Origin of the sequence: Psychrobacter sanguinis, from assembly GCF_020736705.1 — a bacterium.
Classification (GTDB): domain Bacteria; phylum Pseudomonadota; class Gammaproteobacteria; order Pseudomonadales; family Moraxellaceae; genus Psychrobacter; species Psychrobacter sanguinis.
Genome location: NZ_CP085990.1, coordinates 865,071 through 980,413, shown reverse-complemented (window position 1 = coordinate 980,413; position 115,343 = coordinate 865,071). Strand labels below are relative to the sequence as shown.

The window sequence follows — 115,343 nt, the reverse complement described above, 5'->3', positions numbered from 1 at the left end:
TAAATGTAACGCTATCGGTGAGGCTTTGAAGAATGACAGTCAATAAGGGAGATTTAGTTGGTTTTACAAAAAAGCACCTCATAATGAGATGCTTAATAAGACTTTAAACCAATAAGCTTCAAACAAACTTTAAATAAATGGATTGGTTCGAATCTGCTTTAATAATAACGACTTACTAAGACTGATTGAAACTTAAGGCTTTAATAAAATCTTACCTTTTTTATCCGATTGAACCTCTTCAGACACTGCTTTTTTGATATCTTCTAACGGATAAATACCGCCAGTTGGTAGCTTTAATTTGCCCGTTGCGGCTCGGTCAATTAATTCAGCAGTTAAGCGTTGAAGAGTTTCAGGAGTCGCCTCTTTCATCTGCACAGCTCCCCAGAACCCTTTAACTTGAGTCTGTTTAAAGATTAAGTCATTAGGGTTTAAGGTCAATGGCTTACCTGTCATACCACCTAATGAGGCCATGACACCGTCTTTACCCACTAAGGACAACAGCTCGCCACCAGGTTGACCGCCAACAGCATCAACTGCGCCTCGGATTGAAGGATTGCCAGTGGCTTGTTTTAGGATATCTTTTACTTGTTGTTGCCAGTCATCGTCTTCGGTCTTCACCGTATTTTCGGTAATACCCAAATCAACAAGCTCTTGTTTTGAGTCTTCACTACGCACCACATTAATCGAATTAATGCCACGTTCAGACGCTAATTGCGCCAATGACATACCGACAGCACCGTTGGCCCCATTATGAATCAACCATTGCCCTGGTTGTAATTCTAAGAACTCTATCAGCATTAACGCACTCATTGGCATAGCGATTAACTGAGCCGCAAGTTCATCATCGATGGTATCGGGTAGGGGTATTACTTTATCGGCTGGAGCTTTGAAGTAGTCGGCCCAAGTACCTTGAGCGCCAGATACCACCACCCGCTGTCCTTTTTTCAGACCTTCTACTTCGTCTCCTAAGGCATCAATATTACCTACCGCCTCACTACCACCGACTGCTGGTAGGTCGGGTTTTTCACCATACTCGCCTTGTATCATGATTAAATCATGGTTATGAATCGAAGATAACAGAGTTTTTATACGCACCTCGTTAGGTTCAGGTTCTGGCATCGGCGTGTCTTGAAGGTTTAAAACATCTTCAGGTTTTCCGAAATTACTATATGTGGCACTACGCATGATAAGGTCCTTTATTTCACTGATTATTATTATTGGGTTAGTGTTAAACGGATTTTTATAATTTAAGTTATAGGGCTATATAGCCCGCATTCTATCCCGCTGTACGTCTAAGTTATTTGAGTTATTAGACTTGCGATTAGCTTTAAGTTATTTTAAGCAATAATTTATCAAACAAGCCTTCTATATAGACGTCATCAACTACCTTACCGCTCTATAAAGCTGTCATCAGTGCGACTTTGGTTAATGGTGTAGTGCTCTTTTTACAGCAAGTTAAGCGCCATTATCTGTCTGTTGAGATTGCACTTTTTTAGGTTCAATCACTTTAAACCGCTTATCCACCATATCGGTCAATAAAGGCTTGCCTTGCTCATTGATACGAAACATCCCGTATTTCGCTTGTTCAAAGGCTTCAGCCTGACCTTCTTGAAAGAAGAAAGCGTTGGTGGCAATTTTTAACTGACTATGACGAATACGATACTGTAAGAGCATTTCGTCTTGGGCTAACGGTTCATCACCACTCCCTGAGTGCTGCGCTAAGCGTACAAAATGGCCTACGCCCTGTGCATCTTTTTTAATAATTACTGAGCCGTCTTGCGAAATATTGTACAAAGTCTCAACGTACTCTAGGTTACCTTCTGCGACCTCTTGAGCTTCTATTGCCGCCATGATGGGCTCAGCGATGGCATAGTTTAACGCCATATAATCACCTTGCATTAGGCTGCGAGGGTCAACAGGTGCCAGTTCAAGTAGCACTTCCTCTGCCGTGGTCAAATGGGTTTCGTACTTTTTAATAGTTAGATTTGTTATGACCAAGGTGATTAACAGACCAACAACAGCCAATACTAGGCTGACCTTTTTCCTTAATGTTAAGGGTGTCTCAACCCTAGGTTTCGAGGGTTTATTTGGGGGTATGGGCGTAGGAGTATGAGGGGGAGTGGGTGTTATGCTCATGATAATTCCTCCTCTTTTGCATCATCATCGTTAGGTTTATCAGTAGGGGATGAGGCTGGGTAAAGTCTAAGCAGGCTAGAGTGGACAAAGTGCTCCCTATTTAGCAATTTACGAATGGCAAATAACACTAGAGCCACGGCCATTAAGGAGCCAGACTTCATTAATAAGCTACTGTCGAGCTGATAGTAGTACCAGAAAACGTAGCCCACTAAGGCACTAATACCGAGTCCCAACAGCGTTTTATCCTGGTTGGCAACCGCCATAATAATCACCAAACTTGTGGCCAATATTCCTGAGACATATACAGATACGATGCCCAAACAAATAATCGACAAACCAATTAAACGTCCCGTCTTTGAGGTAAGCTTGAGCTGATAATGACTCAAAATAAGATGGGCTGCATAGAGACACACTGCGACCAGAAGCGTTTGGGCCAAAGGATAATTGTAGGCAAACTCAGTCGTTACCCCTACGATATACTGTGTATGTTCAGCGGCGATAAACAGCACAGATATCATTAATAGCATTACTGTACTGGCATAATTCAATGGCTTTACTACGGTAGAGAGCCACGGCTGTTGGGTAAAGGGAAGTCGTTTGGGTGTTTTAGAAAACGGCAGCTTAGCTATCGGTAAGCCCGTAACCGTGGCAACTAATGCCAATACGGCTGCAGATAGCTCTGGCAGCTGGTAATAACTCAATAACCACACTAAGCAGCCTAACGCTATAAAAGCACTGAAAAAGCGGTGTAAACTGTCTTGGATAATGGCGAGTAGCAGTACTTGTACCAGCATAAATATACTGACTATAATCATCGAAGTATCAAAAGTTTCAAACAGTACCGCCCCTAAGAATGCTTGAGCGGATAGGCTTAATGCAAAGGCTAAACTATTGCTAAAAGTATGCGATTTGTCTCTGTTATTCGCTGCAGCGACGGTCGCAGAGCGTCTAAAAAAATGGGGATTAAACAGTACCCAGCTGATGAACAATAACAGCACACTCAGTATCAGTTTTATGGGGGTGTCTCGCAGTGCAGTGTTCAATAGCACCACCAAAAATCCTGTAATTAACGCCCCAGACAATAGTCCACTCAGACCCAAAAACAACTGTAAATACCAAGGGATGGCAGTGGTAATGGGCGCTTTGATAGCCTGTGTGTTATCGACCGTTTGACTGTTATTTAAATCCTTGAACTTGTCAAAACTCTCAAGCTCTTCCAAATCCTCAAAACTATTAGAACTATCGACATTGATTTCAGTTTGATTTTTAAGGCTATCAGGCCTCACTGACAGCTGCTTGATGCCAGTATTGAGTTTTCGTAGCCAATTTACCGCAGAAGCACTTAAAGCAATAAGCATAAAGGCCAAAGCAAATAACGCTAAGTCGCCTAGATAAGGAGCAATATACTGAGTGGCTATGACCATCAACACCATAATAACCGAGCCCGATAACAGAGTGAGCATCAGTAAATCGATTTGTTTCTTCCGAAAGCGTCCGTAAAAAAGGCACATAACTGCTAGCCATACCCCAAAAGCTAACACAGTAGACAGTAGAGATGAGAGATTCAGTACCGGATAAAGGCCCAAGCGCGTGGCGAAATAGACCACGATTGCCCCGACCACATAAACACTCCAGTGAAGTGGCATGATGATGGCTTCAGTATTAGTTTTAACCCCAGGGTCTTCGGCTTCTACGGACGAGGTTGGCCCGTGTCTAATTTCTTTATCGGCAAATTTATCAGCAAACTTTAAAGCCAAAATAAGGGCCAAGCTATTAATAGCGGTTATTATTGTCAAATACAGTAGGCTTGAGTAAGTGGCATTCGTGAACCAAAAACCACCCACATTGCTATACAGCATAAAACTAAGGTTAATCAGTCCCAACCACAGTAGCCACAATGCCGGTAGGCGAGCGATCAATACCCAAGGAACAATAAAAACTGCCCACATAAAAAATAACTGCCAACTGTCCGCACCTGTCTGATATACCTGACCTACCAGTGCCAACAAGCCGCCGGTTATGATGCTTGCCATCAACAACAGAAGCTGTTGAGCAAAGGGATAGATACCTCTGTGGGCCAACAGGGTATAGCCTAGAATGCTTAATGTTAATGCCCCTTCTACCAAGCCAAACTTACCCATTTTGCCCATGTACATCCAGTTATAAGCAATGAAAAATATCAAAGCCAACACTAAGGCAATGGCACTGGTTATCGCGGTAAACCGAGTGAAAAAACGATACCAAGTCCTACCATCGACTACATCACGGCTGGTTTGAAAAGTAGAGTAAGTATTTAGAATAGGGGAGGTAGAGGGGCGCGTCATAATAGCCTCGATGCGTTTGTTAATCTTCCTTGAATGATTAAGCAGGACAATTGTTTTTTTTACAGCTTATCAGTTATCACAGCATACAGGATAGAGGCGCACTGAAAGTATACGCATAACGTAATTTATTTATTGAATATTCTAGATATTCATCAAAGATTTTCGTTATTTACCAAACAAATGTTTATCAATACATCCATTCTTTAGTTTTTACTGAGTATTGTGACTTGATAAAACGGTAAGTGACTTTGCAGTCAAATCTGTAGCCAAGCATTGGTAAATAAGAAACTATAAAAATTGGTGTAACACGAATATATGAATATTTATTGACAGACTCATATATTTTTTTTATTAATATGCCTATAATGAATTAATGCAGTAAGTTCTAGTTACCTTAATAGTAAGAACCTATACGTTAAGTCACAGTTATTAAGTAATTGTTTTTTAAAACGATTGCTCGTTAGTGTTTTACTTTAATACCGATTTTAGTTTTAGTATCTAGTTTAGGGTTATTTACATTACTGTATAAGCCTGCTTATTCTCGCTTCCATTTACCATTGCCCAAAAGGATTTTATCGTGCGTAAATCAACTTTCATAATAAATTCAGTGTTTCTTCCTACCACATTAGCCTTATCCATGATGTTGGTAGGCTGTGGTGATAAATCTGCGAGCAATAGTAGCGCAGCTAACATCGATCCTAATGTACTGGCCGACAAACAAGAGTTGGTTATCAATAACGGCGCGGAACCAGAATCCTTAGACCCTCATAAAGTATCTGGCGTACCTGAGTCAAATATTTTACGTCAAATGTTTGTGGGATTAACCACCACCGATCCTGATGGTAAAACTATTCCTGGTATGGCTGAAAGCTGGGAAAGCGCAGATAATAAGGTTTGGACTTTCAAGATTCGTGATGCAAAATGGTCAAATGGCGATCCAGTAACCGCCGAAGACTTTGTTTATAGCTTCCGTCGTGTGGTTGATCCAAATACCGCTTCTCCGTATGCTAGTTACTTAGCCGATGACAAAGTTTTAAATGCCCAAGAAGTCATCGACGGTAAAGTAAAACCAGATGCCCTAGGCGTAAAAGCATTAGATGAAAAAACCCTGCAAGTGACGCTATCTGAACCCGTTCCTTATTTCCCAGATACTTTAATTCACACCTCAGTAAAACCGGTTCCTCAAAAGGTAGTCGAAAAGTTTGGTGAAAAATGGACGGATCCTGCCAATATTGTAGTCAACGGTCCTTATAAAATTAGCGAGTGGCAAGTCAACGACAAAATCGTTTTAGAGCGTAACGAAAGCTACTATGACAATGCCAATACTACCTTAGAAAAAATTACGTTATTAGCCATTCCTTCAAGCACCACTGACGTCGCTCGTTATCAGGCAGGTGAAATTGATATCACTTATAATGAAGTGCCTCCTGAGCAATTTGCCTCTTTGAAAGAGCAGCTAGGTGATCAATTACAAGTATCACCGATGCTTTGTACTTATTATTACGAATTTAACACGGTTAAACCGCCTTTCAATGATGCCAGAGTACGTCGTGCATTGGCGTTGGCTCTAGATCGCAACACCATCTCTGATAAGGTAGTTGGTCAAGGTCAAACTCCTGCTTATCAATTAACACCAGTCGCCACTAACGGTATGCAAAATAACACCCCAGAATGGCAAAGTTGGGATCAAGCAAAACGTGTTGAAGAAGCGAAAAAACTGCTTAAAGAAGCCGGTTATAGCGAAAGCAAGCCACTGAAATTTGAGCTGTTATATAACACCAATGATAACCATAAGAAAATTGCAGTGGCGGCAAGCTCGCTATGGAAACAGTCTTTGGGCTTCGTCGATGTCAGCTTGATTAACAAAGAATGGAAAACCTATCTAGACACTCGCCGCAATGGTAACTACCAAGTCGCGCGTGCGGGCTGGTGTGGTGATTACAACGAACCTTCTACTTTCCTAAACATCGTTAAAACTGGCAACAGCAATAACCAAGGTAAATACTCAAGCGCCAATTTTGATAGCTTAATGACACAAACCTTGAAAGCTGGTGTTACCCCAGAGCAGCGTGCCGGTATTTATCAGCAAGCAGAAGCACAGTTAGATGCGGATATGCCTAATATTAACGTTTATCACTACGTTAGCCCACGTCTTATCAAGCCATACGTCGTAGGATTCTCAACCAAAGATCCTTTAGACAACTGGCAAGCTAAAGACCTAAAAGTGGCTAAGCACTAAGCTTAAAACCATAACTTAAAACTATAAAGAAAAATTAGGTCTGTAAGCCCAAGAAGAAGGCCGCTAAGCATGATTGTAAAGCGCCTTCTTCTTGTTAGGGCTTGGTATTTTTTATAAATACAGCTAAAAGTTAAGGTAGTTGCTAGCCGTTCCTAACCGTTAGTTAACTAACTTGTCGTTAATTTTTTTATACAAGGACGTCTGTATGATTAAGTCCCCGCGTGCTCGTTCGATGGCTCGATGGCCCGTTGCGCTAACCTTAAGCGCTTTATTAGGCGCTACGCTAATGGGCTGTAATGACAAAGAAGCGGTTAATAACAGTAGTGATGCAGACAGTAAGGCTGAAAAGGCTCTTGCTGAAGATCAAAGCATTACCATTAATAATACTGCAGAGCCTGAATCAATTGACCCGCACAAAGTATCAGCGGTTCCTGAAGGTAATATCATTCGTCAATTGTTTATTGGCTTAGTAGACACAGACCGTGAAGGCAAAACAGTGCCGGGTATGGCAGAGAGCTGGGAGAGTAAAGACAACAAAGTCTGGACCTTTAAGCTGCGTGATGCCAAGTGGAGTAATGGTGACCCAGTAACGGCAGAGGACTTCGTCTACAGCTGGCAACGTTTGGTCGATCCTAATACTGCTTCCCCTTATGCCAGTTATTTGGTCGATGCCAAAGTCAGTGGGGCAGAAGCGGTTATGGCAGGAGAGGCAAATCCTGAGACCTTGGGTATCAAAGCTTTGGATAATAAAACGCTGCAGATTACCCTAACTGAGCCGGTGCCTTACTTTCCAGATATGTTGATTCATACCTCAACCAAGCCGGTGCCTCAAAAAGTCATTGAGCAGTTTGGGGATAAGTGGACCGATGCGGCTAATATCGTGGTTAACGGACCTTATACCTTGAGCGAGTGGCGGGTTAACGACAAGATTGTGTTGAAACGCAACCCAAGCTATTTCGATAATGCCCATACCACCATTGATACCGTCACTATTTTGCCCATCTCATCACCCACCACTGATGTGGCTCGCTATCAAGCGGGCGAGGTTGATGTGAGTGCTGAAGTGCCCCCTGAGCAATTTGAGTCAATCAAAGCTTCCATGGGCAAGGAGCTGCGCGTCGCTCCCCGCTTATGTACTTATTACTATAAATACAATATTGTTAGACCGCCTTTTAATGATGTTCGCGTTCGCCGTGCGTTGGCCTTAGCTTTAGATCGCGATGTTATAGCCACTAAGGTTATGGGGCAGGGGCAACAACCAGCGTATCAATTAACCCCACCGTCTACCAATGGCATGACCAACTTTACCCCAGAGTGGCAAGCTTGGAGTAAAGAGCAACGTATTAAAGAGGCCAACAGCTTATTGCAGCAGGCCGGTTATAGTGCCAGTCACCCCCTTAAATTCCAACTGTTATACAACACCAGTGACAATCACAAAAAAATCGCTGTGGCTTTTAGCTCGCTTATCAAAGAGGCTTTAGGGGCAGATAAGGTTAAGGTGGAGTTGGTCAATAAAGAGTGGAAGACCTATCTCGATACACGCCGTACAGGGGATTATGACATCGCGCGCTCAAGCTGGTGTGGTGACTATAACGAACCGTCTTCGTTCTTAAATACCTTAAAAACAGACAACACCAATAACCATGGTAAATATTCAAGCCCAGAGTTTGATCGTCTGTTAAATCAGACATTGGTGGAAGGCGTAGATGCTAAACAGCGGGCTAACTTGTATCAACAAGCCGAAGCTCAGCTTGATGCCGATATGCCAAACTTAAATATGTACCATTATGTTGGGGTGCGCTTGGTGAAACCTTACGTAATAGGCTTCCCAGACAATGACCCTTTAGATGTTTGGCACATGAAAGACGTGGCGATTGCCAAGCATTAATTTGCTGACAGCATTGTCTGTTTATTCACCATATCGTTATTAACCGTACCATTATACTAGTAGGATTACTTAAAACAGAGGGTTTATGCTAAAGCTTATATTTCGGCGACTATTAGAAGCCATTCCGACTATGTTTATCCTCATTACGGTGTCATTTTTTATGATGCGGTTAGCCCCAGGTAGCCCTTTTAGCGGTGAGCGTAGTTTCTCGCCTGCGGTTATGGCCAATATCGAAGCTAAATATCATTTAAATGACCCCATGTGGTTACAGTATGTCAATTATCTGAAGCAAATCTTGATGGGCGATTTCGGTCCTTCATTTAAATACAAAGACTACACCGTCAATGAGCTATTAGCACAAGCACTACCGGTCTCAATTGAGCTAGGTTTATATGCCTTTATCTTAGCGGTAGTGTTGGGACTTATCTTCGGTATTGTGGCGGCATTAAAGCAAAACTCATGGATTGATTATATCGTCATGGCTTTCGCCAACATTGGGGTGGTTATTCCAAGCTTTGTGAAAGCGCCATTGTTGGTTTTAATCTTTGCTATTACTTTAAAGTGGTTACCGGGCGGTGGCTGGAACGATGGGGCAGTACAAAACCTTATCTTACCAGTGACGGCACTGGCGTTAGCCTATACCGCCAGTATCGCTCGTATTATGCGTGGCTCAATGATTGAAGTGATGAACAGTCAATATATTCGTACCGCGCGCTCTAAGGGCTTGCCGATGCAGCGTATCGTCTTAAAGCATGCACTGCGTCCGGCGATGCTACCGGTTATCTCCTATTTAGGCCCTGCATTTGTGGGTATTATTACTGGTTCTATTGTGATTGAGACTATCTTTGGTTTGCCAGGTATCGGTCAATTGTTCGTCAATGGTGCATTAAACCGCGACTATGGTATGGTGCTTAGTCTGACCATCTTGGTTGGGGTTCTGACCATTGCTTTTAACGCCATCGTCGATATTTTGTATGCGGTTATTGACCCACAGATTAAGTATTAGGTATCGCTGAGGTAACCCTACTGAGACAATATTCAGGGTTGTCCAACCGTAACTTAGACTTTCAAACATCCCCATTTAAAGTAACCCATTTAAGAACAAGGATGACTATGAGTGTTATCGCTAATAAACCAATTGATATTGTAGTGCCAACTGCATCAGACATTAAGGGACGCAGTTTATGGCAAGATGCTTGGCGTCGTTTTTATAAGAACAAAGCGGCTATTGCCAGCTTGGTTATCTTATTTTTGGTCACCATGTTTGTAATATTTGTGCCTATGATTGCCCCATTTGGCTATGCAGAAACAGACTGGGGATATATGCAGGGTACGCCATCATTTGAAAATAAGCACTATTTTGGCACCGACTCCTTAGGCCGAGACTTACTAGTACGTACCGCCATTGGGGGTCGGATTTCACTGTTAGTAGGTATTGCTGGAGCTACAGTAGCCGTAGTGTTTGGTACAGTTTATGGTGCCGCTTCTGGTTACTTAGGCGGAAAAATCGATGCGATCATGATGCGCTTTTTGGAAATTCTAAACGCCTTTCCGTTTATGTTCTTCGTTATCTTACTAGTGACTATCTTTGGCCGTAACTTAATGCTGATCTTCGTGGCCATTGGTTTGGTATCGTGGCTAGATGTGGCACGTATTGTACGTGGCCAAACCTTAAGCTTGAAAAGCAAAGAGTTTATCGAAGCGGCGCACGTTGGCGGTGTTTCTGGCTTTAATATTATTATGCGTCACATTGTGCCTAACGTTTTAGGTGTGGTGGTGGTTTATGCCTCATTACTGGTACCCAGCATGATTTTATTTGAATCTTTCTTAAGTTTCTTGGGACTTGGGGTTCAAGAGCCAATGACCAGTTGGGGTGCACTATTGCAAGAAGGGTCTCAGACCATGCAAGTTGCTCCATGGCAGATTTTAATACCTTCAGTGTTCTTAGTGGTGACGTTATTTTGTTTTAACTTTATTGGTGATGGCTTGCGCGATGCGTTTGACCCTAAAGACCGTTAATACGGCGCTATACCGTCCTAACTTATATTTTGCTAATTAAAGTAGCGACATCTAATTATCTGATAGCCAGACAGCCAATACAGGTATATTTATTATGACAGTACAACACATGAATGTAGGACCAGACAGTCAAAGACAAGTTGGCCCAAACGGTCATGCTTCCTCAAGCGCACCAGCATTGCTACAGGTAAAAGACTTGTCGGTAAAATTTAGCACCGAAGATGGTGAAGTCACTGCGGTAAACGGTCTGAACTTTGATCTACACCAAGGCGAAACCTTGGGTATCGTTGGCGAATCAGGGTCGGGTAAGTCACAGACTGCCTTTGCCATGATGGGCTTATTGGCAAAAAATGGCCACACCAATGGCTCAGTCTTGTTCGAAGGTCGTGAGCTGTTGGGTCTGTCTGAAAAAGAGCTAAATAAGATACGTGCTGAGCAGGTATCGATGATTTTCCAAGATCCGATGACCTCGTTAAACCCGTATATGAAAATCGGTGATCAGTTGGCAGAAGTGCTTATTTTGCACAAAGGTATGAGCAAAAAAGAGGCTTGGGAAGAAGCCATCAAAATGCTCGATGCGGTAAAAATCCCAGAAGCACGTAAGCGTATTGGCATGTATCCACATGAGTTCTCAGGCGGTATGCGTCAACGGGTGATGATTGCCATGGCACTGTTATGTCGTCCGAAGTTGTTAATTGCTGATGAGCCAACCACCGCTCTAGATGTGACGGTACAGGCTCAGATAACCACCTTGATGAATGAGCTAAAGCGAGACTTTGGCACCACCATTATTATGATTACCCATGATTTAGGTGTGGTAGCTGGTATCTGTGATCGAGTGTTGGTCATGTATGCTGGACGTACCATGGCGTATGGGGAAACGGACGATATTTTCTATAACCCTACCCATCCTTATACCAAAGGTCTGCTGCGGGCGATTCCCCGCTTGGATAATGAAAGCGGTAAACTGGAGACCATTCCCGGTAGCCCACCAAACTTATTGAGCTTGCCACCTGGCTGTCCGTTCTATGAGCGTTGTTCTTATGCGATGGACGTTTGTTATAACGTGGCACCACCATTAGAGTTCTTACCCCATGACCGTCAACGTGCCTGTCATTGGAAGCCTGAGGATGTTGCCAATACAGAGCCGCAAGATGCGCAAGAACAGGTGCAGGAGTTAGGTGAGGAAAATATCATTCAAGACAAAACCATCACTGGGATAGAGGGGTAACTCATGCAACAGTCAAACGATAAAACTTCTAGCACTCGTATCGATGTGGTGAATGACACCCCTTTATTGCAAGTTAGAGATGTGGTGACCAGCTTTGATATCAAACAAAAAGGCAGTTATTTTTGGCAAAAGCCAGCGACTTTAAAAGCGGTCAATGGGGTTTCTTTTGATCTATATGCCGGCGAGACACTGGGGGTGGTCGGCGAGTCAGGGTGTGGTAAATCCACCCTAGCACGTACTATTATCGGCTTAGTTGAAGCACGTTCGGGCAGTATTAAGTTTAATGGTAAAGAGATACGAGGTGCTTCCAAAAAACAGATGCGCATGACTCGCAAAGACATGCAAATGATCTTCCAAGATCCATTGGCCTCTTTAGACCCACGTATGACCGTGGGAGATATTATCGCCGAGCCGTTACGTACCTATTACCCCAAGATGACAAAAGCCGAAGTTGAGCAAGAAGTGCGGGCAATGATGAGCAAGGTGGGTCTACTTGCCAACCAAGTGAACCGTTATCCGCATGAATTCTCAGGGGGTCAGTGTCAGCGTATTGGTATTGCCCGTGCTCTAATCTTAAAGCCAAAGCTGATCATCTGTGATGAGCCGGTTTCTGCACTCGACGTCTCTATTCAGGCGCAGGTCATCAACCTATTACAAGAAGTGCAGCAAGAGATGGGTCTAGCGCTTATCTTTATTGCCCATGATTTATCCGTGGTAAAACACATCTCTAATAGAGTCATGGTGATGTACTTGGGCAATGCGGTTGAACTAGGAACAGATAGGGCTATTTATAGTAGTCCAACCCATCCTTATACCCAAGCGTTAATGTCTGCGGTTCCCATTCCCGACCCAAAAGTTGAGCGCAACAAGACTATTCAGTTATTGGAAGGGGATTTACCTAGCCCTATTAATCCGCCTTCAGGGTGTGTGTTCCGTACCCGCTGTCCTATCGCTGATGATGGCTGTGCTCAAACCAAACCGGTACTAGAGGGTAGAGCAGATCACCTGGTGGCCTGTCTGAAAAATAAAGTGCCCACGATTAGCGGCGAGGTGGCTTAACGGTAACGTGATTTAGGGGCTGTAAATAAACGGGCACTGAATACCTGGCACTGAATACCTATAGTCAAGTGAAGAGTAACGAGTTAAGATAGATATTAGATTCACTAAATAACACTAATTTAGAGACTGAAATAAGTACCAATTTAATCACTAAGTACTGTTAGATTTAATATCAAAACAGCGTAATCGACACAAGGAAGCTTCTATGAAAAAACTTAGTAAATCTCAGCAGGGTGCTGGTTTAAGTTCGAGTGGGGTAAAGACAGTACTGGGAGCCACAGGTTTGGCTATGCTACTCCTAAGTTCAGGGTGTGCTACTACTGAGTTAATGGAATCTAAGAGCAGTCAAAGCAGCCGTAACTCGTCCAAACAAGTGCTAGTCGACGATCAGTTGGTGGCCTTCGGTCGACCTGCTCAAGCATTGCCCAATATGCCGGCGAGTAGTGTGGTTATTGTCGGTGAAAAGAATAGCTATGTGCTCACCCAAGGTGGTCCTGAAATGGTCAATATATTGACCAATTTAACGCCTAAAAACATCCAAGTGGACAGTGATATGACTTTCTATTCACCCCGCAACGATGGCTATTTTCAGGGTGAGATGAAAATGTCGTATGCCAAGTTAAAAGATGAGTTTAAGCGCAGCGATTACCAGTTCTTTTTACAAAATGGCGGCAAAGAATGTACCGATGCCAGTGACCAACGCATTGGGGCTCAACGCTTCTGCTTTACTGTACCTATTAAAGGGGCAGTTTACCCAGCTGTTAGTAATCTAAGTTTGATTCAATCCAAATACAGTGCCTTAAGTAAGCCATATCCGGTGACTATTTATACTCAGTCTCAGACTGCAGCACGCAGTGGCAATAACGCGGCTGAAAAGCTAGTGTTACTGCCGTTCGCCTTGGCCTTTGATGTGGTTACTTTTCCTATCCAGCTTATAGGTGCTATGTCAGAGTAAAATATCATAGAAACTAGAATAATAAAAAAGCCCTTTGTGACTCAGTCGCAAGGGGCTTTTTGATGTTGTGGTACTTAATAGCTTGTTAGATCAGGATTATGTTAGATCAGTACTATATGGGCGCTATGCTATCTTCTAAAATTAATAAATCTAACATCAAATCTTCATCTTCCTTTTTTACTATGTTCTCAGGCATAGCCTTAATTTTAATATTCAACTTGGTAAGACGATAAATATTAAAACAGCTAAGGCTTCAACCCAATCTAAGATTAACAAAGGATAAAGTATAGTGAAAGAACTTATAAACTGTTACAAAGCCAAAGAAAATAAAAGAACAAAGTATCGATACACTGCAGACGCCAGTCTTTACGTTTACGCTTGATCCAAGCCCAGGCTTTTTCGATGGGATTTAAATCTGGGCTATAAGGTGGTAGCCATAAAATACAGTGTCCTGCATCATTAATAAGCTCTTGAATATCAAGTCTTTTATGGAAGGTGGCGTTGTCCATAACAACAACGCTATTCTTAGGTAGGTTTGGCAGTAGCAATTGTGTCACCCAGCTATAGAAGACGTCGGCATTGACATTACAATCATAAAGGCCAATAGCGAATAGTTGATTATTGTGAATAGCACCGATAGCATTAGTTTGATTCTTTAGTTGCCAGTTATAACTGCCAAAGCACGGTTTGCCTTTATAGGAATAGCCGTGTGGTCGATTCTCATGAGACTTAAAACCACTTTCGTCTAAATAAATAATAGCTCTATCGCTTTCTTCAAACTCAGACAGTTGTTCAAGAAATAGACGCCTTAGATTGTCATCTGCTTTAGGGTGTTTTAGTGTCTTTTTTTTGAGTAATGCCGATACGCTTGAGAGCTTTTCCTATGCCTCTGTCGCTACAGTTAAATCGCCTTGCTCGTTCATAATGATAGTCATCAGGATAGGCTTTGACATCTGCTATAAGGGCATCGTTGTCTATCTTACTAGGGATTCGTTTGCATTGTTTGCGCTCAAGCCGTTTCTTCCAGTTTTGTATACTGGTTGGGCTAATTTGATACTCTTCGGCTAACTCCCGAAAGCTGTAGCCTTCGTCAAGTTTGCTAAGAATCATTTGTCGGTAGTCTTTTGAATATGCCATAAGTTTTAGTGTACCACTTTATTCGTTCTTTGACTATATGTCTGTTAACCGTCGTGATTTTTTGAAGTTATCCACTGTGGCGGGTGCGACCGCCCTCAGTTCATCCTCAGTATTTGCCATTGGTAAAGACCGTCCTTTAATCCCTTATGGAGTGCAGTCTGGAGATATCTCAAATGGCAGAGGCATCGTCTGGAGTCGCACCAATCGCCCAGCCCGTATGATCGTAGAATGGTCAACCACCCCTAAGTTTGAGCAAGTCAAAAGAGTTATGGGGCCTGCTGCTTTGCCAGAGAACGACTTTACCACCACCGTAGATTTGCAAAACTTACCTGCCGGACAACATATCTTTTATCGGGTCAGTTATCGAGACTTGGCCAGTGTAAACAATGAAAGTCATGCCGTATTGGGCCATTTTAAAACGGCCCCTAATTTAAAACAGGACATTCGTTTTCAGTGGTCAGGCGATACCGTGGGACAAGGTTGGGGGATTAATGAAAACATTGGGGGAATGACCATCTATCAGACCATGGCCAAAAGCCGTCCGGACTTCTTTATTCATAGTGGTGATAATATTTATGCCGATGGACCTGTCCAAGAAAAAGTGAAACTTGCTGATGGCAGTGTATGGAAAAATGTAGTAACAGAAGCAAAAAGTAAAGTGGCGGAAACTTTGGATGAATATCGCGGCAATTATGTCTATAACCTGATGGACAAAAATGTGCGTCATTTTAACGCCCAAGTGCCTATTATTTCACAGTGGGATGATCATGAAACCTTAAACAACTGGTATCCCAATGAAATTATAGAGGATGACAGATATCAAACCAAAAGCGTTGCTCTGTTAGCTGCTCGTTCTAAGAAGGCGTTTATGGAATATATGCCGATGCGATTATCGTCAGATGAAAAAGAGCGTATTTATCGCAAAATTCCTTATGGTCCAAGCCTAGATGTGTTCGTGATCGATATGCGTAGCTATCGCGGTGATAACTCAGCCAATCGCCAAGCACAACCTAGCGATGCTACCGATTATATGGGCCGTGAACAAATCGCTTGGCTAAAGCAAGGGTTAAAAGACTCGAAGGCCACGTGGAAAGTCATCGCCTCTGATATGCCTATTGGCCTGATGGTCAAAGATGGGGATAACTTTGAAAACTCTTCCAATGGCGATGGACCAGTGTTAGGACGCGAGCATGAAATCGCAGATCTTTTGAGGTTCATTAAACACAATAACGTCAATAATACTGTATGGCTAACGGCCGATGTGCATTATACAGCGGCGCATTATTACAACCCAGATAAGGCACAGTTCAAGGACTTTAATGGCTTTTGGGAGTTTGTCTCTGGACCGTTGAATGCAGGTACGTTTGGGCCTAATGAGCTCGATAACACCTTCGGTCCTGAACTAAGATATGTCAAAGCGCCTAAAGAGGGCGAGTCAAATTTACCACCGAGTGCGGGCATGCAGTTCTATGGCGAAGTGGAAATTGACGGCAGAACCGAAGCGATGAAAGTTATGCTAAAAGATATGTTTGGGCGCACGTTATTTACCCAAAACTTAGACCCCGTTGCCTAGCCATTTATGAGAGTTATCAAAGTTATCAGAGCCATGAGAGTTATTTAAGTGATTAGAATTCAAATGCTGCTTTAACTCGATAACGATAACGCAATAACGATACAGACTTAATAAAAATCAATGCGACTCAACACATGAGTCTGTATAACATAGGCACAGAGGTAGGCACTGGGCCAGGCGAAAACAAAGGCCAATTTCCAAGAGTTTAGCAGATGGTCAAAGAAGAGATCGGTATAGCCTTCTTTGACCAATATCAGTGATGCCGAAATAATTAAAGACATGAGTAGCGCCATCAGTCCGGTGAAGATAAGACGATAAAACTTAATACTCATGCGTATTTTTGCTGGTTTCCGAGATACTTTGGTAGACTTTGTCATGGGGCGTTCCCTACAGCGAATTAGATTTAAGCATTGGCTAAAACAACATTTTGTGGAGTAGATTACTCTGAATACGGCACATTATATAACCGTTATTTTAAATAATTGAATTTACTATCTTATATTGGTTTAATTTGATTCAAATCAAATCTATAGAGGGCATACGGTGGCCTATTCCTCTCTCTTCTGTCTTCTACTATCTGTCTTATGATCCGCCTAGATACCTTGATAATTTACAAGAGTAATATCAATCAAAAGTGGTATTATTAACCTTAGCTTTAACTAATAGAACGGTCACTTGTTCAGTGGGCCTTTGGTCTGCGGGGTTGATGACTGTGGTAGGTATTTTTAATACCCTAGTCATTCAATAACTTATTTAACCAATTAACCAAGGGGTAATAATGACATTATTAAAAAAAGGGCTTGCAGCAATGTTGGCTTTGTCCGTCATCGGCTGCGCAACCCCAAACTCGATAACAGTCGCCACCACCCAAAAGCTAGTACAGCACGAACGCAACAAGGCTGACTTAGCGATTAAATCTTTCAAACTGTCGACAGGTGAGACGTTGGTTTATGCAGAAAATGGAAACACCTCGGGTGAACCCTTGTTATTGATTCACGGTTTTGGAGCTAATAAAGACAACTTTATCTTTATCGCGAAAGAGTTTAAAAACTATCATGTGATTATCCCTGATTTGCTAGGTTTTGGTGAGTCTGACAAACCTATGGATGCAGATTACCGAGCTAAAGCGCAAGCTCAGCGCTTACATGAATTAATGCAAGCCAAAGGTCTGGCCTCCAACCTGCATGTCGGCGGTAACTCAATGGGGGGAACGATCAGTACCGCCTATGCAAGTCTGTATCCAGAAGAAGTTAAAAGCCTATGGTTGATAGATACAGGGGGATTTTTGTCAGTGGGTATGGCCGAAGCATTGCAAAGTGGCACATTAGATGACAACCCATTATTGGTAAAAAACTTTGAAGATTTTGAAAACATGATGCAGTTGGTCATGAATAAACCTCCTTATCTTCCAAAAACATTTAAAGCGATAATGGCACAAGAAAGAATAGACAACCAACAGTTAGAGGCCAAAATATTAAAACAAATCGTTGACGATAGTATGGAAGACGAGGCTAAAATTATCGCGGAACATAAAATACCGACCTTAGTCGTATGGGGCGAGAAAGACCAAGTCATCAAACCCGAGACGGCTGATTACATAGCGAAGCTGATCCCACAAGCCAAGGTTATTATGATGCCAGAGATAGGGCATGCGCCGATGGTAGAAGCTGTGAAACAGTCGGCAAATGACTATAAAGCCTTTCGAGAGTCGCTAAAGCAACAGCCAAAGCAGTAATAAAATAAGGTATATGGAAATATAGGATAAGGCTAACAGAAGCGGGTTTCTGTTAGCCTTTTTTATTACTGGGATACCAATCGCTGCATCAAGGTCGCCACTGGCTCAGCTTGAATTAGGGCCACGCCTTGTCCGGCCCAAAGTGACATATAGTCAGTATTGTTGGATTTAGACGCAGCGACACGCATAGGCTGGGTCATCGCATTGAGCTGAGGGTAGGCAGGTAGGCTGTCGTTGTCATACGCTGCATATTTGATCAAATAATCATTCACCAGTCCCCGGGCTTGTTTCCCTGAAAATAAACGGGTTAGACAAGTTTGACTGCTACGCTCTCCTCTGGAAGCTTTTAACAGCTCAGCTTTGTAAGCACTGCTCACCCCACTCTCGGCTGTCGCTAAGAAGGCTGTGCCTAGTTGCGCTATCTCAGCCCCTGCACTGAGTACAGCTCTTATCGATTGTGCGGTCATAATGCCACCAGCTGCGATTAAAGGCACGTCAGTGACTGCTTTGGTTTGGCTAATTAAAGTCAGTAAGCCTAACGGGTCTTGTTCGCTTTGAGGTAGCCAGCCACCTCGGTGTCCACCAGCCTCCACGCCTTGTACACACACCGCATCTGCGCCGATATTGGCCCAAGCTTTGGCTTCTTCTGGGTGGTTTGCGGTGCCCACAACCTTTGTTCCTATTGCCTGTAGCGCTGCTACCTGCTCTTTGCTGATAATACCAAAGGTAAAGCTAGCAACTGGTACTGGGTTATCTAACAAGACTTGCAACTGAGCTTCAAATAGCTGAGCTGGATTTTGAGACAAAGTCAGTTCAATCCCTTGTTCTTCATAATACGCTTGTAGCCACTCAGGTATCCGCGCATCAAAGGTGGTCGATTCAGCTTCTGACAGCACCATTAAATTTACCGCAAAGGGTTTATCGGTTAAGACTTTAATTTGCTGGATTTGTTCCTGAATTTTCGCCGGTGCAGTAGTGCCGGCTCCCAAGCTACCTAATCCACCAAAGTTACTGACGGCTGCGATTAGTTCAGGAGTCGTCGCACCGCCAGCCATCGGCGCTTGTACAATTGGATAGGTTAAATTTAGGGTTTTTAGTAGAGTCATGGTAGGTATCCTTTTTATTGTTTTTTAGCTGTTTATATTTAACTACGTTATCTGAGTTTTTGAGGAACCACATGAGTTACTTTATCAAACAATAGTTACCTGTTTAGGTAATAGGGATTATTTAGTTGCTGAATGAGGTTAGGATAACTCTCAATTAACTGTTTTTGATAATTCAACTGCTCTTACAAATATACGTTTTTCAATACTTTCATCTCAAATTAACGATTTAGGCGAACACTTTCCTAAACAAATTTAATAATTAGTATTGTTCTCTAAATATTTATTATATTTGGCACGTTCATTATTTGATAGATTTTTAAAAATCCTTAACACTTTCTAATCCAATGAAAAAGCCTCTAGTTCAACTAGAGGCTTTTATGTTTAGTACTAAATTCGTAAAGATGTTGCTTTGTGGCTATTAAAAATAGATACGTAAAATTATGTTAAGAGGACTATCTATGAGACAGTTTATGCGAAAAAAGGCTGAATTCTTATGGTTTTAGATTATTTTTCTAATTTTATTTTTAATTGACAAGCCTGCTACGTAGCAGACCATGAAGGTTTGCGAATTTTCAAGCGTTTTTATACACTTCAAATCCTTATAAAACAAGGCTTTGAACCCCTATATGACTGTTTGTCAATATAGTAAATTTTATCATTTTACCTTATATTTATCTTGTATTAATTATTTAGATATTGGACAAGATAAAAGACGCACAAAAGCTAAAAAAAGTTGTCGAGACTAATAGCTAGTGTGCGTCCTACCGTATTTCTGATACAGAGCAATAAAGGAGGAAATAAGAATGAATGAATTATACTTAAGTAAGTAGACCTACTTGTTAAAAATGCATTGATCCTATTAGACCTGCCTATATGAAGCGATTCTGCTTTTGCAATAGTTATAGCGGCAACTAGAACTATTCGCAAAACAAATGATGCCTCATATGGACTCTGATATCAATGCCTGTTTTTTTTAAATTCCAAAAATGGAGATTGAATGAAGTTCAAAATCACTATAAAGGTTGAGGTATTTAATACCAAGTTTGCAAGTAAGCAAATGTACAAAAATAAGATAGGTAGGCTGTTTAAAGGCATGCTTATTGTCTTATCGATACTTTGCTCACCTATGTTGCAACAGCTTACTTGGACGAATTCCATAGATTCCAGTCCTGTTCAGAGCAATACTGAATTAACAAACTTTTCTAATGAAGTTTTGGGGATATGAGAATCTTAAAAAAGAGTTTTTTTTGGCAGTTTAAGTGGTAACAAAAGTTCCAACTTTGTATAACGGACGTTATATTAATGGAGAAAACTTCCATATTCAAAACACTATATAACTAAGCTGCTAAAAGCTATTTAATCTAGAAAAAAGAGCTATCAAATGATAGCTCTTTTTTTATGAGTTGATAGGACCCCCAATCAAGTACGACGAGGAGCCACTTCCTGTTGCTCTGCTCGCTCCCAAGTAATATCACGATAAGCTTGCTTGAGCTAATGATATCGATATCAATGATATCAATCAGTCGATTTTGTCCAAGTTTTTCAAAAAGCTATTCAGATTTCATTACGTAGCTTTATGACGCATATCTGTAACTTCGCAAGCTTAACTGAGGTGTCATCTGCTAAGCTAAAAACTATTGCTGAGTTTAGTACGGTTGAATCAGTATCAATACCGTCTAAATTTATCTAAAAAAAATAACTAGAAATAAAAAACTAAAAAGGTTCAACAATGCGCGATGAAGTAGTGGCTTTAGGTAACGGATTTTGGAATGTACGTGGGTCACATGAATCAACAGGGTTTCTGGATTTAGGTACGCAGTGTTCCTTAGTACAGCTAAACTCTGGCAAATTCATTTTTCTAGACAGCTACACGCTAAAAGGTGACGTACGCGATGAGATTATGGCCCTTACCAATGAGGGTAAAGATGTCGAAGCTATTTTAAGTCTGCATCCTTTTCATACAGTGCATTGTGCGCAAATGGCAAAAGATTTCCCCAATGCCACCATGTACGGCAGTAGCCGTCATCATGAGCAAGTCCCGGAGGTAGATTGGGCTCCGGAGGTGGTAGAAAGCGACGCGGTAACGGGTCGTTATCCAGAGTTAGAGTTCTCACTGCCTGAAGGTATTTACTATATTGCTCCGAAAGACGATGTCCATAGCGGCTCATTATTGGCATATCATCCTGCCAGTAAAAGTTTACATGTGGATGATACATTTGTGACGCCACCGTTTGCTCACTTACGTAATGACATGCCTGTTATCAGCATTCATCCTAGGACGAAAGATGCCTTAAAGGATGAGCCGAATGCTGTTGAGCGATACTATAATTGGGCGATAGATATTGCTAAAAAATGGGGTGATACAGAGAACTTTTGCGCAGCACACTCGGCGTTAGTTAAGTTTAAAAACCGAGAATTTGAAACTGCATTAATAGAAGCGATTGATAATGGCCGTGCTCAGTTGGGACAATAAGTTAGCGGATTTTCACAATTATAGTTGACGGCAAATCCTTAACGAAAATGAATAGACTTTCAAAATAATAATATAAGTAGCCATAGAAAAAATAAGCAACTGAATTATAAGTAGTCATCAAAATAAATACCACAGAAACAACAATAAATAGGAATTAAGAATGAGCGATAAAGTATTAGATATGGGCAATGGATTTTGGAATGTACGCGGTACAATGCGTGCCGCTGGCGTTATTAATGTGGGTACACAGTGCTCACTGGTAAAACTAGAGTCTGGCAAATTCATATTTTTAGACAGCTATACGTTAGAAGACGACGTCCGCGACGAGATTATGACGATTACCAATAATGGAGAAGATGTAGAAGCGGTATTAAACCTGCATCCTTTTCATACTCTACATTGTGCACAAATGGCAAAGGACTTTCCAAATGCCACCATGTACGGCAGTATCCGTCATCATGAACAAGTGCCTGAGGTAGACTGGGCAAAAGAGTTTGTAGAAAGCGAAGCGGTGACAAGTCGTTATCCGGAGCTTGAGTTTTCAATTCCACAAGGTATCTATTATATTGCCCCAGATGATAAGGTTCATGCAGGCTCACTATTAGCATATCATCCTGACAGTAAGTCGTTACATGTTGATGATACCTTTGTTACCCCACCTGGCAAGGTGTTAAAAGCCATCTTGCCGGAAGTTGCGATTAGTCCGATGACTAAAAAAGCATTAAAAGATGATCCAGATGCGGGCAAGCAGTATTGTGACTGGGCGGTTGGTATTGCCGAAAAATGGGGCGATACCCAAAACTTTTGTGCCGCTCACTCAGGGGTTATCGAATTTAAAAACCGTGAATTTGAAATTGCGTTATTAGAAGCGGTTGAGAAAGAACGTGCTGATTTGGAAAATGCGTCATAAGAATCTGAATCAGTTGGATAATCTAGTTATCCACAATCTTAGGGAAAACTTTTAGATTATGATTCCAGCTATCAGCAATAATAGGATAATTAGTTGCTGACAGATGTTGCTTTGCTATCTTTTGACTCCTTCCATTCTTCATTCCAAGAAATAGTCGATGCAGAGTCACTACACAACGGAAAATAGCCTACCTGAGCACGCTACCCCAATCAAGTACGACGAGGAGCAACTTCCTGTTGCTCTGCTCGCTCCCAAGCAGTCGTGGGAGTGATATCACGACACGACGAACTACAGCTTCCTTGAGCACGGTAGCCTTCAGTAATTTGAGCCGCCTCTTTGGGAGGTAACACCTTACCTTTGCGCCATCCGCCATATACATACAGCCCTACACCCATGAGCGCAGTCGCCACCATACCTGCTGGAAAGGACAGCCAAAGCGCATCGGCGCCAAGCTTGGGATAAAACCCAAAAGCGAAGCCTAGACGTACCGGATACATTGAAATTACCATCACCATCAGTGGCCAAATCACATAGCCGTTTGCGCGCATGGTACCAAAAAGCACCTGTGCTATCCCAAAGAATAAATAGCCCCAGGTTGCCATTAACTGAATATGACGCCCAATAGGAACCGCGTCACTGTCGTCGCCTAAGAAAAGCCCCAGCACAGTTTCATCAAAAACAGTCACGACGACAATAAGCAATCCGGTCAACACCACGTTAAAAATAAGCCCCCAACGAGTGATCGCTGATACTCTACTCCATTGATTGGCCCCGATATTTTGAGCCACCATTGCGCTCGCTGCAGCACTTAATGCCATAGCCGGCATCTGAACATAGGTCCAAAGCTGTTGGGTGGCACTATAGGCCGCAGTCGTCTGTACCCCTTCGCGGTTAATCAGCGATAACATAGTTAGTGCCGCTGAGGAGATGACAATCATCTGCAGACCCATTGGCAATCCTTTAGAGACCATCGAAGATAGGATTTTTCGGTCTGGGATTAAAAAGCGCAAATCTTCTTTGTTAAGGGCTAGCACAGAGCCACGTAGATACAAGTTAATCATCATACCTACAAGCGCTACCGCGTTGGCAACGGCCGTGGCAAAGGCGGCGCCAAAGATGCCCCATTCAGGAAAAGGCCCAATACCCAATATGAGTATCGGCGTTAGGATTAAATCAATAGCGACCGACAGCGCTATAAACCAAAGTGGGGTAGTGGAGTCGCCCGTCCCCCGCAGCGCCATCATCATCAAGGTAAAGGTGAGGGTAACGGGCATCGCAATAAAAATCATCCGAAGATAAGTCAGGGCAAGACTAAAAGCACTGGTCGGTGTACCGAGTAGCTCAAGGAGCATAGGCGCAAATATCCACCCGCCAATTGCCAACAAGACACTGATAGGAATAATACTACCCAGTGAGGTACCCAGAGTTCGCTTGACCATGACAGTGTTATGTTGCCCCATGGCTTGGCCAATCAATATCGTAGACGCCATACCAAAACCGAAAACGAAGGAAATCAGTATGAACATGACAATGTTGCCGTTCGCTGTCGCTGCCAGCGCTTCTTCACCCAAAGATCGTCCTACCCAGATGGCATTGATCGATCCATTTAGCGATTGTAATATTGACGATCCAAGTGTTGGCAATGCAAATAAAAGCATCGTTTTGGCAATCGACCCTTGGGTTAGGTCATGCTGTTTACCAGCAGAAGTTTTGTCACTCAATGTCTTCCCTCTCATATCTTCTTTAGGCACCGGTTAAATTATTGATCCATTTATTTCGGCACCGATGAACTCAAAACGCCTATCATAGACGATAAAGCTTTTAGCGTCTTTATTAGAGCTGTAATCATATCTGACACTAAAATCATAAACGCGACATTGGGATAATGTAGTGACGGCAGTCTTCATCAGGATATAGCACAATAAATGCAGTAGGATAAATTCAGACCGCTTATCTGAATACAAATCTGAATACAAAAAAAGAGGGCCTATCCATTCCGATAAACCCTCTTTTTTAATTGTCTAAATAGCCTAGTTTTGCGACTACTTAAGCAGCCCTTTAAACCTTGGCACTCGAGATATTACCAAAAAGTCGAGTAAGGCAATGGCCACAATGGCTAGAATAGCGGTGGGAAAAATAACCGCCACGATTAACAATATCATTGCCAATCCCCAAGGTATCGTGCCATTACTAGGCGGTGGATTTAAGCCTACTTTGCGCGTTGATTGGGCGTTAAGCTTGCTAGGTCGGCGCTGCCACCACATGATATAACCACTAATGCAAATGGCAATAATAGACAAGCAAAATAAAACGTTGGCTAACAAACTCCACAGTCCTAAGGTACCCATGTGTACCGCATTGCCCACGGCCATAAACTTGCCGAATGCATTGTAATCTTCATAGCGAATATCGGCTAAGACGTTGCCTGAATAGCGGTCTATATGTAGGGTGCGATCCGCAGTGGGACTGGGCATATCGTAACTCATAGAGTCTTGGCTAAGGGTCCAAACCCCCGTCTCACCCTGCGGTAAGTTGAGCTGATAACGGCCTTTAAAGCCACTTTCACGAGCAAATTTATCCACTGTATCAAGGGTTATAGGCAGGGTAGGGTTTATACCTTTATCACCCAACGTCGAGCCTGAAGTCGGCATAGGTGTTAATTCAAGAATCCAAGGCACTTCCTTAACACCGCTACTGTTTAAAGCGTCGCCGTGGGTAGGAGGAACGATAGAGGTTGGCAGGGGGCCATTGCCCCATTTACCGGCGGGAAACTGACTCCATGCTTGCACAATTTTACCGCCCCAAATACCGGCCCAAGCCATTCCAGATACACAGAACAGCAGTAATAAAACAGACAACCAAGTCCCTAAAGTTGCATGGATGGTGACAAACATTGAGCGTTTATTGGTAAGTTTAGCATCCGGAATAAGCATCGATTTGACTGATTTACGACGATACCACCACAGATACCAGCCAGTTATACCAATTCCAAAAAATAAGGTACAATATAACCAACTCAACAACATAATAGAATCACATGCCGAAAAAAACCCCTAGAAATCATAAACTCACAGACCACGATTTTCTGCAATTATCTAAAACAGAAGGCAATGCCAGAGCACGAATCAGACTACTCATGCTGCATCAACTGAGTCAAGGTCATCCTATAGCGACCGTAGCAGAGAACTTTGGCTATAACCCTAGAAGCGTCTATACCATAAGAAGGAAATACTGGTTGCATGGTATCACTAGTGTCTATGACGCAGCTGGCAGAGGCAGAAAGAGTCTTTTAGCAGAAAAAGACATAGAACCATTCAAACAAGCGATAGTAGAAGCTCAGCAGCAAAGAGGTGGTGGTAGGCTCACGGCAAAAGACATCGCACAAATCGCCAAGGAGCAATTTAACGCCAACTATACCCCTAAAGCGATCTATCCTCTCATGAAACGTATTGGTATGAGCTGGGTATCTGCGCGTAGTCGGCATCCTAAGGCAGATCCTAAAGTCATGGAGGCATATAAAAAAACTTCCTTGAGCAGATAAAGCAAGTTCTACCTGATGGTGTTGATATCAAGCAAGTTGATATATGGTTTCAGGATGAAACACGTATTGGCCAACAAGGCTCTATCACAAGGGTTTGGCACTATAAAGGACAAAGACCTCGAGTAGTCAGGCAGCAGCAGTTTGAATCAACTTATCTATTTGGTGCCTTTAATCCGGCGACAGGTGAGAGTGTTGGACTTGTTCTACCTTATGTGAATAAGCAAGCTATGGCATTGCATATGGAGGAAATCAGTAAAGCTGTTCCCGAAGGTCGGCATGCCGTGGTGGTTATGGATGGGGCGCTATGGCACCAACCAAGTTTGGATCAAGACAATGTGACCATGCTTAAATTGCCTCCCTACTCACCTGAGCTTAACCCTGCTGAACAGGTATGGCAGTACCTTAAACAGCATTGGTTATCTAATCGCTGTTTTGAGAGTTATGATGCGATTGTCGATGCGGCATGTGACGCTTGGAATGCATTGTGTAATCAGACTAACTTAATTAGGTCTATCACTCAGCGGGAGTGGTGCGACTTGAGTGTTATTTTTTAGAATTGGTATTAATACCAGTAGAACCGTCAAAGAAGCCGCAGTCTCTAACAGATAATCGCCTGTTTTTCCCATCAGCAAATCAGAGTGGATATTGTTAAACGTATGATAAAGATTGCTGTCACTAGGGGCAATCTTTATGACTTTAGCAGTATAAGGATCGACAGCGACCATAGTTTGACCAGTTTCTGATTCAACGCGAAATAAGGCCACATTATTGTCACTTTTGGGCGCAATATATTGCTTGAGTGTGCTAGCAGGCAGGGCGTTTAATGCACTTTGTGCTTGCACTGATACCGGCAGGATTGTGTTTTGTTTAGGCACCGTTAACAGGTCGTTATTAGGACCCACGGTGTTTGCCATAAACATCATACCTAGGGCCGATAATGAAAGTATGAGCAAAAAAGGGGCGACCAACATACCAGCATAAAAGTGCCAACGCCAGATAGTGGCATATTTTTTATTATTGAGACGGGTGTTCTTTATTTCCTCCTGACGGCGAAGATTGTTCATGTTAATAGGGGGTTGATTTGACATGTCCTTTGAGCGGCTCATGTTTGGGTACTCCGAGGTTCTGCAGAATAAAGGCTGCTAACTAGATGTTTGCCGTAGCAGAGGCTCGCATATTCTACACCCCACACCCTCGTTTTTATAAATAGTATTTAAATTCCCTGATATTAAAGAGGTTTTTTGATAATTATTGTTCTATAGGGTCTGTTTGATAAGATTTATTAGGTAGCTATCGTGTAATAGTTGTCCACGTTATCCAGTCCATAAGGCTTAAGTAGAGAAGACTAATTTATTCCCATAAAGAAGGACTCATGTCTTATGAGTCCTTCTTTTTAAACTGGTTTTGAATGGGTTTTGAACGAGCTGTATTCACAAAAACTTATTGCTGAGGCGGCCAAGGACGATCAGCATCACTTTCAATCCACTCTGCCACATAGCCCGTGGGTGGCATTTTCCAATCAGATTTTCCTAAGGCATCTAATACCTGTTGGCTCTTAACAACACGTCCGCCTTTGGTTACGCCAGTACGTAGCAATGCGGTAGAGCAAGGCTTGCCCTTCACCCACATAGACTGTTCGACATAAATCCAACGTTCATCAATCGCGGCAATACGCGTTTTGATAGTGACCAGATCGAAGGCACGGATGCGTTTACGGTACTGAATAGTACTGCCCGCGACAACTAAGCCCCAACGATTTTCGAGTAGCTTTTTGCCGAGTCCAGAACGAATGGCAAAGTCGGTACGACCAAAGTCATATAACGTAAACACGCGGCCATTATTCATCTCAAGAAAGTTATCGATATCGGTTAAGCTGCAGCGAAATGTCATCTCTGCGGTATCTGCAAGATCGACCGTATCACCTTTTTTATGAGCGGCAATCGCTTTGACAATAGATTTGGTATAACGGTAAAAAGGGTACATAGTGAACTCTCAAAATTCGAATTAGGTCATCGATTATGCTGAAAATGGTCTTTGTTTCAAAGTAGCAGACGTGCCTAGACCGTCACGCCATGCTAACGTTAGTTAATTTGCTTATGTTGTCTTTGAAGAATACGGGTTGTTTAAAATACCTCTTGTTCAAAATACATACCGTCGAAGGATATAGAGCTTTGCAGGACAGAGTTGAGCGAAGGGTTATAAAGCTATAAAAGAATTTAAAACTAAAAATTGACATAAAACTAAAAGGGTTATCGAGTGACCCAGTTAGGTCCCCAATAACCCTTTTTTAGTGATAGGCTAGTTTTTAGTATTAAGCTGGTTTTTGGTAATGAATTAGCTTGCTATGCCAACAAATTTGAAATAGTCGGCTACCGTTTCTGGAATCCAGTTAATATCAAATTTTTTCTGTTCAGGTAAATACCGTAAATAACCAATGTGACCGCCATGATCGGTATCGACTAAGGTCACACATTCTGAGACATCATTCTGGGTAGCGGTAAAGCCAATAAACGGATCATCCATCGCACTGATTAATAACAATGGTTTTGCCACATCGATCAGATAGGGTAGAGCAGAAGCACTGCGATAATAATCGTTATTTGAACGATAACCATGGCGGGGGGCGGTAAAGATGTGATCGAAGTCACTGATACGATCGACTGCTTTGATGGCCTCAATTTCCTCGTCACTGATTTCGTTTTTTAAAGCTTTTTTAATAATTGGATTCAGCAGATAAGGGGTGTAAATCTTTTGACCCAAGAAGCGCTGCATATTCATTGCCGCAGACGACATATCGACGGGAGATGAAATAGAAACTGCTGCTTCGCAACACACGTCTTCGGCATATTCGCCCATATATTTTGCCAAAGCGTTGCCCCCTAAAGAGACCCCAACCGCATAAATATGCTCATAATGTTGGGTTAATGTCTGCAACATATGATGCACTTCTGCTGTATCACCCGCATTGTAAAACACGCGACCACTGGCAGGAATGCCACCACAGCTACGGAAATGAGCCACTACAAAGTGCCAGCCTTGAGCATGGATGTGATGGGCCAATACACGGGCATAATGGCTATCGCTACTGCCTTCCATACCATGGAACAGAACCACTAAGGGGGTTTGTTCCTTCTGTCCAGATTTGGTATCGATAGGATGGGCATCATAGAAGTCATAAGCCACATCACTTTCATCTAGGGAATCGCGAATAATTTCACGTCTGTAGGTGGGTGGTTTGGGCGCAAAAAACTTGGGCAGAATAGTTTGTAAATGTGGATTGGTTAACCAAAAAGGCGGATTAAACGGCGTGGGCACAAAGCCGTTTTGCTGTGTCGACTTCTCGTTTGAGTATTGATTTGATTGCTGATCTGGCTGCTCTGAAGCAGATTTAGCTTTGTTTTTAGCCTTAGTCGCAGAGGCTGTTTTCGATTTTAGTTTTTGTTTTAATTGGGCAATCATATGGACACTCATCTTATTATGGACATTAATAGCCACATAATGGACTCAAATCTCGAGAAAACCAAGTGATTTGAGTGAACGACTGGTTACTGAGATTTGTTATATTATGTTACTCACCATTACTCGTTGTCCAATACTTTGCCTGACATGCCGAGACGCTCTTTTAAAGTCTTTGTCTCTGCTTCAGGGAATGTCACCGTTAATGTTACGGCCTTGCTATAAGTCACTTCACCTATCTCTCCACCTATGTCTTCGACCACATAACGCACTTGTGATTCGTTGGCAAAGTCTGCTTCAATCTGAACTTGAGTCATAGGGATATAAGGGGTCAGTACCATCTCATCCACTGCCGCTTGAGCAGAGCCTGCATACGCTCTGGTAAGGCCACCCGCACCCAGTTTGATACCGCCGAAGTAACGCACAACGATAATAATGACATTGCCAATGCTTTTGTGTTGCAGCACGTTCAAGATAGGACGCCCTGCGGTACCGTTTGGCTCACCATCATCATCAAAGCCAGCACTGGTGGTATTGTTGGGATCACCAATGATGTAAGCCCAACAATGATGACGCGCATCTGGATATTTTTCACGAAGTTGTTCCACGTGAAACATCGCTTTTTCACGACTGTGAACCGGATAAGCATAGGTAATAAACTCTGACTTTTTAATGTCGAGTCGGGCGGTTACAGGGGCGGCTAAGGTTTGATAAGTCATAGAAGCTAATTTTTATTAAAGGGGAGTAGAATAAAAAGTACAGGTTTAAAAAAAGTCATCAATCGTACCGACAGCGGGTGTGGTAAACTGGTCACCATACATTCTACATAAAGTAGTAACACAGAAATATTTATAACCTGATAAATAGTAACGTAAGTCTAGCTAATGTCTAGCATAACTATATCAGTTATAAAGCTAAGGATAACATAAATGCGTTTAGACAAATTTATCAGCAAGGCCACCGAGCTGTCGCGTAAAGAAGCCAAAAAAGTGCTGCACGCCAGTGAGATTACGGTCAATGATGAAGTGGTAAAAGATGGCAGCTTGCACGTTGATGTGCTGAATGATGAGGTCATGTGGGCCGGTGAACCCCTATCAGTAGCGACGGGTAGCCGTTATTTGCTGCTGTATAAGCCTGAAGGCTTTGAGTGTACTCTGAAGCCAAAAGAGTATCCTATGGTCACCGATCTTATTGCGGTGCCAGAGTTGGGTAACTTAAGAATTGCCGGCCGCTTAGATGTGGATACCACAGGGGCACTACTGTTAAGTGATGATGGCGGTTGGCTACACCGTGTGACCAGTCCCCGTCATTTACATGAAAAAGTGTATGAGCTAACCCTAGCAGAGCCTATGGATGAAGCAGAGCAGGCCCATGCTGTCAAAAAGGTCGCTCAGGGTATCTTACTAGACGGCGACTATGAGCCCACTAAGCCAGCTACGTTAGAGTTCATCGATGAGACGCATGCCCGTCTTATTTTGACCGAAGGTAAGTATCATCAAGTAAAACGTATGATGGGTTACTTTGGTAACAAAGTTATCGAGTTACATCGTGCCAGCATCGGTGGGGTGACGCTTGAGGGACTAGAGAAGGGTGAAAGTCGCTTTTTGACCGAAGATGAGATAAATAGCTTCTAAGTTAAATCATTATCATAATAGTTAATCGTAATTGTTAACGAAAAATCTTGAATAAAAATGGGCACTCAAGGTGTCCATTTTTTTGTCTATTATTTGATATCTTCTATTGATAACATGGCTACGATCAGAGGAATAAAAAATAAGAGAAACCATCGCAAATACAACGATAGCAAGAAGGGTGAGGGATGATGACTTCAATAATTAAAGTAATGTTGAATGCCAGTTTGGGTGTTTTTTTATCGGTGGGCTTAACAGGATGCCAGAGTATAGGCATTGCTGACAGTAATCAGAAAGTGGGCTCTCAATTGCCTATAATCAAAACAGAAACAGCCAGCTATGGCGATGATTTGTTTTACAGCTATCCTTTTAAAACTTCAGACTTGTATCAAGTTAGAACAATGAAAGCTCAAGGGGGCAAGTTGGTTTATCGTAATGGCTGTTTGTCATTATTTAATGGCTCTAAATATGTCACTCCGGTCTTCCCTAATGCAGTAACAACCTTTGATAAACAAAATCAGACCTTAGAAATGCTACAGGTTAAATTCAAAATGCAGGAGATGATTATGGCAGGCGGCTATGAGCAGTCGGCTGAAGAGTATCTAAAGCAGAATCAGATAGTAACACAAGCCTCTAAGCACTGTTTACTTGATGAAGTCATGGTGCTTGATGGGATCCCAGATAATAGGGGCAGAGTATACGATGGGTTAGACGATTAGAGCATTTAGCAGAAAGCTGAGATAGATAGAGAGCCCCTAACAAAAAGTAACGAATTGAGTCATCTGAGTAAGATAAATTCGATATTATTATTATATAAATTTATATAGTTAATTTATCCTTTTTGTTTTTACTGTTTTTATTCTTACTTTCTTACTTAGATTAAGCGTTCAATTTAGGAGCTGTCATGCCGCAATTCTCAAAACGACCGAGTGTCATAGGCAATAAATTATTGAGCTTGTCGTTAATAATGTCCGTTGTGATATCGCCTTTTGGCATAATGTCCTCGGCCCAAGCAGACTTGTCGGTCTTTAATGAAGCCTATGACAAGCTTGCTGCTGACAATGGTAACCCCTTAAAAGTGCCTACTGAGCAGCAGAAACAGTTTATCAAAAAGACGCTTCGCAGCGCAGGAATGACGATCCCGATTGTCTCTATACAGCCCTCAAAGCTGCCTTCGATGTATCAAGTGACGTTGGCTCAATCTTCGACAACAGAGCCACAACTGCCATTGCACATCACCGAAGATGCTCAGTACATTTTACAAGGAGAGTTGCAGCCAAACCCTAGTCCCAAAAAATCAACACCCCCAAAAGAAGCGCCGAGTAAAACTTTAAGTGGTATGCCAGTAAGTGAGGCGCTGCGAGCTTCTATATTGGCCAATAGCAGTTTACTAAAAAATATTACCCCTGAAGTAGCGCTGTATCATACCGCGGTTCCTGGGGTTATTTGGGGCACAACGTTGAATGGGCAGCCTTTCATTACCAATACTGACGCCAGTGTGTTTACCAGTGGCGAGATTTCGGTTATTGAGAACGGTCAGTTTGCAGGTTTAGACGATGACTTTGAACAAAAGAAAAACCGAAATGTACTATCACAGTTGGATGAAGACAATTTGGTGGTTTATCCTGCCACAAGTAAGGAGCAAGCAGTCATTTATGTTGCCACTGATATTAACTGTCCTTATTGCCGAGTAATGCACAACGACATGAAGCAGCTTAATGCTAAAGGTATTACGGTCAAAGTGATTGCCTATCCTTACTATGAGAAGTCACCAGAGCAGATGCGTCAAATCTGGTGTGAAACCGATAAAAATGCCCGTCGTCGAGCGTTGGGCAAAGCAATGGCAGGGGAGCTAGTAGCCTCGACTTGCACAAACACTAGTGTGAATAACCTGATGGCCAATCATATAAAAGCAGCGGGACTGGCAGTGTTCGCCACACCGGCCATTTATCGTGAAGATGGGGTAGCCTTTAACGCTCCTTATAAAGACCCTCGCTTCTTACCATTTTTAGGAATTAAATAGCTTAAGCCTTATCAATATAAGTCACATTTAAATAAGTGCTATATAATGACTGGTCTAAAAACAACTGAACTGGCTTAAAAACAACAGGCATAAAAGGTATAAAAAAGCTCAATAAGTGTGAGCTTTTTGGTTTCTAATACTGTTAGCTTTATGGTTCCTAATACAATGTTGCTAAGGCAATACCACATTGACCACTTTCCAGCCTATTAGCCCTTCACGGGTCATCTCCAAGGTCAGTGGGTAACCCTTGACTTGACCAGAGATAGTAAAGCAATTAATACCGCAGTAAGACAGTTTTGGCTTGCTACTGTCCTCGCCACTTTCAGCATGCTGTTGTAGTTCACCAGATTGTTGTTTTATCACTTGCTGCATCTGATTTTGGATCACCGCTTGGATATCGCCGCGCTGCACAATAATGTCCTGCACCAACTCTCTTAGATTGACCTTATTGCTGGCAATAGCCCAAGCCGCTGCCAACTCTTTGGTGGCTTGATTGGCCTGACCTTGAGTGTCAATAAGCCGCGTGACATTATCAGCGGTAACGGCATTGCTAACCGCACTAGAAATAAACTCATTGGCCGCTTGATTAAGGGCATCGCCGCCCAATTGCGCCACCAATGGATATTGCTGTAAGGTGTTACTAAATTTAGAAGTGAGTTGATTTTCAATATTTGGCTGCAGCTGATCAAAATTAATATGACTGGCCAAAGCAGTTCCATCATTAGCGTCATAAGCCTGTTTCAGTTGGTAGGCCGTATAGTAGGGTGACCCTGCGAACACGGCGATGGCCACAACGATTAAGGTAATGAGAATAAATTTTAATGATTTCATAAGGCGGGCACACCAACTTAGCAAAATAAGACGGATAATGCAGTGATTTTAGCATAACCGCTTGATAATTGAGGTGTCTGTCACCATTAAACAGGCAAAGTATTATTTAATTTTTGATTTATTTAACCCTTTTGCGGTTATTACAAATTTAATGTCGATAAAAATAAGTTTCACGTGAAACATAATCGGCATATTGATAGGAGCCTCTATGAGTAAGCGAGATTTTTACGAAGTTTTAGGCGTTGATAAAAACGCAGATGAGCGTGAGATTAAAAAGGCCTACCGTAAGTTGGCCATGAAATACCATCCAGACCGTAACTCAGACGACCCCGATGCTGAAGAAAAGTTCAAAGAAGCGTCAATGGCGTATGAGGTCTTAAGTGATAAAGACAAGCGTTCTGCTTATGACCGTATGGGCCATGCTGCCTTTGAAAACGGCATGGGCGGTGGTGGATTTGGCGGTGCGGGTGCCGGTAACTTCCAAGACATCTTCGGCGATATCTTCGGTAACTTTGGTGATATCTTTGGTCAATCTCGTGGCGGTGGTCGTCAGCGCCGTGGCTCAGACTTACGTTATGTGATCGAGCTCACTTTAGAAGAAGCAGTACGCGGCTGCAAAAAAGAAATCAGCTTTACCGCTCCTGCCCCTTGTGAAACGTGTGATGGTAAAGGTGCCAAAAACGCTTCTGATATCCAAACTTGTAGTACCTGTAATGGTCACGGTCAAGTACGTATGCAGCAAGGTTTCTTTGCAGTACAACAAACTTGTCCGAACTGTGGCGGTTCAGGTCAAGAGATTAAAAACCCTTGTAACGACTGTCATGGTAGCGGCGTAAAAGAGAAGTCACGTACCCTAGAAGTGTCTATCCCAGCTGGTGTTGATGATGGCGATAGAGTACGTCTGGCCGGAGAGGGCGAAGCCGGTGGTTCTGGCGTTCAAAACGGCGACTTATACGTTGAAGTAAGAGTGAAAGAGCATCCCGTATTCAAGCGTCAAGGCGCAGATTTATACATGGATGTGCCGGTCAGCATTACCGATGCCGCTTTGGGTAAAGAGGTGGAAATCCCAACTTTAGACGGTAAGGTGAAAATTAAAGTCGCTGAGGGTACGCAAAGTGGTAAGTTGTTACGGGTGCGCGGTAAAGGGGTAACCCCTGTTCGCACCACCATGAAAGGTGATTTAATCTGCCGCATCATGGTTGAGACTCCTGTGAACTTAACCCGTGAACAAAAAGACTTGTTACGTCAATTCCAAGATACTTTAGATGGTGACAGCAAGCATCATCAATCACCTAAGAAAAAATCTTTCTTCGAAAAACTAGGTGATTTGTTTGATTAATTAGCTAGTTAACTAACTAACTAACCAATTGCTAAATTGCTACTAGCCACTCCTTAATAACAGGAAGGCTGTTTAAACCTCTAGACTCAGATCGAGTCTAGGGGTTTTTTATTGAATCAGTTTTTTATTTGGCTGCTGACATGATGGATGGACTAACGCAGGGGCTGACTGGTTTTAAGGTAGGTAATAATGTATTTACTAATAAATCCTTGTATAAAGCAGAGTCGATTTAGAGGCCGTCATTCAGTGACCTTTGCAATCATGCTATCATTATCATAATGACTAACCGTTGTGCATGACTATAATATACGTGACTATAAAATATCTGATTAAGGATAATGAATAAAATGACTGACTCAAATTCTAAAACCGTAAACGTTGGGATTATAGGCGCTGGCGGACGTATGGGACGCATGTTGATTGAAGCAGTAGCGAATAACCCACAGACCACATTAGCGGCCGCTATCGAACGTAGTGGCTCAAGTCTGGTCGGTGTCGATGCTGGCGAGTTGGTCGGCTTAGAGAAGAGTGGGGTGGCCTTGAGCGATAACCTACAGGCTGAGCTAAGTAAAATCGATGTGTTAATTGACTTTAGCTTGCCAGACTCTACTGAAAATAATGTGCAGCTGTGTGCTGCAAACAAAGTAGCGATGGTGATTGGTACTACCGGTCTGAGTGACGCTCAAGAAGAAGCTTTAAATGCCGCCTGTGAACAAATCCCTGTGGTGTATGCAGGCAACTACTCGACCGGCGTCAACGTGTCATTAAAGCTAATCGAGATGGCAGCCAAGGCTTTTGGTGAGACGGCGGATATTGAGGTTATTGAATCACACCATAAGCATAAGGTAGATGCCCCTTCAGGCACAGCGTTTATGATGGCCAATGCCGCCGCAGAAGCCCGTGGTCAGAACTTAAAAGAAGTGGCGGTCTATGGCCGTGAAGGGCATACCGGTGAGCGTAAACCAGGCTCTATCGGCATTCATGCCATTCGCGGTGGTGAAATTATCGGTGATCATAGCGTGATGCTGATTGCCGATGGTGAAATGGTCGAGATTAAGCACCATGCGCGTGAGCGTATGACTTTCGCAGCTGGGGCGGTACGAGCAGCGACTTGGGTCATTGACCAAGCGCCAGGTCGTTATGATATGCAAGATGTATTGGGCTTGAAATAGTCAAAAGCGGCCCTAAAAAAGCACCCTTTAACCAATGGTTAAAGGGTGCTTTTTTATAAGGTCAGCTCAATAAAATTATCAATAAGATGAATTAAGCTTTTACTTTATCCAACTGCTTTTCACGAGTTTTAAGGTATTTGCGGACTTTATCACGGGCACGTGTTTGTTTTAGGCTCGACAGATAATCCACAAAAAGGACACCATTTAGATGGTCCATCTCATGTTGGATACATACTGCCAATAAACCCTCTGCTATTTCTTCAAAAGGCTTACCGTCGCCATCCAAAGCTTCAATCTTAACTTTTACTGGACGTTCTACTGAGTCATAAACATCAGGCACAGACAGGCAGCCTTCTTCATAAGGTTTTTTGTCCTCTACCAGTGGTGTAATTTTTGGATTAATAAACACCCGTGGCGAGTCATTATTCTCAGACAGATCCATTACGATAAGCTGAATATGACGGTCAACTTGAGTAGCGGCCAGCCCAATGCCTTTGGCATCGTACATGGTCTCAATCATATCTTTGATCAGCTGTTTAATATCCGCATCCACGGTCTTAACCGGTTCAGCAATGGTACGTAGACGAGGGTCTGGATAACTTAAAATTGGTAATAAGGCCATAAGAGATCACACAGTAAGTAAAATAAGAGGTCAATGAGGTTATAAAGTTATTATATCTATTGAATGAGGGGGTTAGCACTAAATATCAAGGGACAATAGGCAAAAAAGCCGCGGAAAAGGAGCAAAAAAAGACGGACTTATTACTAAGTCCGCCAAAGTAGAGCGAGATTTGAAATCAGTTATAGATTCAATATCTATAATTTAAATACGGGGGCTCAAGTTTTAATCAATAAGCTAAGTTAAGCTTTTAGAGACTAACCCAGTTTTTAGCGTTTGCTCATTATCAATTCATAGATGAACAGAAGGATAATGGCACCAATAACTGAGAAAGCGAGGCTCATAAAGCTACCATCACTGTTCACTCCAATTGCACTGGCAATAAAACCGCCAAGGAAAGAACCAGCAATACCCAATACGATGGTCATAATCCAACCCATAGCGTCATTGCCTGGCTTAATAGCACGTGCTAGCAGACCAGCAACCAAACCGATAATAATCGTCCAAATCATGATTTATCTTCCTTTAAATGTCGTTTTTGTAGTGCAATATATTCAATGTCTCACAGAAAGCTTAACCGAAATATATTGCAACAATTTTGTATGTCTGAATTTTAGCCAATATCCCTATCTAGTGGTAACACTGAATTGTTAAGCATGTACGAGCTATGTGATAAATACTAGGCAATTGCAAAGAACTAGCCTTTTTTGGTTAGTTGATTGTACATGTTATATAACCTTTTGTTGAAACTGACCTGATTGTAGTATTAGCAGCCCCTACAAGGTTACCTGCGAGGTACTAGTTATATGCATCAATAACTGAGTATTTCTACCCTTTTAACAAAGTATCTAATAAGCATAAGTAGCTACTTGGTTATACCGACCCTGACTATAACTATAGGCTTAAAAACGAGCCAATAAAAAGCCCCCTCACAGTAGACTGTGAGGGGGCTTTTTCGGTATCGATTAATCGCTATCGCCTTCGTTAAACCTAGACCCGTTGTTAAGTTTAGACCTATCGTTAAATCTAACTGAGAAATAGGTTTAAGCTAAGCGCTAATATTAGGCTTTTAAGGCTGCTAATAAGCGCTGATGAATGCCTTCAAATCCGCCATTTGACATGATGATAATGGCATCGTCTTTATTTGCCTGACCCATCTGAGCCAACAAATGGTCAATGATCTTTTGGGTATCATTCATCACGTATTGCTTATTACTGATGTCTTTGGCATTGCCAATAACCTCAGTCAATCCCCATTCTAAGCCAGCAGGTTCATACCAGATGACCTCATCAGCAAGCTGAGCGGAAGCAGCCAAATTATCTTTGTGCACCCCAAGCTTCATGGTATTACTACGCGGTTCAATAACGGCCCAAATTTTGGCAGTTTTAAGTTTCTTTTTCGCCCCATCTAAAGTGGTAGTAATGGCAGTAGGGTGATGGGCAAAGTCATCGAAAATCTGGACCTTGCTACTCGAGTCAGCGGTGTTGTGCTCTAAATCGGCGATAAGCTCCATACGACGCTTAATACCTGAAAATTGAGATAAGGCATCACAAGCCTGTTCAACAGAGATACCAATATCAAAGGCTGCGGCAACAGCCACCATGGCATTTTCAACATTATGGCGACCACTCATGCCCCAGTGTACTTTACCCGTAACGGTCTGACCCTGCTTGGCATCATGATAATGCACCAAAAACTCACTGCCGTCTTCTTCAATCAACTGTGCTTTCCAAGTACAGCCTTCTGTACCTTGTGGATTGGCAGCATCCAAAATTTCAGTGCGCCAGATAGGGGTCCAGCAACCTTTATCAATAGTGGCTTCAAGACTTGGGGTATGAGCAGGCATGATAATCTGACCCGTGCTTGGAATCATACGAATCATGTGATGGAACTGAGTCTGAATGGCATCTAAGTCTTTAAAGATGTCCGCATGGTCAAATTCAAGATTATTCAAGATGGCAGTACGGGGACGGTAGTGTACAAATTTTGAGCGCTTATCAAAGAAAGCCGAGTCATACTCGTCCGCTTCAATAACGAAATAACCGCGCTTACCATCAGCAGTTTTGTCAGCGCCTAGATAGCTACTGTGAGCAAAAGCTTGGGTTAACTTTTCATCTTCGCTGTGCACCAAAGGCACGCCGCCAATTAAGAAGCCCGTATCTATACCGCAGTAATGTAGCACCCAAGCCAACATGGTGGTAGTAGTGGTTTTACCATGCGTTCCTGCCACAGCCAATACATGACGGTTTTGTAGCACGTGCTCTGATAAAAACTGCGGACCTGAGGTATAAGGAATACCCTCATCCAACATATATTCCACTGCTTCAATGCCACGTTTCATCGCATTACCAACGATTACTAAATCCGGTGCAGGCTGTAGATGACTGGCATCGTAGCCCTCTTCGATAGTCACCCCAGCACGTTCTAGTTGAGTGGACATTGGGGGATAAATATTCGCATCTGAGCCAGTTACGGTATGACCAAGGTCGCGAGCCAATAATGCAAGTGACCCCATAAATGTGCCACAGATGCCTAAAATATGAACGTGCATGGAACCTCTGATTTTTATCTAACTAAATGAAAAAGGGGAAGAGTAACTAAATAACTAACTGGTAAGCAGTAGTTGGTCAACAAAATGTATTAGGCATATCACTTTAACGACAGCTCTTTTAGTTTAAGCCGTACGATTTTTTAAGATACGCCATAAGACCAGTAGGTTAACCAAAATTAAAGCCGTAAACAAGATAAGCGCTTGTTCGGGGATAGATAAACCTAAAAATCGCCAGCTGATTTCGGCACATTCACCTGAACCTGCAAGGACTTGGTTGATGACCTGTTTCATTGGCAATGCTTCTAACCAATAATCAAGACCTGGACCACATGAAGGTACTTGGTCAGGAGGTAGATGCTGTAGCCACACATGACGCGCCGCCACACCTGCCGACCAAAGGATACCAGCCATAGAGCCTATCCATAACAAAAGCTGTAAGGCTTTTTGTTTCGGATTACCAACAGCGGCGATCAGGGAGAAGACCCCCATAACCATCAAACCAATGCGCTGGAAAATACACAGCGGGCAAGGCTCAAGCCCTTTGTAGTTTTGTAAAAAGAAAACGGCGAAAGCCATGCCGATTACGGCAAATAAAACCAAAATAAAATTGAGTGCACGATAAGTTAATAAACGTGGCATGCAGGTTGCTCCTTGGCAACGGGTCTATAATAATCAGTATCGTTTGTTGATAAAGTAGCTTAAGCCACTTAATAATCTGCTAAGTCTTAATTCAAACTTATCTGCTCTAAGTGGCTTAATAAAATAGCCCAATCGACTACCGATACTGCTGTACGTACTCGTAAAAATCTTGAGTGTCATTACTCTCAAGGTCTTTTTGTTGTAGCCAAGATTTCTCAGCCAGCACTTCATATTGAGCTTGGGTTTTAGGACTTAAGGTGTTGCGCATAATAGTTTCACGGTGCTGTAAGGCCAGCTCATGACCCAACTGCCAAGTACTGCCCAATCTTTCAGTATCGGCCAATACTTGCGCTGATAACGTTGCGTCAGGATACACCGCTTTGCCTAGCATTAAGGTCACGGCCACTCGGTAGTGGTTGCCACCATATTCGGCATCCAGCAAGGTCGCTAGAGGCAACATGGTTTCTAAGTGTTTTTGCATCCAGTCGGCCAAAGTGACCTCACCATCACGACTCTTAACCTTTAAACCTGGTTCACGGCCATTATTGACCACACGCTCAAGGTTTTCCGCCAATAGCTCATCTTCTTCAGGTAACAGATCAGGCGAGTCTGACAATAAACAATACAGCGCCAACACCTCTAAGAAACAGGCCGTAGATTGACGAATGCCAATGTCACTATAAGGGTCTAAGTCAACGGCTCTAAACTCAACGTAGGCAATACCACGTGCTTCTAAAGCATGACTTGGGGCTTCTTCTGACTCTGCAATTTGCTTCGGACGGATCGGGCTATAAAATTCATTTTCAATCTGCAAAATGTGGTCATTAATCTGAATGGGGTTGCCATTTTCATCGTCCAGTCCTAACTCAGTAAATCCTGAGAAAGGCGTATTAATGGCGCTTCGCAGCCCTGCCACATATTCAGTTAGGTTGTTATAATGGATATCAAGCTGATCCTGCACGCTATTGGTGTAGCCAAGCTTGCTCATGCGTAGGCTGGTCGCCTTTGGCTTATAATAGGTGGTCTTATTCATCTGCTGTAAGTCATGCTCACGTCCGGTTAGGAAGCAAGGGCAGACAGAAGGGCTAGCACCCGTTAGATAAAGCACCAAACTGCTCATGCGCTTAAAGTTGCGAATAAGCCCTAAGTATTTGATGTTTTTAAATTCGGTTAAGGATTCTGCTTTTTCATGCTCGGGCGAACTATCACGCCAAGCGCTGAATAAGTCATCACCGAAAGATAGATTGTAGTGTAATCCCGCAATGGTTTGCATCCGGCGACCATAGCGAATACCTAGCCCACTACGATAGAGGGTTTTGAGGCGGCCCACATTAGAGCTGCCATATTCCGCTAAAGGAATGTCTTCATCATCTGAGGACAGCATACATGGCATAGACAGCGGCCACATCAGCTCACCTTCTTCTAGCGACTGATAAACCAGAACATGGAGCTCACGCAACATATTTAAGGTTTCGGCGACTGTCGACTTTGGCGAGGTAATTAGCTCTAGTAAACTTTCAGAGTAATCAGTGGTGATGTAAGGGTGCGTTAGCTTAGAGCCTAAAGATTCTGGATGCGGTGTTTGGGCAAGAAAGCCATCAGACTGCATTCTTAACCCCTCTTTTTCAATACCACGCAACATACCAGACAAATGCTTGCTTGATAACCATGAGGGCACAAGAGAGTGGCGGTTCGGGCTTGGTGAGGTATCGGTTACTTCAGTCATACTATTATCTCAAAATCAAATAGGCACATCACGGTTTGTTAATATAAATTAAAACAATTAATATGGGTAAGGTGATGTGCAGTCAGTAGTTTTTATAGGCACAATAGGGCCACTTATATGTCGATTTAGTGTAGCTTAAACCTAGTAAAAAATCATGTGTGTTTACAAATGACAGCCAAATCCAAGATCACTATAGGGTGAAATCATAGGTTGTCTATGTAAGCAAATATCGACTCTCAAAAATTTAGTAAAAAAATAACCGCTACAATACTAAGTTAAAGCTTGTAGCGGCCATCAAAAATTTTGTCACTTACACTATTTTTGTTACTTACATTGGGTTTTACCAATTAAGTCATCACTAAGCCACAGTCAATCGCTATTATAATAAAAGTGAATCAGACAAACTGTAGACTTGCTGTATGTATGCTCTGGTTTAAAATCAAAAGTTTAAACTAAGGACTCGAAACCAAAGGGCTAAACTAAGGACTCAATGTTATAAACGGTTAGATTGAGAAAGATGAGCCACAGCCACACGTGGTGGTCGCGTTTGGATTACTCACTACAAAGCGAGCCCCTTCTAAGCCTTCAGTATAATCAACGGTTGAGCCTTGTAGATATTGATAGCTTAAGGAGTCTACCAATAAAGTTACGTCGTCGTTTTCAAAATTGGCGTCGTCTTCGCCCACTTCATCAGCGAAATTAAACCCGTATGAAAATCCTGAACAGCCCCCACCAGTGACGTACACTCGTAGCATTAGGTTGTTATCGCCTTCTTCTTCACGTAATCTGCGGACTTTATTTGCCGCACTGTCGGTTAGGGTAATGGTAGTCATAGTATCCTCGTAAAGTGCAAAACTTCACTTAACGTAAAATCAAAAAAAGGGGGTCGCACTGGGTTCTTTGTTGGGACAAAAAGCTTATCGAAACACGATTAACGGTTATTGTCATTTAACCTTGTCTTTTAATAACATTGTCCTTTAACTTTTAATAGCAGTGTCTGCTAATAAAATTGTTCAATAAGGTAGCCTTTGCCCCTTAACCCTATATCGTCATATCATCGCTATAAATTATGATTATAAATCGTAAATATAAATCATAATTTAACGGTACAATTACCAACGGTTATTTTAGTACCCTAAATGAACACGCTTGAGTGCTAATGACCCACAATTGATTTTGCGGTTATTTAAATAATTAGTCATTCAGTATAGCATAATGAGGCATAATGCTTGATTTTCAATGCCTGTTAATAAATAAACCGTGCCATTTTTGTTGCAAACTTTATCAAGGCTTTCAAGCAAACATACTGCCTTATGGCCTTAGATTCACCATAATGAATTAAATGAAGCATAATCTATCGTCTTAAAAATGTACGGCTTTAAACTTGACGTGCAAGTTTAAAGATTTATGAACTCATAATGTATGACTTTAACTCAGTATCCACCCCGTAAGTTGCCTATTCCGCTTAGCATTAACCAAAAGTGATTAATATCCATGATTGAATTTAACAAAGTCAGTGTCCGCCGTGACGGCAGAATACTATTTTCAGACGCCACCTTCCAGATACACCCTGGCCAAAAAGTGGGACTAACCGGTAACAACGGCACCGGCAAATCCACCTTATTCGGGGTAATTTTGACCTATATGGGAGAGCGTACCACCGATGAGTTAACCGTGGATGCAGGTAATATTAGTATTCCCAGTGGTTGGGAAGTAGCGCACATGGCGCAGGAAGTGGAAGGTAGCAGTCAACCTGCCATCGATTATGTGCTTAGTGGCGACAAAGAATGGTATGAATTGAATCAAAAAATGATGGCTCCTGATACCTTGAGTGACTCAGAGATTGCCCATCTGTATCAACGCTTCGATGACATTGATGGCTATCGCACGCCGACCAAAGCGGCACAGATTATGGCCGGTTTGGGTTTCCAGCCTAATCAGCATGAGTTGCCGGTTAATGACTTTTCAGGCGGTTGGCGCATGCGTCTAAACTTGGCCAAAACTTTGATGAGTCGTGCTGATCTGTTATTACTTGATGAGCCGACCAACCACTTAGACTTAGATGCCATCTTATGGTTAGAGGAATGGATTGCTAAGTTTGATGGTACGGTACTGCTGATCTCGCATGACCAAACCTTTTTGGATGCCACCATTGGCTATATTTTGCATGTCGAAAATCAGCGCCTGACTTTATATACTGGTAACTATTCTCAGTTTGTACGCACCCGTAGTGAGCGTTTGTCGCAGCAGCAGCAAGCGTATGAGAAACAAGAAACCACTCGAGCGCATTTAGAAGATTTCGTGCGTCGTTTCCGAGCCAAAGCCTCTAAAGCGAAGCAAGCGCAAAGTCGATTAAAGCAACTGGAGCGTATGGCAGACTTATCTCCAGTGATGGCTGATAACCCGTTTACTTTTCAGTTTTATGAGCCCAGTCACATGAGCTCGCCACTGATTTCATTAAAGTCAGCAGACATTGGCTATAGTGATACGCCTATTCTAAAAAATGCCAGCTTACAGATTACCCCAGACACCCGCATTGGTCTGTTGGGGATGAACGGGGCCGGTAAATCGACTCTAATCAAAGCGTTGGTGGGCGAGCTTGAGCCATTAACCGGCAGTTATAAAGTGTCCGATACGCTGCACATTGGTTACTTTAACCAGCATCAGATGGACAGCTTGGATGCTGAAGCCACTCCCATGATTATGATGCGCCGTATTGCTGGTAAAACTTCTGATGCAGAGTTGCGCTCATTTTTAGGCAGCTTTGATTTTCGCGGTGACCGTATCGATACCCCCAGTAAGTTATTTTCTGGAGGCGAGCGTGCCCGTTTAACATTGGCACTAATTGTGTGGCAAAAGCCCAATGTATTGGTGCTCGATGAGCCGACCAACCACTTAGATTTACAAATGCGTCAGGCGTTAACCATGGCATTGCAAGGCTTCGCTGGGGCAGTGGTACTGGTGTCGCATGACCGTGAATTAATCGCCAATGTCTGTGATGAGCTGTATTTGGTGCATGATGGCAAGCTACATGAGTTTGAGGGTGATGTCTCAGATTATGGTAAGTGGCTGTCTGAGCAGCGCAAATCAGATGCCAAAGAAGCAGCAAAAGAGTCACGCGATGCTAAAGCAGTCTCAAATCAAGCTGCTAAGAAAGCCGAAGAGGAAAGAAAAGCGGCAGAAGCCAAAGCTAAGGCAAAGGCTGAAGAGCCTCAGCTGACCAAAGAGGAGCGCCGCAAGTTAGCGGCTGAACAGCGTAAGCTGACCGCGCCTATTCGTAAGCGTATTGAGCAAGCCGAAAAGCAGCTGGATAAATTAGCAGGCAGTCTAGAAGAGTTAGAGCAAAAACTGGCCGACACCTCACTTTATGATGATGCCCGTAAAGATGAGCTATTAAAGTTATTAGATGAGCAAGCAACGCTACAGCAGCAGCAGGCGGCGCTTGAAGAAGACATGCTCATGGCGATGACTGAGCTTGAGCAGTATGAGGTTTAGTTGAACTGATTTCATATGTCTAACATATGCCTCAAACGTGACACAGTGAGTATTAAAAAAAGAGCTTATTACTAAGCTCTTTTTTTTTGTTTTCTACTTTTTGGTTTCTCATAGTGACCTATACTTTAAAGACCATGAAATAGAGCGTTAAGCCTAAACGTGTAGCAGGTGTGATAGCTTTGTGGTGGTGGTTCAAAAAGTAGGCTGACATTAGACATATCCATGATTGATGTAAAAGAAAGCTAAATCAAAGGCTTTAAAGTGATTTTCCAGCTTTTTAGAAAAGTTACAACTTCGCCTAAATGCTCGCCTTACTCGATGTCTGATAGTGCAATTATTACCTTCAATACCGACCGTGAAAAACTTGCCAATGACTTGGGTAAAGCCCTTAAAACCGGTAACAAAGCTATCCCAGGTATCACTAGCGATTCTAGCACAACTTACGCCTAAGGCTTGCAGTTTAGCTTTAAGCTTTTTGACAGTGTTAAGGTCTCGTTTTCCCCACACATAGGCAACAATTTCACCTGTGTCACGGTGATAGGCATAAATTAGCCATTGTTTGTTGGTCTTCTTGCCTACGAATGTCCAAAGCTCATCGACTTCAAGACAGTCGTATTGCCTTTGCTTGGGGGTTATTTGGTAGTGACACTTTTTTAGGGTGGCCAGTACTTTGCCTTTGCTGATTCTCTCAACGCAAGCGATGTCTTTTATGCCACTGCCTCGAACCATAAGATGGCGTATTTTGCTATCTTTTTGGGAGTGACAGCCTTGGTACGTTAAGGCATGGTCGCCAATAAACTGCCGTTTGCAGTCTTTGCATTTATAGTTTTGTTTACCATAGCTTTTGAAGCCATTTTTCTTTATACTGTCACTTAGACAGGCTGGGCATTTGATGTATAGTGTGATTTGCATTTCACTATTTTATCAATTTCTCAGCCTGTTTTTTTTCAGCCTACTTTTTGAACCACCACCAGCTTTGTTAATTAACCCATTAATAAAGACGGTATTAAATTTATACAGATTTAACCTTAAAAAACCTATAGTGTGTCAGGGTATGTGCTTTTAAGAGGGTTAGTCTAGGACAAGGTATAGAACCTACAACCTTACAGCCTAGATAACTTATAAGAGTTAGGTCAATTAAAAGTTAGGTCAATAGCCCGTGAAATATTACTGAACAGTCCTTATATACAAAGATATAAAGTCGCTATTTAGATTAGAACGCTTAAAAGGATAATAATAATGGCAGAAAAGAGTTTTTATGAGATTTTGGGTGTCAGTAAAGATGCCACAGAAAATGATATCAAAAAGGCCTATCGCAAGTTAGTACGCAAGTACCATCCTGATGTGAGCAAGGCCAAAAATGCGGATGAAAAAATCGCTGAAATTAACAATGCCTACGAAACCTTACGTGACCCTGACAAGCGCGCCCAGTACGATGCGATGCAAGCCAACCCGTTTGCTGGCGGTGGCTTTGGTGGCGCTGGCGGGTTTGGTGGTGCCAGCGCTGGGCAAGGCGGGTTTAAATGGGAAGACGTTAAAGATCAGTTCGGTGAAGGCTCGCCTTTTGGTAGCGGCAGCTTCCGTTTTGACGATATATTCTCAGCTTTTGGGGGTGGAAAAGGCGGACGTCAATCGGCGCAGTCTGGTTTTGAAGGCTTTGACCATTTTGGCGGTGCTTTTAAGGAAGCAGGACCTGCGCCTGGACAAGACCAACATGCAGAAATTAATGTCAGCCTAGACTCCGTTTATAACGGCGATGACTATAGCATCAAATTAAACGTGCCGACCCGTCAGGCAGATGGTACGGTCAGTCATGAGCAAAAGACGCTTAAGATTAAGATTCCTAAAGGCATTACTGAAGGTAAGCAAATCCGCTTGAGTGGCCAAGGTGCTGCCAGTATGGGCGGTGGCAAAAACGGTGATTTGTTCTTAAAAGTCATGATTAAGCATGAGGACAATATTCGTTTAGAAGGCGCGGATGTCTATCAAACTGTGAATATTACCCCTTGGGAGGCCGCACTGGGTGAGAAAATTAATGTCAGTACTCCAGCGGGTACTTTCGGTATCACCGTGCCCAAAAACAGCAAGTCTGGCAGCCACTTAAGGGTTAAGGGTAAGGGTATTCCTGCGAAGCAAGCGGGCGATTTGTATTTAACACTGAATATTGTTAACCCAGAAATTACCAATGAAGCTCAAGAGCAAGCCTATGCGGCTTTAAAACAAAGCTTTGCTGACATAACAATACAGCGTTAATCAGACAATTCAGCTAATACCTGAACCAAGCCAATAAAAAATATAAGCATAAGAGGGACGGTTATCATGCAACACTCTAATGAATTTAACGATATTATTATGACCTTAGATGAGCTCATTACTGCCTGTGGTGCTGAACGCAGTTGGGTAATGGCTTTAATAGAAGAAAACGTCATCGAATATGATGTGCCAGAGACTCAGCAATTTACCGGCTATCAATTGGCAACGGTACGCCGCGCTTCACGATTGAGTCGTGATTTTGACGCCAGTGTGCCAGCGATTGGATTGATTTTGGAGTTGCTAGAAGAGGTAGAGCAACTGCGTCAGTTTAAGCGTCAACATCAAGCCTCAATACAGTCCGTCCAAACGATTGAAGTTGAGATTCAGCAGCATAAATAGTTTGGTAAATGAACTGATCATAAAAAAGGCCTCAATAGTTCATTGAGGCCTTTTTTATTTTTTGTAGCGCTTTGTTTTTGCAGCGTTTAATCAAATTAATATGTTTTAATCAATGACTCAATCGCTGAGCGGTTAAAACAGTTAACTAAGATAATTAAGCGGTTTTGTTTCTCATTACTGGGTCAGCGGCTGCGGTGAATAGCACGTCAGTTGATGAGTTAAGCGCCGTTTCTGCTGAGTCTTGTACCACGCCGATGATAAAGCCGATAGCAACCACTTGCATCGCCACATCGTTTGGAATATTAAATAAGCTACAAGCCAGTGGGATTAATAATAAAGAGCCACCGGCAACACCAGAGGCACCACAAGCACTAATCGTAGCGACCACGCTTAGCAATAGCGCAGAACCAAAGTCAACTTCGATACCCAAAGTATGAGCAGCCGCTAAGGTTAATACGTTAATGGTAATCGCAGCACCCGCCATATTGATGGTAGCACCCAATGGTAGGGTCACTGAATAAGTGTCTTCATGTAAACCAAGCTTGGCCGCTAAGTTCATATTCACCGGAATATTGGCTGCTGATGAACGGGTAAAGAATGCGGTGATACCAGACTCACGTAAGCACCGAAACACTAACGGATAAGGGTTTCTGCGGATTTTGAAAGCCACAATAATAGGATTGACCACCAAAGCAATGAATAGCATACAACCCACTAGGACAATTAGCAGGCGAGCATAACCTGCCAATGCCGCAAAACCAGTGTCGGCAATAGTGTTAGCAACTAGACCCAAAATACCGATAGGGGCAAAGGCGATAACAAATTTGACCACGTTAGAGATGGCATCAGACAAGTCAGAAACCATGGTACGCGTCGTGGCAGAAGCCTGACGTAAAGCAAATCCAAAGATAATTGCCCAAGATAAAATGCCCATATAGTTGGCATTGGCAAGCGCACTGACTGGATTATCCACTAAGTTCATTAGCAGCGTGGTTAATACTTCTTTTAAACCAGAAGGTGGGGTTTGCTCGGCGGCTTCTATCATGTTTAAGCCAATAAGCTCAGTAGGGAACATAAAGCTGGCAGTTACCGCAGTCAGAGCGGCTAAAAAGGTGCCAAAGATATATAGAATGATGACAGGCTTAACATGAACTTCACTACCCGTTTGGTGTTTGCTAATGGCCGCCATGACCAATATAAAAACCAAAATAGGGGCAACAGCTTTTAGGGCGCCAACAAACAGTGAGCCTAATAGGCCAAGTGCTATTCCGACAGAAGGCATTAGCCAACCAATTAGCACACCGAGTATCAGCCCAATAATAATTAGAGGTACCAAACCAATGCGTTGGTACATGTCAATAAGGGCTCTCATAAGCTCTCCATATAAGTGCGGACTTAAATAAGTTATAGATTAGAGAAAGAGTAACAGCGTTAACCTGGCTAAGGCTACGACAGTAGCACATGCATTCGGTTGTCTGGACGCTTATTTTCCTACCTATGACTATAAAATCCGTACTGAAAGTTTAAAAATAAAAAGATACGAAACCCCAGCCTATGGACTGTGTCGTAATAATTTTAAGGAAAAGGGACTTGATTGAGAGATAGAGTTTCAAAAGCCATTGACAATAAATTTATAAAGGTACTGCACCGCTAAGCTCTATCGCATCATCAGTATATGCACTGATTATACAAAACTTAAACTCATCTGCAACAAATAACTATAAATTGCTTGTAACACCCATTCTTAACCATATCAGTTAATAGGATAGTAAATAAGCTCAAAGCCTAAGTCGCGATAGATGCGATATTTATCGCGTCCCTGTTGTTTGCTGACTTCGTCAGGGGTAATAATCTCTAAAACTCGATCAGGAAGGATATTGCCAGTAGATAAAGGTAAGGCGGTAGGAGCCAAATTGAGCACCACGCCATCAAAATTGGGAGGGAGGGTAGATAATAAGGTAACTGGGGCTGACAGTGCCTCGTTCTTTGGTTCATTATCCAGAATTAAGGTGTGTGGTACAAAGCTGGTGGCATCAAAAGACCATAAGTGGGCATCTAAATCGCTTAGACGCTGAGTTTGGTCATCGACAATGACCAAGCTATGATCGCTTTTCTTTAATACCGTTTGGGTCAATCGACACACAAAGTTAAGCACCGCCTCAGCATCTACAGTTGAGACGGTGCTTACTGCGGTAGCGTCATGCTTTAGATAACGCTCACCGAGGACATAAAAACTAATTTGCATAAGCAGTATTGATACTCAGTTTATACTCAATAAAAGTGCTGAATTACTGCTCAGACAAGTTTTTTAGATATTGCATGAATAAAGGTACTGGACGGCCTGTTGCCGCTTTTTCTTTACCTGAATTCCAAGCGGTACCCGCGATATCTAAGTGAGCCCAAGCTTGACCCTCTTTAATGAAACGAGACAAGAAGCAAGCGGCTGTTACGGCACCTGCTGAGCGGCCACCAATGTTTTGGATGTCCGCAATAGGTGAGTCCAATAGGCTCTGATAGTCGTCATCAAGCGGCATGTGCCAGATAAGGTCACCGGTCTGGTCACTGGCGTTTTCAAGCTCAAACAACACATCTTCGTCGTTACTAAATACCGCTGAACGAACGTGACCTAGCGCTACCACACAAGCACCTGTTAATGTCGCCACATCAATGATGGCACGTGGGTTATAGCGCTGTACGTAGCACAGAGTGTCTGCTAGTACTAAACGACCTTCGGCATCGGTGTTTAAGATTTCGACATTCATACCATTCATCGCTTTTACGATATCGCCTGGACGAGTCGCTTCACCTGAAGGCATGTTTTCAGCACACGCTAGAGCGCCTACAACGTTGATAGGCATGCGGGCTTCACAAAGGGCTTTGATGGTCCCTAATACAGAGGCTGAGCCACCCATATCAAATTTCATCTCGTCCATTGCAGCGCCAGGCTTGATTGAAATACCGCCCGAGTCAAAGGTAACGCCTTTACCAACCAATACGATTGGGGCATCAACAGCGGTGTCTTCAGTCACTTTACTATTGGCTTTGCTGGCTTTGGCTGCTTTCTTAGGTAGCTTATCGGCCACGACTTTTAGGTTGTTGGCTAATGTATCGGCAAAGCTTGAGCTAGTTGGGCTAACAGTGGTAGTGGCTTGGTTTTTACCTTGGTATTCAAGGATAACCAATTGGCCTTCACGCACTGACCCACGCGATACTGATAAGAAGCAGTTCATGCCCAGCGCTTCCATTTCTCGCTCACCCAATACAGTTACTTTTAATAGGTCTGGATAAGTCTCTGCCAAAGCTTTGGCTTGATCGGCCATATATTCTGGGAAACAAATGTTACCTGGCTCATTGGCCACATCACGCGCCAATGATTGACCGCTGTGTACCGCTGTCACGTAATCGATCGCTGATTGCGGCACGCTGCTTGAAATTAAAGTCACTTCAGTCAGCTTAGGCTCAGTGGTTTCAGACTTATATTTGTCAAAACGGTAGCTGGCGTTCAATAGCTCTAATGCTAACTGCTGTAGACTTTCTTCTGCTAGGTCTTCACCGATAGCGACCGCCAAGTTAGTCACACGGTTATGGGTGTTTTTATAAAGCGCAGTGGCAATTTTGCGCAATGACGCAGGGTTGGTTTTTTCAGGCTTACCAATGCCCACTAATAAAAGCTGTAATGGCGCTTTTTTGGCATCGGCAGAAAGGGCAAAGTCAGTGACCGTTTCGCCAAGTTTGCCTTTAAAATCAGACACAGCGATTAAGTTTTCGATACGCTGCTGGTATGCCTCTAGACCTTTGAAGTTACCAATAAGGTTTGTTTCATCATCGACCAATACAGCTAGACAATACGTTTGTGCTTCATTGGCAGTAGGGGCTGCTTTTTTTAGAAGTTTTTTTGATGCCAATTTTGGCAAAGTTTTACTAACTGATAGTGTTAAGCTCATAATTATTCCTATGTTTTATGTCATGAATTTATTATTAATATAGTGAAGACTATGCCACGTCTTTGAGGGTAGCCTTTACTTTTTTCAATCGGTTGGGTCAAAACTGTTTTAATGGCTAATTGTATTAATCCTATCACTATTTTGACGGTTAACTATTTTAACTAGTAGCAGTCTATTTATGACCGATGATAGCCAATTTATGCCTCACACGGGAAGTCTCTAGTCCAAACCACAGTTTAACATATTGGCCCAGTTGATGGGCATAATGGCTAATATTGCTAATTCAAAAATATCAGAATCGTGCTAGGATAGAGACCATTATCTTACACCGGATATCACTATCCTCGTGCCAGTGCTTACGATTATAATACGTCCCAGTTATCAGGCTTTTATTGCCGAAAGATAAGCGATGACACTTTGATGTATGCCCTTTGTTAAAGACGGGCGAAATATACCCTTATTTCTAGCATAATCCTTTATTATTTGCGCATATTAAGCCTGTCAGAGAGTGGTACCGAGGCTTAAGCCATTCCTTTATTCTTCTAATATAATTTGAGTTTGCCTGTGATTTTACGCCGATACATGACCCGACAAGTTGCCTCAACGACCGCCTTGGTGTTGGGGTTTTTGCTGGTATTGCTACTGGGCGGAAGAATGATCCGCTATTTTGGTATTGCTGCTGAAGGTCGCCTTGATGTGGGTTTGTTGTTTGCTATTATTGGTTACAACCTACCGTACTTTTTAGAGTTGGTATTGCCGCTGTCTTTCTTCATTGGATTGATGCTGGTCTTTGGTCGTCTTTACGTGGACCAAGAAATGGCCGTGTTAAATGGCAGTGGTATCTCACGCGGTCGTCTAGCAAGATTGATGATTCCTTTTATTTTACTGCTGTTCGTATTTGAAGCCGGTTTATCCTTATATGGTAAGCCGTGGGGGGTTCGAAATTCAGAGAATATTTGGCAACAGCAATCACTAAGCAGTGCATTCGATCTAATTCGTCCTCAGACCTTTATCAGCAGTGACGACTATCACTTATATGTGGGCAGTATGAATGACGACCGCACTGAGCTACAAGATGTGATATTGGTTCAAACAGCGGACCAAGGCATCACTGGCGCCAAACCGGACTTAACCAATCTAGGTGCGGATCAACAGTCCCAAGATTCTGTTAATACAGACACTGCCCAAGTTGATGAACAAGCCAAAAAGCCTGAATTATCGCCCAAAGCGGATAAAACCATAACTGAGCTGACTAAGCCTGTGGCCACATCGAGCACTGAGGCTCAAGAAACAGGCAATAAATCTGAGCGTGACGTGATCGTCTTGGCAAAAAGAGCAGTACAAGTCGCGGGCAGCGATACGGGGGATACGACCCAATTGGACTTATTCCAAGGTCGCCGCTATGAAGTGGGAGCCGATAGTTTGGTATATAACCAAGTTAGCTTTGAGCGCTATCGTATCAGTATCAATCAGCCACCTAAGGACATTATCACCGATGATAATGTGGCGACACAGACATTACCGGTATTGTGGCAGGCGGCCACTGGCCAGGCTGCTCCTGTGATTGACTTAAGTGTAGACCCTACTAAAGCGTCGCCTGTCAAAACACAGAAACCTGATGCACAACAAGTGATTGCTGCACAAGCTGAGCTGGGTTATCGCTTAACCTTACCGTGGCTAATTATTCTAGCGCCAATGTTGGCAGTACCTTTGGCCCAAGTTCGTCCTAGACAAGGACGCTGGTTAAGACTGTTGCCGGCCATTATTATTTATGCCAGTTGTGCCTTAGTCATTATATCTTTGAAAAACTCAGTGACCAAAGGTTCTGTCTCTGTGTTGAGCTATCCATTGACCATTATCGGCTTTATGGTATTAGCGCTTTATCTTAACTGGGCCAGCCGACTTCACCACAGAGTACGCTTTAGAATCGGTCAGCGTAAACTACAAAATAATAACGACACATTCACTAATGGAGGCCGCTCATGAACCCTATGAATTTAGGCAACTCCAAAAATTTACCGAACGTCAGCTCTGGCAAAATCATTTCACGCTATGTCAAAACGAATGCCTTATTTGCCATGCTTTTTGCGGTACTAGGTCTGTGGGCATTGCAAATAGTCTTTGCTTACTTGGCCGAACTAGAAGACATCTCAGACAGCTATACCTATTTTGACGCGTTGACCTATATTTTGTATAAGTCGCCCTACTTTTTAGAGCAATTTACTCCCACAGGTGCGTTGTTAGGTGCGGTGATAGGGTTGGGATTATTGGCCAATAACTCTGAATTAATTGTGATGCGGGCCGCTGGATTAAGTATTTACCGCATCGTGAGCTGGGTGTTACAGCCGGCATTTATCTTTGTGATATTGGCCTTAGGTATTAATCAATATGTATTGCCTGAGACCAACTTGATGGCGAACCAAATCCGAAAGCCAGATACTGCATTATTGGCCTCGGTCAACGGCTATTGGACATTACAAAATGCTCCGGCTGTGGGTGAAACGGCACAGAAAGAAGGTGCGACTGGTCACAATATTATTTATATCGATTATGCCGATGCCAATGGCAATATCGGTAAAGTAAAACGCTGGCATTTGGATAAGGACAACAACTTAACTGCAGTGTCTCAAGCTGCAGGCGGCGTCTACGCTCCCAAAGCCAACCCACAAAACAATGCCGGTGTGCAAAATCTAAGCAAATCTGAACAAGATTTATTAAATTACCAATGGGATTTGGTCGATGTCACCACGCTTAAGCTGGCTGAACGGGCCTCCATTATGCGCTCAGAACAAACAGTAGAGAATCAACTAGCCACAGAGGCTGCTGGTAGCACTGATGCCGATACTAACGTCGACATTAGCAATGGCAATACACCGACGTCTGTGAATCAGTCACGCAATATCGTGTTGGATAACGAGCCTTTGGTAGCGAAACAGACGCAGGCAGAGGATGTAATTAGCTTGCCTATTTCTCCGAATTCAGTGTACTTATTAACACGCCGTGCTGAGGATCTGTCTTTGACTCAGCTATATGACCATAAGCAATTTAATGCCTCACAAGGTACACGTTCTTTAGAGCATGAAGTGGCATTTTGGCAGAAGTTGCTATCCCCGTTTGCTATTTTATCTTTAGTGATAGTGGCTTGTTCGTTTGTGTTTGGTTCATTGCGTACGCATAGCTTAGGTCTGCGTATCGTGGTGGCACTAATCTTTGGTCTGCTGTTTAGCTACATTCAAGACTTAACCAGTTTTGTGTCATTGGCCACGGGTGCGTCGCCTTTATTAATGGTATTACTGCCTATCATTGCCAGTGCGCTACTGGGCTTTTACTTGATCAAGCGTCAAAGTTAATCGTGCTCAGATTAAAGGTGAAGGCTATTTAGGCAACCTATAAACAAAGCCGACTTAAACAAAATAGCCTTAGACAATCGTAATAAAAAAAGCCCCTTATTCAATGATTAAGGGGCTTTTTTTATCTGAGTTTTTTATTTATATATTTGTTTTTTGTCTTTCGATTACTCTTTAATCGCGCGAGTAATGGTATAGGTTTTGCCTTGTTTTACTTTATCAGCGTTACCAAAGACTTCGGTAAAAGCACGTTTCATGAATTGGCGTAGACCATTGATGGTCACCACATAAAAGCGGCCGCCGGTACGCATTTTGCTATAGGCGTCTAGTAGATAGAGATAATGTTGCTCTTTACCCACTTTAGCAGGCAGGTTCGACATAACCAAACTGAAGTCTTTGTTAGGATCGACATGATTAAAGCCATTTGATAGATGCACGTCGACATTGGTCAGCCCATTCTTCTCACAGTTACGGCGCGCATACTCTACTGCCATAAAATCTTTGTCAATTAAAGTGTGTTGACCTTGTGGGCACTCTCTTGCTGCCGTCATACCCAGCACCCCATAACCACAGCCTAAATCTATCGAATCATCATCGACTTGAAAGTCGACATGGTCGAGCAGCATTAAGCTACCGGCATCCAGTTTTTCAGGCGAGAAAATTCCCCAAGTGGTGCTAAAGTGCATCGGTGTGCCCAACACGTCTTGAGTAAATGCGATGTCATTACGCCAGTGTTTGGCTTTTTCGAGTAAGTCAGCAGGAGGGGTGTGGGTCATGGTGTTACCTTAGAGGTTAAAAAGTAAAGTGTTAGCTAGTAGGTTGTATAGTGCATTGAATAGAAGGCCAAATAAGCTAGATTAGCCGCCTTAATTATCACCTACTGCAGCTAAGCATAGTTTGTTATTACCCAATCCACCAAGCTTTGAAAATCATCAAATGCTGCAGTTGGATTGAGCTCGCGAATATCTTGGCCGTAATTATAACCGTAAGACAGGCCCAATGTGTCAATATTGGCGTTTTGACCAGCCAAAATATCATTCTTGGAGTCGCCAATCATGATGGCTTCATCGGCACTGAACCCTAACGCCTTACAAACATGATGTAACGGCTCGGGGTCTGGTTTTTTCACCGGTAGGCTGTCACCGCCCAACACTTCAGAGAAAATATCCTGCCAACCGAAAGATTTCAAAATCTTAGGCACAAAGCGTATGGGTTTGTTGGTGACCAGTGCCAAGGTAAAACCCGCTTGTTTTAATTGCTTTAGCCCTGCATCGACATTAGGGTAGGCCACTGTATTTTGGCCGCTTATTTTGGCGTAGGTGTCGAAGAATACCTGTTCGGCTTGATCAGCCTCATCTTGGCTTAATTGACCCTCTACGACCTCTATATCGCCAACCAAAGCACGCTCTACCAGTAAGCGTGAACCATTTCCTACCCAATTGCGAATGGTGTCGACTGGGTACGTCGATTTACCCAATACCGTTAACATATCATTGACCGCTTGCGCCAAGTCAGGGACGCTGTCGATTAAGGTTCCGTCAAAATCGAATATAAGGAGTTTTTTTTCCAAAGTGTTCATAAAGATCTCAAGTTTTTATTATTAGTAATAGGGGAGGTTTATAAGCCCTGTTTATAAATACTGTTTATAAGTACTTTTTATAAGTTCTATTTTTCAATATGAGCGAAAAGTAAGTTGTAAATATAAACAATAAGTAGCGTGCAGAGAACGTTTAATAAAGCAGTATAAGGCTTAAGTAACGTTTTTATATTTGTCACGATGTTCTTTTTTCATCTTCAAATAAGTTTTATTTTCTCGGCACAGATCCCATTTCTGCTTAAAAATACGCGCTGACTCCGCCTTGATAGGGTCTTCTTCATCTCGAGGCAGCTCTTCCCGACCATGCGCTCCGCTCTGTCCTTTTTTGTCATCAGGCACGGGGCCTTTGTATTTTTTACCGCCTTTGTGATTGGCGTAGCGTCGTGAGCGAGTATAGCCCATTTGCAAAAATTTACGCGCCATATCGGCCCCAACAAAGTCATCGTTGGCTAAATAATCCAAAAACATTTGATAGATGAGGTTACTGCTCTCTTGAGCCACCTCAGGGGTCGCAAATCGCCAGTGCGGTAAAATTTCAGACTTATAAGGCTCGACCAATAGCACGCCTTGCTCACCGCGTCCTACTCGATATAGCTCTGGATGGTCACGGAGGTTTAGGTTTTTATAGTCTAAGTCGTAATCGAACTCACGCATAATAGCTCACACATTATAGATAGTAAGGGTTAGGAGTTGATTTTAGTATAACGGCTGTTGGCAACCAGTGACATATGGACTCTGTAACCTAATATCTTCTATTAGCTAATGAGCCGTTTTTGATGAGCAGTGCTTAAAGAAATAGGTTTAATGAGCAATGTTTAATAGACGAGGCTTAGCTTAATAAGCTATAAATCAGGCTTTAGAATAAAACACATAAAAAAAACCTCAAACTAACTAGTTAGTTTGAGGTTTTTAGAATTCGTTATAAAGATGGTGGCTCGAGGCAGAATCGAACTGCCGACACAAGGATTTTCAATCCTTTGCTCTACCGACTGAGCTATCGAGCCGTCTTTATGAGGTCGCTATTAAACTAAATATTTGGATGTCTGTCAACCCTTTTTTAGAAAATAAATCAAAAAAACTGAAATAAAATGAAAAAAGGCACAGATTTCCAGAATTAACCGTTATTTTACCCGAATTAATTCATATTCGTTCATGATACGGTGAACTTGTTCGTCAACTGGCATAAACTGACGAACCCCTTTTTTAACCTCTTTATCGTATACCAACTTAATAAACTTGGCATCGATACCGCGGTTAACGTTTTCAGGATGCATCGCTAGGTACTGTAGACGCTTGGTATCGGTTTGCCCATCATCAAAACAGCCTATCGCTGCAATAGGCTTGTCATTAAACATGCCCACATACATCAAGTTGCCGCGTTTAAAAGCGGTCTCAAACAGTGCTATCACCGCATCACTGTCGACCAAATCGCCAAGATTGGCATTGTCTGCCGTATAAAGCTTGCCGATACGCTCACGCAGTTCATCGTCATGAGTGGTCTCACGCATAATAGGGGTATCAAAAGAGTTAATAGCAACGGCTTCTAGTGGCATATCTACGATCCCAAAATGTGAATAAAAAGTTTAGTAAATGGGTAAAGTCAATTAATAGTAATATTTTAGCAAACTATCAGGGTTTAGAGGCTGTAAATATGGCTTAAAAGTATTGCGTTTGCTATCATCAAGATAAGCTTGTTGTTTCTGATGCTATTTAGCAGTTACCTGTTGTTATTTTTTTAATGAGCCAATTATTAGTGAGCCCTATTGCCATGACTACTGAAATAAATTCAAACCCAGCCAATCGTCCGAATCGCACTGCCACTGTAGAGCGTAATACGGCGGAGACTCAAGTGCGTGTAACGGTCAATCTAGATGGGACCGGACAAGGTAAAATCGATACCGGTGTGCCTTTTCTTGATCATATGTTAGATCAGATTAAGCGTCACGGACTTTTTGACTTAGACATCACTTGTAACGGCGATACCTATATCGACGACCACCACAGTGTGGAAGATACCGGTATTACTTTAGGTCAAGCTTTCGCCAAAGCGTTGGGTGATAAAAAAGGGATTCGTCGTTATGGTCACTTTTATGCCCCACTTGATGAGTCTTTGACCCGTGCTGTGGTAGATATTTCAGGTCGTCCTGGTCTACACATGGACATTCCTTTTACCCGCTCACACGTAGGTTCTTTTGACGTAGACCTATTTAGCGAATTCTTCTTTGGTTTCGTGAACCACGCTTGGATGACGGTACACTTAGACAACTTAAAAGGTAAAAACAGTCATCACCAAATCGAGTGTACTTTTAAGGCCTTTGCTCGTGCGTTACGTATGGCTTGTGAGTATGATGAGCGTGCGTTAAATACGCTACCTTCGACCAAAGAGGCACTTTAAGTTATGACCAAAATCGCACTTTTAGACTACGGTATGGGCAACCTGCATTCTGCTGGCAAAGCATTATCCACAGTAGGTGCCGAAGTATCCATTACCAATGACGCCAAAATTATTCGTGCGGCAGACAAAATTGTATTCCCAGGCGTTGGGGCCATGCGTGATTGCATGGCTCAAATGCGCGAGCAGGGTATTGATGAGGTAGTACAGGAAGCGGCATTTAACAAGCCAGTTATGGCGATTTGCGTCGGTATGCAGGCGTTATTCACTGAATCACTAGAGTTTGAACATACCCAATGCTTAGACATCATCCCTGGCCAAGTCAAAAAGTTTGACGAGCATTGGACCGATGAGCAGGGTGCGCCGATTAAGATTCCACACATGGGCTGGAACACTATTTCTGGCATGGATACGACACATCCGCTGTGGCAGGGCATCGACGAGCATGCACATTTTTATTTTGTACACAGTTACTACTGTGCCCCTGAGGACACTTCGGTAACCGCCACCATTTGTGAGTATGGTCAGCCATTTTGTGCCAGTATCATCAAAGACAATTTATTCGCCACTCAGTTTCACCCTGAAAAGAGCCATAAAGATGGGCTACAACTGTTGAAGAACTTTGTTGAGTGGACTATTTAAGGGCTATGAAAGGGCTAAGTTTTTAATAGGTCAAATAAGTCAAAACCGCGATTCGCTGTAGCAGTCGCGGTTTTTTAATATCATTTAATATCAATAGGACTTACGCAAAACCAGAGATATATTGCCAACCTAAAGCATAGCGTAGTACCATAATAGTCATGAAGAAGCCTAAAGTAACCCGACTAGATTATTGCCAGTATCTCATGGGTGAGCCAGATAAACTACACCATCACCAACTATGCTGATCATCATCCTGAGAACATCAGTCATGACCGTATCAACCGTTATATTAAAGGTGACAAGCTCAAACCTCGTCTAGTATGGGAACAAGTTAAACAAGACATTGTCGCCGATGCTGAGGGTTACTTGCTCTTTGATGACACCGTATTAGACAAAGATCACAGTCATAAGATAGAACTGGTCAACCGCCAATATAGTGGCAATGCTAAACGATTAATTAAAGGCATTGGTCTTGTAAACTGCATCTACGTTAACCCGCATACCCAGCAGTATTGGGTTATTGACTACCGTATTTACGACAAAGCCATCGATGGTAAAACCAAGCTTGATCATTTAGAAGATATGTTACGACACACGATCGAGTACAAGCAATTGGTATTTAAAACGGTGCTCATGGACAGCTGGTATGCCACTAAAGATATCATGCTGACCATTGATGGTTTAGGTAAAATCTTTTACTGTCCGCTTAAGAGCAACCGTTTGGTTGATGATTCTAAGGGGCAACGCGCTTATACCTCAGTCAGTGCTTTACAATGGACTGAGGCCGAACAAGATAATGGCAAATTAATTAAGATCAATAAATTTCCTAAACACTATAAAGTGCAACTGTTTCGGGTTGTGGTGAGTACTCACCGCACGGATTGGGTCGTAACCAACGACACCACTCAAACAAATCGTGATGACGTACAACAGGTGTGCGCCATACGCTGGAAAATTGAGCAGTTTCATCGTGAGATTAAGCAATTAACAGGTATAGAGTCTAATCAGTGTCGAAAAGCACGTATTCAGCGCAATCATATTTGCTGTTCTATATTAGTTTGGATAAGTTTGACCCGTATTGCTAAGCAGACAAAGAAAACGGTATATCAGTTAAAACATGGCTTGCTGGATGACTATCTCTGCGAGCAGTTGCGCTCGCCTAGACTGATTGTTGCGTAAGTCCTAATCAATACAGGGCAATCGCACTACAAATCGATTTTAGCTACATTTTAATTAATTATTGACCTTTTACAGATGTTACCACCAATTTTCGATCGCAAATAACAAAAATACGAGATACATAAAAATATTTTAGTTATAGTTTCTAACTATTTAACACATTTTATTTAGATAACCTAATTTAAAGCGGCTATTTTCTATAGTGCGATTGCCCTGCCTAATCAATAGAGGTTTAAACACGCGTTTAAAACGATTTTTTGGTATTTTTCAAGGAACATATCGCTAGATTCAATGTTTGCTATTTCGGTTGGAGACTGAGATTAGCAACTGAGGTTTATAACCTTACATTATGTTATTGCACTGTTTCATTTAGCGTTTAACGCTGAATCAGTATATAAAATATCAACAAATCATAACCCATCGTTTTTATCGTCGTCCTATACTATTTCACTGTGTTCGCGCTTAACTTTATGAATCCTTTGGATTTATTAATCTTTGGATCTATTAATATTTGGATCTATTAATATTAAGCGTTTATGGATTAAGTGGTGACAGAATATTGGATGGTAAAGTGGCAGATTTTCAACAATTTAAAATACAGATCATTGAGGCTACTGGGCTTGAGAGAGATGCCTTACATATCTATGTCGGTATCGGCGTTTTTATCTTAAGTCTATTAATCAGCAGACCCTTCGTTAAGAGATATGTCACTCGGCTGAATATAGGCCTACTTGCGGCCACCTTTTTTGCCTTATTGGGTGAATATTTGGACTTAAAAGTTGATTATCCTAATATCACTGGTGATCACTTAGCAGAGAGTATCCACGATATTATTAATACCTGCTTTTGGCCTTATATGTTATATGCCATTAACCGTTGGACCTCTTTATTTGACAAGCATTCATAGCCTACTCAACTGTCATCAAAAATAGGGGTTTAATTTATTTGTAAATCCTGTACTTTATAAGGGGCTTCTTTTATTTTAAACAGCATATCAAGGATGATATATGATGCAGGAAACCTCAACAAATACAGCAGTGGTAACGACAGACGCGCCGCTATTTATCAGACAGGACAGTAACGATAACAGTGGCGTTGTGACCCTCACTTTAAATAATCCCAAACAATTTAATGCCTTATCTGTGGCACTCCTTTTGGCCCTGCAAAAAGCGCTTGATGAGATTGCTAAAGATAAATCCATTCGAGTAGTGGTGATAGCGGGAGAAGGTAAAGCCTTTTGTGCGGGTCATAACCTTAAAGAGATGCGCGCCCATTCTGATAGAGAGTTTCATCAGGCCCTTTTTAACCAGTGTAGTCAAATGATGCTGACCATTAACCGCATGCCACAAGTTGTCATTGCCAAAGTACAAGGCATTGCTACCGCAGCAGGGTGCCAATTGGTGGCCGCGTGTGATTTGGCAGTGGCCTCACGTACCGCCAAGTTTGCCACATCGGGTATTAATGTGGGACTGTTTTGTTCCACGCCTGCTGTTGCAGTCAGTCGCAATCTGTCACCCAAACAGGCGTTTGAGATGCTAATTACCGGCGAGTTTATCGATGCCGAGACAGCAGCGGCACAAGGTTTGATTAATCGAGTAGCCGACCCTGAACAGCTAGATAGCGTCTTGCAGGAGCTGGTTGATGCCATTTCAGTAAATCTCCTGTGGCCACAAGTACGGGCAAAAAGATGTTCTATAATCAGTTGGGTATGGAGTTACCGGACGCTTATGAATATGCTAGCCAAGTCATGGTGGACAATATGATGACGAACGATGTGGCAGAAGGCATTGATGCTTTTTTTGAGAAGCGACAAGCGGTGTGGACCGGGCAGTAAGCAGGCGATTGTTAAGACGCAATAACCCAGTTAAATAGTCTATTTTAACTGGGTTTTTTTTGGTCTTTTTTTTAGGATTTATCGGTTTATTTTTAGCATTAGCATTATTGTGTCTTTTTAATTATAATCATCCAAACTATAAGTTATAAACAAGGATGATTATGACTACTCCGTTCCGAAAAACTTACCTAAACCTACTCAGATAGTTTTAGCGTTTTCTTCCTGCTTCATAGACGTTTGCCATTGTGATTACACGTAGGTCTTACATCGTCTCCACAGGCTAATACGGTGGAACTCACCGCTTTTTTTAACCCATCCATCAGTGATGGGTTAATACTTTATTTGCATGATGCAGTATATTGATACTGGCATTGATGTCTCTATCATGAGCTTGCTGACAAGACGGACACTGCCATCGTCTGACTGATAATGGTAATTCCTCTTTGGTCAGTAAGTGACCGCAATTAGAGCAAGTTTTAGAGGATGCAAACCATCTATCTAACTCTTTGACGGTTTTACCGTATTGATTGGCCTTATAAACAAGCTGACGCTTAAACTCATAAAAGCCTAAATCACTAATAACACGACTTAATTTGCGGTTGTGCATCATGCCTTTGGTGTTTAGGTTTTCAATGGCAATAACATCATACTCATTCACTAAAGTTGTAGTAAGCTTATGTAGAGCGTCTTTACGGATACTACTGATTTGCAGGTGTAATCGTGATAGCTTGGCTTTCGCTTTAGCACGATTGTTACTGCCTTTTTGTTTGCGGCTTAATTGGCGACTCAGCCTTTTAAGTTTTTTGAGTTTAGTTTTAAGTGGCTTGGGCGCTTTAATCTTAGTCCCGTCTGACAAGGTAATTAAGTTGGTAATGCCTAAGTCTATACCAGTCTGTTTTCCTGTCTTTTTAGCAAGGGTTACCGCATCCGCGACTTCCACAGCAATAGAGACAAACCATCTATCACCTCGACTAAAGATTTTAGCTAAGAGTATTTTGCCGTCAAAGCGCAGGGCTTCACGCATACGAACCCAACCTAAGTTAGGTATGCGAATCTGTTTGCCTTTAACAGTAAACTGGTCATTGGACAGGCTAAACCTATCGTTAACGCCTTTTTTCCGAAACTGAGGGTACTTAGACTCACCTTTAAAGAATCGCTTATAGGCATCACCTAGCTGCATAATGGCAAGTTGTGGGGCGCATTTGGTCACCTCGAGCATGAATGGGTACTTATCACGCTTAATGGCGTTTAACTGCTTGCGTAGCTTGCCTTGAGTAGGCTTTAGTAATTTGCTTTCATCAACGTCAATACCAATAATGAGGCAAGCATCACGATAGGCTTTATCTTGAGCATACTGTCGTTGCCACTCGGCTAACGCCCAGTTATACGCAAGACGAGCAATACCGCAAGCCTTAGCAAAATAGGTGGCTTGCTTGTTGTTTGGATTAAGCTCAATAACATGGCCTCGTATCATTCTAAAATCGCTTTAACCGCTTCAATGAGCTTTTTATTCTTCTTACTACGTGAGCCATAGAGTCTTGCTGAAAACACTGTGATAATCTCAAGTACGTCTTGCGCCAATTCTTCTTCAAAAGATAAGTTCTCACCCTGATTAATGATAACCACTTCAACCTGACGGGCTTCACACAAAGCAAAAACAAGTTCTGCTCCAAAACGCAGTAATCTATCCTTATGGGTTAGCACCAATCTATCTATCTTGTTGTCTAAAATATCATCAAGTAAGCGTTTTAAGCCTTGTTTATGATATTTCATGCCACTACCTAAAACGCTAATCACCTCAAATGACCAGCCTTGAGCAGAGCAATACAGCTCAAGCATTTCAATCTGACGTTGTAAGTCCAATTTTTGATCATGACTCGATACACGAGCGTAAGCTATGGTTTTGCGTTGTTGCTCTACCTTATTACGAGTCAGGTTTGGGTTTATTTTAGATAAGTCGTACCGACGATGACCTTTGGGCGACAAGCACACCTGTCTCATCCCATCTTCGCAGAGTCGAAACGCAAACGCCTAACTGATTAGCTGCTTGTTTTAACTTGATAATTTACTCATAGTGAATAATTATAGGTAGATTTAAGTAGGTTTGTTGTTACTGTTTGTAACCCTTTTATTTAAAAATCGGTAAACTCTCAGATAGCAACGTTCAACAGCTTATCCCTTCTTTTTTTAATCTCCCTGAAAACCCTTACAAAGACGGTGACTATCGCTTACGTCGTTATAGCATTTTTACTTTCAGCACCAATAAAGTCAATAAGTTACCTTACCGGACTTTTAAACAATCTAGTGACCTTAATAAGTTTCAAGGTGATATCGAACGTGAATATCCTGATATTGAAACTTCTTGCTATGAAAGTGATGCCTTTCAAGAAATGATGGCTCAGTTTTATAGCAATGCGGGTCTTGCACCAAACACAGAAGTTGAAGTGCATCAGCTGCGTATGCGTGCTAAGCCCAATCAAACCATTAGTATTGCTCCTGAAAGGGTGCATCAAGATGGCTTTAACCGTATCGGTATGTTTTTTGTGAATTATCAAAATTTAAGCGGCGGTGAGCTCTATGTGCACGAGTCACAAGAGGGTAAACCTATGCTGAACCACTTATTCAAAGATGGCGAGTTTTTGGTATTAAACGATGCGCTTTTTTGGCACAGCGCCAATGATGTGCAAGCCAATGAAGAAACCGGCTATTTTGATATGTTTGTAATGACGGGCGACAAAATTAAGCCGTATAAGCCGTAATCTTCGTTTAGAGCCTTGGCTGTTAGCCGATAATATTTACTTATTGGGCGGAAAATTATTCGCCCTCGTATCGACCAGTATCGACCGTTTCGTAAGGACACGTTATGCCCCTTAATATTAACGCCATTCGTCAACAATTTCCTGCTTTAAACCAACGTATAAATGGTCAAGCTCCTATCTTTTTTGATGGGCCAGGAGGCTCACAAACTACTGAAAAAACGCTAGATACTATGCGTGGCTATTTCGCTTTTTATAATGCTAACTTAGGCTCTAATTTCTTTTCAGGGTTAAAAACGACAGAAGTGATGCAACAGGCACGTGAAGCAGTAGCCGCTTTGGTCAATGCCCCTTCTGCGGATGACATCTCATTTGGTGGCACGGCGACCATGCTAATGTTTAACTTTAGTCGTGCCATTAGACGTGATTGGCAGCCAGGTGATGAAATTATCGTCACCGCTGCTGACCACTATTCTAATGTGTCTTCTTGGCAGCACATTGCCAAAGACAAAGGGGTAACGGTACATCAGATAGCCGTTGATGAGACGACCTTTGAAATTGATTACCAAGCGCTAGCGAGCAAAATTAATGATAAGACCAAACTGATTGCCTTCACTTATGCCTCAAATACGTTGGGTAGTGTGCTCGATGCTCAACGTATTATTAAGATGGCAAAGTCAGTCGGTGCGTTAACCTTTATCGATGCCGTACACTATGCGCCTCATTTCTCAATTGACGTACAGCAACTAGATTGCGATTTTTTAGTGCTATCTGCGTACAAGTTCACCGGACCCCATGTGGCCGCTATTTACGGCAAGACCGAACACTTACAAGCCCTAAGAGCTTATAAAGTTGAGCCTGCCACTGAGATAGCACCAGGTCGTTGGGAGCAGGGGACACAGAACTTCGAAGGCTTAGCAGGCATGACTGCGGCCATTGAGTATTTGGCCTCGTTATCGGAACAACCGGCCACTGAGCACAATTTGCGACAGCGTTTGGTTACCGCTTTTGAGCGTATTAATGCTTATGAAAAGACCCTGTCAGCACATTTTCTAACCAAGCTCAAAGCCATCGATGGTATTACGTTATACGGTAAGTCAGAGGTAGAAGGTCGCAGTCCTACTTTTGCTTTTAGGCTGCCTAAAGGTACGACCGCCGAGTTTGCTGACTTTTGTGCCAAGAGGATGGTGGGTATTGGCGCCGGTAATTTCTACGCACAAGCTCTGTGTGAGCAGCTGGGTATTATGCAACAGGGCGGTGTAATTCGCGCTGGTTGTTTGCACTACAATACAATCGAAGAAATAGACGTGTTATTTGATTTGATAGATGAGTTTTTGAATGCATAAAAAAATCCCAACCGATTGGTTGGGATTTTTTATTAAGTTAACGTTTTAAGCCTAAGCATTATCTAAAGCTTAACGTATAAAGCAAGGCTTACGCCGCGCTTTGTGAGGCCAGTTGACGCAACACATAGTGTAATACGCCACCATGACGCACATATTCGCGCTCTTTCGGCGTCTGTAGCATCACATTCACCTCAAAGCTTTCTGTACTACCATCAGCACGTGTCGCAGTGACCGTCGCCGTTTTGCTTTCGCCGTTTTCAAGCCCGGTGATGCTTAATACTTCTGAGCCGTCTAGGTTATAGGTTTCTGCATTTTCGCCTTTTTTGAAGGTTAATGGCAGGACACCCATACCAACTAGGTTAGAACGGTGAATACGCTCAAATGAGCTGGTCAATACTGCTTTAACACCCAACAGGATAGTACCTTTGGCTGCCCAGTCACGGCTTGAGCCTGACCCATATTCTTCACCACCGAGTACCACCAAAGGCCGCTTGTCTTGTTTGTACTTCATTGCAGCATCATAGATGGCCATCTCTTCACCCTCTTGCAAGGTCGCTTTATCGCCACTGAAGTAATACGTATAGCCGCCTTCTTTGCCGCCCATCATTTTGTTTTTAATACGGATGTTAGCAAAAGTACCACGAGTCATAATCGCATCATTACCACGGCGTGAACCATAACTGTTGAAATCTTCTTGCATCACTCCGCGCTCTTGCAAGTATTTACCCGCTGGCGAATCAGGATCAATATTGCCGGCAGGAGAAATATGGTCGGTAGTGATTGAGTTACCAAATAGACCTAAGATGCGGGCGTTTTCAATATCTTTAATACCTTCTGGCTCCATGGTCATGTCATCAAAGAAAGGTGGGTTTTTGATGTACGTTGACGCCTCACTCCATGGATAGAGCTGGCTATCTGCTGAGCTAATGGCATTCCACGCTGCGCTACCGTCAAACACTTTACCGTAGTGTTTGCGGAACATATCGGCATCGATGTTATTGGCAATCAGCTCATTAATCTCTTCCGACGTAGGCCAGATGTCTTTTAAGAAGACATCATTACCTTCTGGATCTTGGCCGATAGGATCTTTGGTTAAGTCAATATTTACGGTACCAGCAAGGGCATAGGCTACGACTAGAGGTGGTGACGCTAAGTAGCTCGCTTTCACATGTGAGTGGATACGACCCTCGAAGTTACGGTTACCAGATAGTACAGCAGCGGCTACTAGGCCTTTTTCTTCAATACCTTTTTGGACAGACTCTAATAAAGGACCTGAGTTACCAATACAGGTGGTACAACCGTAACCCACTAGATAGAAGCCAATTTTTTCAAGCTCGTCCATTAGTTGCGATTTTTCTAAATAATCGGTCACTACTTTAGAGCCCGGTGCCAATGAGGTTTTAACCCAAGGTTTGGCGGTTAAGCCTTTGGCAGCGGCTTTTTTAGCTACTAAGCCTGCACCAATCATAACCGCAGGGTTAGAGGTGTTGGTACAAGAGGTGATGGCAGCGATGACCACAGAACCATCATGCAGATCATGTTCTTGATCATTGATGCTAATCGTTGAGAATGCGTCAGGTTTAGCAGACAAACGATCGGCTTGCTCTTGTTCCCCGCCTTCTTGATCAAAGCGTACTTTACCTTCTACTTCTGATTTACGGTCTTTGGTCATCGCATGTAGCGTTTCACCAAAACGTGTATGCATATCAGATAGATTAATACGCTGCTGTGGTAAGTTTGGTCCGGCTAGAGCAGGCTGTACAGAGGATAAATCTAAGTGCAGATTGCTAGAGTAAGTGGCAGCTGGGGTATTGCTATCGTGCCATAACCCTTGCGCTTTAGCATATTTTTCAACTAACTCAATTTGGGCTTCATCACGACCTGATAGACGCAGATAATCAATTGCCATCTGGTCGATCGGGAAGATACCACAAGTTGCGCCATATTCAGGTGACATGTTGGCAATCGTTGCACGATCCGCCAATGGCATATTGTGTAGTCCTTCACCATAGAACTCGACGAACTTACCGACCACACCATGAGCACGTAGCATTTCAACCACACGTAGTACTAAGTCAGTTGCAGTCACGCCTTCTTGTAGCTTACCCGTCATTTCAAAGCCAACAACTTGAGGGATAAGCATTGATGAAGGCTGGCCTAGCATAGCAGCTTCGGCTTCAATACCGCCGACACCCCAACCTAAGACACCAATACCATTGATCATGGTGGTGTGGCTGTCAGTACCGAACACGGTATCAGGATAAGCGGTCCATTCGCCATTTTGCTCACTGGCCATGACCACACGCGCCAAATACTCTAAATTAACTTGGTGCACGATACCTGTAGCTGGAGGCACTACCACAAAGTTTTTAAATGCGTTTTTACCCCAGTGCAAGAACTCATAACGCTCGTTATTGCGCTTAAATTCGATTTTTTCGTTTAAGTCTAAAGAGTCTTCACGACCATATACATCGACCTGTACCGAATGGTCGACCACTAGCTCACTAGGAATAAACGGGTTGATTTGTTCCGCTTTACCACCCAGTTTGACTACCGCATCACGCATAGCGGCCAAGTCTACGACAGAGGGCACACCTGTGAAGTCTTGAAGCACCACACGGGCTGGCATAAAAGCAATCTCTTTTGACGCTTCAGCACCGGCATCCCAGTTGGCTACGGCTTCAATGTGATTTTCACCGACAGACTGTCCACCGTCTTCGTTGCGCAGTAAATTTTCTAGCACAATTTTCATGCTATAAGGTAGGGTATTGATATTGGGGTATTTTTCCGCAAGTTTGGGTAGGCTGTAATAGGCATGGTCTTTGCCTGCGACCGTTAACTTGTCTTTTACATTAAATATATCGCTCATAATGGCTTCCTTTTATACTTATTAACTTCTTTTTTTAAAAGTTGTTATTAGTTGAGGTGGCTGGTTTTTCGTTCTCAGCAGATAGGTTTGCAAGGGCTGGCTCGTTTCTCTTTATTCAATCTCTATTCAGTGTTCTATAGATTTTTTGGTTGGCGGCTCTATTATTGATGCTTTATCAAATAGGACGCTTTATCGAATAGAGAATTTATGAGTAATGGGCTAGCGCAAACTGAGTGCTGAAGAATAAGGTGGAGCTTATTCTTGGGTATTTGAAAATTCATCCACGTGGCTTTTTGATTGGTTTTAGAGGATGATGACAAGGCGTAGTCCTGATACATTGTCATGTTTACTACCATAACAAAGATTGCGGTATTTATTAAGGTTTGGACGTAGTTGCATCGTGTGAAAATCGTAACAGAAAATAGTGAACTACCTGCTATGTTGCTTGTTAGAGGCTATTGGGTGGCTAGAATGGTGGGTGTCTAATTAATAAGCCGTTTAGTTAAATAGTAAATAAAGATTGTCGATGCGGCATGTGACGCTTGGAATGCATTGTGTAATGAGACTAACTTAATTAGGTCTATCACTCAGCGGGAGTGGTGCGATTTGAGTGTTATTTTTTAGAATTGGTATTAATTGTTATTTTGCAGGCTTAAACCAGTACTTTAGCTGAAACTAAAATTTTAGTTAATCGCTGGCTAAAATACCGGTTTTATTAAACTTAATATTGACCTAAATTCTAAATGCTGGGAAACGGCTGTTGATCACACTTTCCGCTTCAATCAGATTCATAATCTCATCAGCGATGTTCTCTGAAAGCTCTAGATTAGTAGAGAAACCAACACAAGAAGAGTTAATTTCGCCCAATACATAGACATCTTTGCCTTTGTCATCGGTGTCTAAAATAAAGTCAGCAGTCCATAATAGTGGCAAGGCATACCCACCCAGACGAGCTTGTAACATCGGAATACTAGACTCTACTTCGTCGACCATTTCCTGCCACTGCTCAGGCTTGTCATAGCGATAAGTCGCGCCAGAGAATAGGGTAGCTGAGAACGAATCAGCAGCCTCATCGGGCTTCTTATGAACCACAGACACCGCCTTATCACGTAGCATTAACACTCGGATTTCGCCTTCTTTAATACGCGGTAAAAAGGGCATGTCCAAAATCAGTCCGTTATCGCCTTCTAGATACTGATAGCAAAACTCGATAAATTCGCCTAATGTTTTCTCTTCTACATGGTTGTCTAATGCTTCGGTTAACCTTAACACGGCGTCTTCTGGAATTTCGGTCACATCTTTATATTTTTTAGGGTCTTTTAATTGAACGCGCCAAATGCCCTCACCAGTAGAGCCTCGGTTTTGTTTTAGTACCCGTTCGCCTCTGGCCAATGTGGTTGGGAACTGGTTTTTTAGCTCATCATAATCATAGTAGCAGTACACGTCTTCAGGCACTAATGTGGTGCCTTTTAGGCGTTCAACAACATTTTTGGCACCATAGTTAACCATGACGTCAGGGTGAGGCAGGCCTTTAACGCCTTGATGTACCAATTCACGTAGCATCTGAAAGTAACCTGTTTCATCTTTGAGGTTACCTGGATTGATACGGCTCACATAAGCGTCGGCTTTGTCGATGGTATAACGGTAGATTTCACCGCGATTTTCGTCACTATAAAAAATAACCTCAGCGGTCCAGCCACGGGCTTTTAGTGATTCAATAATAGGGTAGGTGTCGCGGCGATAGCCATATTTACTCTTATCAGTGCCACCACGGGCTTCAAAAATAACAACATGTTTTTTCATACTAAAATCTCTGTTAAAGCCAATAATTTATTTAATAAATAAGCTGAGCAATAGGGGTTGTACAACTGTGGCTGAGAATAGAATTAATAAGGGGTTAGCTTAGATAGGGGATAGTTCGAGGTTTAATTTTAAAAGGCGCAAGTCTATAGAAGAGTGAAGTAGAACACAATACGGAATACTAAATTTTTTAGATTTTTATCACAGTGTCCATAACATCCGTTGTATCAGCTGCTGCTATACATTAATGGTATTTTATGAACTAATTATGACAGTAATAGGACGGGGGCGATACTTAAAATTTGTGCTAAAAAACGAGATAAGCTAGGAAGGCGTTAACCCACTGTAAAAGTTAAATCTACAGTGAGCTATTTAAATATTAATTAATAACGAATACTTCGCCAAATAGCAGGCCAAATAGCAGGGGAGTCCTTAACTATGAGCTTGGCCTATTAAGCAGTCGAATTTGGTTTGTTAAGCAATTAAATTCAATTTATTAACAAGTTAAATATCAGTATGATGGTCAATATAAGTACTGATTAAATGATTAAACTCATAGCTTTTGCCAATATGAGGCCAGTGCCCGGCGCCACTATAAAAATGAGCATCTGCTGTTGGAATGACCTGTAATAACTCTAAGCTACGTGACAAAGGAACAACTTTGTCGTCTCGACCATGAATTAACAACACGGGTAAACGACATTGACTCAACGCTTCAAAATCTAACGCAAATTCTTCACGGTCTCTGTCTCGAGCGGCCAATAAAATAGGTCTTAAGCCGCGAGCTTTTTCTTCTAAAGCGGCTTGATAGCGTAACTCGACCAGAGTTTGGCATACCAAGGCGTCATTGCGAATATTCTTATGTAAATCTTGTTCAATTAGGGCCGCAGAAAGTGGGCTTTTAGGCTTGGGAACTGCGGCAGACGCTTTAGTAGCTGGTGTAGAAACAGAAGGGTCACGTTTGGCACCGCCAGTACCAATTGAAACCACGCCATAAATACGTTCAGGATGGTCGATTGCCAACTGCAAGGCGACCCAACCGCCCAGAGAGCTGCCAACCAGCCAAGCTTTGTCTATGTTCAAAGCATCCATCAAACGAAGGGTGTGATCGCCCCATTGCTTAATACCATAGGTGCTGTCTGCTGCGTTAACCGTCTCTCCATAGCCAATAGAGTCAAAGGCAATGGCGCGATAATGTTGACTAAGGTGGGGCATATTTTGCCACCAAGTCACTGCGGCCGATGTGCCCAGTCCTGAGCCGTGTAACAGCAATAAAGGGATGCCTTCGCCTTGGTCATAACAGTGGGTAATCTCATTAGGGGCGGTCTCTACCCATTTATCTTCAAGATTAAAAAACTGATCAGTTTTAAACTCTGGAGGAGATAATGTCATGATGGTGTCTGCTCTGCTAAACTTTTGAATATGATTGCATTTTAGCTTAATTTGGTTAGGCTGAGGTTTCTTTTTTGCCAACTTCTGTTAACAAATATCAGTCATATTGGAAAACCAAAGCGATATAAGGACTATTTAGACTAAGGTTCTATCAAGGTAATGTCTATAAACTGCCCTCTATGATGGATGGGCTTATGTTCATTTAGCAAACGGTTTTACAGGAGGCATATGCTTAAATCTAGATAGAGAGCCTTAAATGGATAGGCATTAAGCTGATGCTTTTGCTTAATTTAATTTTCTCAATAACTTACGTATCCTACAGAATAGAGTGAGTTTGATTTGTTAAACTTAACTCCGGTGTTTTTATGAGCCAAGAGCGCTTCTCTTTCAAAACCTTCCTTTGAGCTTTTTGCTTTTAAAGAAACTATCAGACCGCTTTAATAACTGTGCTTTTTAACCCAATAACCTACCATCAGGAATCGAATGCAGCGACGTAAATTTATTAAATCAATGGGACTTGGCCTAGGCGTAGTCGGCAGCTCGGCGGCAATGAGTGGCTGTCAAACTTTAGCCAAAGGCGCTGTACAATCTGGCTTACAATCTGACCCTAAGCCGATTAAGCAAGCTGGTCATTTCAGCAATATTGTCGTCGGTAGTGGCTATGGCGGTGCAGTCTCTGCCTTACGTCTCAGTGAGCAGGGGCATAAAGTGCTAATCTTAGAAATGGGGATGCGCTGGGACAGAACCCCCAATCACACCACATTTTGTAAAATGATTAACGCCGATGAGCGTTCTAGTTGGTTTAAAAATTGGCTCAGTGCACCGATTCCCATTCCACGTCGGATTGCTAAATATCCAGGGGTGTTAGATCTTATTGAATATGACAATATGAAAGTATTCGCTGGCCGTGCTTATGGCGGTGGCTCAATCGTTAATGGGGCGATTGCCATCCAGCCTAGACGGTCTCATTTCGAGCAAACCTTTCCTTGGCTCAACAGCGATGAGATGTATGAGGTCTTTTTTCCCCGTGCTCTAAAGCAGCTGAGAGTTAGTCAAATCCCTGAAGATTTTTTTAATAATTCTGAGCACTATGAATTTACCCGAGCTGCAGAACGTCAGGCCGAAAAAGCAGGGCTGAAAACAGAGTTTTTCGGCAACAGCTATGACTTTGATTATATGCAAAAAGAAGCTAAGGGTGAGGTGTATCCATCGGCGCTGGGTGGTGAAGTCATTTACGGTAACAATGCTGGCAAGTATTCGCTAGATTTGACCTATCTTAAAGACGCAGAAGCCACCGGTAATGTGGTGGTCAAGACACTGCGTAAGGTAAATGGTATTAGGCAATTAGACGACGGTCAACTTGAACTTGAGGTACAGGTGCTTAATAAACAAGGCGGTATCGATGCTATTGAGTACTACCGCTGTGACAAGCTATTTTTGAATGCAGGCAGTACCGGTACCTCAGAGCTATTATTAAAAAGCCAAGCGGCAGGTACTCTTAATAATCTGAACGAGCATGTGGGTCAGTATTGGGGCCCCAATGGCAATATTATGACCGGTCGTAATTTTGTACATGCGGCAGGCGAGGCCCAGTCTACTATCCCAGTGAAAGGCATTAATATGTGGGATGGCGATAGAGGGGGCTCGAAATATAAGATATTTGCCGAAATTGCCCCCTTACCTTTAGGGTTTGAGACTTGGACCACCTTGTATTTAGCGATTACCGATAACCCAGAGCGGGGTAACTATTATTATGACAAAGCCTCTGGCACGGTGAAACTAAACTGGAAACGCTCGCAAAATGAGTATTCGGTCAATGCAGCCAAAGAGTTGGTTGAAAAGCTAGGTAAAGCCAATGGCGGACGCATCTCAAGCTTGTTATTTACCAAAGGCTTTGGCGATAACTTTTGTTATCATCCTTTAGGGGGCTGTGTATTGGGCAAAGCCACGGATGAGTTTGGCCGAGTCAAAGGTCATGAAAGCATATATGTCCAAGACAGTGCCTTAATTCCGGGCAGCGCTGGGGTCAATCCCTATGTATTTATTACCGGTCTTGCTGAGCGTAATATGAGTTATATTTTGCAGCAAGATTTTGGGTAACCTCTTTTCCTAAATTGTTAACTCCCTTATTTTTTGTGTTCGTGTACTATATCGTTAAGGTTATGCATTAAAAAACCCATCTCAAAGATGGGTTTTTGGTTATTTACTACCTTTTAATCGAAAATGGCTTATATGTCAGTTTTTTCGCTGATCTTCTTAAGGTGACTGTTCATCGAAAATACGACCATTAGAAGTTCACAATATATTCGAGTGAATAAGGCCCCTAGCAATATTATTACTAATCCAATTAGGAAGCCTCCAAATCCAAGACGACTAGTGAACATAAATGACAGACCCCTAAGGACAATGACGGCCAAAAGAATCCAATATAAAACGGAGATGAATTTTGGGGTTATAAAATTGTCAAAGTTTAAAAAAGCGTTCATAGTCTAATATCCATATTATTTATCTAATAATTTATCAAATGACGTACCAAAAGGTGTGCTTTAATATTCTAAGCCCACAGCTCATATGTGTTAAATATTCAATTTTAAACTCATTCATGAAGTCAATTAACAATACAATCAGCACAAGTAAAATAGCTACAATTGATGATACTATCGAAATAATTTAATTAGTTCAACTAAATTATACTTTTAAAATAATAATTTAATAAATATTGAGTGCGTTCTCCAGACAATTAGATAAATCAGTTTATTTTCTTAATCAATTAAGACAATCAATTTTTATGATTAGAACAAGTAGACCAATAATTACCGTACTTTTGGGCTTTAATACTAAACTTCGATTGAGTTTCAATGTGCTATCCGCAACAATACAACTAGCCAATTCATTCAGCCAAAAACAATAACTTTAAAAGTAGCAGCGTCAAATTAACAAGACGGACTGTCTTTATATAGATTATGGAGAATCATAATGAAATTAAGAATACTAAAATCAGAAGTCACCAACCCATGGTTTAACCTAGCGACAGAAGATTGGATCTTTCAAGAGTTGGATTCAGACATCCACATTCTATTTCTATGGCGTAACGCAGAAACCGTGGTTATCGGCCGCTCGCAAAATCCTTGGGTAGAATGTAAAACCGACAAAATGGAAGAAGATGGCGTTTATTTGGCCCGTCGTCAAAGTGGTGGCGGGGCAGTGTTCCATGATTTAGGCAACACCAACTTTACTTTCTTATCGCCAAAAGAAGACTACAACCAAGATGCCAACTTCCAAATCATTATTAATGCCTTGAACAAGCTAGGTATCGATGCGACGCAATCGGGGCGTAATGACATGCAAGTTGGCGACCGTAAAATATCGGGCAGCGCCTTCAAACATGCCGTTGACCGTAGCTTTCATCATGGTACGGTGTTGGTTAATGCTAATATGCAAAAGTTGGCAGATTATTTGAATCCACATCCTTTAAAGTTACAAGCCAAAGGCATCAAGTCAGTGCGCTCACGCGTGGCAAACTTAGTCGAATTTAATGACAGCATTACCCATGAAAGCCTGTCTCAAGCCATTATCGATGCCTTTTGTGAGTATTATGGAGAGACGGTAGACGTTGAAGAACTGGACGAAGCATCGCTTAAAAATGAGCCACATTTAAATAAATACTATGAACAAATGGCCGATTGGAACTGGCGCTTTGGTAAGACACCTGCATTCTCACATCATATTGAGACCCGCTTTGATTGGGGTATTATCGACTTGCATTTGGATGTCGAACAAGCGCTGATTAAAGATGTGGTTATCTTCTCAGATGCGTTAAATGTTGAGCTAATTGAGGCTTTAAAAGCAGCTTTGATAGGCACGAGATATACCCTAGAGTCAGTGCAAGCAACGCTCGATAATTTAAAACAGGCACAGCTAGAAGTAGCAGATCAGGTCACTGACTTTCAAGCTTGGTTACTGCGTGAAATGGAAACCTAAACTGGGCTGTCACCGAAGATTATTAACCCTCTGTTTGTCTTATATTGTTTATCACTTTTGTTGTTTATTTCTAAGGAATCTCAGTGCTAACCGAAACTTTAAACTCTCTACAGCAGGATGCTGTATTAAACCAACTTCGCTCGGCAACGCCTATGTTCTGGCAAAACACAAAGCTGGCTCCTTTTAAAGACGCCGCTGCCGATGTGGGGTTAACCCAAGCCGATGTCGATGCTGCCATGGCAAGATTGCAACGATTCGCCCCTTATATTCAGAAGGTGTTTCCTGAGACCCAAGCCTCAAATGGCATTATTGAAAGCGAGTTTTATCGCACAGAGCAGCTGCAAAAGGTATTGGGGATAGACAAAGGGGCACTGTATATCAAAGCCGATAATGAGCTGCCTATTTCAGGGTCAATAAAAGCCCGAGGTGGTATCTATGAAGTACTGCAGTATGCCGAAAAGCTGGCGTTGGACCATGGATTACTGAGTATTGATGATGACTATAGCAAGCTGGACTCCGAGCCATTTCGTGACTTCTTTTCGAAGTATTCAGTAGCTGTAGGCTCGACAGGTAACTTAGGATTGTCCATTGGCATTATGTCAGCGAAGCTAGGCTTTAAGGCACAAGTTCATATGTCATCTGATGCCAAACAGTGGAAAAAAGACAAGCTTAGAGCCAATGGGGTCGAAGTGTTTGAGTATGACGGTGACTATGGACAAGCAGTCGCCAGTGGTCGTCAACAAGTTGAGCAAGACCCTTATGGCTATTTTGTGGATGATGAAAATTCAAAGCATTTGTTCTTAGGGTATGCCGTGGCGGGCATCAGGTTAAAGCAGCAGTTCGATAAAGCAGGCATCATTATTGATAAGCAGCATCCGCTTTATGTCTATCTGCCTTGTGGCGTAGGCGGTGGCCCGGGCGGTGTGGCATTTGGGTTAAAACTTGCGTTTGGTGATAATGTGCATTGTGTCTTTGCTGAGCCAGTACAGTCGCCTTGTATGTTACTGGGCATTTATACTGGGCTACATGATGAGATTAGCGTACAAGATATCGGTCTGAGTAATCATACCATTGCCGATGGTCTAGCGGTTGGCCGAGCATCAGGCTTTGTGGGTCAAGCCTTACAGCGCTCACTGACCGCTTTTTATACTGTTGAAGATGAAGAATTGAACCGCCTATTGCGTGTGGTACATGAAACCGAGGGCCTAAAGCTAGAGCCTTCTGCTTGTGCTGGTCTGGCAGGGGTTCAATACTTTAAAGATATCGACAAGGCGCGACATCTGGTTTGGGCCACAGGCGGCAGTATGATGCCCGACGCGGTCTTTGCTGAGTTACTAAAATAATCGAACCGAATCGCTTTATCTGAAGATTAATAGATAAACGAGCAGAGGTTATTTTTTGGGACAATTGCTAATCTTCAACGTAGATTTACACTAGCTAACTTAAAATAAGACGATGCATCTTGTAGTATAGGTTTAAATAATAAGGCATAGAGATTTGAACGCTTATTTCTACTCTTCATGTATTAAATAATAAAAATTTCTAAATGGCTGTTTTTACCTGATTATTTTTATAACTATTATGTCTAAATTATAAGGAGTATTATTTTGTTCGATATTAAATCATTACTAACAAGATCTGTCGAAAAACAATTAATGGATGTGGATGATTATATCTTTATCCCTGAGCGTTATGACATAGAGATTGACGACGGTGTATTAAGCTGTGTTCTAAATAGCGATGGTCGCGTAGATATTTTTTTCCAAAAGCATGGCATTACTGATGTGCGTTCTGCTGCGCGTAAACATGCATACACTAGTTTTGACAGAGAGTTAAATCTAGGTATCTATGATGATGTCATCGAAGATTTGGTTAAAGATGTTAATAAAATCTTAGAAGGCAAATCTCGTTTTTTTAAACAAGAAAGAGTGTTGCCTTCAACGCCAGCTTTAGGTACGGAGTCTTATGTTGATAGTGATCATTACTAATCAGCAAGACGGTCATTGACCTAAGGTCGTTATCCATTTAAAGCTTTTGGGATAACCTAAAAACTGGGCTATAGAGCCCAGTTTTTTTGTCTAAAAAATAGGAATAGCCTTTAAACATCTCATTAATTTATGCTGTAAATAAAACACTGAATGGCTATCTATCCTTACATAAGTCTAAGGTAAAGCAGGCGTCATGGTGCTGATCTAGGATCACGTTGTAGCAAAGTCCTGCGATATGGATCTTATAACGTCCCGATTTTGCGCCTCGGGTGCGTATCACAATCTCTCTTGAGACGCAGTTAGACTCGCCTTCTTTACACGGACCAATATCACCAAAACAAATCACCCCTCTAGGGATTATCTCGACCGAAGGTGTGCCATCCGGAAGTGTGGGTACGTCAGAGCCATCTTCCATAGTGATAGTTAGCAGTCCGATATAGACATTGCTCAATGTAATATTTGAATAGCAATTGCACACCGAGATAACGGCGGTTTCAACATCGTCAGTCTCAAAGCAGTCACACTCGCTGTCTCCCCAAACGATTGATACGCAAGGCTCAATAACTGGCAAATCAAGCATTTTGCATTCTGAACCACACGCATTACAAATCGCGTCTTTGATTAGCTCAACATACTTCGCTTCACTAACTGGACCATGATAAGTATGGCCACTGGTGGGATTGGTTAAATTGTCATAGGAGGCGATGATGCCTGGGCTATTGGCAGACCCTGGAGTTATTTTATGAGCAAACAACACGACGCCATTGGTTAGGGCTGCCGCAGTAGCATTGGTCGCAGCCGCATCATAAAATGTAGAGTAGCCATCAAGAGCAGTGTCGCTAATATAGAAGATGGCCTTACACGCCCCTTCTCGCCAATCATAGAAATTACAAATATCGGCAATTGAATCCGCTCCTTCCTCGCCAGGGTAGGTACTGTCACCGAAAGGTTGTGCTTCATCTTGCTTAAAGGGTCCGGTACTGCCGATACTTTCAAGGTATTGTTGATGAGTCTGGGTAAAACTGGTCCCTGCTAAAGTCCCGGTAATGTCCCCCAAATCACCAGCAGGATTAGCGCCAGATTTTGAACCATCCACTGCCAGCCAAGTTACCCTCAAGTTAGAAGGACATTCCTCTTTAGCCTTAAGTAATGCTTCATCAGCTGCCTTTGCCACAGCAGTTGCTGCTGTCGACATCGAGCCACTGGCATCAATCAAGATAACCAGATCCACTTTTTTAGTGCCAGTTGAGGAAGAATCGCAACGACACAATTCTTCCTTCTTATCACAAGAAGACAATGAATTTTCTTTTTCTTGTCTTTGTAGGTCTAGCTCTTCATTAATACGTTCAATAGCCCGCCGACACGATTTATCGCGTTTATCCGCCTCGTCATGTTTTCGGGTCTCGCTATAGGGATTACCATCTGTCCAATCTTTACAGACACTTTTGGTAGCGCCTAAATCCGTATGATCCTTCACAATGTTCTCCTTTGGGTGTGACATCAAAGCGAGGCAAGTCAAAATGCTTGCAATGTTTGATGGCACAAGGTCACTATACCCAGTTATTTATAGGATTTAATAGCTAAACCAAGTTGCTTTCGTGTAATAAATATTAATAGTGGTTAAGTTTTATTTTAATAAAGGAGAGAGTAAAGAGGGGAGAGAGAACTGTTCGCAGCTTAAGTGTATCTTTGAACAATTAACAGCCGTCTATGCGAAAAGCTTATTGAGAGGCGTATAAAGCATTACATTAAGGTGCAAAAAATTGTGCTATAAATTTAATAGATAACCGTAACTATCACTATAACTATGACCAAGGAAGTCCTATGCTAACTCTCTACGGGTAATTACTAAAAAAAGGGCACAGCCATAACAACCGTACCCCTTATTAAACTATTACAGCATAATAAACCTAAGCTTTGCTAAAAACAGTCTCTTTCGGCAAGCGCGATTTTGGTAAATCAGCGTTATAGTCTTCATTGCTACGGTAACCCAATGACACCGCACCAATAGTGGTATAGCCTTTTTCACGTAAGCCAAACTCTTCGTCAATTTTTTCGGCCACAAGACCTTCCATCGGTACCGCATCGATACCCAACTGAGCAGCACCGAGTAATAACGCACCCATACTCAGATAGACCTGCTTACTCATCCATTGTGCTTCATCAAGGGTATTAAAACGATGAAGCCCTAAAAAGAATTTACGGCCTTCTTCCATCTGTTTCTTTTGTTCTTCATTCTTAAAGCGACCATCTTTGTCTTCTTGCTCAAGTAGAGTCTTTAAATACTCATCATCGGCATGAACGCGGGTGCAAAACAGAACAACGTGTGAGCAATCTAGAATTTTATTCTTATTCATCTCAAATACATCTATTGCGCCTTTGGCGATACGGGCTTTGCCTGCATCATCATCAGCAATAATGTAGTGCCAAGGCTGAATATTAATACTCGAAGCTTGTAGATGCAGAATGTCTTTTAATTGTTCTAAATCTTCCGCTGAGATTTTTTTATTAGGGTCAAAATCTTTAGTGCTGTAACGCCAGTTCATGGCTTCAGAAATGGTTTTCATATAATGCCCTTTTATAGTTTTATAGATTGAATTTAAAGTAGACCAGTTTATTTTGTACTAGCTTGCTAGAAATTATAAAAGGTTAAAGGATTCTTAGTGTTGAAGAAATTACTTGTTTTAGTATGGATTGAGTATATGTGGAGTATGTAGCTGTGGAAATAAAGTTATAAATTGAATCACTTAGCCCACAATATAAAACATTCTATTAGTGATAACTTTACTATCATTCAATAAGTACCCTATTTAATAAGATTAAAAACTTAAAGTTTATTCAAAATCTTAAATTATAAAAATAACCAAGGAGCACATTGTGAAAGCTGTTTTACTTGATGAAAAAAGATTCACCGCAGACTTAGAGCGACCCACCCCCGAAAAAATCACGGACTATGTCACCTATGAGGAAACCCCACAAGACAATAAGGTCATTATCGAGCGCTGTAAAGACGCCGATATCATGATAGTTGGTTCACTGCGGATTGAGCGGGAAGTGGTAGAAGCACTGCCTAAATTGAAGCTTATTCAACTCACCTCTGTAGGCTCTAACCACATTGACAAAGAGGCGTGTGAAGACAACGGCGTTAAATTACTGAATGCCCCAGACTTCGCTACTGTTACCGTCGCCGAACACACCATGATGCTCATGCTTAGTGCCATGCGTGCACAAATTAACTACCACAACAAAGTGAAAGATGGCGAATGGAAGGAAAAAGGGCGAGCCGACATTATCAATGCTGAGGTCATCGATATCGAAAATCTAACCTTAGGTCTTATCGGGGTTGGTGACATTGGTAAGCGGGTGTCAAAGATTGCTAAAGCGTATGACATGAATGTGCTTTGGGCGGAACGTCAAGGAAAGACGCCTTGTAACGATGACTATACTGACTTTGAGACGGTACTCAAAGAGTCCGATATCATCAGTTTACATTGTCCATTGACTGAGGAAACCAAACATCTCATAAACGAAGATACGCTCAGTAAAATGAGCAAGAAACCTTTATTGGTTAATGTGGCTCGCGGTAAAGTGGTCGATAGTGAGGCATTGGCGCAGGCGTTAAGAAATGAACAAATACTTGGCTATGCGACTGATGTCTTTGAGCGAGAGCCTGCTGGCGAGGACGATCCGATTGTTCAACTGGCTAAAGAAGCGCATCCTCGAATTATCCTAACGCCGCACATGGGGGCAGGAAGCCGAGCGTCGCAGGTTAAGCTTTGGAAGATTGTGACTCAGCAAATTAATGAGTTTATTGAGAGTTATTAGTAGCTATTTCCCTGAGAAGCGTATGAAAATTGCATTGCAATTTTAGCTTCGCAAGTAAAAAAGCCCTAAGGGGCTTTTTTTGTTTCGCTTCTATTTCCTTAACTATACGAGGCGTTGGCTAAGATATGGCATGTTGCTTACTTCATGCACCATGCCATATCAAGCCATTTCAACTCGTCTAATTAAGCAGTATATTCGTTCCAATCGGGGCTAAACCGCTCCTCCGATGTGACGTGTATTTATCATAGTTGTTTAATTGCCTATCTCATCAACTATACCAACCAATCTAGATTTATTCATGGTATTAATTATAGGTTCAATGTTTTTGAAAGACTGACTTTTCAACCTACCTCTATTGTCTTTACGAGTTTGACTGAAAGTAAATAGGATATTTTCTTTAGCTCTAGACAGAGCAACGAAGAATGCACAGTTATCCTCATTTGGTTGATTTTGATATGACCAAAAAGCATCATCTTCTAAACCTACAAATATAACCGTATGATATTCTAGCCCTTTGCTTTTGTGAATAGTCATAACAGGTATAGTATCTTTACCTACAATTGTATCTAAAGCCTTTCCAAGGCTATTAGATGCTTGATAGGCCTTCCACAACTCTTTATATAACTTTGTTAAAAGCCTACTTAATTCTTTTTGGTTTTTGTACTTGGGGAATTGAGCTTTCAACCTTTCGGTATTTATTAATTTTATCGCTTCCTTAATTAACTGCTTTAACGTATCAGTTGTTAGATTGTCAAAATCATATGTAATTTCTGCATGTTTGATAAACTCAAAGAGTTTTTTTTCAATATTTAACAGACCTTGATGGTCAAGCTCTGAATATAAATTACTGATAAAGTCAAAGGTAGCCTTCCTAGTCGCAGAGTCTTTATTGTTTAAAACCCTGTATAGTATATTGATAATAAATAGAGTAATTTCTTCAGAGAGTAGGTCATAAAAATATCCTTCGTCTCTAGCTTGAATGCCATGTTCACAAAGATAAGTAATTAATTCGCCTGCATATACGTCTAATCTTTGTTTAATCAATATACATATATCTCTGGGATTCACATGGTCTTCGGTAATTAGGCTATGAATACTATCTAATAAAAATACTTTTTCTTGTTCAGTATTCTTGAAAAATACTATATTACAATCACCATCATCTTCATCCCATCTTGTATCTGCTGTAGCTTTTTGTACGTCTCCTAGCATATGCTCACTAAAATGATTCAGTAAATTGACAATTTTAGGGGCACTTCGGTAGTTCCTATGAAGATGTATTTCACTTGCACCTGTATCATTTTTAAAGTCTTCGAATACAGTAGGTATTGCTCCTGCCCATAGCATAATACGTTGTTTGTCATCACCTACGGCTGTGAAGATAGAATCACTACTAAGAAAACAGGTTTTGAATAAATCATACTGAATACGAGTAGTATCTTGAAACTCATCAAGAAAAACAAATTGATAAGTCAGTTGTAGGTATTTTTTAATTTTGGGATTGGTTTTTATGATTAATTCAGCCAATCGCATTATCATTGCAAAAGTTAATTTAGATTGAGTAGAATTTATTAATTCCAACCAAACCTCATATATCATACCATTCGATGATTTATTAAAGTCTATTGGTAGTTGCTTATTATGCATAGCCATCATTCTCTTCCTTTCATGAGAATAAATCAGGCTTTCTCCTCTATTAGAATAAATCTCTAAAACCTCATTATCATTTAAAAGTAATTCATAATCAGCACTAACATTAACTCCCTCTGGTAAAGCTTTTTTGAATCTATCTAAAATTTGTTTAGCAAAAGAATCAAATGTAAAAGAATCAAACCGTTTAGATAAGTCTTCTCCACATCGCTTTTCTACTCTTTCTTTAAGATTAAACGAAGCATCTTTTTTAAAGCTAATAGCTAGAATTTTATGGGGGTATTTGCAAGTATTCGTTTCTAATAAATAGCTAGCCCTTTGCGCCAGCATTTCTGTTTTACCTGCGCCTGGACCTGCTAAAACCAAACGATTATCTAATGACTTGACACTAATAAGAGCGTTAGCTTCAAGATTTAGACCGTCACTAGGTTGCCACTCTTCTGGACTAATTATTTGCATAAACCCTCTATTAGAACCCCGATAGCTAAATAATTGTAACGTTATTAAAGTTTGACATTAGCTTGTGTGTTGTCATTCTGCGAGTAACACTTTTATACGATTGAAAAGTGTCTTAAATAAGTCAGGAGTAGCCTCTGTTATTACATCATCTGTCATACTTGATAGCGCAAGAATATGCGTTGTAGGTTTACCTCTGCCTAAAAAATGATAGTTGTACCAAATCATTAGTTCTCTATCTTCCTCACTATAAGTGTCACCCATAGCACTATCCGATTTAAGAGTTGCCTTAACACCAGCTTCTAATTTTTCTTGGAATTTGTCAGGATAAGTTGTTTTATCAGGTATTTGCGGACCTCCGTTTTCTGGTATAGCATTTTTATAGAATTCTGTATAATTTTTAAGCATTAGAAAGTCTAAATCTAACGGTTCAGAGAAGTATACATCATATGTATTTAATCGCTGAAGCCACATATACATCATTTCGATACTTGGTTCATCTAGTCCGAAACCATGCATTGCCCCTAAACGTTCGTCGGTGAGAATGCTATTATCTTTTAAAACTAAAAGTTGGTTTTTATCCACTCCAATTTCAATTAGCTCCTTTAATATATACTTTACTCTTCCCCAACCACCACCATTTCGTTCTAAATCTAAATCTAGTAAGGTAATATACGGAATATGCAGTGTTTCCAATAGCCTCCATACATGATTGACAAACCTATGACCTAACGGAGCGAAGGTAATTATATTATCGTCAAAATCAACTTCTTCTATTTCCATGAATTTGTTAAAAATAACCTCTTCGGTATCGCCTTCTCCAATGACAACTAAACGGGCAAAATATATTTCAGGGTAGTTTTGGATGGCTTGTTTAATATATTTATAAGCGTCATCTTCTTTTTCAGGCAGTATTATTTTGTTGACTTCTGACTCATAATTGTCAGTTATTCTAAAATGTAGAATACTCTCGGGATCTATTCGTTTAATGATTGAAGGAGTATGTGAAGAGAGTAATACTTGAGAGTGGTCTTGTTTAGAAATTTTATTAAGAATTTTAACCACACGACCAAGTAGTTGAGGGGCTATATGGTTTTCAGGTTCTTCTATCGCTAAAATGGTTAATAAAGGACGAGTAGCTTGAAGAGTATTATCTTCACTCTGATTTGATAACTGTTCTTCAATCTCTAATAATGCGCATACTAACGTCAAATAAAACATAGAGCGATAACCATCGCCTAGCTCATGAATCTGGAACTGTTTATGAGTACCTGTAGGGCTAAAGGTTATTTCTAACTTTTTCAAAATCTCATCTGACGTGCTAGAGCTGAATCCTAAAGTCGTATCTTTATAACGTTTATCTTTATGAAACCTACCCCAAACGCTTTTAATAACGTCATCAATAACACCAAACTCATCTAGTCCTTTAAAAGACTCATTTATGTCCTTAATTTTGCCATCAAAAGCTTCTTTGAAGGCGTCATTCCATTGAATTTTTCGAAGAATTCTATATAAGATACTACCTGACGCATACTTTATTTGTTCTGAAGGCTTCCTAATCGCAGGAACATATAGGATCTGTATAAGATGTCTTAGATGAGGTTTTAAAACTACCTTATCTTCTGTAGTTTCTTGTTCATTATCAGCAACTTTTATAAAAAAGGTTTGAAATTCAACCTCACCATCAGGTTGAATTTCGGATTTAGTCCATTTTGCTTCTAGTCGAATGCGTATATAGGGGTCTTTACCTTGAGCATCAACAACCATATCGCCAAAATAAAGCACGACCGCTTCTTGTTCACTTTCATCATCAGAAAACAGAATCTTTGCTTCAATTGAAAGCTGACTTTCTGTTATGTCGTCTGGGTCTTTATCTTTACCAATATGAAAATCTTCTCTTACGAGCATTCTTTCCGACAATGATGAGCCGAATAGTTTTCGTAATGCTTCTAAAGCTGTGGTTTTTCCAGAGCTATTAAGACCGATAAAAGCAGATAGCTTATGTTTGAGATTTATATCAACCCCATCTGGTCCAAATGATTTAAACCCTTTTATTCTAAGATTAGATATCTGCATAAGAACACCATAGTAAAAAGTCATTATCTCTTAAAATATAACAAAATTGTTGCGGTGTTGAAATTTAATAATAACTTAGAAGTAATAACTCACTTCAACAAGAGAAGCCGTTAGTAGGATTAGCTCCCAACTCTTCTAAACCATACCCCGAACCCTCGCCATAATCCCACGTCCAATAACCAACCTGACATAACTCACCGCAATAAGTAACAGCACCGCCACCAACATCAAGGCACCAATCCCGAAGCTGTCCCAAGGAATGCTAAAGCGTAAGTTAAACCAGTGCACAATGACCAAATAAGCAGCACCACTCGCCAATACCACAGCGAATACACCCGCACTAATCCCCAACAAGCCAATCTCTAGCATATTAATCTTATATAAATCGCTGGTTTGCATGCCCAGTAAACGGAACGAGGCACTGTCACGTAAGCGATCTTGCGACGTTGATAGTAGGGACGTAATCAGTACCATAATTCCGGTAATAATAGCGAGTAGGGTAAACACCTGCACCAGTCGGCTCATCTGACTCACAAAGCCTTGTACTTTCTTGGCAATGGCACCACCATCAATGGTGGTAATGGCAGGGAATTTACGGGCAAGATCGGTCTGTAGTTGTGGAATGCTATCGGCAGCGACTTTGGTAGTCGCAAACTGAATTTGCGGCGCGTCTTTCAACACCTTTGGTTCAAATAAGAAATAAAAGAAAGGACTAGGGCCACTCTCATAACGCTCGCGAATACTGGTAATCTGACCGACGATTTCAATACCTTGAATATTAAAACGCACTTGGTCGCCCATACCCACATTAAGTAGCTCAGCAGCGGTATCTAATATCGATAACGGTACGACTGATCCTGAGGGTTCATTCGATTTTGAGTCATCGATTGGACTGTATAATTGATCCTTAGTAACTGATTCTTTAACAAACTCGGTATCCATTACCTTGTCTGCATAGCTCAAGTTAAATACCCGCGTCGGATCATCTTGAGTGCCGCCAACAGGTTCAATCTCGCTAGCAGGGACGCCATTGGCCTCAGTTACACGGGCACGTACCACCGGGAAATAAGTAATAGGCTGTTTGACCACAGCCTCTAGCCCCTTATGTTGGTCGCTTTGAATGTCTAATAAAAATAAATTAGGCGCATCTTTAGGATAAGCCTGTACAAACTGCGTGTTGAGGCTGTGATTTAGCAAAGTAATCATGGTTAATACCGCCACCGATAAGGCTAGGGTGACAAAAAATAGCCCTGATTGATTGCCTTTGCGAGACAGGTTATGCACGGCGGTACGAGCCATCCAACCGGTCTTTTTACCAAACAGTCCTTTGCTGGCAAGTTTGGCCAGTAGCCATAACCAACCTCGACCGATCAGCCAAAAGCCAGCAGCCAATAACAGCATAGCGCCCAGCACTTTTAGCCCGGTCAATAGGGAGCTAAATTCGTAAGCCATCAAACCAAAGCTTGCCAGCAGCACCAAGCCATACCAATAAAGAGGCGGATGTTGACGGTGATTGTCTGTGGCTTGCTTTAAGACTGCCGAAGGCTTGGTATGGGTCACCGCATAGAGGCTATGCTGTACTACCAACAAGGTAATGACCAAAGCCACCACACTGATTTTAAGAAAGCTTAACCACTGAATAGACAGGGCAATATGCGGCGGTAAAATGGCAGTGAGGTACTGAGCTCCCACCTTTAACATACCCAAACTGAGTACGCCTGAAGCCAAACAAGCCAATACTGCCATGGCAATAAATAGCTGATAATAACTACGCTTGATAGAACTAACGGACTCACCCAGCGCACGACGTATGGCATTGGGGTTTTGTTGTAAACTGACGAAGGCCTTAACTACACTCAACAACGCCACTGCCGATAAAAACAGCACCGCTATTACCAATAACTTAAGGAACATCAGCACATTATCAGATACTTGAGTCACTGAAGTATCTGTCTCGTCAGCGTCTGTGAGCTCAATCTCCGGCTGCGAGGCAGTGATTTTCTGTAGTTCAGCTTGCTGCTTGGCCATTAGCTCAGGGCTACCCGCCAGCTCAATGCGGTAATCAACCCGGCTTCGCTGTCCCATCAAGTTGGTAGCCGCCAAGTCAGTATCAGACATCAGCACTCGAGCGCCGAATCCAAACGCAGTCAAAGGGCGGTCCGGCTCAGTGATCAGCTCATCGGCAATAGTAAAGACCGCATCACCGATTTTGACCTTATCACCAATTTTTAGATTCAACCCGGTCAATACTTGAGCCTCGACCACCACTTGATTGGGTTTCAGCTTTTGCCACAGCGGCTGCCCTGATGCCAGCTCAACCTCACCATATAAAGGATATTGGTTTGAAACTGCTTTGATTCGGGCCAGTAGGGTAGCGTCTTTTGACTTTGGCTGTTCATTGATTGTTTTATCAGACCCTCTATCCACTGCCACGCTGGATACCATCGCATTAAACTGATAGTCGTAAACCACACCTTCTGGCTGTGTCTGTCTCGCCTTCGCTGTCTCTGACTCTAAAGGTTTTAATATCTGTAACAGCTCAGGTGTCCATGCCTCTTTGCTGTTTAATATTAAGTCACCACCCACCAATGCGCGCTGATTATCAGAGACATAATCTCGTACCGACTGTTGAATAGAGTCGAGTGTTAAGTAAGTCGATAATGACAACACCATTGCCAATAAAAACAGCAACGGATATATCCAGTGGCGCCACCAACTGCGCTGTAAGGATTTACTACCTAAATTTGAATAAGAGGTCGGACGAGCAGGAGAAGTATTTGTGGTCATAGTGGTGCAACTGATTTCAGGTAGTAGAGAAAATACTTATACGATGATCGATGGTATAGCGTTTGGCGTTAGATTTCAGTGACTTTATGATACCTAACAAACCGCTAATGTTGGCTAACAGTTTAATATTGTAGTGATAAAGTCCGAAGCTCTAAGACCTACTGTACTGTAGAGTTTGATATATTAAATATCTGATGTAATAGTGAGTGGCTTGGATTGGATTGAAAGTTAGACTTTAGATAAATTAACACTAGACCCTAATGATGCTGCTTCAAACCCTTAGTCACTATAGATCTTAATATCTATCCCTCTTTACATCTCGGTACATTATTTAAAACTATAATTATAAGGATACCTATCATGAGTAAAAATAACGATAGAAAAACCATTATTGATAATTCAGAAGATCTAAAAGACAAAATTACAGAATCTTTCGATGACTTTAAATTACGAGCAGAGCTGTTGGTGGCGAACCTAAAAGAAGGGGGCGATGATGGTTACGACCATTCTGTCAGCAGTGCAGGGCGTAAAGGGCTCAGGTCAGGTAAAGTTTCTGAATTGACGGTTATCGCACCGCTCAAAGAAGGCGGTGCCGAACGCTTAAAAACCATTCTAGAGATAGCAGATGGTAATTTAAAAGGGGCGACGCGTGTAGGCACACTTCATGACCTACGCTTTGTGTTCTTAGACAATGACACTAAGGTCTTGTTTTGCACCGCTTATGATGGCGACTGGGATGCTTATATCGATGATTTTGCCACCAAGATTCCAGAGTTAATGGACATTTTATTTGGTAATGTCGAAGGTTATCCCGGTATTAAAGACCCAAGTATCAAAGAATTTATCTTAGATCACCAAATTACGGCAGCGGCTTGGTATGTGGGGGTGCCGCATTTGACCGTTCAAGACATACGCCGTCACGAAAAGATTGTGAAAGGTATTAATAAAGCTTTAGATGAAGCGCAGTCTTAGGGGCTGTTTGATAATCATAAAACCATAACAAAAAAATAGGTTAACCCATGAGTAATGATACCTCAGAAGACAACAGGCATTCAGAATCAGGTTTAAAGGCCAAGCTAGATAAATTAAAAGACGAGTTTGGCAATCTAATCGAAGATACCACGCTTCAGACTTGGCTTGAGACGATTAAAAAAGAAGCGGCAGATGACATTGAAATGCTGTCTCGTAAAGCACGAGGTGTGTTTAATCCCAATCGTGTCAGCATGGAGCTCAATGATATTCAATCTATTATATTGCGTGATAGACCGACGCCATACTACGGCACACTAGTCGCTCTCAAGATAAATGATGCCCAAACGGGCCGCAAAATACTAGCTGATGTTTTACCCAATGTGAGTAATTCTGAAGGTTGGCACAAAGACATGGATGCCACGCTTTCTATTGTCATAACCTATGAGGGATTAAAAGCCTTAGGCGTGCCACAAGCCTCATTAGACACTTTCCCTGAATCCTTTAAAGTAGGTATGGCAGGTCGTGCCGATAGGCTAAAAGATATGGGCGTCAATGCACCAGAGCACTGGCAAGCTCCTTTTGGTGACAAAGGGGCTATCCATATTTGCGCTGCGGTTATTGCTGATTCTAAAGATAAATGGCAAGCCAAACTTCAAGAGTTAAAGCAAGACATCAACGCACATATCGATGAAAATAATCCCAGTAATGGCAAGTTAGAGATTTTATTGCAGCATGACTTTGGCACCAACGATGCGGTCAAAAACGTCTTTGGCTATCGTGACGGCATAAGCAACCCTGAAGTCAACGGTAGTGGCATACAGACCCCGCCTAGCCTGATGCAAGAAGGCATTGCACCGGGAGAGTTTGTCTTAGGATATAAGGGGGAAGCTGAGACAGTTGCTCCCATGCCGCAGCCTGAAGTATTGGGTAAAAATGGCTCCTTTATGGTATTGCGTGCCTACAATAGTCATGTGGCCGCCTTTAACAAATACCTTAAAGAAAATACAGACAACATCGAGGAAGCTGAGCTATTGGGCGCTAAAATGTGGGGACGTTGGCGTTCTGGAGCACCTCTAGCGCTATCACCCGAGCACGATGATGAGGACTTAGGCGACGACCCTGACCGCAACAATGACTTTGGTTACAAAGACGATCCTTACGGTAAAAAATGTCCTTTTGGCGCCCATATTAGACGTATGAACCCACGAGACAGCAAAGACTTTATCTTATCTGACGTGCGCATCCACCGAATTATTAGGCGTAGTGTCGGTTTTGGTGATGTGCTACCACCCGATGTGACCGAGGATGATGGCAAACAGCGCGGATTGTTCTTTATCGGTATCAATGCCCATGCGATGGAAACGGTAGAGTTTTTACAGTCTCAATGGATTAACGATGGTAACTTTATGAGCTTAGGCGATGAGCGAGACCCTGTCTTGGGCTTGCACGAAGGTGATAAAGGCAATGCCGCAGATACCTTCACTGTACCTGCTGACCCTATTCGCAAGCGTTATCACGGTATAGAAACTTTTAACACGCTTTACGGCGGCGAGTATTTATTTATACCTAGCTTATCGGCGCTTAAGTGGATCAGCGAATTGAGTGATTAAAAGGCTTAACGCATAAATATAAAATCAATAACTAATTACAATAACTAATTAACTAGGTGAACCCCATGTTAAACACAGTCAAAAAATTATTTAAAACCAAATATGTCCCTTATGACCCTAAATATATTGAGCTTACTGAAAAAGATGAGCAGAATATCGAAAAAATCACCTCTGACATCAAAAAATATATTGCCAGAAGTGATGAAGCGAGCGGTGTGGCCTATCATACCCGTGATGCTCATGCCAAAGGCTACTGCGCTTTAAAAGCAGAGTTTGAAATTTTGGATAATCTGCCTAAAGAATACGCCCAAGGTCTGTATGCCAAACCAGGGGTACATGAAGCGGTTATTCGTTATTCTAACGGCTCTTCTCGTGTTGCAGCGGATAGAAAGCTAGGTCTGGCACAAGGTTTAGCAATCAAAGTATTTGATGTATCGGGCAAAAAACTGGCGCCCGGGGAAGAGGACAGTAGTAACTTTGATTTTAACCTAATTAATAATCCTGTTTTCTTCTGTAATCGAATCGAAGATTATACCTATATCTCTAAGCTGTTTTTGGAGTTACCAAAATATGCCGATCAAGGTGCTAAGGGCAAGGCGAAATTAGCCTTCAACTGGTTGACTAATTATGGGACACAGCTGCCGACTAAAGAATCGTTTAAAACGTTTAAAGCATTAGGGTCTTTTATGGCAATTGAGCCGAAAAATACTTTGTTATACGATTTTCATTCTCAAGGCGTGGTGCGTCATGGCGATTATGTTGCCAAGATAAGAGTCAAGCCGACTCAGGCATCTTTAGATCATGTCAAACGTCGTGATTTAGATGTCGAGTCTAAGCAAGAAGCGATACGTCCGCTGATACTTGATGAAATACGCGAACACGATCAGGTTTATGAGGTTCAAATTCAACTGGCTCGCAACAGTAAAAAGCAACCTGTTGAAGAGATCACTACCGAATGGAAAGAAGAGGATGCGCCTTTTGTTACTGTGGCTCGTTTGACAATACCTAAGCAAGACGTACCAGACGATGGAAACTTCGAGATCATGGAGAACCTCTCGTTCACGCCGTTTAGATGTTTGGAAGAAAATCGACCAATTGGTAATCTGCAACAATCACGTCTTAAAGCGTATGAAATCGCCTCAAAAACACGCCACGCATTGAATAGTGTCGAACGCCGTGAGCCGAAAAACTTAAAAGAGACGTTTGACAAAAATTTCTTTTAGACCAATATCTATTTCCATTTGGACGATGATAAAACCAACCTGCGATAAAAAATCGGTCTGAAATTTCAGACCGATTTTTTTGTACTGGATTTAGTGGGGGCGTAATTTAGGGTAACAGCGATACAAATGCTTGATGTTTACTAGAACGAAGCAGGTTTGCCGAAGTATGAACTATAGGATTGAAAAATGAAGTCATCAGTAGAATTAGCGATAAATTGTACTGACAAAACAACTGATCAATAACCAATCATCTCAAGTTATCTTAATTCAAATAACCTCCGGAATTAATTACGGTTAAGTTAAACCCCTTCCGCTAATAATGACTGCTCATATTTGTAGAAGGTTTACCCTTTTGTTACTCTGTGCATACTATTTAGTATTACTACAGAAACATAATTTAAAAATAACTTAAAATTAATTATAAATATAAGGGTAAAGATGAATGAAGTTAAGGTTGGGCGACTGGGCCCGTTTCCGCGCGTTAGTAAACCTGTATTTATAGCCTCTAGTCTATTTATCGTCTGCTTTATCATATTTGGTGCTCTATTTACCGAGCAAGCTTTTATAGTCTTTGATAGTGCGCAGGCTTTTATTACCGATAAGTTTGGTTGGTTTTTTATTTTCTTAGTAAATGCCACGGTATTATTTTGTTTATATATACCCTTTAGTAAATATGGCGATATACGTCTTGGGCATCAAACCGAACAACCACAATATAGCTTGTTCTCTTGGGTGGGCATGCTGTTCTCTGCAGGTTTAGGTATCGGTCTTATTTATTACGGTACTGCCGAGCCACTTTATCACTTTATGGCACCCCCTATGGGTGAAGCAGAAACGATAGAGGCTGCCAAGCAAGCTATGAATATTACCTTTTTGCATTTTGGCTTGCATGGTTGGGCGCTTTATTGTTTTGTAGGTTTGGCATTGGCTTATTTTCATTATAGACACGGCTTACCTTTCTCCATTCGCTCAACTTTATATCCGATTTTAGGTGAAAAAATCTATGGGTTCTGGGGGCATGTGGTCGATACGCTAGCCGTATTCGGTACCATGTTTGGTGTGGTGACCTCGCTTGGCTTAGGCGCACAGCAAATCAACTCCGGACTAGAGTTGTTATTTGATATACCTAATAGTATGGCAGTTCAATTCGGAATTATTGCGCTGATTACCATGTTTGCTACTATTTCAGTCATGCTAGGCTTAAATAAAGGGATTAAACGTTTAAGTGATATAAACATTGTCATAGCGGTATTATTACTGCTGTTTATGATCGTATTCGGACCCACACTATTTATATTTGACAGCTTTATTGAAAATACAGGCAATTATATAACCAACTTTATACCGTTAGGGTTTTGGACAGAATCATGGAGCAAAACAGATTGGCAAGGGTCGTGGACAATATTTTATTGGGCATGGTGGGTAAGTTGGGCTCCTTTTGTGGGGGTATTTGTTGCCCGCGTGAGTCGTGGACGTACTCTGCGTGAGTTCACCTTAGGTATTATGTTTATTCCTTTAGTTATTTTATTTTTATGGTTTACCGCTTTTGGTGGTGTTGCCATTAATATGGAACTGATGGGTAACCCTGGGTTTATAGAGGCAGTAAACAACGATTTTGGTAGTGTAGTATTTAAGTTTCTTGAAGGCTACCCAATGGCGCAACCTTTAACCATGGTGGTAATATTAATGATTATACTATGGTTTGTGACCTCGTCAGACTCCGCTAGCTTTGTGATTGATATGCTTACCGCCGGCGGCGATACTAATCCACCTAAAATCCAACGCTTGTTTTGGGCAATATCAGAAGGGCTTATCGCTGCCATATTATTAAGTGCAGGCGGGCTAGCGGCACTGCAGGCTGCCGCTATTGTTGCCGGTTTCCCATTTGCCATAGTTATTGTTGTGATGATGTATGCCCTAATAAAGGGATTAAGACGAGACAGATTAATCTTATATCGTACCGAGCAAAGCTATACCACGGCTGAATCTGTAGAGCGACATTCTGCCAATGAGTTTACTGATGAACACTTATTAAAAGGACCGCCTGAGATTGCTAGTGGTGATTAAGCGATGAAAAGCACCTTTTGGCTAAATAAATAATTTGTTTAATAAAAAACCGGTCTAACATGTTGGACCGGTTTTATCGTATTCTTAATCTTTAAAAAGTTTACCTACCATTCAATAGGCTTGCCTGCCCAATCAACAAAGCAGCCCGTATCCTCTGCGGTTAATTGGCTTAATACTATCAGTAAATTATCGGCACACTGTTCAGGCTTAAACAGTTTATCTTTAGCCACATTGGCCTGGAAAGGTTTGGATAAAGGGGTATCTACTGTACCCGGCTGCATCACTGCCACACAGACATTTTTTAGCGACCGTTGCCATTCGATAGCAAGTGTTTTCATCCCCATATTTAACGCTGCTTTACTCATGCGGTAGCTGTACCATCCGCCTAATTTATTGTCGCTAATACTACCGACTCGTGCTGAAATAGTGGCATAAATAGCAGGCTCTATTTCGTTCGGTTTGCCCGCTTTTAACCTTGCTTGTAATAACGGCTTTATATACTTAGCAATCAATAAGCTGGGTAGGGCATTGACTTTCATATTGTCGATAAAGAAGTCTGGATCAAGTTGCCTGACTGCTTTTTCGGGTTGATGACTGCCGTTGTGTAGCAGTCCAACCGCATTGATGACCCAGTCGATATGATCAACGTGTTCGCTAATTTGCTCGATGGTTTGTTTTATACTCGGCTCAGAAGTCACATCCATCGCCAACCAGACAACTTTAGTCTTAGTGTCAGTATTTTTGGTAGCGGTAGCTTTAGTGCCAGGCTCTTTGACGTCAGGATCTTCATTATTAGGGTGGTTTACGATGGGTCGACGACGATGATAAGTAGCAAATATTTGCTCGACTTTATTATCCTCAAGCATCCGTTCAAGCAACGCTTTACCTATACCACTGGTACCACCGATGAGTAATACTTTTTTATTAGGTTTCATGGGACTCCATATAGGTGGCTTTATCTAAATACTAGTGTGCTATCTGTTTTAAATAGTTACAAAGGAAAGAGATACATTGTTGAATAGTTATTTATTATATGTTTAGATTGAATGAATAGTTTTTAGGTTTAAAATCTATAATTTCATTAAAAAGGAACTAATAATGAGTCAACATGAAAAACTAAATTATGTTGAGTTTGGCTCAACAGACTTATCCGCAACCAAAGCTTTCTTTAATGCCGTCTTTGGTTGGACATTTACCGACTATGGTGACCAATATATAGCGTTTGAAAATCAGGGTTTAGACGGCGGTTTTTACCAGTCGGATAAAGTAAGTACCATCATAAATGGGGGCGCTTTGCTTATCTTTTATAGTGACAGCTTGGCAACGACTTACGATAAGGTGGTGCATAATGGTGGTACCATCGTTCAAGATACCTTTGAATTTCCTGGCGGCTATCGCTTTCACTTTACTGAACCAAGTGGCAATGAATTTTCGGTTTGGTCTAAGACAAATAGCTAACCAAGGCAACAGCTAGTCAAAAACTAAGGCCCTTAAGTAACTAGCTTGACTAGGGTCTATGCTGGCTCAACCTGTCCGTCATGAATAGTAATAACCTGATCAGCATGCTCAGTTAACGCAGGGTCGTGAGTAACAACCACTAAGGCCGTACCAGACTGCTGCTGTAGCTCAAGCAATAAGTTCATGACTTGCTGCGCATTTTGCTCATCCAAATTACCAGTGGGTTCATCAGCAAAGATGATTTTAGGACGAGCCACCAATGCCCGAGCCAGTGCGGTGCGCTGTTGTTCACCACCAGAGAGTTGATGCGGTAGGCTATCACGGCGATGGGTTAAGCCAACAGCCACTAACAGTTGTTCAACTCTATCTGGGTCAGGCTGACGAGCAATATCCAACGGGAAAGCGATATTCTCAGCCACAGTCAACGTCGGCAACAGATGAAACGACTGAAACACAAAGCCCATATCCTGCTGACGCTTTTGGGCCAGCTCATCTTCAGACAGTTGGGTTAAATTCTGACCATCGAGCCATACTTCACCGCTATCCGGATAGTCGAGACCTGCCAATAGGCCCAGTAACGTAGATTTACCGGACCCCGATTTGCCCATTATTACCGCAAACTCACCGGCATTAATGGTGACATTAATGCCTTTGATAATATCGGTTTTGGTGTCGCCAATCATTACGCTTTTGCTGAGATTTTTGGCTCGTAATAGAGCTGATGAGTCAGCTAGGTTATGTGTCATTTGCAAAGTTTCTTCTAGTTATGTTGGAGATGATTTCTAATATCATCCCTACTATTATTGCGTGTCGTCTTTAGTGGCCATCTTAATAGGTTATTGCCAGCTATCTGGTTTTAAAAGCTTAAGGTAAAAGCTTAGACTCACTGCTTATGGCCTTATGGCTTCGGTTCATGGTCATAAGTCTGACCTTGTCTAAAAGGCTGTTTATTAATCTCACTAATCTCTTGCTGTAATTGTCTGTGTCTAAGCTTTAAATCTTCTGACATTTTTTGAGGTAATTCGTTTAGTTTCTTAAGTTTAAAGGCCATGTAAAGACTAAAGATACCCGTGGTGATAAATGCCAACCCTGTCCAAATAACGATGGTCATACCTGCAAAAGCGGGATTCCAAATCATTATAATAGAGAAGATTAGGCCAATAACACTCAGTGCCATTAACGCACCCCAATCGCCAATCCCATAATCTTTTAAGTCTAAAGAGAAACTAAGGGCACTGATAGAGCGGAATAAAATTAAGAAGCCGACATAGAAGGTTAAAGTGGCCATCGATACCGCGGGGTTGGACAGTAATAGCCCACCGATGACAGTCGTCAAAATACCAAAGGCCAGCACCCAGCCCCAGTTGTCCATTTCATTTCTATTGGTCAAAGAGAAGACTATCTCTGAGATACCAGAGAATAAGAAAGACAAACTAAAAAGGATAGAGAGCGCTACGTAGGAGGTGGCTGGAGAAGCAAAGGTGTAAATACCGACCACAATAAATATAGAACCGACAATAGCGGGGATATACCAATGTTTAATGGTGTCATTAAAGGTTTTGAATATACTTTTTCTCATAATAGGCCTCTTATTGTTGTTTTAAATCAGTTGTATATTTTTTTTCTCTGCACACGACAAAAAAATCATCCCCACCGGATTTTCATAGGTTTAGGGGTTAAAAAGCTAACTAACTGTCGAAAGACAGTCTTATCATTGTTAAAAAACACCAAACGAAGACCTTCAATCAATAAATCCAGACCAAGCGCAAACAAACTGGCTTGAGGTCGAGCGTTTGACTTCAACTTGCGTTTTAACGGCTTATCTTTGTCTTTATAAATACCGACATGATAAGCCCAACAAAATGCTAAGGCGTTCACTGCGACTAATTTACTGACCCGATCAAGATGGGTTAAGTGGGTATCTTCAAGATTAAAGCCACTCCCCTTTAGACAAGCAAATAAAGTCTCAATTTCCCAACGCTTGCCATAGCTTATCATCGCATCCACTGTTTCTAGTTGATTGGTTGCCACAATCACTAAACCGTAGTCTTTATCACGCTTGGCAAATACTCGAACCAAACAACCATCGACAGTCAGTATTCGCCCATGTCGATATGTTTCTTGATGGCCAACATGGCGAAATAACTCTTTAATCTGTACCAACTTGCCATGATGATTCTTAACTTTACTGTTCTTCTTAATCCGTATGGCAAAGGGTATGTGATTATTGGTGAGCCAGTTAAACCATTTTTCGCCAACAAACTCTCTGTCTGCTACTATCATCTCAAGGTTATCTTTGCCAAATTGTTTGATAAACCGCTCAATAAGTTCACAGCGTTCAAGATGGTTTGTATTACCTCGCTTATCTAGCATTTGCCAGTATAAGGGGATGGCTATCCCTTTATATACCACCCCTAGCATAAAGATGTTGAGGTTACTTTTACCCCATTTCCAGTTGGTGCGGTCAATGGTTAAGGTGACTTTGCCTAGCCCAAACAGTCGATATATCATTAAAGCTAATTGATCATAGTCTATCCTCGCTTCGGCAAAAAATCGCTGTAGTCTGCGATAGTGACTGTCGGTCTTGCCACCCTTAGGAATGTGTCTTGCTATTTTTTTTAAGATTACTGCTTTGAGCAGTAATCAGGGCTATTATCATTAAGCTCAAACATGTGATTCTTGCCTTGTTCATACTCAGGTTTTGGGTTAAAGTTTCACTAAGTCTGTTAAAGTTTGGCATGGTCTGATTCGTCTTAAAAATTACTATTATGCCTTTGCTTTAACAGACTTTTTTGTTTTTTTTGTCGTGTGCAGAGATTTTTTTTATAAAATCGAGTCATTGTTTTATTTATAAATATAGAATAATAAATACAGCTTTATAGCTATAGGACTATCTAAATAGTTATAGGACTATTTAAAAGGTTATGTAAAAAACCATTTAAGTAGGTGTCTAAAAATTAATAGTCCTGCTTTAACCAAGCTCACGACTGTTTGGGTTTGTTTTATTTATTAGCTATTTATTTTGAGATGCCGTTTCATGTTGCTTAACGAAGTCGTCAATAGCAGGGGTTAATACTGGCAAAATATTATTATTAACGATACGGGTGTAACCTTCTTTAGTAGGGTGGATGGCATCCGCTTGGTTCAAACTTCTATCACCGCCCACACCTTCTAAAAAGAACGGAATAAATGCCACTCCGGTGTCTTTTGCTATTTTGGGATAAATGGCAGAGAAGGATTTGACATAATCATCGCCTAAGTTGTCATAAATCTGCATACCGCCCAACACCACCACGCTACCTTCATCTTGTAGACGTTTAATCGTGGTGCGAATGTTTTTATCGATGGTCGGCACTTCAATACCGCGCATGGCATCATTGGCACCCGTGGTTAAGATAGTAATATCTGGCTTGGTTTTTAACACCCAGTCCAGACGATTAACTAGCCCACTACTCGTTTCCCCGCTCAAGCCCGAGTTAATGACTTTGGCATTGACGTAGCCCGCTTGTTTTAAAGCTGCTTCTAACTGGGCTGGATAAGCCTCGTTTTCAGCCACACCAAGACCTTCGGTAAGCGAATCACCGAGGGCTAAAATGGTAATGGGCTGTTCAATAACTTGCTGTGCAGATACTGTCGCGGGTGTCGAAGCTGAGGCATCTGTCTTAGTCGCCGTAGGAGCAGACTGAGCGGTAGTAGAAAGGCTGCTTTCGCTCGCTGCCTCATTGCTAGCAGCATTCTTATCGGTGCTTGAATTGGTACTAGGCTGACAACCCATCAGCGCCAGACTAGTTAATAAAGTCAGTGCTAAAGGTTTTAGGATAGGACGAGAGATTAGGGAGGGGTAGGACATAGAGACAACCATGCTGGTGATATATTACGTAATTTATACCCCTATGTTAGCAAGGTTGCCTGAGCTTTACTGTTCCAGATTGGTTATATATACGTTATGAATTACAACTTAAAAATCCCAATATACAACTATTAAATGTGTAGATCTTAAATCAGCGTTACTCTTCAAATAGCTTTAATTTTTAAATACTTCTAATCCTCAAAAACCAAAGCCGTTAAAACATGATCCTGCCACTGCCCATTAATCTTAAGATAAGATTTGGCATAGCCCTCTTTTTCAAAGTCAAGCTTATGCAGTAAGGCAGCACTGCGTTCATTATGGGGTAAGTGATTGGCCATAATACGATGTAAACCATAATGCTGCCTCACATAGTTTAGTGAGGCTTGCAGTACTTCGGCCATCATGCCTTGACCTTCAAAGTTCTTGTCTATTGAAAAACCCACATAGCCTGCCTGAAATACCCCATACATAAACCCGGAGAAGTTTATACTACCGATAACTTGGGGTGAGTCTTTTGGGGTAAATAGCAGGTACAAACCACGTTTTAAGATAAAATCATTGTCCATGATTTCCATCTGCTCTTTGATATTAGCCAGCTCGTAATACTCAGGACGACGCAGTGGCTCAAGAGGCGCTAATCTTTGTTTATTGGCGATTAAATAATCTTGATAAGGCTGAGCCAAACCTTTATCCACGAAGTACACATCGGCTCTTGTGGTCCTAAAAGCGATAGGTCGCTTCATGCCAGCTGTTTTTAGCACTGGCATTTTTTAACACTATTGTTTTTTAGCATTGTCTGTTAGCCTGGTTATTTTTGAGTATTGTCATAAAGCTCGCGAACCACTTCGCCAATGACTTTAATACCGGCCTCTAAGGTCTCATCACTGGCAGCAATACTCATGCGAATACATTGAAAGGCATGCGGATAGTCAGTGGTATCGAGACCTGGATAGAAGTGTTCACTAGGCACAATCAAAGTTGCTTTTTGTTTTAAGCGCTCATACAGCTCAGTGGTGGTAATCGGTAAGTCTTTGAACCACACCCATAGGAAAATAGCCCCTTCTGGTTTATGGATAAGTACCGGATAGTCGCCCATTTCTGCTTTGATATGGCCGATAGCAAGTTTGGCTTTGTTGGCATAAAACGGCTGAATGGTGTCATCACAAAGCTGCTTTAAACTATCATCATTCAGCAGTGGAGTGGCAATAGCGGCCCCAAAACGTGTTGGCGCAAGGTTGACCACCGCATTCATGGCGCTGACCGTCTTCACCACCTCGGGTGCAGCGATAATAATACCGGTACGCGCCCCAGGTAAGCCGATTTTCGACAGACTAAAGCAAAGAATGGTATTGTCGTCCCAGTTTAGATTGACGTCGGGATAAATAATATTGGGGAAAGGCTCACCATAGGCATTGTCGATAATTAGCGGTACATCGTACTGTTTGGCAATTTGAGCCAAATGCGCCATTTCTTCATCGGTCAACACGTTGCCAGTCGGGTTGGTCGGACGTGAACAGCAAATCGCACCTATCTCACCATTTTTAAGGGCAGGCAAGTTCTCTAAAGCTTTAAAGTCTACTTTGTATTTAAAAAAGCCCTCTTCTCCGTCATGAGTGACTTCTTCGATTTCAGGCTTAATAGAGATAAAGTGTTTGCCGTCAATTTGTACGTCACTGTAGCCAATATATTCTGGGGCCAACGGTAATAAAATCGATTTAGTGCTGACCTGACCATTTTCGTCTTCGAATTTACCGCCAAATAAATTGAACAAGTAGAAGAAGGCGTTTTGTGAGCCATTGGTCAAAACAATATTGTCTGTCGTTAAATCCCAATCATAATGGCGGTTAAAGAAGGCGACCAAGGCTTCGATAAATTTGGCATCGCCTTGAGGGTTTGAGTAGTTGCCTACCGATTCGATAGCACCGCCCTCAATACCGCCTTCTTGTAGCGATTGATATACCTCAAAATAGGCTTGGTTCACTTTATCAATGCGGGCTGGATTGCCACCGCCCAACATGTTAACGGGAGTAGGGCTTTGCAGGGCATCGCCTAAGTCGTCCATTAATTGAGAGATTGCGCTGGTTTGGGTGAACTGTTGACCGTATTTCGAAAACTTCATAGAGGTACCATTTAAATTATTTTGTTGGTTAGAAATCTGTTAAAAAATTAGTTTTAATAAATAGAGCTTAAATACAGACTAAGAATAGTGCCTCACTAAGAATAGTGTCTAAGCAGGCTTGCCGTCAATCATTATAGGACGACTGGCGAGCCAAGCAATAATGACGTTGATCAGAGTAAGTATTAATATAAATAATAAGGGCCCATCCCAGCTATTGGTTTGTTCGTACAGCCAGCCTGCCCCAAAAGGACCTGCAAAAGCAACCAAATAGGCGATGGTCTGTGCCATACCTGACAACTTACTGGCTTGGTTTGGAGTATAGGTACGCAGTGAAAACAGCATGATGCATAAGGTAAATATAACCGCACAGCCTAAGCCCATGATAGAGGTCCACAGCCACGCTAAGTCAGGTGACAGATAAGCAATACCGATCAAACCTATGACGTTCAGTAAAGTAGAGCCAATGGCCACAATTTGTATTTTCATACCCCGGCGAATCAGCCAGGTCATACCGATGATGGCAATAGGCGCCATAAACTGGAAAATAGAGCCCATGCTACCGGCTTCTACCTCGGTCAATCCTTTGCTAATCCATATCGAGGGCAAAAAGGCGGCTACGGTATAAAATAGCAAAGACTGCAAACCCATAAAGATCGCCAACTGCCACGCTAAGGCCGACTTCCAGATAGAAGTAGATTCTTGGGTCACCTCATCTGCTGTCAAATCAGCAGTAGGTACTTTGTGCGAAGAGCCAAGCTTAACACGCAATACAATCCAAGCGATTAGAGCGGCAATGCCCAATATCGCCCAGCCGCCTAACGCCCATTGCCAGCCTACCTGTTCGGTTAACGGATAGACCACCCCAGAGATGACCCCAGACATCACTGACATGGTTAAGCTAAATAGGCCAGTTACCAAAGCGATATTATCAGGAGTACGCTGCTTAATCACGGGAGCAACTAAAGTATTGGCAAAGCCGATGGCAAGCGATAATAAAATTGTGCCGATTAAGAACCCATGCCAACTCACCCAAGTCGAGCGCATAATAATGCCGGCAGTCAGTACCATTACTACCCCGATTAAGGTGTTTTCTAAGCCATAGCGTTTGCCGATACTCGGAGATATTAAAGCGCCTAACGCAAACATCAGCATTGGAATAGCACCGAGCCAACCAATATGCGTGGCATTCAGGTTTAAGGCGTCTTGTACTACTGGAGCGATAGAGCCTAACGCCACAATAGGCGAGCGCATATTACTAGCCATCAGTAATATGGCAATAACCACCAACCAAAAGACAGCGCGTGGTGTTTGTGCCGAAGGTGTAGAGCTTGAGGCAGCAGAGGGGGGAGTAGGGTTAGACATATCGAAGCACTTACTAATAACAAAAGGGTGGAAGTTAAGTTGCATAAAAAAACCACCGCCTAAGCGATGGTTTTACTATAACAGAAATACTCTACTCAGCCTAAGTAGCCAAAGGTAACTGTGCTAGATATTTAATTTAATAGTTAAATATCAATGACTTACTGCACTAAAATCTGGCTTAAATTATCGACAGATTGAGGCTATTTGCAGACTAAACTGCAGATTTACCGAGTTCAGAGGCTTTTTTGGCATTGAGCTTGGTGTCTTCATTGATTTTGTCACACTTGTTGGGATCGTCACCACAAAACTGGCAGGTTTCGTCACCCATTAGATTGGCCACACGACCACATGAGCCACGTAATGGTTCTTTTTTAACCATGTATCCGATACCCATCATTAAAAAGAATAGGACGAATACGGCAAAAGTAATACCGAAAATGGGAAGCAGTTGCTCGAGCATAATACCCTCACTTAGTTGAGAAGCGGGTGCTTGAGACGATAAGGTTAACTTTCTGTGACCTTCAGCACAAGCTGTCGCTGTTATTTATTCATTGGTATCTATTATAACATATTCAGGCTAACTCGACGTTTGTTGGCAGTATCAATGCTGTAACCGTCACCGTTTAACCCCAGTTTTGAACTCTATTTAAAGCCTAGCAGTAAAGACTTCTAAATGCTTATTTAGTATGACCTGCTCGCAATGCTTTCATAGCTGGGGTTTCAACGATTTCCCAATACGCTAGAGGATCCGCTTTGTTGTCGGCCAACTCACGGACAGAAGGCACTTCATCATGAATTTTACCATCTTTAGGGATGACAAATAATACCGCTAGATTTTTATCCGTGGCAGTGGCCAAAGCTTTTTGGTAAGTCATTGCGGTTAAAGCCGTGGCCCAAGCGTCAGCCAAAGATACGGTATCGGCCGCAACCGTGACCGAAGGTGCGCCGCCCGCAATAGGTTGACCGGTAGTGGGGTCAATAGTATGGCTATAACGGCGACCGTTAAAAATGACAGAGTTTCGGTAGTTACCCGAGGTGGCTAAATGCATCTTATTCGATGAGTTTGGCTGACGTATGGCTGCCAATGTGAGGCGCTCGCTGACCGTACTGTCGATGATCGGCGCATCGATGGCTATCTGCCAAGGTTTTGCACTCTGATTGACCCCAGAAGTCGCCACTTCACCGCCAATCTCGACCATATAATTATTAATTTTATAGTCTTTGTGCAGTACTTCAGCGATGACATCTACCCCATAACCTTTAGCGATGGCAGAAAAATCTAACTGAACTTTTTCTTTGTCTTTAGAGACCGTATTGCCCGAAAGCTTAATACCTTCAAAGTCTAAAAGTGATTTAGTTGCCTCTATCTCATCTGCGCTAGGTGGATTCTGTAATCTATCCGCGGTCATGACACTGCCGAAGCCCCATAAGTTAACCAAAGGCATAACAGTCGGGTCAAAAGCACCACCAGATTGGGTATAAACTTGCTTGGAGTCTTGCAATACTTTAATAAAATCAGGCTCGACGGTGATAGATTCACCCGCACCCAGACGGTTAAATTTAGAGATGGTTGAGTCTTTTATGTAGGTCGACATGCTTGCATTGATCTCAAGTAAGCGTTTATCAATCGCCTGCTTAATCTCCTGCTCATCGACTCCCTTCGGATTTTGAAAGGTGATGTGATAGCTGGTGCCCATGGTTTCGCCACTAATATAATCATAGGTCGGCGACTGCTGACATCCGCTGCTCAGCAATGACCCGGATAAAATTATGCCACCTATCAATAAGGAAGCGTACTTTTTAGGGGCAGTGGTTCCAATAGAGTGACCAACCTGATTAGAATGATAAGACTGATTAGCAGGACGAGAGGAAGATAAGCGTTTCATAGGCGTCGTTTTATAATAAAAGAAGGAAGGGCTGATATAGGAGGTGACCTATATCAGGAGTAGGGGCACTATTTTACCGCTATTGCGAAGGCTTGTGGACCGCTTTGCTATTTTACTTTTACTTTACGAATAATTTTATAAAGGTGGGCGGGTGAGAGACGGTTGATAAAAGTCGCTAGTTTTTCTTTTTGACCGGCCACGATAATATACTCTTCTCCCGCCACTAAAGCTTGGACCACTTGTTTGGCAAACGCCTCAGCACTGAGTCCTTTTCCAGTGGCCTCATCCATAGTGCCTTGGGTAGTGCCGTCACCCACCAAGGCATTGATAGAGACATTGGTATTAACGAAACCAGGAAAAATGGTCGCCACTTCAATATTTTTATTGCTTAATTCAGCACGCAAGCTGTTGGCCCACATGTGGATGGCAGCTTTTGCTGCGCCATACGCCCCGCGGTATTGAGTGCCCAAAAGTCCTGCCACACTAGACACCATAACAATCTTACCACCGCCTTGGGCAATCATCTCCGGCAGTACCAAACGCGACAATCGGGTTTGAGAGAAGTAGTTAATTTCCATAAGTTGACGTTCTACTTGCTCACTGGTGTCCATAATCAAAGAGCGTTGACTGACACCAGCATTGTTAATCAGCCAGTCTATTTTTAAGTCATTATCTGTCAAATATGTTTTTACCTGGCGATAAGCTTGAATAGTTTGCTCATCATCTAAGATATCAAAAGCAACAGTAAAGTGCTTGTGACTGTCGTTACATTTTTGCTTTACCGCTTCTAATTTTTCTGAATTTCTACCACTGAGGATTAAGGTAGCACCGTGCTTTGCAAACTCTATGGCCAATGCTTCACCAAGTCCACTGGAGGCACCAGTAATCCAAAGGGTTAAGGTATCGAGGTTTATGGTCTGAGAACGTACGGCTTTATTTTTAACTGAATAGGTCATAAGAATCCTTTCTTAAGAAGTCATTACCTTGACGGGGTTGCGAGTTGCATAATAGATAGCTCTTTAAAGATTCGCTAGTTATAGAGCAAATAGTAGAGTAGGGTTAGAGTAGCATTTTAGCGTTATATTCGCCCATAAAAAAAGAGCCTCAATAGAGACTCTTTTATTTTAGGTAAAAACAATACTAGGGTGTAGATTAAAATTCAACGACTGTTAAATCAGGGTCAAATGAGACCTTAACCACCGAAATCATCAAGTAAGATGTTTTCGTCTTCGACGCCTAGGTTGTGCAGCATATCAATAACCGCTGCGTTCATAACCGGTGGCCCACACATGTAGTATTCACAGTCTTCTGGGTTTGGATGGTCTTTGAGATACTCTTCATACAATACGTTATGAATGAACCCAGTATAACCTTCCCAGTTGTCTTCTGGCTGTGGATCAGATAATGCCACGTGCCATTCGAAGTTATCGAATTGCTCTTGTAGCATGTCATAATCTTCAACGTAGAACATTTCACGTACTGAACGCGCACCATACCAGAAAGTAATTTTGCGGTCAGAATGTAAACGTTTAAGTTGGTCGAAGATATGTGAACGCATTGGCGCCATACCCGCACCACCACCGATAAATACCATTTCCGCCTTGGTGTCTTTTGCGAAGAATTCACCGTAAGGACCTGATACTGTAATTTTATCGCCTGGTTTTAAGCTAAATACGTAAGAAGACATCTTACCTGGTGGAATCCCTTTAGGGCCACGAGGCGGAGGACTTGCGATACGGATGTTAAACTTAATAATACCTTTTTCATCAGGGTAGTTGGCCATTGAGTAAGCACGAATAACTTCTTCGTCTACTTTTGACACATAGTCAAACATACCAAACTGTTCCCAGTCACCACGATACTCTTCGGCAATATCGAAGTCTTTATAGTGTACTTCATGCGGTGGCGCTTCTAGCTGAACATAACCACCGGCACGGAAATTCACTTCTTCGCCTTCAGGAATCTTTAACACTAATTCTTTAATGAAAGTGGCCACGTTTTCGTTAGAGATAACTTCACATTCCCACTTCTGTACATCAAAGAACTCAGGGTCAACTTCGATTTTCATGTCTTGCTTAACCGCTACCTGACAGGCTAGGCGCATGTTGTCGCGAATTTCACCTTGAGTGAAGTGACCTTCTTCGGTAGGTAGAATAGAACCACCGCCTTCGAGCACTTTACAACGGCACTGGCCACAAGTACCACCACCGCCACAAGCAGAAGATAAAAAGATACCTTCGCTTGCTAAGGTTTGTAGTAGTTTGCCACCAGCAGGGGTTACCACATCATTGTCAGGATCATCATTAATATGAATGGTGACATCCCCTGAGCTGACCAATCGTGAGCGGGCAATCAAAATGATCGCCACTAAGCTCATGATAATCAGGGTAAACATGGCGACGCCGCCAATGGCGGTACCAAATAACTCCATGATTTTTGTCCTTATTTAAATATTCAAATCGCTTGTTATCTATTAATTGGGCTAGGTAAGTCGATTAAATTGACATACCACCGAATGACATAAATCCAAGCGACATCAATCCGACAGTAATAAAGGTAATACCTAAACCGCGTAGTGGGGCAGGCACGTCCGAGTATTTTAACTTCTCACGAATACCTGCTAATAGGGTAATAGCCACTGCCCAACCAAGGCCTGCACCGACACCATATGTTAGCGACTCAGTGAAGTTGTAGTCACGTTCAACCATAAATAATACACCACCCATGATGGCACAGTTTACAGTGATTAGTGGTAAGAACACCCCAAGTGCGTTGTATAACGAAGGCACGAACTTATCTAAGAACATCTCTAGAATTTGAACGGTTGCTGCAATCAAAGCAATGTAGCTCAGCAGACCTAAGAAACTTAAATCCACATCTGGGAAACCAGCCCAAGCCAGTGCCCCATCTTTTAAGATGAACTGGAACAATAGGTTGTTTAGCGGCACAGTGATAGTCATTACTACCACTACCGCCACACCCAGACCAATCGCTGTAGATACTTTCTTAGAAACGGCTAAGAAAGTACACATGCCTAAGAAGTAGGCAAGTGCCATGTTTTCAATGAAAACAGACGTGATAAATAGACTAAGATAATGTCCCATTAGTGTCCTCCTCCATGAGCCATACCTTTAGACTGAGGCTTGATAACAAACTCAGGCTCTTCCACTTGTTCTGGCTTCCAAGTACGGACAATGGTAATAAATAGAGCAATAATAAAGAACGCTGATGGTGGCAATAGTAATAAACCATTCGGTACATACCAGCCGCCATTGGTCACTGGATTTAATAGGGTAATACCTAAAATACTACCGTTACCCAATAGCTCACGAATGGTTGCTACGAATAACAGTACCGCAGAGTAACCTAAGCCGTTACCAATACCGTCTAAGAAGCTAGGTACTGGTGGGTTACTCATCGCAAATGCTTCAGCACGACCCATAACGATACAGTTAGTGATAATTAGACCAACGAATACCGATAGAGACTTACTGACATCATAAGCCACTGCTTTTAAGATCTGATCCACCACGATTACCAAAGAGGCGATTACCGTCATTTGCACGATAATACGAATACTAGAGGGAATACGGTTGCGGATAATGGAGATAAAAAAGCTTGAGAATGCGGTTACTAAGGTTAAAGCAATACACATTACTAAAGCGTTTTTGACACTGGTCGTTACTGCAAGCGCCGAACAAATACCCAAGATTTGTAGTGCAATCGGGTTGTTGTCAAAAATCGGCGTGGTCAAGATTTTTTTAGTATCTGTTGACATATTATGCCTCCTCGCCCGTCGTGGTTTCAGCGTTAGGTTTAGCTGCGCTATCTGGCTTGCCACCACGTAAATTATCTAAGAATGGCTTGTATCCACGATCGCCAAGCCAGAACTGGATAAGGTTTTTCACACCCGCACTGGTCAAGGTGGCACCACTAATGCCATCTACCCAGTTTTCACGGCTTTGACCTGCTTTGGTTACCCCAGTGGCCACTTCGCCTTTGTCATCATAGGCATGAATACCTTGCCATTTTGCACGCCACTCTGGTTCTTCAATACGTGCGCCAAGACCCGGTGTTTCTTTGTGATCGTACCAACTAATACCTTTAATGGTATTTAGATCGCTCTCAAGCGTCAAGAAGCCGTAAATTGTACCCCAAAGACCGTAGCCTCTTACAGGAAGGACCACTAGCTCAGGTTTACCATTGGCATCATTTTTAACATAAATTTTGGCAAATTTAGGAACCGCACCAATACTGGCAGGGTCATCATTACCTAGGTCAATACTTAACGCTTTGTTTTTAGACGCTTGGTTATCGTCGTAGTTATTGACATCTGTAATGCCTACTTTAGCTAAGTCCGCTTCAGTCGCATACTCACCTTTTTCAAGGTCTACCATTTTAACTTCGAAGTCCGCAAAGCGCTTTTCTACATCTGCGTTGGTGTCTTTAGCAGGGTCAAATAAGCCTGCAGCCACCAAGATGTTTTTGTTACGGTCCAGCAGTTGGTTTTCAACTTGAGCTGGTTTTAAGCCTACTGCAACGGCGGATACCATTACGGAACACACCAAACATAAGACCAGTGCCACCATAATAGTGGTCACATTTGAGTTTGAACTTTTCTTAGTCTGCTGGGACATGACGCATCCTCCGAGCCGTTTGACGTTTGATGTTTGCTTGAGTGACAAAGTAGTCGAATAGAGGGGCAAACAAGTTAGCAAATAAGATCGCTAGCATAATACCCTCTGGGAAAGCTGGATTAATGACGCGAATCAATACAGTCATAAAACCAATCAAAATACCATAAGCCCAACGGCCCTTATTAGTATGAGCAGCAGACACAGGATCCGTCGCCATAAATACCGCACCAAAGGCAAAACCGCCCAATACTAAGTGCCAGTACCAAGGTAGGTTCATCATCAAGTTTTCGGTAGAACCGATGGCATTAAATACCATTGACGTAGCAACCAAACCAACGACACAGCCTGCGATAATGCGCCAAGAAGCGATGCGGGTCCAGATCAATACAATCATACCTAGCAAAATAGCTAAAGTTGATACTTCACCGATACTTCCTTGCATATTACCTAAGAAAGCATCCATCCAAGTAATGGCATTGCCATACGCATCGACGAATTTATCTGGGGTAATACCAATGGCCGCTAGACCTAATGGGGTGGCACCTGAGAAACCGTCAACCGCAGTCCATACAGTATCCCCTGACATATAAGCAGGGTAAGCAAAGTATAAGAAAGCACGACCTGATAGGGCAGGGTTCAAGAAGTTTTTACCGGTACCACCAAATACTTCTTTAGCCACCACAACACCAAAGCTAATGCCTAGTGCCACTTGCCATAAAGGAATGTCTGGCGGTAAGCATAGGGCGAAAAGCACCGAGGTCACGAAGAAACCTTCGTTGACTTCATGGCCACGCACTACTGCGAAAATAATTTCCCAAAGGATACCGACAGCGAAAGTGACGATATAGATAGGTAAGAACTGCATGGCGCCATAAACGAAGGCGGCCCAAATACTATTGGGATCATACCCTGCCATATTGGTAATAACCGTACGCCAACCTTCCGCTTCTAACCCCATTTGAGCCATAGCGGTAAGGGCTTGATGGCCCACGTTGTACATACCCCAGAACATAGCAGGGAACGTGCATAACCACACCATAATCATGATGCGTTTTAAATCGATACCATCACGTACGTGTGCGGCTGAATGGGTAGTGCTACTAGGCTGACGTAAGAAAGTATCAAACATCTCAAACACAGCGTAGTATTTTTCGTATTTGCCGCCTTTGGTAAAGCTAGGCTCTAAGCGGTCAAACATGTTATGTAAAAATTTCATCAGCGTTAGCCCTCCTGCTCGATGCGAGTTAAGTTATCACGCAAGATGTCGCCAAACTCGTATTTACCTGGTGAAACGAAAGTACATAGAGCCAAGTCTTCTTCATCAAGCTCTAAGGCACCGAGATCTACTGCTGAGATAATATCTTCAACAATTAGGGCACGTAGTAACTGGGTTGGCAAATAGTCTTGTGGCATGACTTCCTCAAAGACACCGATAGGCACCATGGCACGAGGAGAGCCATTTGTGGTCGTGGTAAAGTTGTATTTTTTACCTTTAAAAAACTGCGAAATATAGATGGGCAGTTTTGAAAAACGGTTAGCACCTGGACTAAAGAAGTGCAGCGTTGGACGCTCATAGCCTTCTTTTAAGACGCTTACTTGATTGTGGAAACGGCCTAAATAAGCAGTCGTTGCAATGGTTTTGCGACCAGACAATACAGAACCGGTAATAACACGGTTATCACCTGTATCTAATTGACCTTGGGTCAATTCGGTTAGGTCTGCACCACGCTCAGTCACTACCAAGTGTGGGTTTTTAACGCTCGGACCTGCCAAGCTAACCAAACGGCGTGTGAATAGTCGGCCAGTGGTAAATAGCTTACCAATCGCAATCACATCTTGGAAACCAATGGTCCAAACCGTCACTTGACGGCTGACAGGGTGTAAGAAGTGAATGTGAGTACCGGCATTACCTGCAGGGTGTTTGCCTGCAAAAGCATGGTATTCAGTGCTATTGCCCGCTGCCGTGTTGGCCACTTTTGGTAGGTTTGCGTTGCCGTGATGACAAACGTAAGTTTTTGGTGATAAGGTAGACAGCACCGCAAGTCCGTCGTTAAAGGCCTGCTGCTCTTGTTGAATCAGCAACATAGGGTCATAGGCCAATGGATTGGTATCCATGGCGGTGACGAAGATGGCCTGTGGACGTGAACCCACTTCTGGCGTACGGCTATAAGGACGAGTACGGAAAGCGGTCCATTCACCAGATTTGATTAATTGCGCTTCAACAGCTTCAGCATCAAGTCCAGCTAACTCGTTAGAGGCATATTGCTTGAACGTTACCTCATCGGCTGAGTTGGCATTGGGATCGACCTCAATAACCATACTCTCGAATACTCGGCGTTCACCACGGTTAATGGCGATTACTTTGCCGGAGGCAGGTGCGGTATAAATCACCCCAACGCGTTTTTTATCTTCAAAAACGGGTTGACCTTTAGTGACTATATCACCTTCTTTAACGTTCATTGTAGGTTTCATGCCGACATAGTCGTAGCCCACCAGTGCAACGTGCTTTGGAGAATGCTGGGTGATTTCACTGCTGGGTGCGCCAGCAATGGGCAAATCAAGCCCCTTTTTGATGGTAATCATAAGCGAACTTATTCCATAAGCGAAGAAATGCCAGACGTCCTGTCGGTAGTGAACAAGTCACGAACGGTATAGTGACCGAGAGAGAATCTTGCTGGGATAAGAGAGTGTAGCAACAGTACGACAAAACACGCACCTCAGACTAATTACTCATAAAAACTTAGGATAAATCAGAATGAGCAGTAAGACCTGTGCTAATCTCTTAACATAGAAGACAGTGGCGACTGGCTACCAAAATACATATACAATATAACCTAGGATTATACGTTAAATTACCCTAAAATTGCCAGTATGTTTGCGAATTTAAGCCATTTTAGTATACAAATGTAACTCAAAATTTTTATTTGTTCACTCTTTATTTGTTTTAACTGCTTCTTATAACATAGGCCTTTGATATGCATAATAATTCCAATTCCCCCGTTAGTAATTCTTTAGAAACTCTAAATAAATCAGTTGCACCGATACTTATTCCTGCTATTGATTTAAAAGATGGTAAGTGTGTGCGCTTAAAACAGGGACGTATGGAAGATGACACGGTCTTCTCAGATGATCCAGTAGCCATGGCGACTCGCTGGGTGAATGAGGGGGCGCGTCGCCTACATTTAGTCGATTTAAATGGGGCGTTTGATGGAGTGCCAGTTCACAAGAATGTCGTCATGGAAATTGCCAAAGCGCACCCAACTTTACCCGTACAATTGGGCGGCGGTGTGCGTAGCTTACAGACTATTGAGCATTACCTAGCGGCAGGCCTGACCTACATTATTATCGGCACCAAAGCGGTCGAAAACCCAGAATTTGTTGAAGAAGCTTGCCGCGAGTTTGCTGGCCATATTATCGTCGGTATCGATGCCAAAGAGGGCATGGTGGCCACTCACGGTTGGGCCAATATTACCGATGTGAAAGCCACTGAGTTGGCCAAGCGTTTTGCCGACGCTGGCGTATCGTCTATTGTTTATACTGATATTGCCCGTGATGGCATGATGCAAGGTGTCAACGTAGAACAGACCGTCAATTTGGCGCGTGAAGGCGGCTTACCAGTGATTGCCTCGGGGGGTGTGACGGATATGAAAGACATCGAGTTATTAAAGCCATATGGTGACTGTATTGAAGGTATTATTACTGGCCGTGCTATCTATGAAGGTACCTTAGATTTGGGACAGGCTCAAGCTTACCTAGATCAGTAATTACAGCGACACCTCATTTATCAAGGTTAAGGATAGGTAATGGCTGACCCCTCACTGAAGCGACTCCCTTTGA

At 42.3% G+C, this 115,343-nt stretch carries 95 protein-coding genes, 1 tRNA gene and 3 pseudogenes (1 of these 99 only partly in view); 42 read left to right on the top strand and 57 right to left on the bottom strand.

What is annotated here, in order from left to right; translation table 11 throughout:
* Nucleotides 1-192: 192 nt before the first annotated feature.
* The 3 genes from LK453_RS04145 to LK453_RS04135 all read right to left on the bottom strand — a co-directional run bounded on the left by LK453_RS04145 (nucleotide 193) and on the right by LK453_RS04135 (nucleotide 4,460).
* On the bottom strand, nucleotides 193-1,185 hold the full coding sequence (locus tag LK453_RS04145) for a zinc-binding dehydrogenase (protein ID WP_201537287.1): 993 nt from the start codon (nucleotides 1,183-1,185) through the stop codon (nucleotides 193-195).
* Between the two features lie 270 nt (nucleotides 1,186-1,455).
* Nucleotides 1,456-2,136 (bottom strand): GDYXXLXY domain-containing protein, encoded by a 681-nt coding sequence (locus LK453_RS04140; protein WP_201537285.1) that lies wholly within the window; start codon nucleotides 2,134-2,136, stop codon nucleotides 1,456-1,458.
* Nucleotides 2,133-4,460: a DUF2157 domain-containing protein gene (locus tag LK453_RS04135; RefSeq protein ID WP_201537283.1), complete on the bottom strand. Its 2,328-nt coding sequence runs from the start codon at nucleotides 4,458-4,460 to the stop codon at nucleotides 2,133-2,135. The genes LK453_RS04140 and LK453_RS04135 overlap by 4 nt, the downstream gene beginning before the upstream one ends.
* 637 nt (nucleotides 4,461-5,097) lie before the next feature.
* On the opposite strand from LK453_RS04135, the gene LK453_RS04130 reads away from it, so the two are divergent.
* From LK453_RS04130 to LK453_RS04100, 7 genes are all read left to right on the top strand, one after another.
* Entirely contained in the window at nucleotides 5,098-6,699 is a 1,602-nt protein-coding gene (locus tag LK453_RS04130) for an ABC transporter substrate-binding protein (RefSeq protein WP_227674329.1), read from the top strand.
* A 205-nt stretch (nucleotides 6,700-6,904) separates the two neighbouring features.
* The gene (locus LK453_RS04125) at nucleotides 6,905-8,587 is read left to right on the top strand and encodes an ABC transporter substrate-binding protein (RefSeq protein WP_201537279.1); all 1,683 of its coding nucleotides are present in this window, start codon (nucleotides 6,905-6,907) and stop codon (nucleotides 8,585-8,587) included.
* Between the two features lie 85 nt (nucleotides 8,588-8,672).
* Nucleotides 8,673-9,593, top strand: a complete 921-nt coding sequence (gene oppB, locus LK453_RS04120; protein WP_007394724.1) for an oligopeptide ABC transporter permease OppB — start codon at nucleotides 8,673-8,675, stop codon at nucleotides 9,591-9,593.
* 107 nt (nucleotides 9,594-9,700) lie between these two features.
* Nucleotides 9,701-10,606 (top strand): oligopeptide ABC transporter permease OppC, encoded by a 906-nt coding sequence (gene oppC, locus LK453_RS04115; RefSeq protein ID WP_201541516.1) that lies wholly within the window; start codon nucleotides 9,701-9,703, stop codon nucleotides 10,604-10,606.
* A 94-nt stretch (nucleotides 10,607-10,700) separates the two neighbouring features.
* On the top strand, nucleotides 10,701-11,837 hold the full coding sequence (gene oppD, locus LK453_RS04110) for an oligopeptide ABC transporter ATP-binding protein OppD (RefSeq protein ID WP_320157807.1): 1,137 nt from the start codon (nucleotides 10,701-10,703) through the stop codon (nucleotides 11,835-11,837).
* Nucleotides 11,838-11,840: 3 nt separating this feature from the next.
* A complete protein-coding gene (oppF, locus tag LK453_RS04105) occupies nucleotides 11,841-12,896 on the top strand; it encodes a murein tripeptide/oligopeptide ABC transporter ATP binding protein OppF (protein WP_201537276.1) in 1,056 nt (351 codons plus the stop codon).
* Nucleotides 12,897-13,101: 205 nt separating this feature from the next.
* Nucleotides 13,102-13,851, top strand: a complete 750-nt coding sequence (locus LK453_RS04100) for a YidX family protein (RefSeq protein WP_007394720.1) — start codon at nucleotides 13,102-13,104, stop codon at nucleotides 13,849-13,851.
* Between the two features lie 299 nt (nucleotides 13,852-14,150).
* On the opposite strand, the pseudogene LK453_RS04095 reads toward LK453_RS04100, so the two are convergent.
* Together LK453_RS04095 and LK453_RS04090 are read right to left on the bottom strand one after the other, a co-directional pair.
* Nucleotides 14,151-14,645 (bottom strand): annotated as a pseudogene (locus LK453_RS04095) (IS630 family transposase); the annotation flags it as partial.
* 31 nt (nucleotides 14,646-14,676) lie between these two features.
* Nucleotides 14,677-14,988: an IS630 transposase-related protein gene (locus LK453_RS04090; RefSeq protein WP_201541622.1), complete on the bottom strand. Its 312-nt coding sequence runs from the start codon at nucleotides 14,986-14,988 to the stop codon at nucleotides 14,677-14,679.
* A 37-nt stretch (nucleotides 14,989-15,025) separates the two neighbouring features.
* On the opposite strand from LK453_RS04090, the gene LK453_RS04085 reads away from it, so the two are divergent.
* Complete coding sequence (locus LK453_RS04085) at nucleotides 15,026-16,561, top strand: alkaline phosphatase D family protein (protein ID WP_201537496.1); 1,536 nt, start codon at nucleotides 15,026-15,028, stop codon at nucleotides 16,559-16,561.
* A 107-nt stretch (nucleotides 16,562-16,668) separates the two neighbouring features.
* On the opposite strand, the gene LK453_RS04080 is transcribed toward LK453_RS04085, so the two are convergent.
* The gene (locus LK453_RS04080; RefSeq protein WP_201537494.1) at nucleotides 16,669-16,938 is read right to left on the bottom strand and encodes a DUF2798 domain-containing protein; all 270 of its coding nucleotides are present in this window, start codon (nucleotides 16,936-16,938) and stop codon (nucleotides 16,669-16,671) included.
* A 401-nt stretch (nucleotides 16,939-17,339) separates the two neighbouring features.
* Here LK453_RS04080 and LK453_RS04075 point away from each other — a divergent pair, with 401 nt between their 5' ends.
* The gene (locus LK453_RS04075; RefSeq protein ID WP_201537492.1) at nucleotides 17,340-18,296 is read left to right on the top strand and encodes an alpha/beta fold hydrolase; all 957 of its coding nucleotides are present in this window, start codon (nucleotides 17,340-17,342) and stop codon (nucleotides 18,294-18,296) included.
* Between the two features lie 65 nt (nucleotides 18,297-18,361).
* Here LK453_RS04075 and LK453_RS04070 read toward each other — a convergent pair whose 3' ends face one another.
* Nucleotides 18,362-19,402: an NAD(P)H-dependent flavin oxidoreductase gene (locus LK453_RS04070; RefSeq protein WP_201537491.1), complete on the bottom strand. Its 1,041-nt coding sequence runs from the start codon at nucleotides 19,400-19,402 to the stop codon at nucleotides 18,362-18,364.
* A 1,729-nt stretch (nucleotides 19,403-21,131) separates the two neighbouring features.
* On the opposite strand from LK453_RS04070, the gene LK453_RS04065 reads away from it, so the two are divergent.
* Together LK453_RS04065 and LK453_RS04060 are read left to right on the top strand one after the other, a co-directional pair.
* A complete protein-coding gene (locus LK453_RS04065) occupies nucleotides 21,132-21,875 on the top strand; it encodes a hypothetical protein (protein WP_201537489.1) in 744 nt (247 codons plus the stop codon).
* 160 nt (nucleotides 21,876-22,035) lie between these two features.
* Nucleotides 22,036-22,785: a hypothetical protein gene (locus LK453_RS04060; RefSeq protein ID WP_201537486.1), complete on the top strand. Its 750-nt coding sequence runs from the start codon at nucleotides 22,036-22,038 to the stop codon at nucleotides 22,783-22,785.
* 209 nt (nucleotides 22,786-22,994) lie between these two features.
* Here the strand turns inward: LK453_RS04060 and LK453_RS04055 are convergent, their stop codons facing one another.
* Nucleotides 22,995-24,506 (bottom strand): MATE family efflux transporter, encoded by a 1,512-nt coding sequence (locus LK453_RS04055; RefSeq protein WP_227674481.1) that lies wholly within the window; start codon nucleotides 24,504-24,506, stop codon nucleotides 22,995-22,997.
* Between the two features lie 321 nt (nucleotides 24,507-24,827).
* Nucleotides 24,828-25,811 (bottom strand): PepSY-associated TM helix domain-containing protein, encoded by a 984-nt coding sequence (locus tag LK453_RS04050; protein ID WP_265578865.1) that lies wholly within the window; start codon nucleotides 25,809-25,811, stop codon nucleotides 24,828-24,830.
* An 11-nt stretch (nucleotides 25,812-25,822) separates the two neighbouring features.
* Here LK453_RS04050 and LK453_RS04045 point away from each other — a divergent pair, with 11 nt between their 5' ends.
* Nucleotides 25,823-26,326 (top strand): winged helix-turn-helix domain-containing protein, encoded by a 504-nt coding sequence (locus LK453_RS04045; protein WP_201534378.1) that lies wholly within the window; start codon nucleotides 25,823-25,825, stop codon nucleotides 26,324-26,326.
* A complete protein-coding gene (locus LK453_RS04040; protein WP_201534484.1) occupies nucleotides 26,323-26,880 on the top strand; it encodes an IS630 family transposase in 558 nt (185 codons plus the stop codon). Before LK453_RS04045 ends, LK453_RS04040 begins: the two co-directional genes overlap by 4 nt.
* Here the strand turns inward: LK453_RS04040 and LK453_RS04035 are convergent.
* The 4 genes from LK453_RS04035 to LK453_RS04020 all read right to left on the bottom strand — a co-directional run bounded on the left by LK453_RS04035 (nucleotide 26,827) and on the right by LK453_RS04020 (nucleotide 30,501).
* On the bottom strand, nucleotides 26,827-27,414 hold the full coding sequence (locus LK453_RS04035) for a PepSY-associated TM helix domain-containing protein (protein WP_227674461.1): 588 nt from the start codon (nucleotides 27,412-27,414) through the stop codon (nucleotides 26,827-26,829). The two genes, LK453_RS04040 and LK453_RS04035, sit on opposite strands and share 54 nt — an antisense overlap.
* 352 nt (nucleotides 27,415-27,766) lie before the next feature.
* Nucleotides 27,767-28,309, bottom strand: a complete 543-nt coding sequence (locus LK453_RS04030) for an acyl-CoA thioesterase (RefSeq protein WP_007394708.1) — start codon at nucleotides 28,307-28,309, stop codon at nucleotides 27,767-27,769.
* A gap of 351 nt (nucleotides 28,310-28,660) precedes the next feature.
* Nucleotides 28,661-29,785 carry a YheT family hydrolase gene (locus tag LK453_RS04025; protein ID WP_227674462.1) on the bottom strand — a complete coding sequence of 375 codons (1,125 nt, stop codon included), beginning with the start codon at nucleotides 29,783-29,785 and terminating at the stop codon, nucleotides 28,661-28,663.
* A gap of 119 nt (nucleotides 29,786-29,904) precedes the next feature.
* Nucleotides 29,905-30,501, bottom strand: a complete 597-nt coding sequence (locus LK453_RS04020; RefSeq protein WP_201537480.1) for a YigZ family protein — start codon at nucleotides 30,499-30,501, stop codon at nucleotides 29,905-29,907.
* 210 nt (nucleotides 30,502-30,711) lie between these two features.
* Between LK453_RS04020 and LK453_RS04015 the strand changes: the two genes are divergently transcribed.
* The 3 genes from LK453_RS04015 (at nucleotide 30,712) to LK453_RS04005 (ending at nucleotide 33,436) form a co-directional block, all read left to right on the top strand.
* Entirely contained in the window at nucleotides 30,712-31,416 is a 705-nt protein-coding gene (locus LK453_RS04015; protein WP_007394705.1) for a pseudouridine synthase, read from the top strand.
* 185 nt (nucleotides 31,417-31,601) lie between these two features.
* Nucleotides 31,602-32,132 (top strand): hypothetical protein, encoded by a 531-nt coding sequence (locus LK453_RS04010; RefSeq protein WP_201537479.1) that lies wholly within the window; start codon nucleotides 31,602-31,604, stop codon nucleotides 32,130-32,132.
* 185 nt (nucleotides 32,133-32,317) lie between these two features.
* Nucleotides 32,318-33,436, top strand: a complete 1,119-nt coding sequence (locus LK453_RS04005; RefSeq protein ID WP_227674463.1) for a thioredoxin fold domain-containing protein — start codon at nucleotides 32,318-32,320, stop codon at nucleotides 33,434-33,436.
* Nucleotides 33,437-33,607: 171 nt separating this feature from the next.
* Here LK453_RS04005 and LK453_RS04000 read toward each other — a convergent pair whose 3' ends face one another.
* Nucleotides 33,608-34,267: a DUF2939 domain-containing protein gene (locus LK453_RS04000; RefSeq protein ID WP_201537477.1), complete on the bottom strand. Its 660-nt coding sequence runs from the start codon at nucleotides 34,265-34,267 to the stop codon at nucleotides 33,608-33,610.
* Nucleotides 34,268-34,475: 208 nt separating this feature from the next.
* Here LK453_RS04000 and dnaJ point away from each other — a divergent pair, with 208 nt between their 5' ends.
* Together dnaJ and dapB are read left to right on the top strand one after the other, a co-directional pair.
* Nucleotides 34,476-35,606, top strand: a complete 1,131-nt coding sequence (gene dnaJ, locus LK453_RS03995) for a molecular chaperone DnaJ (protein ID WP_007394698.1) — start codon at nucleotides 34,476-34,478, stop codon at nucleotides 35,604-35,606.
* A 347-nt stretch (nucleotides 35,607-35,953) separates the two neighbouring features.
* Nucleotides 35,954-36,778 carry a 4-hydroxy-tetrahydrodipicolinate reductase gene (dapB, locus tag LK453_RS03990; protein WP_201537472.1) on the top strand — a complete coding sequence of 275 codons (825 nt, stop codon included), beginning with the start codon at nucleotides 35,954-35,956 and terminating at the stop codon, nucleotides 36,776-36,778.
* Between the two features lie 91 nt (nucleotides 36,779-36,869).
* Here dapB and def read toward each other — a convergent pair whose 3' ends face one another.
* From def to erpA, 6 genes are all read right to left on the bottom strand, one after another.
* On the bottom strand, nucleotides 36,870-37,400 hold the full coding sequence (gene def, locus LK453_RS03985; RefSeq protein WP_007394696.1) for a peptide deformylase: 531 nt from the start codon (nucleotides 37,398-37,400) through the stop codon (nucleotides 36,870-36,872).
* Nucleotides 37,401-37,666: 266 nt separating this feature from the next.
* Nucleotides 37,667-37,909, bottom strand: coding sequence for a GlsB/YeaQ/YmgE family stress response membrane protein (locus LK453_RS03980; protein ID WP_007394695.1), 243 nt, complete (start codon nucleotides 37,907-37,909; stop codon nucleotides 37,667-37,669).
* Nucleotides 37,910-38,458: 549 nt separating this feature from the next.
* Nucleotides 38,459-39,949: a UDP-N-acetylmuramate:L-alanyl-gamma-D-glutamyl-meso-diaminopimelate ligase gene (gene mpl, locus LK453_RS03975; protein WP_007394694.1), complete on the bottom strand. Its 1,491-nt coding sequence runs from the start codon at nucleotides 39,947-39,949 to the stop codon at nucleotides 38,459-38,461.
* 123 nt (nucleotides 39,950-40,072) lie between these two features.
* Complete coding sequence (locus tag LK453_RS03970) at nucleotides 40,073-40,588, bottom strand: disulfide bond formation protein B (protein ID WP_007394693.1); 516 nt, start codon at nucleotides 40,586-40,588, stop codon at nucleotides 40,073-40,075.
* A gap of 136 nt (nucleotides 40,589-40,724) precedes the next feature.
* Nucleotides 40,725-42,314 carry a glutamate--cysteine ligase gene (gene gshA, locus LK453_RS03965; RefSeq protein WP_007394692.1) on the bottom strand — a complete coding sequence of 530 codons (1,590 nt, stop codon included), beginning with the start codon at nucleotides 42,312-42,314 and terminating at the stop codon, nucleotides 40,725-40,727.
* A 503-nt stretch (nucleotides 42,315-42,817) separates the two neighbouring features.
* Nucleotides 42,818-43,147 carry an iron-sulfur cluster insertion protein ErpA gene (gene erpA / locus LK453_RS03960; protein WP_007394691.1) on the bottom strand — a complete coding sequence of 110 codons (330 nt, stop codon included), beginning with the start codon at nucleotides 43,145-43,147 and terminating at the stop codon, nucleotides 42,818-42,820.
* 661 nt (nucleotides 43,148-43,808) lie between these two features.
* Between erpA and LK453_RS03955 the strand changes: the two genes are divergently transcribed.
* Nucleotides 43,809-45,809 (top strand): ABC-F family ATP-binding cassette domain-containing protein, encoded by a 2,001-nt coding sequence (locus tag LK453_RS03955; RefSeq protein ID WP_007394690.1) that lies wholly within the window; start codon nucleotides 43,809-43,811, stop codon nucleotides 45,807-45,809.
* 210 nt (nucleotides 45,810-46,019) lie between these two features.
* On the opposite strand, the gene LK453_RS03950 is transcribed toward LK453_RS03955, so the two are convergent.
* Nucleotides 46,020-46,721, bottom strand: coding sequence for an IS1 family transposase (locus LK453_RS03950; RefSeq protein ID WP_227953986.1), 702 nt, complete (start codon nucleotides 46,719-46,721; stop codon nucleotides 46,020-46,022).
* A gap of 327 nt (nucleotides 46,722-47,048) precedes the next feature.
* On the opposite strand from LK453_RS03950, the gene LK453_RS03945 reads away from it, so the two are divergent.
* Both LK453_RS03945 and LK453_RS03940 read left to right on the top strand, forming a co-directional pair.
* Nucleotides 47,049-48,062: a DnaJ C-terminal domain-containing protein gene (locus tag LK453_RS03945; protein ID WP_007394689.1), complete on the top strand. Its 1,014-nt coding sequence runs from the start codon at nucleotides 47,049-47,051 to the stop codon at nucleotides 48,060-48,062.
* Nucleotides 48,063-48,128: 66 nt separating this feature from the next.
* Nucleotides 48,129-48,461, top strand: a complete 333-nt coding sequence (locus LK453_RS03940; RefSeq protein ID WP_201526215.1) for a chaperone modulator CbpM — start codon at nucleotides 48,129-48,131, stop codon at nucleotides 48,459-48,461.
* A 154-nt stretch (nucleotides 48,462-48,615) separates the two neighbouring features.
* Here the strand turns inward: LK453_RS03940 and sstT are convergent, their stop codons facing one another.
* The 3 genes from sstT to LK453_RS03925 all read right to left on the bottom strand — a co-directional run bounded on the left by sstT (nucleotide 48,616) and on the right by LK453_RS03925 (nucleotide 52,405).
* Complete coding sequence (sstT, locus tag LK453_RS03935) at nucleotides 48,616-49,833, bottom strand: serine/threonine transporter SstT (protein ID WP_007394687.1); 1,218 nt, start codon at nucleotides 49,831-49,833, stop codon at nucleotides 48,616-48,618.
* Nucleotides 49,834-50,214: 381 nt separating this feature from the next.
* The gene (locus LK453_RS03930; RefSeq protein WP_007394686.1) at nucleotides 50,215-50,706 is read right to left on the bottom strand and encodes a DNA polymerase III subunit chi; all 492 of its coding nucleotides are present in this window, start codon (nucleotides 50,704-50,706) and stop codon (nucleotides 50,215-50,217) included.
* A gap of 43 nt (nucleotides 50,707-50,749) precedes the next feature.
* Nucleotides 50,750-52,405 (bottom strand): leucyl aminopeptidase, encoded by a 1,656-nt coding sequence (locus LK453_RS03925; RefSeq protein ID WP_007394685.1) that lies wholly within the window; start codon nucleotides 52,403-52,405, stop codon nucleotides 50,750-50,752.
* 582 nt (nucleotides 52,406-52,987) lie between these two features.
* Between LK453_RS03925 and LK453_RS03920 the strand changes: the two genes are divergently transcribed.
* Both LK453_RS03920 and LK453_RS03915 read left to right on the top strand, forming a co-directional pair.
* Nucleotides 52,988-54,391 (top strand): LptF/LptG family permease, encoded by a 1,404-nt coding sequence (locus LK453_RS03920; protein WP_007394684.1) that lies wholly within the window; start codon nucleotides 52,988-52,990, stop codon nucleotides 54,389-54,391.
* Nucleotides 54,388-55,755, top strand: a complete 1,368-nt coding sequence (locus LK453_RS03915) for an LptF/LptG family permease (RefSeq protein ID WP_007394683.1) — start codon at nucleotides 54,388-54,390, stop codon at nucleotides 55,753-55,755. Before LK453_RS03920 ends, LK453_RS03915 begins: the two co-directional genes overlap by 4 nt.
* Nucleotides 55,756-55,919: 164 nt before the next feature.
* On the opposite strand, the gene LK453_RS03910 is transcribed toward LK453_RS03915, so the two are convergent.
* The 5 genes from LK453_RS03910 to LK453_RS03890 all read right to left on the bottom strand — a co-directional run bounded on the left by LK453_RS03910 (nucleotide 55,920) and on the right by LK453_RS03890 (nucleotide 58,902).
* The gene (locus LK453_RS03910) at nucleotides 55,920-56,528 is read right to left on the bottom strand and encodes a class I SAM-dependent methyltransferase (protein WP_007394682.1); all 609 of its coding nucleotides are present in this window, start codon (nucleotides 56,526-56,528) and stop codon (nucleotides 55,920-55,922) included.
* A gap of 110 nt (nucleotides 56,529-56,638) precedes the next feature.
* Entirely contained in the window at nucleotides 56,639-57,331 is a 693-nt protein-coding gene (locus tag LK453_RS03905; protein WP_007394681.1) for a phosphoglycolate phosphatase, read from the bottom strand.
* 171 nt (nucleotides 57,332-57,502) lie between these two features.
* Nucleotides 57,503-58,003 carry a DUF4385 domain-containing protein gene (locus LK453_RS03900; protein WP_007394680.1) on the bottom strand — a complete coding sequence of 167 codons (501 nt, stop codon included), beginning with the start codon at nucleotides 58,001-58,003 and terminating at the stop codon, nucleotides 57,503-57,505.
* Between the two features lie 274 nt (nucleotides 58,004-58,277).
* Nucleotides 58,278-58,353, bottom strand: a tRNA-Phe gene (locus LK453_RS03895).
* 117 nt (nucleotides 58,354-58,470) lie between these two features.
* Nucleotides 58,471-58,902 (bottom strand): hypothetical protein, encoded by a 432-nt coding sequence (locus LK453_RS03890; RefSeq protein ID WP_007394679.1) that lies wholly within the window; start codon nucleotides 58,900-58,902, stop codon nucleotides 58,471-58,473.
* Between the two features lie 215 nt (nucleotides 58,903-59,117).
* Between LK453_RS03890 and hisB the strand changes: the two genes are divergently transcribed.
* The 5 genes and pseudogenes from hisB to LK453_RS03865 all read left to right on the top strand — a co-directional run bounded on the left by hisB (nucleotide 59,118) and on the right by LK453_RS03865 (nucleotide 63,325).
* Nucleotides 59,118-59,744, top strand: coding sequence for an imidazoleglycerol-phosphate dehydratase HisB (hisB, locus tag LK453_RS03885; protein WP_044298273.1), 627 nt, complete (start codon nucleotides 59,118-59,120; stop codon nucleotides 59,742-59,744).
* A 3-nt stretch (nucleotides 59,745-59,747) separates the two neighbouring features.
* A complete protein-coding gene (hisH, locus tag LK453_RS03880; protein WP_007394677.1) occupies nucleotides 59,748-60,383 on the top strand; it encodes an imidazole glycerol phosphate synthase subunit HisH in 636 nt (211 codons plus the stop codon).
* A gap of 158 nt (nucleotides 60,384-60,541) precedes the next feature.
* Nucleotides 60,542-61,562, top strand: a pseudogene (locus tag LK453_RS03875) (IS701 family transposase).
* Between the two features lie 571 nt (nucleotides 61,563-62,133).
* Nucleotides 62,134-62,469: a hypothetical protein gene (locus tag LK453_RS03870; protein ID WP_144295673.1), complete on the top strand. Its 336-nt coding sequence runs from the start codon at nucleotides 62,134-62,136 to the stop codon at nucleotides 62,467-62,469.
* A 100-nt stretch (nucleotides 62,470-62,569) separates the two neighbouring features.
* The gene (locus LK453_RS03865) at nucleotides 62,570-63,325 is read left to right on the top strand and encodes an enoyl-CoA hydratase-related protein (protein WP_265088902.1); all 756 of its coding nucleotides are present in this window, start codon (nucleotides 62,570-62,572) and stop codon (nucleotides 63,323-63,325) included.
* 390 nt (nucleotides 63,326-63,715) lie between these two features.
* On the opposite strand, the gene LK453_RS03860 is transcribed toward LK453_RS03865, so the two are convergent.
* Both LK453_RS03860 and LK453_RS03855 read right to left on the bottom strand, forming a co-directional pair.
* A complete protein-coding gene (locus LK453_RS03860) occupies nucleotides 63,716-64,870 on the bottom strand; it encodes an RNA-guided endonuclease InsQ/TnpB family protein (RefSeq protein ID WP_007394674.1) in 1,155 nt (384 codons plus the stop codon).
* Nucleotides 64,867-65,461, bottom strand: a pseudogene (locus LK453_RS03855) (IS607 family transposase). Before LK453_RS03855 ends, LK453_RS03860 begins: the two are co-directional and overlap by 4 nt.
* Before the next feature lie 73 nt (nucleotides 65,462-65,534).
* Here LK453_RS03855 and LK453_RS03850 point away from each other — a divergent pair.
* A complete protein-coding gene (locus tag LK453_RS03850; protein WP_044298008.1) occupies nucleotides 65,535-66,155 on the top strand; it encodes a 2OG-Fe dioxygenase family protein in 621 nt (206 codons plus the stop codon).
* A gap of 104 nt (nucleotides 66,156-66,259) precedes the next feature.
* Complete coding sequence (locus LK453_RS03845) at nucleotides 66,260-67,498, top strand: cysteine desulfurase-like protein (protein ID WP_007394671.1); 1,239 nt, start codon at nucleotides 66,260-66,262, stop codon at nucleotides 67,496-67,498.
* Nucleotides 67,499-67,586: 88 nt separating this feature from the next.
* Here LK453_RS03845 and acnA read toward each other — a convergent pair whose 3' ends face one another.
* From acnA to LK453_RS03830, 3 genes are all read right to left on the bottom strand, one after another.
* Nucleotides 67,587-70,367: an aconitate hydratase AcnA gene (gene acnA, locus LK453_RS03840; protein ID WP_007394670.1), complete on the bottom strand. Its 2,781-nt coding sequence runs from the start codon at nucleotides 70,365-70,367 to the stop codon at nucleotides 67,587-67,589.
* A gap of 732 nt (nucleotides 70,368-71,099) precedes the next feature.
* Nucleotides 71,100-72,170: a Cj0069 family protein gene (locus tag LK453_RS03835; protein WP_201537594.1), complete on the bottom strand. Its 1,071-nt coding sequence runs from the start codon at nucleotides 72,168-72,170 to the stop codon at nucleotides 71,100-71,102.
* A 501-nt stretch (nucleotides 72,171-72,671) separates the two neighbouring features.
* Nucleotides 72,672-73,559: an alpha/beta fold hydrolase gene (locus tag LK453_RS03830; protein WP_044298271.1), complete on the bottom strand. Its 888-nt coding sequence runs from the start codon at nucleotides 73,557-73,559 to the stop codon at nucleotides 72,672-72,674.
* A 483-nt stretch (nucleotides 73,560-74,042) separates the two neighbouring features.
* Here LK453_RS03830 and LK453_RS03825 point away from each other — a divergent pair, with 483 nt between their 5' ends.
* Nucleotides 74,043-75,659: a GMC oxidoreductase gene (locus LK453_RS03825; RefSeq protein ID WP_007394667.1), complete on the top strand. Its 1,617-nt coding sequence runs from the start codon at nucleotides 74,043-74,045 to the stop codon at nucleotides 75,657-75,659.
* Between the two features lie 128 nt (nucleotides 75,660-75,787).
* Here LK453_RS03825 and LK453_RS14390 read toward each other — a convergent pair whose 3' ends face one another.
* Nucleotides 75,788-76,045, bottom strand: a complete 258-nt coding sequence (locus LK453_RS14390) for a DUF4282 domain-containing protein (RefSeq protein WP_007394666.1) — start codon at nucleotides 76,043-76,045, stop codon at nucleotides 75,788-75,790.
* 490 nt (nucleotides 76,046-76,535) lie between these two features.
* On the opposite strand from LK453_RS14390, the gene LK453_RS03815 reads away from it, so the two are divergent.
* The 3 genes from LK453_RS03815 to LK453_RS03805 all read left to right on the top strand — a co-directional run bounded on the left by LK453_RS03815 (nucleotide 76,536) and on the right by LK453_RS03805 (nucleotide 79,528).
* Nucleotides 76,536-77,540 (top strand): lipoate--protein ligase, encoded by a 1,005-nt coding sequence (locus LK453_RS03815; RefSeq protein ID WP_007394665.1) that lies wholly within the window; start codon nucleotides 76,536-76,538, stop codon nucleotides 77,538-77,540.
* An 83-nt stretch (nucleotides 77,541-77,623) separates the two neighbouring features.
* A complete protein-coding gene (locus tag LK453_RS03810) occupies nucleotides 77,624-78,883 on the top strand; it encodes a D-serine ammonia-lyase (protein ID WP_007394664.1) in 1,260 nt (419 codons plus the stop codon).
* A gap of 264 nt (nucleotides 78,884-79,147) precedes the next feature.
* Entirely contained in the window at nucleotides 79,148-79,528 is a 381-nt protein-coding gene (locus tag LK453_RS03805; RefSeq protein WP_007394663.1) for a hypothetical protein, read from the top strand.
* 154 nt (nucleotides 79,529-79,682) lie between these two features.
* Here the strand turns inward: LK453_RS03805 and LK453_RS03800 are convergent, their stop codons facing one another.
* Entirely contained in the window at nucleotides 79,683-81,005 is a 1,323-nt protein-coding gene (locus LK453_RS03800) for a hypothetical protein (protein WP_052628371.1), read from the bottom strand.
* A gap of 433 nt (nucleotides 81,006-81,438) precedes the next feature.
* Nucleotides 81,439-82,095, bottom strand: a complete 657-nt coding sequence (locus LK453_RS03795) for an oxygen-insensitive NAD(P)H-dependent nitroreductase NfsB (RefSeq protein ID WP_007394660.1) — start codon at nucleotides 82,093-82,095, stop codon at nucleotides 81,439-81,441.
* Nucleotides 82,096-82,405: 310 nt separating this feature from the next.
* On the opposite strand from LK453_RS03795, the gene LK453_RS03790 reads away from it, so the two are divergent.
* Entirely contained in the window at nucleotides 82,406-83,353 is a 948-nt protein-coding gene (locus tag LK453_RS03790; RefSeq protein ID WP_201537591.1) for an NAD(P)-dependent oxidoreductase, read from the top strand.
* A 252-nt stretch (nucleotides 83,354-83,605) separates the two neighbouring features.
* Here LK453_RS03790 and LK453_RS03785 read toward each other — a convergent pair whose 3' ends face one another.
* The 3 genes from LK453_RS03785 to LK453_RS03775 form a co-directional block, all read right to left on the bottom strand.
* Nucleotides 83,606-85,462, bottom strand: a complete 1,857-nt coding sequence (locus LK453_RS03785; RefSeq protein WP_227674429.1) for a UvrD-helicase domain-containing protein — start codon at nucleotides 85,460-85,462, stop codon at nucleotides 83,606-83,608.
* Nucleotides 85,463-85,534: 72 nt separating this feature from the next.
* Nucleotides 85,535-87,535: an AAA family ATPase gene (locus LK453_RS03780; RefSeq protein ID WP_144295672.1), complete on the bottom strand. Its 2,001-nt coding sequence runs from the start codon at nucleotides 87,533-87,535 to the stop codon at nucleotides 85,535-85,537.
* Nucleotides 87,536-87,670: 135 nt separating this feature from the next.
* Nucleotides 87,671-90,322, bottom strand: a complete 2,652-nt coding sequence (locus tag LK453_RS03775; protein ID WP_007394656.1) for an ABC transporter permease — start codon at nucleotides 90,320-90,322, stop codon at nucleotides 87,671-87,673.
* A gap of 360 nt (nucleotides 90,323-90,682) precedes the next feature.
* Between LK453_RS03775 and LK453_RS03770 the strand changes: the two genes are divergently transcribed.
* The 4 genes from LK453_RS03770 to LK453_RS03755 all read left to right on the top strand — a co-directional run bounded on the left by LK453_RS03770 (nucleotide 90,683) and on the right by LK453_RS03755 (nucleotide 96,194).
* Nucleotides 90,683-91,294 carry a hypothetical protein gene (locus LK453_RS03770; RefSeq protein WP_007394655.1) on the top strand — a complete coding sequence of 204 codons (612 nt, stop codon included), beginning with the start codon at nucleotides 90,683-90,685 and terminating at the stop codon, nucleotides 91,292-91,294.
* 47 nt (nucleotides 91,295-91,341) lie between these two features.
* Nucleotides 91,342-92,904 carry a Dyp-type peroxidase gene (locus LK453_RS03765; RefSeq protein ID WP_007394654.1) on the top strand — a complete coding sequence of 521 codons (1,563 nt, stop codon included), beginning with the start codon at nucleotides 91,342-91,344 and terminating at the stop codon, nucleotides 92,902-92,904.
* A gap of 65 nt (nucleotides 92,905-92,969) precedes the next feature.
* On the top strand, nucleotides 92,970-94,127 hold the full coding sequence (locus tag LK453_RS03760) for a catalase family protein (RefSeq protein WP_201537589.1): 1,158 nt from the start codon (nucleotides 92,970-92,972) through the stop codon (nucleotides 94,125-94,127).
* A 438-nt stretch (nucleotides 94,128-94,565) separates the two neighbouring features.
* Complete coding sequence (locus tag LK453_RS03755; protein WP_201537587.1) at nucleotides 94,566-96,194, top strand: BCCT family transporter; 1,629 nt, start codon at nucleotides 94,566-94,568, stop codon at nucleotides 96,192-96,194.
* Between the two features lie 104 nt (nucleotides 96,195-96,298).
* On the opposite strand, the gene LK453_RS03750 is transcribed toward LK453_RS03755, so the two are convergent.
* Entirely contained in the window at nucleotides 96,299-97,129 is an 831-nt protein-coding gene (locus LK453_RS03750) for an SDR family NAD(P)-dependent oxidoreductase (protein WP_007394650.1), read from the bottom strand.
* Between the two features lie 163 nt (nucleotides 97,130-97,292).
* On the opposite strand from LK453_RS03750, the gene LK453_RS03745 reads away from it, so the two are divergent.
* Nucleotides 97,293-97,652, top strand: a complete 360-nt coding sequence (locus LK453_RS03745) for a VOC family protein (RefSeq protein WP_201537585.1) — start codon at nucleotides 97,293-97,295, stop codon at nucleotides 97,650-97,652.
* Nucleotides 97,653-97,708: 56 nt separating this feature from the next.
* Here the strand turns inward: LK453_RS03745 and LK453_RS03740 are convergent, their stop codons facing one another.
* The 16 genes from LK453_RS03740 to LK453_RS03665 all read right to left on the bottom strand — a co-directional run bounded on the left by LK453_RS03740 (nucleotide 97,709) and on the right by LK453_RS03665 (nucleotide 114,089).
* Nucleotides 97,709-98,398 carry an ABC transporter ATP-binding protein gene (locus tag LK453_RS03740; RefSeq protein WP_007394648.1) on the bottom strand — a complete coding sequence of 230 codons (690 nt, stop codon included), beginning with the start codon at nucleotides 98,396-98,398 and terminating at the stop codon, nucleotides 97,709-97,711.
* A 152-nt stretch (nucleotides 98,399-98,550) separates the two neighbouring features.
* Nucleotides 98,551-99,231, bottom strand: a complete 681-nt coding sequence (locus tag LK453_RS03735; RefSeq protein ID WP_007394647.1) for an HdeD family acid-resistance protein — start codon at nucleotides 99,229-99,231, stop codon at nucleotides 98,551-98,553.
* A 65-nt stretch (nucleotides 99,232-99,296) separates the two neighbouring features.
* On the bottom strand, nucleotides 99,297-100,265 hold the full coding sequence (locus LK453_RS03730) for an IS4 family transposase (protein ID WP_227945213.1): 969 nt from the start codon (nucleotides 100,263-100,265) through the stop codon (nucleotides 99,297-99,299).
* A gap of 400 nt (nucleotides 100,266-100,665) precedes the next feature.
* The gene (locus LK453_RS03725) at nucleotides 100,666-101,502 is read right to left on the bottom strand and encodes an arylesterase (RefSeq protein ID WP_007394646.1); all 837 of its coding nucleotides are present in this window, start codon (nucleotides 101,500-101,502) and stop codon (nucleotides 100,666-100,668) included.
* A 191-nt stretch (nucleotides 101,503-101,693) separates the two neighbouring features.
* Nucleotides 101,694-102,269, bottom strand: coding sequence for a GNAT family N-acetyltransferase (locus LK453_RS03720; protein ID WP_201537090.1), 576 nt, complete (start codon nucleotides 102,267-102,269; stop codon nucleotides 101,694-101,696).
* 41 nt (nucleotides 102,270-102,310) lie between these two features.
* The gene (locus LK453_RS03715; RefSeq protein WP_007394644.1) at nucleotides 102,311-103,621 is read right to left on the bottom strand and encodes a valine--pyruvate transaminase; all 1,311 of its coding nucleotides are present in this window, start codon (nucleotides 103,619-103,621) and stop codon (nucleotides 102,311-102,313) included.
* A gap of 108 nt (nucleotides 103,622-103,729) precedes the next feature.
* A complete protein-coding gene (locus LK453_RS03710; RefSeq protein ID WP_044298264.1) occupies nucleotides 103,730-104,983 on the bottom strand; it encodes an MFS transporter in 1,254 nt (417 codons plus the stop codon).
* Between the two features lie 211 nt (nucleotides 104,984-105,194).
* The gene (nqrM, locus tag LK453_RS03705) at nucleotides 105,195-105,443 is read right to left on the bottom strand and encodes a (Na+)-NQR maturation NqrM (protein ID WP_007394642.1); all 249 of its coding nucleotides are present in this window, start codon (nucleotides 105,441-105,443) and stop codon (nucleotides 105,195-105,197) included.
* A gap of 217 nt (nucleotides 105,444-105,660) precedes the next feature.
* Nucleotides 105,661-106,869, bottom strand: coding sequence for an FAD:protein FMN transferase (locus LK453_RS03700; protein WP_201537093.1), 1,209 nt, complete (start codon nucleotides 106,867-106,869; stop codon nucleotides 105,661-105,663).
* Between the two features lie 107 nt (nucleotides 106,870-106,976).
* The gene (locus LK453_RS03695; protein WP_201537096.1) at nucleotides 106,977-107,825 is read right to left on the bottom strand and encodes an SDR family NAD(P)-dependent oxidoreductase; all 849 of its coding nucleotides are present in this window, start codon (nucleotides 107,823-107,825) and stop codon (nucleotides 106,977-106,979) included.
* A 236-nt stretch (nucleotides 107,826-108,061) separates the two neighbouring features.
* Nucleotides 108,062-109,300: an NADH:ubiquinone reductase (Na(+)-transporting) subunit F gene (gene nqrF / locus LK453_RS03690; RefSeq protein ID WP_201537099.1), complete on the bottom strand. Its 1,239-nt coding sequence runs from the start codon at nucleotides 109,298-109,300 to the stop codon at nucleotides 108,062-108,064.
* Between the two features lie 64 nt (nucleotides 109,301-109,364).
* Nucleotides 109,365-109,973, bottom strand: a complete 609-nt coding sequence (gene nqrE / locus LK453_RS03685) for an NADH:ubiquinone reductase (Na(+)-transporting) subunit E (RefSeq protein WP_007394637.1) — start codon at nucleotides 109,971-109,973, stop codon at nucleotides 109,365-109,367.
* On the bottom strand, nucleotides 109,973-110,647 hold the full coding sequence (locus LK453_RS03680; RefSeq protein ID WP_007394636.1) for an NADH:ubiquinone reductase (Na(+)-transporting) subunit D: 675 nt from the start codon (nucleotides 110,645-110,647) through the stop codon (nucleotides 109,973-109,975). Before LK453_RS03680 ends, nqrE begins: the two co-directional genes overlap by 1 nt.
* 1 nt (nucleotide 110,648) lies before the next feature.
* The gene (locus LK453_RS03675; protein ID WP_201537102.1) at nucleotides 110,649-111,506 is read right to left on the bottom strand and encodes a Na(+)-translocating NADH-quinone reductase subunit C; all 858 of its coding nucleotides are present in this window, start codon (nucleotides 111,504-111,506) and stop codon (nucleotides 110,649-110,651) included.
* The gene (locus LK453_RS03670) at nucleotides 111,490-112,722 is read right to left on the bottom strand and encodes an NADH:ubiquinone reductase (Na(+)-transporting) subunit B (RefSeq protein WP_201526284.1); all 1,233 of its coding nucleotides are present in this window, start codon (nucleotides 112,720-112,722) and stop codon (nucleotides 111,490-111,492) included. The genes LK453_RS03675 and LK453_RS03670 overlap by 17 nt, the downstream gene beginning before the upstream one ends.
* A 5-nt stretch (nucleotides 112,723-112,727) precedes the next feature.
* On the bottom strand, nucleotides 112,728-114,089 hold the full coding sequence (locus LK453_RS03665; RefSeq protein WP_007394633.1) for a Na(+)-translocating NADH-quinone reductase subunit A: 1,362 nt from the start codon (nucleotides 114,087-114,089) through the stop codon (nucleotides 112,728-112,730).
* A 392-nt stretch (nucleotides 114,090-114,481) separates the two neighbouring features.
* Here LK453_RS03665 and hisA point away from each other — a divergent pair, with 392 nt between their 5' ends.
* Together hisA and LK453_RS03655 are read left to right on the top strand one after the other, a co-directional pair.
* On the top strand, nucleotides 114,482-115,270 hold the full coding sequence (hisA, locus tag LK453_RS03660; protein WP_227674401.1) for a 1-(5-phosphoribosyl)-5-[(5-phosphoribosylamino)methylideneamino]imidazole-4-carboxamide isomerase: 789 nt from the start codon (nucleotides 114,482-114,484) through the stop codon (nucleotides 115,268-115,270).
* Nucleotides 115,271-115,309: 39 nt separating this feature from the next.
* On the top strand, nucleotides 115,310-115,343 hold the 5' end (the start) of the coding sequence (locus LK453_RS03655; RefSeq protein WP_007394630.1) for a mechanosensitive ion channel family protein. The gene runs 1,646 nt beyond the window's last position; only the first 34 of its 1,680 coding nucleotides appear in the window; it begins with the start codon at nucleotides 115,310-115,312; its stop codon lies beyond the right edge, outside the window.

Excerpts from the sequence above, each read along its gene's own strand:
- LK453_RS03725 (WP_007394646.1), bottom strand. The coding sequence starts at position 101,502 with ATGTCCTACCCCTCCCTAATCTCTCGTCCTATCCTAAAACCTTTAGCA.
- LK453_RS03865 (WP_265088902.1), top strand. The coding sequence starts at position 62,570 with ATGATGCAGGAAACCTCAACAAATACAGCAGTGGTAACGACAGACGCG.
- LK453_RS03785 (WP_227674429.1), bottom strand. The coding sequence starts at position 85,462 with ATGCAAATAATTAGTCCAGAAGAGTGGCAACCTAGTGACGGTCTAAAT.
- dapB (WP_201537472.1), top strand. The coding sequence starts at position 35,954 with ATGACTGACTCAAATTCTAAAACCGTAAACGTTGGGATTATAGGCGCT.
- LK453_RS03665 (WP_007394633.1), bottom strand. The coding sequence starts at position 114,089 with ATGATTACCATCAAAAAGGGGCTTGATTTGCCCATTGCTGGCGCACCC.
- LK453_RS03825 (WP_007394667.1), top strand. The coding sequence starts at position 74,043 with ATGCAGCGACGTAAATTTATTAAATCAATGGGACTTGGCCTAGGCGTA.
- gshA (WP_007394692.1), bottom strand. The coding sequence starts at position 42,314 with ATGACTGAAGTAACCGATACCTCACCAAGCCCGAACCGCCACTCTCTT.
- LK453_RS03680 (WP_007394636.1), bottom strand. The coding sequence starts at position 110,647 with ATGTCAACAGATACTAAAAAAATCTTGACCACGCCGATTTTTGACAAC.
- LK453_RS04130 (WP_227674329.1), top strand. The coding sequence starts at position 5,098 with ATGATGTTGGTAGGCTGTGGTGATAAATCTGCGAGCAATAGTAGCGCA.
- LK453_RS04005 (WP_227674463.1), top strand. The coding sequence starts at position 32,318 with ATGCCGCAATTCTCAAAACGACCGAGTGTCATAGGCAATAAATTATTG.
- LK453_RS03835 (WP_201537594.1), bottom strand. The coding sequence starts at position 72,170 with ATGAAAAAACATGTTGTTATTTTTGAAGCCCGTGGTGGCACTGATAAG.
- LK453_RS04050 (WP_265578865.1), bottom strand. The coding sequence starts at position 25,811 with ATGTTGTTGAGTTGGTTATATTGTACCTTATTTTTTGGAATTGGTATA.
- LK453_RS04015 (WP_007394705.1), top strand. The coding sequence starts at position 30,712 with ATGCGTTTAGACAAATTTATCAGCAAGGCCACCGAGCTGTCGCGTAAA.
- LK453_RS04030 (WP_007394708.1), bottom strand. The coding sequence starts at position 28,309 with ATGTACCCTTTTTACCGTTATACCAAATCTATTGTCAAAGCGATTGCC.
- LK453_RS04135 (WP_201537283.1), bottom strand. The coding sequence starts at position 4,460 with ATGACGCGCCCCTCTACCTCCCCTATTCTAAATACTTACTCTACTTTT.
- LK453_RS04140 (WP_201537285.1), bottom strand. The coding sequence starts at position 2,136 with ATGAGCATAACACCCACTCCCCCTCATACTCCTACGCCCATACCCCCA.
- LK453_RS03910 (WP_007394682.1), bottom strand. The coding sequence starts at position 56,528 with ATGACCCACACCCCTCCTGCTGACTTACTCGAAAAAGCCAAACACTGG.
- LK453_RS03735 (WP_007394647.1), bottom strand. The coding sequence starts at position 99,231 with ATGAGAAAAAGTATATTCAAAACCTTTAATGACACCATTAAACATTGG.
- LK453_RS03900 (WP_007394680.1), bottom strand. The coding sequence starts at position 58,003 with ATGCGTGAGTTCGATTACGACTTAGACTATAAAAACCTAAACCTCCGT.
- LK453_RS04025 (WP_227674462.1), bottom strand. The coding sequence starts at position 29,785 with ATGATTGCCCAATTAAAACAAAAACTAAAATCGAAAACAGCCTCTGCG.
- hisB (WP_044298273.1), top strand. The coding sequence starts at position 59,118 with ATGACTACTGAAATAAATTCAAACCCAGCCAATCGTCCGAATCGCACT.
- LK453_RS03915 (WP_007394683.1), top strand. The coding sequence starts at position 54,388 with ATGAACCCTATGAATTTAGGCAACTCCAAAAATTTACCGAACGTCAGC.
- oppB (WP_007394724.1), top strand. The coding sequence starts at position 8,673 with ATGCTAAAGCTTATATTTCGGCGACTATTAGAAGCCATTCCGACTATG.
- LK453_RS03745 (WP_201537585.1), top strand. The coding sequence starts at position 97,293 with ATGAGTCAACATGAAAAACTAAATTATGTTGAGTTTGGCTCAACAGAC.
- LK453_RS03830 (WP_044298271.1), bottom strand. The coding sequence starts at position 73,559 with ATGACATTATCTCCTCCAGAGTTTAAAACTGATCAGTTTTTTAATCTT.
- LK453_RS03775 (WP_007394656.1), bottom strand. The coding sequence starts at position 90,322 with ATGACCACAAATACTTCTCCTGCTCGTCCGACCTCTTATTCAAATTTA.
- LK453_RS04075 (WP_201537492.1), top strand. The coding sequence starts at position 17,340 with ATGACATTATTAAAAAAAGGGCTTGCAGCAATGTTGGCTTTGTCCGTC.
- LK453_RS03770 (WP_007394655.1), top strand. The coding sequence starts at position 90,683 with ATGAGTAAAAATAACGATAGAAAAACCATTATTGATAATTCAGAAGAT.
- LK453_RS04045 (WP_201534378.1), top strand. The coding sequence starts at position 25,823 with ATGCCGAAAAAAACCCCTAGAAATCATAAACTCACAGACCACGATTTT.
- sstT (WP_007394687.1), bottom strand. The coding sequence starts at position 49,833 with ATGAGAGCCCTTATTGACATGTACCAACGCATTGGTTTGGTACCTCTA.
- LK453_RS04145 (WP_201537287.1), bottom strand. The coding sequence starts at position 1,185 with ATGCGTAGTGCCACATATAGTAATTTCGGAAAACCTGAAGATGTTTTA.
- LK453_RS04085 (WP_201537496.1), top strand. The coding sequence starts at position 15,026 with ATGTCTGTTAACCGTCGTGATTTTTTGAAGTTATCCACTGTGGCGGGT.
- LK453_RS04070 (WP_201537491.1), bottom strand. The coding sequence starts at position 19,402 with ATGACTCTACTAAAAACCCTAAATTTAACCTATCCAATTGTACAAGCG.
- LK453_RS03955 (WP_007394690.1), top strand. The coding sequence starts at position 43,809 with ATGATTGAATTTAACAAAGTCAGTGTCCGCCGTGACGGCAGAATACTA.
- LK453_RS04020 (WP_201537480.1), bottom strand. The coding sequence starts at position 30,501 with ATGACTTATCAAACCTTAGCCGCCCCTGTAACCGCCCGACTCGACATT.
- LK453_RS03890 (WP_007394679.1), bottom strand. The coding sequence starts at position 58,902 with ATGCCACTAGAAGCCGTTGCTATTAACTCTTTTGATACCCCTATTATG.
- mpl (WP_007394694.1), bottom strand. The coding sequence starts at position 39,949 with ATGCACGTTCATATTTTAGGCATCTGTGGCACATTTATGGGGTCACTT.
- oppC (WP_201541516.1), top strand. The coding sequence starts at position 9,701 with ATGAGTGTTATCGCTAATAAACCAATTGATATTGTAGTGCCAACTGCA.
- LK453_RS04100 (WP_007394720.1), top strand. The coding sequence starts at position 13,102 with ATGAAAAAACTTAGTAAATCTCAGCAGGGTGCTGGTTTAAGTTCGAGT.
- LK453_RS14390 (WP_007394666.1), bottom strand. The coding sequence starts at position 76,045 with ATGAACGCTTTTTTAAACTTTGACAATTTTATAACCCCAAAATTCATC.
- LK453_RS04035 (WP_227674461.1), bottom strand. The coding sequence starts at position 27,414 with ATGTCAAATCAACCCCCTATTAACATGAACAATCTTCGCCGTCAGGAG.
- hisH (WP_007394677.1), top strand. The coding sequence starts at position 59,748 with ATGACCAAAATCGCACTTTTAGACTACGGTATGGGCAACCTGCATTCT.
- LK453_RS03815 (WP_007394665.1), top strand. The coding sequence starts at position 76,536 with ATGAAATTAAGAATACTAAAATCAGAAGTCACCAACCCATGGTTTAAC.
- LK453_RS03950 (WP_227953986.1), bottom strand. The coding sequence starts at position 46,721 with ATGCAAATCACACTATACATCAAATGCCCAGCCTGTCTAAGTGACAGT.
- LK453_RS03920 (WP_007394684.1), top strand. The coding sequence starts at position 52,988 with ATGACCCGACAAGTTGCCTCAACGACCGCCTTGGTGTTGGGGTTTTTG.
- LK453_RS03710 (WP_044298264.1), bottom strand. The coding sequence starts at position 104,983 with ATGTCTAACCCTACTCCCCCCTCTGCTGCCTCAAGCTCTACACCTTCG.
- LK453_RS03925 (WP_007394685.1), bottom strand. The coding sequence starts at position 52,405 with ATGAGCTTAACACTATCAGTTAGTAAAACTTTGCCAAAATTGGCATCA.
- hisA (WP_227674401.1), top strand. The coding sequence starts at position 114,482 with ATGCATAATAATTCCAATTCCCCCGTTAGTAATTCTTTAGAAACTCTA.
- LK453_RS03715 (WP_007394644.1), bottom strand. The coding sequence starts at position 103,621 with ATGAAGTTTTCGAAATACGGTCAACAGTTCACCCAAACCAGCGCAATC.
- LK453_RS03930 (WP_007394686.1), bottom strand. The coding sequence starts at position 50,706 with ATGCAAATTAGTTTTTATGTCCTCGGTGAGCGTTATCTAAAGCATGAC.
- LK453_RS04065 (WP_201537489.1), top strand. The coding sequence starts at position 21,132 with ATGCGCGATGAAGTAGTGGCTTTAGGTAACGGATTTTGGAATGTACGT.
- LK453_RS03675 (WP_201537102.1), bottom strand. The coding sequence starts at position 111,506 with ATGTCCCAGCAGACTAAGAAAAGTTCAAACTCAAATGTGACCACTATT.
- LK453_RS03795 (WP_007394660.1), bottom strand. The coding sequence starts at position 82,095 with ATGAAAACCATTTCTGAAGCCATGAACTGGCGTTACAGCACTAAAGAT.
- nqrM (WP_007394642.1), bottom strand. The coding sequence starts at position 105,443 with ATGCTCGAGCAACTGCTTCCCATTTTCGGTATTACTTTTGCCGTATTC.
- LK453_RS03755 (WP_201537587.1), top strand. The coding sequence starts at position 94,566 with ATGAATGAAGTTAAGGTTGGGCGACTGGGCCCGTTTCCGCGCGTTAGT.
- LK453_RS03750 (WP_007394650.1), bottom strand. The coding sequence starts at position 97,129 with ATGAAACCTAATAAAAAAGTATTACTCATCGGTGGTACCAGTGGTATA.
- LK453_RS03765 (WP_007394654.1), top strand. The coding sequence starts at position 91,342 with ATGAGTAATGATACCTCAGAAGACAACAGGCATTCAGAATCAGGTTTA.
- erpA (WP_007394691.1), bottom strand. The coding sequence starts at position 43,147 with ATGACTACCATTACCCTAACCGACAGTGCGGCAAATAAAGTCCGCAGA.
- oppF (WP_201537276.1), top strand. The coding sequence starts at position 11,841 with ATGCAACAGTCAAACGATAAAACTTCTAGCACTCGTATCGATGTGGTG.
- LK453_RS04060 (WP_201537486.1), top strand. The coding sequence starts at position 22,036 with ATGAGCGATAAAGTATTAGATATGGGCAATGGATTTTGGAATGTACGC.
- LK453_RS03980 (WP_007394695.1), bottom strand. The coding sequence starts at position 37,909 with ATGATTTGGACGATTATTATCGGTTTGGTTGCTGGTCTGCTAGCACGT.
- LK453_RS03970 (WP_007394693.1), bottom strand. The coding sequence starts at position 40,588 with ATGCCACGTTTATTAACTTATCGTGCACTCAATTTTATTTTGGTTTTA.
- LK453_RS03695 (WP_201537096.1), bottom strand. The coding sequence starts at position 107,825 with ATGACCTATTCAGTTAAAAATAAAGCCGTACGTTCTCAGACCATAAAC.
- LK453_RS03780 (WP_144295672.1), bottom strand. The coding sequence starts at position 87,535 with ATGCAGATATCTAATCTTAGAATAAAAGGGTTTAAATCATTTGGACCA.
- LK453_RS04125 (WP_201537279.1), top strand. The coding sequence starts at position 6,905 with ATGATTAAGTCCCCGCGTGCTCGTTCGATGGCTCGATGGCCCGTTGCG.
- LK453_RS04000 (WP_201537477.1), bottom strand. The coding sequence starts at position 34,267 with ATGAAATCATTAAAATTTATTCTCATTACCTTAATCGTTGTGGCCATC.
- LK453_RS03860 (WP_007394674.1), bottom strand. The coding sequence starts at position 64,870 with ATGATACGAGGCCATGTTATTGAGCTTAATCCAAACAACAAGCAAGCC.
- LK453_RS03700 (WP_201537093.1), bottom strand. The coding sequence starts at position 106,869 with ATGAAACGCTTATCTTCCTCTCGTCCTGCTAATCAGTCTTATCATTCT.
- nqrE (WP_007394637.1), bottom strand. The coding sequence starts at position 109,973 with ATGGGACATTATCTTAGTCTATTTATCACGTCTGTTTTCATTGAAAAC.
- LK453_RS03940 (WP_201526215.1), top strand. The coding sequence starts at position 48,129 with ATGCAACACTCTAATGAATTTAACGATATTATTATGACCTTAGATGAG.
- LK453_RS03740 (WP_007394648.1), bottom strand. The coding sequence starts at position 98,398 with ATGACACATAACCTAGCTGACTCATCAGCTCTATTACGAGCCAAAAAT.
- acnA (WP_007394670.1), bottom strand. The coding sequence starts at position 70,367 with ATGAGCGATATATTTAATGTAAAAGACAAGTTAACGGTCGCAGGCAAA.
- LK453_RS03670 (WP_201526284.1), bottom strand. The coding sequence starts at position 112,722 with ATGAAATTTTTACATAACATGTTTGACCGCTTAGAGCCTAGCTTTACC.
- LK453_RS03720 (WP_201537090.1), bottom strand. The coding sequence starts at position 102,269 with ATGCCAGTGCTAAAAACAGCTGGCATGAAGCGACCTATCGCTTTTAGG.
- LK453_RS04090 (WP_201541622.1), bottom strand. The coding sequence starts at position 14,988 with ATGGCATATTCAAAAGACTACCGACAAATGATTCTTAGCAAACTTGAC.
- LK453_RS04010 (WP_201537479.1), top strand. The coding sequence starts at position 31,602 with ATGATGACTTCAATAATTAAAGTAATGTTGAATGCCAGTTTGGGTGTT.
- dnaJ (WP_007394698.1), top strand. The coding sequence starts at position 34,476 with ATGAGTAAGCGAGATTTTTACGAAGTTTTAGGCGTTGATAAAAACGCA.
- oppD (WP_320157807.1), top strand. The coding sequence starts at position 10,701 with ATGACAGTACAACACATGAATGTAGGACCAGACAGTCAAAGACAAGTT.
- LK453_RS03905 (WP_007394681.1), bottom strand. The coding sequence starts at position 57,331 with ATGAACACTTTGGAAAAAAAACTCCTTATATTCGATTTTGACGGAACC.
- LK453_RS04080 (WP_201537494.1), bottom strand. The coding sequence starts at position 16,938 with ATGACAAAGTCTACCAAAGTATCTCGGAAACCAGCAAAAATACGCATG.
- LK453_RS03845 (WP_007394671.1), top strand. The coding sequence starts at position 66,260 with ATGCCCCTTAATATTAACGCCATTCGTCAACAATTTCCTGCTTTAAAC.
- LK453_RS03760 (WP_201537589.1), top strand. The coding sequence starts at position 92,970 with ATGTTAAACACAGTCAAAAAATTATTTAAAACCAAATATGTCCCTTAT.
- nqrF (WP_201537099.1), bottom strand. The coding sequence starts at position 109,300 with ATGGAGTTATTTGGTACCGCCATTGGCGGCGTCGCCATGTTTACCCTG.
- def (WP_007394696.1), bottom strand. The coding sequence starts at position 37,400 with ATGGCCTTATTACCAATTTTAAGTTATCCAGACCCTCGTCTACGTACC.
- LK453_RS03945 (WP_007394689.1), top strand. The coding sequence starts at position 47,049 with ATGGCAGAAAAGAGTTTTTATGAGATTTTGGGTGTCAGTAAAGATGCC.